The 114,437-nt window shown below is 66.3% G+C and carries 96 protein-coding genes and 1 pseudogene (1 of these 97 running past the window's edge); 47 read left to right on the top strand and 50 right to left on the bottom strand.

Annotated features, from left to right (window positions below):
- Positions 1–745: the 5' portion of a polyprenyl synthetase family protein gene (locus tag V3B64_RS09115; RefSeq protein ID WP_329810423.1), read on the bottom strand. 254 nt of this gene lie to the left of the window's left edge; only the first 745 of its 999 coding nucleotides appear in the window; the start codon lies at positions 743–745; the stop codon falls past the left edge of the window.
- A gap of 214 nt (positions 746–959) precedes the next feature.
- Between V3B64_RS09115 and V3B64_RS09110 the strand changes: the two genes are divergently transcribed.
- Positions 960–2,573: an alpha-glucosidase gene (locus tag V3B64_RS09110; protein ID WP_032129592.1), complete on the top strand. Its 1,614-nt coding sequence runs from the start codon at positions 960–962 to the stop codon at positions 2,571–2,573.
- Between the two features lie 248 nt (positions 2,574–2,821).
- Here V3B64_RS09110 and V3B64_RS09105 read toward each other — a convergent pair whose 3' ends face one another.
- Together V3B64_RS09105 and V3B64_RS09100 are read right to left on the bottom strand one after the other, a co-directional pair.
- Positions 2,822–5,590 carry a TonB-dependent receptor gene (locus V3B64_RS09105; protein WP_032129600.1) on the bottom strand — a complete coding sequence of 923 codons (2,769 nt, stop codon included), beginning with the start codon at positions 5,588–5,590 and terminating at the stop codon, positions 2,822–2,824.
- A 294-nt stretch (positions 5,591–5,884) separates the two neighbouring features.
- Positions 5,885–7,936 carry a glycoside hydrolase family 97 protein gene (locus tag V3B64_RS09100; protein WP_329913989.1) on the bottom strand — a complete coding sequence of 684 codons (2,052 nt, stop codon included), beginning with the start codon at positions 7,934–7,936 and terminating at the stop codon, positions 5,885–5,887.
- Positions 7,937–8,173: 237 nt separating this feature from the next.
- On the opposite strand from V3B64_RS09100, the gene V3B64_RS09095 reads away from it, so the two are divergent.
- From V3B64_RS09095 to V3B64_RS09070, 6 genes and pseudogenes are all read left to right on the top strand, one after another.
- Positions 8,174–10,366, top strand: coding sequence for a Six-hairpin glycosidase-like protein (locus V3B64_RS09095; protein ID WP_329913988.1), 2,193 nt, complete (start codon positions 8,174–8,176; stop codon positions 10,364–10,366).
- A complete protein-coding gene (locus tag V3B64_RS09090; protein ID WP_329913987.1) occupies positions 10,363–11,850 on the top strand; it encodes an MFS transporter in 1,488 nt (495 codons plus the stop codon). The genes V3B64_RS09095 and V3B64_RS09090 overlap by 4 nt, the downstream gene beginning before the upstream one ends.
- Positions 11,850–13,562 (top strand): annotated as a pseudogene (locus V3B64_RS09085) (alpha-amylase family glycosyl hydrolase); the annotation flags it as partial. The gene V3B64_RS09090 and the pseudogene V3B64_RS09085, both read left to right, overlap by 1 nt.
- Positions 13,563–13,741: 179 nt before the next feature.
- Positions 13,742–14,128 (top strand): SseB family protein, encoded by a 387-nt coding sequence (locus tag V3B64_RS09080; protein ID WP_329913986.1) that lies wholly within the window; start codon positions 13,742–13,744, stop codon positions 14,126–14,128.
- A 115-nt stretch (positions 14,129–14,243) separates the two neighbouring features.
- A complete protein-coding gene (locus V3B64_RS09075) occupies positions 14,244–14,708 on the top strand; it encodes a GNAT family N-acetyltransferase (RefSeq protein WP_121503966.1) in 465 nt (154 codons plus the stop codon).
- Positions 14,705–14,998, top strand: a complete 294-nt coding sequence (locus V3B64_RS09070) for a hypothetical protein (RefSeq protein WP_329913985.1) — start codon at positions 14,705–14,707, stop codon at positions 14,996–14,998. Before V3B64_RS09075 ends, V3B64_RS09070 begins: the two co-directional genes overlap by 4 nt.
- 133 nt (positions 14,999–15,131) lie before the next feature.
- On the opposite strand, the gene V3B64_RS09065 is transcribed toward V3B64_RS09070, so the two are convergent.
- The 3 genes from V3B64_RS09065 to V3B64_RS09055 form a co-directional block, all read right to left on the bottom strand.
- Positions 15,132–18,716 carry an ABC transporter permease subunit gene (locus tag V3B64_RS09065; RefSeq protein ID WP_329913984.1) on the bottom strand — a complete coding sequence of 1,195 codons (3,585 nt, stop codon included), beginning with the start codon at positions 18,714–18,716 and terminating at the stop codon, positions 15,132–15,134.
- Positions 18,717–18,728: 12 nt separating this feature from the next.
- Positions 18,729–19,631 (bottom strand): ABC transporter ATP-binding protein, encoded by a 903-nt coding sequence (locus tag V3B64_RS09060; RefSeq protein WP_134950937.1) that lies wholly within the window; start codon positions 19,629–19,631, stop codon positions 18,729–18,731.
- 132 nt (positions 19,632–19,763) lie between these two features.
- On the bottom strand, positions 19,764–20,795 hold the full coding sequence (locus tag V3B64_RS09055) for a LacI family DNA-binding transcriptional regulator (RefSeq protein WP_329913983.1): 1,032 nt from the start codon (positions 20,793–20,795) through the stop codon (positions 19,764–19,766).
- A 258-nt stretch (positions 20,796–21,053) separates the two neighbouring features.
- Here V3B64_RS09055 and V3B64_RS09050 point away from each other — a divergent pair, with 258 nt between their 5' ends.
- From V3B64_RS09050 to V3B64_RS09040, 3 genes are read left to right on the top strand one after another with little or no spacing between them, the layout of a single operon-like run.
- The gene (locus V3B64_RS09050; protein ID WP_235202901.1) at positions 21,054–23,192 is read left to right on the top strand and encodes a type I secretion system permease/ATPase; all 2,139 of its coding nucleotides are present in this window, start codon (positions 21,054–21,056) and stop codon (positions 23,190–23,192) included.
- 30 nt (positions 23,193–23,222) lie between these two features.
- On the top strand, positions 23,223–24,617 hold the full coding sequence (locus V3B64_RS09045) for an HlyD family type I secretion periplasmic adaptor subunit (RefSeq protein ID WP_329913982.1): 1,395 nt from the start codon (positions 23,223–23,225) through the stop codon (positions 24,615–24,617).
- Positions 24,618–24,622: 5 nt separating this feature from the next.
- Positions 24,623–25,189 (top strand): hypothetical protein, encoded by a 567-nt coding sequence (locus tag V3B64_RS09040; protein WP_125893701.1) that lies wholly within the window; start codon positions 24,623–24,625, stop codon positions 25,187–25,189.
- Between the two features lie 628 nt (positions 25,190–25,817).
- Here V3B64_RS09040 and V3B64_RS09035 read toward each other — a convergent pair.
- Positions 25,818–26,687: a hypothetical protein gene (locus V3B64_RS09035; protein WP_183080195.1), complete on the bottom strand. Its 870-nt coding sequence runs from the start codon at positions 26,685–26,687 to the stop codon at positions 25,818–25,820.
- A 768-nt stretch (positions 26,688–27,455) separates the two neighbouring features.
- On the opposite strand from V3B64_RS09035, the gene V3B64_RS09030 reads away from it, so the two are divergent.
- The 7 genes from V3B64_RS09030 to V3B64_RS09000 all read left to right on the top strand — a co-directional run bounded on the left by V3B64_RS09030 (position 27,456) and on the right by V3B64_RS09000 (position 43,172).
- Entirely contained in the window at positions 27,456–37,709 is a 10,254-nt protein-coding gene (locus V3B64_RS09030; protein WP_329913981.1) for a cadherin domain-containing protein, read from the top strand.
- Positions 37,706–38,260, top strand: coding sequence for a toxin-activating lysine-acyltransferase (locus tag V3B64_RS09025; RefSeq protein ID WP_132809494.1), 555 nt, complete (start codon positions 37,706–37,708; stop codon positions 38,258–38,260). Before V3B64_RS09030 ends, V3B64_RS09025 begins: the two co-directional genes overlap by 4 nt.
- A 192-nt stretch (positions 38,261–38,452) precedes the next feature.
- Positions 38,453–39,028: a single-stranded DNA-binding protein gene (locus V3B64_RS09020; RefSeq protein WP_010483495.1), complete on the top strand. Its 576-nt coding sequence runs from the start codon at positions 38,453–38,455 to the stop codon at positions 39,026–39,028.
- 201 nt (positions 39,029–39,229) lie between these two features.
- Positions 39,230–40,126, top strand: a complete 897-nt coding sequence (locus V3B64_RS09015; RefSeq protein WP_329913980.1) for a TIM barrel protein — start codon at positions 39,230–39,232, stop codon at positions 40,124–40,126.
- Between the two features lie 27 nt (positions 40,127–40,153).
- A complete protein-coding gene (locus tag V3B64_RS09010) occupies positions 40,154–41,839 on the top strand; it encodes a GMC family oxidoreductase (protein WP_329913979.1) in 1,686 nt (561 codons plus the stop codon).
- The gene (locus V3B64_RS09005; RefSeq protein ID WP_329913978.1) at positions 41,839–42,414 is read left to right on the top strand and encodes a gluconate 2-dehydrogenase subunit 3 family protein; all 576 of its coding nucleotides are present in this window, start codon (positions 41,839–41,841) and stop codon (positions 42,412–42,414) included. Before V3B64_RS09010 ends, V3B64_RS09005 begins: the two co-directional genes overlap by 1 nt.
- 14 nt (positions 42,415–42,428) lie before the next feature.
- Entirely contained in the window at positions 42,429–43,172 is a 744-nt protein-coding gene (locus V3B64_RS09000; RefSeq protein ID WP_329913977.1) for a DUF1080 domain-containing protein, read from the top strand.
- A gap of 30 nt (positions 43,173–43,202) precedes the next feature.
- Here the strand turns inward: V3B64_RS09000 and V3B64_RS08995 are convergent, their stop codons facing one another.
- The 5 genes from V3B64_RS08995 to V3B64_RS08975 are packed head-to-tail and all read right to left on the bottom strand — an operon-like array spanning position 43,203 to position 47,835.
- Positions 43,203–43,499: a cytochrome c gene (locus V3B64_RS08995; RefSeq protein WP_032127645.1), complete on the bottom strand. Its 297-nt coding sequence runs from the start codon at positions 43,497–43,499 to the stop codon at positions 43,203–43,205.
- An 18-nt stretch (positions 43,500–43,517) separates the two neighbouring features.
- Complete coding sequence (locus V3B64_RS08990) at positions 43,518–44,381, bottom strand: sugar phosphate isomerase/epimerase (RefSeq protein ID WP_329913976.1); 864 nt, start codon at positions 44,379–44,381, stop codon at positions 43,518–43,520.
- Between the two features lie 19 nt (positions 44,382–44,400).
- Entirely contained in the window at positions 44,401–45,525 is a 1,125-nt protein-coding gene (locus tag V3B64_RS08985) for a Gfo/Idh/MocA family oxidoreductase (protein ID WP_121503952.1), read from the bottom strand.
- 12 nt (positions 45,526–45,537) lie between these two features.
- A complete protein-coding gene (locus V3B64_RS08980) occupies positions 45,538–46,755 on the bottom strand; it encodes a nucleoside permease (protein ID WP_121503951.1) in 1,218 nt (405 codons plus the stop codon).
- A gap of 27 nt (positions 46,756–46,782) precedes the next feature.
- Positions 46,783–47,835 carry a sugar phosphate isomerase/epimerase family protein gene (locus V3B64_RS08975; RefSeq protein ID WP_121503950.1) on the bottom strand — a complete coding sequence of 351 codons (1,053 nt, stop codon included), beginning with the start codon at positions 47,833–47,835 and terminating at the stop codon, positions 46,783–46,785.
- Positions 47,836–47,930: 95 nt separating this feature from the next.
- On the opposite strand from V3B64_RS08975, the gene V3B64_RS08970 reads away from it, so the two are divergent.
- Both V3B64_RS08970 and V3B64_RS08965 read left to right on the top strand, forming a co-directional pair.
- Entirely contained in the window at positions 47,931–48,938 is a 1,008-nt protein-coding gene (locus V3B64_RS08970) for a LacI family DNA-binding transcriptional regulator (protein ID WP_121503949.1), read from the top strand.
- 104 nt (positions 48,939–49,042) lie between these two features.
- A complete protein-coding gene (locus V3B64_RS08965) occupies positions 49,043–50,095 on the top strand; it encodes a sensor domain-containing diguanylate cyclase (protein ID WP_132809508.1) in 1,053 nt (350 codons plus the stop codon).
- On the opposite strand, the gene V3B64_RS08960 is transcribed toward V3B64_RS08965, so the two are convergent.
- A complete protein-coding gene (locus V3B64_RS08960; RefSeq protein ID WP_329913975.1) occupies positions 50,083–50,979 on the bottom strand; it encodes a LysR family transcriptional regulator in 897 nt (298 codons plus the stop codon). The two genes, V3B64_RS08965 and V3B64_RS08960, sit on opposite strands and share 13 nt — an antisense overlap.
- Positions 50,980–51,087: 108 nt before the next feature.
- On the opposite strand from V3B64_RS08960, the gene V3B64_RS08955 reads away from it, so the two are divergent.
- The 5 genes from V3B64_RS08955 (at position 51,088) to V3B64_RS08935 (ending at position 56,026) form a co-directional block, all read left to right on the top strand.
- Positions 51,088–51,936: an isocitrate lyase/PEP mutase family protein gene (locus V3B64_RS08955; RefSeq protein ID WP_329913974.1), complete on the top strand. Its 849-nt coding sequence runs from the start codon at positions 51,088–51,090 to the stop codon at positions 51,934–51,936.
- Positions 51,937–52,071: 135 nt separating this feature from the next.
- Entirely contained in the window at positions 52,072–53,097 is a 1,026-nt protein-coding gene (locus V3B64_RS08950; RefSeq protein ID WP_012510371.1) for an AI-2E family transporter, read from the top strand.
- A 161-nt stretch (positions 53,098–53,258) separates the two neighbouring features.
- Positions 53,259–55,001, top strand: a complete 1,743-nt coding sequence (locus tag V3B64_RS08945) for a GGDEF domain-containing protein (protein ID WP_032127635.1) — start codon at positions 53,259–53,261, stop codon at positions 54,999–55,001.
- Positions 55,002–55,073: 72 nt separating this feature from the next.
- The gene (locus V3B64_RS08940; RefSeq protein WP_329913973.1) at positions 55,074–55,511 is read left to right on the top strand and encodes a hypothetical protein; all 438 of its coding nucleotides are present in this window, start codon (positions 55,074–55,076) and stop codon (positions 55,509–55,511) included.
- Between the two features lie 14 nt (positions 55,512–55,525).
- Complete coding sequence (locus tag V3B64_RS08935; protein WP_032127656.1) at positions 55,526–56,026, top strand: GNAT family N-acetyltransferase; 501 nt, start codon at positions 55,526–55,528, stop codon at positions 56,024–56,026.
- Positions 56,027–56,029: 3 nt separating this feature from the next.
- Here the strand turns inward: V3B64_RS08935 and V3B64_RS08930 are convergent, their stop codons facing one another.
- A complete protein-coding gene (locus V3B64_RS08930; RefSeq protein WP_049443813.1) occupies positions 56,030–57,004 on the bottom strand; it encodes a LysR family transcriptional regulator in 975 nt (324 codons plus the stop codon).
- A gap of 173 nt (positions 57,005–57,177) precedes the next feature.
- Between V3B64_RS08930 and V3B64_RS08925 the strand changes: the two genes are divergently transcribed.
- Entirely contained in the window at positions 57,178–58,101 is a 924-nt protein-coding gene (locus V3B64_RS08925) for an alpha/beta hydrolase (RefSeq protein ID WP_329913972.1), read from the top strand.
- 36 nt (positions 58,102–58,137) lie between these two features.
- Here V3B64_RS08925 and V3B64_RS08920 read toward each other — a convergent pair whose 3' ends face one another.
- Positions 58,138–59,532 (bottom strand): DUF2867 domain-containing protein, encoded by a 1,395-nt coding sequence (locus V3B64_RS08920; protein ID WP_329913971.1) that lies wholly within the window; start codon positions 59,530–59,532, stop codon positions 58,138–58,140.
- Positions 59,533–59,556: 24 nt separating this feature from the next.
- On the bottom strand, positions 59,557–59,868 hold the full coding sequence (locus V3B64_RS08915; protein WP_329913970.1) for a metalloregulator ArsR/SmtB family transcription factor: 312 nt from the start codon (positions 59,866–59,868) through the stop codon (positions 59,557–59,559).
- Positions 59,869–59,997: 129 nt separating this feature from the next.
- Between V3B64_RS08915 and V3B64_RS08910 the strand changes: the two genes are divergently transcribed.
- From V3B64_RS08910 to V3B64_RS08875, 8 genes are all read left to right on the top strand, one after another.
- Complete coding sequence (locus V3B64_RS08910; protein ID WP_049398870.1) at positions 59,998–60,579, top strand: hypothetical protein; 582 nt, start codon at positions 59,998–60,000, stop codon at positions 60,577–60,579.
- A gap of 182 nt (positions 60,580–60,761) precedes the next feature.
- Positions 60,762–61,229: a DUF2975 domain-containing protein gene (locus V3B64_RS08905; RefSeq protein WP_032127655.1), complete on the top strand. Its 468-nt coding sequence runs from the start codon at positions 60,762–60,764 to the stop codon at positions 61,227–61,229.
- Complete coding sequence (locus V3B64_RS08900) at positions 61,229–61,453, top strand: helix-turn-helix transcriptional regulator (protein ID WP_032127628.1); 225 nt, start codon at positions 61,229–61,231, stop codon at positions 61,451–61,453. Before V3B64_RS08905 ends, V3B64_RS08900 begins: the two co-directional genes overlap by 1 nt.
- Before the next feature lie 43 nt (positions 61,454–61,496).
- Positions 61,497–63,035 (top strand): TerC family protein, encoded by a 1,539-nt coding sequence (locus tag V3B64_RS08895; protein WP_164079583.1) that lies wholly within the window; start codon positions 61,497–61,499, stop codon positions 63,033–63,035.
- A gap of 134 nt (positions 63,036–63,169) precedes the next feature.
- Complete coding sequence (locus V3B64_RS08890; protein WP_329913969.1) at positions 63,170–64,306, top strand: metallophosphoesterase; 1,137 nt, start codon at positions 63,170–63,172, stop codon at positions 64,304–64,306.
- A gap of 27 nt (positions 64,307–64,333) precedes the next feature.
- On the top strand, positions 64,334–64,744 hold the full coding sequence (locus tag V3B64_RS08885) for a hypothetical protein (RefSeq protein WP_329913968.1): 411 nt from the start codon (positions 64,334–64,336) through the stop codon (positions 64,742–64,744).
- 97 nt (positions 64,745–64,841) lie between these two features.
- Positions 64,842–65,855: a hypothetical protein gene (locus V3B64_RS08880; RefSeq protein WP_329914012.1), complete on the top strand. Its 1,014-nt coding sequence runs from the start codon at positions 64,842–64,844 to the stop codon at positions 65,853–65,855.
- 78 nt (positions 65,856–65,933) lie between these two features.
- On the top strand, positions 65,934–67,193 hold the full coding sequence (locus tag V3B64_RS08875; RefSeq protein WP_329913967.1) for an MFS transporter: 1,260 nt from the start codon (positions 65,934–65,936) through the stop codon (positions 67,191–67,193).
- A 4-nt stretch (positions 67,194–67,197) separates the two neighbouring features.
- Here V3B64_RS08875 and V3B64_RS08870 read toward each other — a convergent pair whose 3' ends face one another.
- On the bottom strand, positions 67,198–68,145 hold the full coding sequence (locus V3B64_RS08870) for a nucleoside hydrolase (protein WP_032127622.1): 948 nt from the start codon (positions 68,143–68,145) through the stop codon (positions 67,198–67,200).
- Positions 68,146–68,296: 151 nt separating this feature from the next.
- On the opposite strand from V3B64_RS08870, the gene V3B64_RS08865 reads away from it, so the two are divergent.
- Positions 68,297–68,629 (top strand): hypothetical protein, encoded by a 333-nt coding sequence (locus V3B64_RS08865; protein ID WP_329913966.1) that lies wholly within the window; start codon positions 68,297–68,299, stop codon positions 68,627–68,629.
- Between the two features lie 148 nt (positions 68,630–68,777).
- Here the strand turns inward: V3B64_RS08865 and V3B64_RS08860 are convergent, their stop codons facing one another.
- The 13 genes from V3B64_RS08860 to V3B64_RS08800 all read right to left on the bottom strand — a co-directional run bounded on the left by V3B64_RS08860 (position 68,778) and on the right by V3B64_RS08800 (position 83,182).
- The gene (locus tag V3B64_RS08860) at positions 68,778–69,497 is read right to left on the bottom strand and encodes a GntR family transcriptional regulator (protein ID WP_012510388.1); all 720 of its coding nucleotides are present in this window, start codon (positions 69,495–69,497) and stop codon (positions 68,778–68,780) included.
- Positions 69,498–69,602: 105 nt separating this feature from the next.
- Positions 69,603–70,970 carry an SLC13 family permease gene (locus tag V3B64_RS08855; RefSeq protein WP_032127621.1) on the bottom strand — a complete coding sequence of 456 codons (1,368 nt, stop codon included), beginning with the start codon at positions 70,968–70,970 and terminating at the stop codon, positions 69,603–69,605.
- A 104-nt stretch (positions 70,971–71,074) separates the two neighbouring features.
- Positions 71,075–71,995 (bottom strand): malonate decarboxylase subunit epsilon, encoded by a 921-nt coding sequence (gene mdcH, locus V3B64_RS08850; RefSeq protein WP_201118385.1) that lies wholly within the window; start codon positions 71,993–71,995, stop codon positions 71,075–71,077.
- Complete coding sequence (gene mdcB / locus V3B64_RS08845; RefSeq protein ID WP_329913965.1) at positions 71,992–72,849, bottom strand: triphosphoribosyl-dephospho-CoA synthase MdcB; 858 nt, start codon at positions 72,847–72,849, stop codon at positions 71,992–71,994. Before mdcB ends, mdcH begins: the two co-directional genes overlap by 4 nt.
- Positions 72,846–73,487, bottom strand: coding sequence for a malonate decarboxylase holo-[acyl-carrier-protein] synthase (gene mdcG / locus V3B64_RS08840; RefSeq protein ID WP_329913964.1), 642 nt, complete (start codon positions 73,485–73,487; stop codon positions 72,846–72,848). The genes mdcB and mdcG overlap by 4 nt, the downstream gene beginning before the upstream one ends.
- Positions 73,480–74,184, bottom strand: coding sequence for a biotin-independent malonate decarboxylase subunit gamma (gene mdcE, locus V3B64_RS08835; protein WP_180837939.1), 705 nt, complete (start codon positions 74,182–74,184; stop codon positions 73,480–73,482). Before mdcE ends, mdcG begins: the two co-directional genes overlap by 8 nt.
- Positions 74,185–74,186: 2 nt before the next feature.
- A complete protein-coding gene (locus V3B64_RS08830) occupies positions 74,187–75,095 on the bottom strand; it encodes a biotin-independent malonate decarboxylase subunit beta (RefSeq protein WP_049422772.1) in 909 nt (302 codons plus the stop codon).
- A complete protein-coding gene (gene mdcC, locus V3B64_RS08825) occupies positions 75,092–75,412 on the bottom strand; it encodes a malonate decarboxylase acyl carrier protein (protein ID WP_049398883.1) in 321 nt (106 codons plus the stop codon). The genes V3B64_RS08830 and mdcC overlap by 4 nt, the downstream gene beginning before the upstream one ends.
- 10 nt (positions 75,413–75,422) lie before the next feature.
- Positions 75,423–77,066 carry a malonate decarboxylase subunit alpha gene (gene mdcA / locus V3B64_RS08820; RefSeq protein WP_032127615.1) on the bottom strand — a complete coding sequence of 548 codons (1,644 nt, stop codon included), beginning with the start codon at positions 77,064–77,066 and terminating at the stop codon, positions 75,423–75,425.
- A gap of 190 nt (positions 77,067–77,256) precedes the next feature.
- A complete protein-coding gene (locus tag V3B64_RS08815; protein WP_329913963.1) occupies positions 77,257–79,449 on the bottom strand; it encodes a TonB-dependent siderophore receptor in 2,193 nt (730 codons plus the stop codon).
- A gap of 268 nt (positions 79,450–79,717) precedes the next feature.
- Entirely contained in the window at positions 79,718–81,418 is a 1,701-nt protein-coding gene (gene mqo / locus V3B64_RS08810; protein WP_121503932.1) for a malate dehydrogenase (quinone), read from the bottom strand.
- Between the two features lie 228 nt (positions 81,419–81,646).
- Entirely contained in the window at positions 81,647–82,093 is a 447-nt protein-coding gene (locus V3B64_RS08805) for a GNAT family N-acetyltransferase (protein WP_121503931.1), read from the bottom strand.
- Positions 82,094–82,276: 183 nt separating this feature from the next.
- Positions 82,277–83,182, bottom strand: coding sequence for a LysR family transcriptional regulator ArgP (locus V3B64_RS08800; protein WP_010483397.1), 906 nt, complete (start codon positions 83,180–83,182; stop codon positions 82,277–82,279).
- A 138-nt stretch (positions 83,183–83,320) separates the two neighbouring features.
- Between V3B64_RS08800 and V3B64_RS08795 the strand changes: the two genes are divergently transcribed.
- Positions 83,321–83,956: a LysE family transporter gene (locus V3B64_RS08795; protein ID WP_005408523.1), complete on the top strand. Its 636-nt coding sequence runs from the start codon at positions 83,321–83,323 to the stop codon at positions 83,954–83,956.
- A gap of 167 nt (positions 83,957–84,123) precedes the next feature.
- Positions 84,124–86,106: a S9 family peptidase gene (locus V3B64_RS08790; protein WP_197655882.1), complete on the top strand. Its 1,983-nt coding sequence runs from the start codon at positions 84,124–84,126 to the stop codon at positions 86,104–86,106.
- Between the two features lie 58 nt (positions 86,107–86,164).
- Here the strand turns inward: V3B64_RS08790 and V3B64_RS08785 are convergent, their stop codons facing one another.
- The 3 genes from V3B64_RS08785 to V3B64_RS08775 form a co-directional block, all read right to left on the bottom strand.
- On the bottom strand, positions 86,165–87,919 hold the full coding sequence (locus V3B64_RS08785; protein WP_329913962.1) for an oligopeptide:H+ symporter: 1,755 nt from the start codon (positions 87,917–87,919) through the stop codon (positions 86,165–86,167).
- A gap of 79 nt (positions 87,920–87,998) precedes the next feature.
- Entirely contained in the window at positions 87,999–89,144 is a 1,146-nt protein-coding gene (locus tag V3B64_RS08780) for a heparan-alpha-glucosaminide N-acetyltransferase domain-containing protein (protein WP_329913961.1), read from the bottom strand.
- Positions 89,145–89,200: 56 nt separating this feature from the next.
- Positions 89,201–89,716, bottom strand: coding sequence for a hypothetical protein (locus tag V3B64_RS08775; protein ID WP_329913960.1), 516 nt, complete (start codon positions 89,714–89,716; stop codon positions 89,201–89,203).
- Between the two features lie 308 nt (positions 89,717–90,024).
- On the opposite strand from V3B64_RS08775, the gene V3B64_RS08770 reads away from it, so the two are divergent.
- From V3B64_RS08770 to V3B64_RS08760, 3 genes are all read left to right on the top strand, one after another.
- Positions 90,025–91,989 carry an oligopeptide transporter, OPT family gene (locus V3B64_RS08770; RefSeq protein ID WP_032127608.1) on the top strand — a complete coding sequence of 655 codons (1,965 nt, stop codon included), beginning with the start codon at positions 90,025–90,027 and terminating at the stop codon, positions 91,987–91,989.
- 288 nt (positions 91,990–92,277) lie between these two features.
- The gene (locus V3B64_RS08765; protein ID WP_121503927.1) at positions 92,278–94,356 is read left to right on the top strand and encodes a S9 family peptidase; all 2,079 of its coding nucleotides are present in this window, start codon (positions 92,278–92,280) and stop codon (positions 94,354–94,356) included.
- Between the two features lie 141 nt (positions 94,357–94,497).
- Positions 94,498–95,778, top strand: coding sequence for a DUF819 family protein (locus tag V3B64_RS08760; protein WP_329913959.1), 1,281 nt, complete (start codon positions 94,498–94,500; stop codon positions 95,776–95,778).
- Between the two features lie 51 nt (positions 95,779–95,829).
- On the opposite strand, the gene V3B64_RS08755 is transcribed toward V3B64_RS08760, so the two are convergent.
- The 5 genes from V3B64_RS08755 to V3B64_RS08735 are packed head-to-tail and all read right to left on the bottom strand — an operon-like array spanning position 95,830 to position 98,854.
- On the bottom strand, positions 95,830–96,309 hold the full coding sequence (locus V3B64_RS08755) for a hypothetical protein (protein ID WP_049422782.1): 480 nt from the start codon (positions 96,307–96,309) through the stop codon (positions 95,830–95,832).
- 46 nt (positions 96,310–96,355) lie between these two features.
- Positions 96,356–96,616 (bottom strand): cell division topological specificity factor MinE, encoded by a 261-nt coding sequence (gene minE, locus V3B64_RS08750; protein WP_004148073.1) that lies wholly within the window; start codon positions 96,614–96,616, stop codon positions 96,356–96,358.
- Positions 96,617–96,618: 2 nt separating this feature from the next.
- On the bottom strand, positions 96,619–97,428 hold the full coding sequence (minD, locus tag V3B64_RS08745; protein WP_010483375.1) for a septum site-determining protein MinD: 810 nt from the start codon (positions 97,426–97,428) through the stop codon (positions 96,619–96,621).
- 35 nt (positions 97,429–97,463) lie between these two features.
- Positions 97,464–98,312, bottom strand: a complete 849-nt coding sequence (gene minC / locus V3B64_RS08740; RefSeq protein WP_050509775.1) for a septum site-determining protein MinC — start codon at positions 98,310–98,312, stop codon at positions 97,464–97,466.
- A complete protein-coding gene (locus V3B64_RS08735) occupies positions 98,258–98,854 on the bottom strand; it encodes a GNAT family N-acetyltransferase (RefSeq protein ID WP_032127604.1) in 597 nt (198 codons plus the stop codon). The genes minC and V3B64_RS08735 overlap by 55 nt, the downstream gene beginning before the upstream one ends.
- A 153-nt stretch (positions 98,855–99,007) precedes the next feature.
- Here V3B64_RS08735 and V3B64_RS08730 point away from each other — a divergent pair, with 153 nt between their 5' ends.
- From V3B64_RS08730 to V3B64_RS08715, 4 genes are all read left to right on the top strand, one after another.
- Positions 99,008–100,210, top strand: coding sequence for a sensor histidine kinase (locus tag V3B64_RS08730; protein ID WP_032127603.1), 1,203 nt, complete (start codon positions 99,008–99,010; stop codon positions 100,208–100,210).
- Positions 100,210–100,851 (top strand): response regulator transcription factor, encoded by a 642-nt coding sequence (locus V3B64_RS08725; protein WP_006424175.1) that lies wholly within the window; start codon positions 100,210–100,212, stop codon positions 100,849–100,851. Before V3B64_RS08730 ends, V3B64_RS08725 begins: the two co-directional genes overlap by 1 nt.
- Before the next feature lie 234 nt (positions 100,852–101,085).
- Positions 101,086–102,159 (top strand): SRPBCC family protein, encoded by a 1,074-nt coding sequence (locus V3B64_RS08720; protein ID WP_032127602.1) that lies wholly within the window; start codon positions 101,086–101,088, stop codon positions 102,157–102,159.
- Positions 102,160–102,262: 103 nt separating this feature from the next.
- Entirely contained in the window at positions 102,263–102,634 is a 372-nt protein-coding gene (locus V3B64_RS08715; protein ID WP_049443743.1) for a DUF423 domain-containing protein, read from the top strand.
- Between the two features lie 57 nt (positions 102,635–102,691).
- Here V3B64_RS08715 and V3B64_RS08710 read toward each other — a convergent pair whose 3' ends face one another.
- Genes V3B64_RS08710 through V3B64_RS08685 form a run of 6 tightly spaced genes read right to left on the bottom strand, consistent with a single transcriptional unit; the run spans position 102,692 to position 105,714 of the window.
- The gene (locus V3B64_RS08710) at positions 102,692–102,985 is read right to left on the bottom strand and encodes a hypothetical protein (RefSeq protein ID WP_032127601.1); all 294 of its coding nucleotides are present in this window, start codon (positions 102,983–102,985) and stop codon (positions 102,692–102,694) included.
- 30 nt (positions 102,986–103,015) lie between these two features.
- Positions 103,016–103,825 (bottom strand): M15 family metallopeptidase, encoded by an 810-nt coding sequence (locus V3B64_RS08705; RefSeq protein ID WP_032127600.1) that lies wholly within the window; start codon positions 103,823–103,825, stop codon positions 103,016–103,018.
- A gap of 9 nt (positions 103,826–103,834) precedes the next feature.
- Positions 103,835–104,428, bottom strand: coding sequence for a PH domain-containing protein (locus V3B64_RS08700; protein ID WP_329913958.1), 594 nt, complete (start codon positions 104,426–104,428; stop codon positions 103,835–103,837).
- A 3-nt stretch (positions 104,429–104,431) separates the two neighbouring features.
- Positions 104,432–104,611, bottom strand: a complete 180-nt coding sequence (locus V3B64_RS08695; protein WP_329913957.1) for a DUF4177 domain-containing protein — start codon at positions 104,609–104,611, stop codon at positions 104,432–104,434.
- A complete protein-coding gene (locus tag V3B64_RS08690; RefSeq protein WP_004148134.1) occupies positions 104,608–104,787 on the bottom strand; it encodes a hypothetical protein in 180 nt (59 codons plus the stop codon). Before V3B64_RS08690 ends, V3B64_RS08695 begins: the two co-directional genes overlap by 4 nt.
- Before the next feature lie 45 nt (positions 104,788–104,832).
- Complete coding sequence (locus V3B64_RS08685) at positions 104,833–105,714, bottom strand: SPFH domain-containing protein (RefSeq protein ID WP_107433609.1); 882 nt, start codon at positions 105,712–105,714, stop codon at positions 104,833–104,835.
- 137 nt (positions 105,715–105,851) lie between these two features.
- On the opposite strand from V3B64_RS08685, the gene purT reads away from it, so the two are divergent.
- The gene (gene purT / locus V3B64_RS08680) at positions 105,852–107,039 is read left to right on the top strand and encodes a formate-dependent phosphoribosylglycinamide formyltransferase (protein ID WP_285302741.1); all 1,188 of its coding nucleotides are present in this window, start codon (positions 105,852–105,854) and stop codon (positions 107,037–107,039) included.
- A gap of 71 nt (positions 107,040–107,110) precedes the next feature.
- Here purT and V3B64_RS08675 read toward each other — a convergent pair whose 3' ends face one another.
- On the bottom strand, positions 107,111–108,310 hold the full coding sequence (locus tag V3B64_RS08675) for an endonuclease/exonuclease/phosphatase family protein (protein WP_329913956.1): 1,200 nt from the start codon (positions 108,308–108,310) through the stop codon (positions 107,111–107,113).
- Between the two features lie 38 nt (positions 108,311–108,348).
- Positions 108,349–109,104, bottom strand: a complete 756-nt coding sequence (locus V3B64_RS08670) for an arginyltransferase (protein ID WP_012510405.1) — start codon at positions 109,102–109,104, stop codon at positions 108,349–108,351.
- Positions 109,105–109,260: 156 nt separating this feature from the next.
- Between V3B64_RS08670 and V3B64_RS08665 the strand changes: the two genes are divergently transcribed.
- Complete coding sequence (locus V3B64_RS08665; RefSeq protein WP_329913955.1) at positions 109,261–109,824, top strand: EF-hand domain-containing protein; 564 nt, start codon at positions 109,261–109,263, stop codon at positions 109,822–109,824.
- Between the two features lie 51 nt (positions 109,825–109,875).
- On the opposite strand, the gene V3B64_RS08660 is transcribed toward V3B64_RS08665, so the two are convergent.
- The 4 genes from V3B64_RS08660 to V3B64_RS08645 form a co-directional block, all read right to left on the bottom strand.
- Positions 109,876–111,093: a sigma-70 family RNA polymerase sigma factor gene (locus V3B64_RS08660; protein WP_049398908.1), complete on the bottom strand. Its 1,218-nt coding sequence runs from the start codon at positions 111,091–111,093 to the stop codon at positions 109,876–109,878.
- 209 nt (positions 111,094–111,302) lie between these two features.
- Positions 111,303–111,812 carry a pathogenicity-like protein gene (locus V3B64_RS08655; RefSeq protein WP_285302739.1) on the bottom strand — a complete coding sequence of 170 codons (510 nt, stop codon included), beginning with the start codon at positions 111,810–111,812 and terminating at the stop codon, positions 111,303–111,305.
- Positions 111,813–111,816: 4 nt separating this feature from the next.
- On the bottom strand, positions 111,817–112,725 hold the full coding sequence (gene tesB / locus V3B64_RS08650) for an acyl-CoA thioesterase II (protein WP_008265305.1): 909 nt from the start codon (positions 112,723–112,725) through the stop codon (positions 111,817–111,819).
- Positions 112,726–112,947: 222 nt separating this feature from the next.
- Complete coding sequence (locus V3B64_RS08645) at positions 112,948–113,724, bottom strand: enoyl-CoA hydratase/isomerase family protein (protein ID WP_032127589.1); 777 nt, start codon at positions 113,722–113,724, stop codon at positions 112,948–112,950.
- A 34-nt stretch (positions 113,725–113,758) separates the two neighbouring features.
- Here V3B64_RS08645 and V3B64_RS08640 point away from each other — a divergent pair, with 34 nt between their 5' ends.
- Together V3B64_RS08640 and V3B64_RS08635 are read left to right on the top strand one after the other, a co-directional pair.
- On the top strand, positions 113,759–114,205 hold the full coding sequence (locus V3B64_RS08640) for a copper chaperone PCu(A)C (RefSeq protein WP_149909378.1): 447 nt from the start codon (positions 113,759–113,761) through the stop codon (positions 114,203–114,205).
- Between the two features lie 44 nt (positions 114,206–114,249).
- On the top strand, positions 114,250–114,437 hold a 188-nt coding region (locus V3B64_RS08635; protein WP_329913954.1), incomplete at its 3' end, for a hypothetical protein.

Here is a 114,437-nt window from a genome sequence, read left to right as displayed (position 1 = left end):
GCAGCGTCGCCTTGCCCTCGGCGAGGTCGTCACCCAGGTTCTTGCCCAGCTCCTCGGCATTGGCCGAGTAGTCCAGCACGTCGTCGGCAATCTGGAACGCGTAGCCCAGGTGCATGCCGTAGTCGAACAGGGCCTGCTGGGTGGCTTCGTCCACGCCGCTGGCCAGCGCGCCCAGACGGGTGCCGGCGGCGAACAGCACCGCGGTCTTGCGCTCGATCACGCGCAGGTAGGCGGCTTCGTCGGTATCCGGGTTGTGCACGTGCAGCAGCTGCAGCACCTCACCCTCGGCGATGCGGTTGGTGGCATCGGCCAGGATCTGCATCACCGACATGCGCTCCAGCTCGACCATCAGCTGGAAGCTGCGCGAGTACAGGAAGTCGCCGACCAGCACGCTGGGCGCGTTGCCCCACAGGGCGTTGGCGGTGCTGCGGCCACGGCGCAGGCTGGATTCGTCCACCACGTCGTCGTGCAGCAGGGTGGAGGTGTGGATGAACTCGATGATCGCCGCCAACTGGTGGTGGTCCGGGCCGGCCTGGCCGACCGCATGGCCGGCCAGCATCACCAGCATCGGGCGCAGGCGCTTGCCGCCGGCGGAAATGATGTGGTCGGCGATCTGGTTGATCAGCACGACGTCCGAGGACAGGCGGCGCCGGATCAGGGCGTCGACGGCGGCCATGTCGGCCGCGGCAAGCGACTGGATCTGGGGCAGGCCCAGGGCGGGACGGGTGTCTTCGGTGATGGTCATGCGATCAGGCTTTCAGGCTCATCGCTGATTATAGGCGTTGCCTGTGAATTCGGGCGCAAACCGGGCAGGCCGGCGTCCGCGGCCCGGCCACGGATGCCGCCTGCGTGAATACGTATGCAGGTTGCGCCATGCCCGTGAGGCCACCGCTAAGCTTGCGGCATCAGGATTTCGGCCCGCTCCCGGCGGGTCCCGCACGCCCGGAGGGGGGCTGTCGATGTCGCACTATCCATGGTGGCGCGGAGCCGTCATCTACCAGATCTACCCGCGCAGTTTCCTTGACGCCAACGGCGACGGGGTAGGCGACCTGCCGGGCATCATCCAGCGCCTGGACCACATCGCAACGCTGGGCGTGGACGCGATCTGGATCTCGCCGTTCTTCAAATCGCCGATGGCCGACTTCGGCTACGACATCGCCGACTACCGCGACGTCGACCCGCTGTTCGGCAGCCTGGACGACTTCGACCGCCTACTGGCCAAGGCGCACGGTCTGGGCCTGAAGGTGATGATCGACCAGGTGCTGAGCCATACCTCGATCGAGCACGCCTGGTTCCGCGAGAGCCGCCAGGACCGGACCAACCCCAAGGCCGACTGGTACGTGTGGGCGGACCCGCGCGAGGACGGCACGCCGCCCAATAACTGGCTGTCGCTGTTCGGCGGCGGCGCCTGGCAGTGGGAGCCGCGCCGAGAGCAGTACTACCTGCACAACTTCCTGGTCGACCAGCCGGACCTGAACTTCCATCACCCGGACGTGCAGCAGGCCACCCTGGACAACGTGCGCTTCTGGCTGGACCGCGGCGTGGATGGCTTCCGCCTGGATGCGATCAACTTCTGCTTCCATGACGCGCAGCTGCGCGACAACCCGGCCAAGCCGGCGGAGAAGCGCTTCGGTCGCGGCTTCAGCCCGGACAACCCGTACGCCTACCAGTACCACTATTACAACAACACCCAGCCGGAGAACCTGCCGTTCCTGGAGAGGCTGCGCGCGCTGCTGGACGAGTATCCGGGGGCGGTCAGCCTGGGCGAGATCTCCTCGGAGGACTCGCTGGCCACCACCGCCGAGTACACCCGCGATGGTCGCCTGCACATGGGCTACAGCTTCGAGCTGCTGGTGGACGACTACAGCGCGGCCTACATCCGCGATACGGTCTCGCGCCTGGAAGCCGTGATGACCGAAGGCTGGCCGTGCTGGGCGGTTTCGAATCACGATGTGGAGCGGGCGGTCAGCCGCTGGGGCGGCCACCCGGCTGACCCGCGCCTGGCGAGGATGCTGGTGGCGATGCTGTGCTCGCTGCGCGGCTCGGTCTGCCTGTACCAGGGCGAGGAACTGGGCCTGGCCGAGGCCGAGGTGCCGTTCGAGGCCCTGCAGGACCCCTATGGCATCACCTTCTGGCCCAACTTCAAGGGCCGCGATGGCTGCCGGACCCCACTGCCGTGGACCGACGCGCCGCTGGCCGGTTTCACCGCCGGTCAGCCGTGGCTGCCGATCCCGCCCGAGCACCGCGCCGCGGCCGTGGCGGTGCAGGAGCGCGACCCGGACTCGGTCCTGGCTGCGTTCCGCGGGTTTCTGGCCTGGCGGCATAGCCAGCCGGCACTCCTGCATGGCAGCATCCGATTCATCGAAAGCGCCGAGCCAGTGCTGCTGTTCGAGCGTATGCTTGCAGATGAAACCCTCCTGCTGGCCTTCAACCTGTCGGCCGAAGCGGTGAGCCATCCGCTGCCGCCGGGCAACTGGCAGCAGGTGGCGGTGCCGGGCCCGGATGCGGGCACGGTGCAGGGCAATGAACTCCAGCTGCCGCCGCGCGCGGTGTATTGCGCCCGACGCAGCTGACCGTTTTCTCCGGTGGCGGTACTTGCGGGGACGGGGCCGAAGCGCCCCGTCCCTTTTTTGTGGGTGGGCTTCCGGTGAAGGGCATCCACGCATGGCGTGGATCTACTGGGGATGGCCCTTATCCACGCCATGCGTGGATGGGCCTCGCCGACCAACGGCCGGCATGCGCGCAAAAGAAAACCCGCTGCCTGCGCAGCGGGTTTCCGATGAGTCGCTGCCGGCCAGCGGCCGGCACTACCCGGTCGTGGTCAGAACTTGTAGTTCACGCCCAGCATGTAGGTGCGGCCCCACTCGATGTATTCCAGCGGGCGGTCCTTGCTGCCGGCGTAGGTGCGGTACGGCTCGTTGGTCAGGTTGCTGCCCTGTAGCAGCAGGGTCAGCCCGCGCAGGCTGCTGCTGTCGCTGAAGGTGTAGCTGACCTGTGCATCGGTCACGTTCTCGCCCACCACGTAACGCAGGGTGCGATTGCCGTTGAAGTTGCCGATCTCACCGATGAAGTCCGAACGGCGGCGCTGGCTCACACGTGCTTCAAAGCCGCTGCGCTCGTAGTAGGCGGTGAAGTTGTACACGCGCTTGGACAGTCCCGGCAGGCTGATCGGGTCGGTGCCCACACTGGAGGCACTCTCCGGATCCAGGATGGTGATGTCGCTCTTGTTGAAGGTCGCGCTGGCCTGCACGCCGAAGCCGCGCAGGCTGTCGGTCAGCATCTCCAGCGGGAACGACCCGGTCAGCTCCAGCCCCTTCAACGTGCCGCCCTTGCCGTTCTGCGGCGTGGAGAAGGTGCCGGTGGTCAGCACCGGTGCGGTCATGCCCGGCGGTGGCACGTAGTTGCCGAGCAGGCCGCTGAAGTCGTAGTTGTCCACCGACTGCGTGTAGACGTAGCTCTTCAGGTCCTTGTAGAAGATCGCCGCAGCCACGTAGGCCTTCTCGCCGAAGTACTTCTCATAGGACAGATCCAGCGCGGTGGCGCGCCACGGATCCAGCAGCGGATTGCCACCGCTGCCACCGGGGCGGCCATTGTTGGTATCCACGCCGAATTCCAGGCCGGCACGCATCTGGTCCACGCGCGGGCGCGCGACCTGCTTGGCGGCGGCGAAGCGCAGCGTCTGCTGGTGCGGGAACATGAACACCAGGTTCAAGCTTGGCAGCCAATCCTTGTAGGTCTTGCCGGCAGAGAAGGGCTGGATGTTGCTGCCCGCCGGCTGCGAGCTGTCCCAGTAGCGCGAATCCGAGCTCTGGTCGGTGTGCTGCATCTGCACGCCGATGTTGCCGCGCACGCCGACCACGCCGATGTCGGTATTGATGTTCAGGCGTGCCCACGCCGTGGTGATCTTCTCCTCGACCGTCCAGGATTTCGGAATCAGGTAGTCCAGGTTGTCGACCGGGTTGAAGGTCATGTAACGACCGACGGCTGCCGGCACATTCCACGACGGGATGTAGCCAATGCCGGCGAAACCGAGGTTGACCGGGCGGTACTGCAGGTCCGGTGCGATGGTGGATTCGCCTTGGGCGCCGAGCAGGATGTTGCCTTCGGCCTGAGCCTTCTGCTTGCGACGGTCGGCATAGTTCACGCCCACGTCCACATCCGAGAACCAGCTGGACATGGCCTCGGGAACCGGCAGCGTCGCCGCCAGCTTGGCACCCTTCAAGCGGTCTTCGACCTCTGGCACCTTGCCGTAGCCGGAACCATAGATCGTGTTGGTCAGGAACAGGCTGTCCGGATTGGAATAGTCGCGCCCCGGCGTGATCTGCGAGAAGCTGTTGTTGTTCACCACCAGCCCGATCGTGTCGAACTGCGGACGCGGCACCAGCTGCAGGTTGTTTTCCAGATTGATCTCGCGGCGGGTCGCCTTGGAGTAGTTCAGGTCGGCGACCAGCTTCACGCCACCGACGTTGAACTCGTTGTTCCAGCCGAACGCATCGATCTTGTCCTTGCGCTTGTTGTACATGCCGCGCACCAGCGGGTATGCATTGTTGATCGTGCCGCCGGTGAAGCTTCCATCGGCATTGCGACCGACATTGCTGAACACCGGCAGGATCGCGTTGGGATTGTTGCTGTCCTCGCCGTTGCCGCTGAGGCTCAGCTCGAACTGGTTGGCGGTGTCGATCTGCTCGGCTTCGGTGTGGAACGCATCGAAGGTGCTGGTCCAGCTGTTGCTGGGGCGGAACTGGATCGTTGCCATCACACCGTCGCGCTTGTTGTTGCCGGTACGGCGCAGCGCCTTGATGCCATCGGTGAAGTAGGTGCCAGGTGCGATTCCGCGACGCTCGCCCTTGTCGGTGTGTTCGGTGGTCCAGGGCTCGTACAGGCCGACCTGGTTCTCCTGGATCGGCATGTCGCTGTGCGCATAACCAATGGCGATGCCCAGGGTGTTGTCGAAGAACTGGTCGATGTAGCTGGCGCTGAAACGGTTGCCATACGGGTCGATGTTGGCAGCGCGGCCCAGGGAGCTCTTCTGGTAGCGGCCGCTGACCGCGATCACGCGCTCGCCGAAGCTGAGCGGGCGTGCGGTCTGCATGTCGATGGTGCCCGACAGGCCCTGCCCGACCAGCGCCGCGTCCGGGGTCTTGTACACGGTCACGCCGTTGACCAGCTCGGACGGGTACTGGTCGAATTCGACGCCGCGGTTGTCGCCGGTGCTGACCACTTCACGGCCATTGAGCAGGGTGGTGGCGAAGTCGGGCGACAGGCCACGCACACTGATCACCTGCGCACGGCCGGCCACGCGCTGGGCAGCCAGGCCGGGCAGGCGCGAGATGGATTCGGCGATGCTGACGTCAGGCAGTTTGCCGATGTCTTCGGCGGAGATCGCTTCGACCACCGAAGTGGCGTCCTGCTTGATCGCGATTGCGTTCTCGATGCCGCGGCGGATGCCGGTGACCTGCACCGTATCCAGGTTGGTGGCGGCGGTGGCGGCCGGCGTGGTGGTGCTCTGCGTGGACTGTGCCGACGCCAGCGTCGGCGCCAGGACAACGGCCAGCGCGATGCTCAGCGCGCTGCGCTTGTGGTTCAACATTTTCCCCTCCCAGGCAATGTTGCAGATCGATTCGTGAACGTCCCGGAGTGACCGTGGACGTGCGACGCGGTGGCCGCTGTCGTCGCCGCTATGGTAGGCAGCGCGTTCTTCGCGGGAATCACCCTGCATACGTATTCAATGGCGTTTGCAGGGATGTAATCGCTTTCAGGTTCTGTTTGCGGTAGTGGCGGGGGGGGGGCGGGGCGGGGGGCGGTCGGCGGCGGGGGGCCCCCCCGCCCCCCCCCCGCCCCCGCCCGCCGCCCCCCCCCCCCCCCCCCCCCACTACCGGGGCATTCAAAGCGGCGTGAAACGAATGGCCTGCCCACCCCCCGGTGCCAGCACCAGCGTCAGCACGTCGGCGCTGGTCACATCTCGGGTTTCGCGCGCGAATGCGAAGGGATTGCTGCGGAAATCCGCGCCCTCGCCATCGCGGTAGATCTCGGCGCGATAGCGCACGCCCGGCTCCAGGAAGCCCAGCGACACCGGCAGCACGCGGCCGTGCTCGTCGGTGATGCTGCCGAGGAACCAGTCGCGGCTGTTGCGGTCGCGTCGCACGATCGTCACGTAGTCGCCCACTTCGCCATCGAGCACGCGGCTCTGCTCCCAGTCCACCGCCACGTCTTCGATGAAACGGAATGCCTCGCGATGCTGCAGGTAGTGCTCGGGCAGGTCGGCGGCCATCTGGATCGGGCTGTACAGCACCACGTACAGCGCCAGCTGGCGTGCCAGCGTGCTGGGAATGGCCTGGCCGTGGCGGCCCTTCAGGCTGAGGATGCCGGGGGTGTAATCCATCGGCCCGGCCAGCATGCGGGTGAACACCAGGTTGACCTCATGTTCCGGTGGGTTGGGCGGCTGGCCCCAGGCGTTGTACTCCATGCCACGTGCGCCTTCGCGCGAGATCCAGTTGGGATAGGTGCGGCGCAGGCCGGTGTCCTTGATCGGCTCATGCGGGTTCACCGACAGATGGCGGCGTGCCGATTCCTGGACCACCTTCAGGTGGTGGCGCGCCATGAACTGCCCGTCATGCCACTCACGCCACAGCGAGCCGCCCGAGGGATTGCGGCGGTCGACCTGGCCGTCGTCACAGACGTAGCCGGTCTTGAACTGGTCCACGCCCAGCCGCGCGTACAGGTCCAGCGCAGCGTCCAGCTGCTCCTCGTAGTGCTCGATGGCGCAGCCGGTTTCATGGTGGCCGATCAGGTGCACGCCCTTGTTCAGGCCATACGCCGACAGCGCTTCAATGTCGAAATCGGGCGTGGCACGGGTGAAATCGAAGTCGTAGCCATTGCCCACCCACATGCCGTCCCAGCCCGGATTCCAGCCTTCCACCAGTACGCCACGGAAGCCGTGCGCGGCGGCGAAGTCGATCACCTTCTTCGTCTTCGCGGTGGTGGCCGCATGCTTCGGCCCGGTCGCCCAGCTCTCGTTGTCCAGGTGCATCGACCACCACACCCCCAGGTACTTGGCCGGCTTCACCCAGCTCACATCACCCAGCGCATTGGGCTCGTTGAGGTTGAGGATCAGGTCCGATTCGACCAGGCCACCGGCACGGTCGGCAATCTGCAGCGTGCGCCACGGCGTGGCGAAGGGCAGGGCGCGGCGCACCTTCCAGCCTTCGGCCGAGGGTGACAGCTGCGCGCGCAGGCGTTGGCCCTCGGTGCGGCGCAGCCACATGCCGGCGTAGTCGACCAGCGCAGCCTCGTGAATCGCCACGTGCAGGCCATCGCGGCTGCGCAGGGTCATCGGCGTATGCACCAGCGGAACCTCGCGCAGCGGCGTGCGCTGGTACAGATACTCGTAGTGGATCGGTTCGCCGGCAGGGATCCACCACGCGGTGGAATCCTGCGCGATGGCGAACTCGGTCAGCTCGTCATCGATGATGGCTTCGCGCAGGTTCGGCTGCTCGGGGAATACGTAGCGGAAGCCGAGGCCATCGTCGTACACGCGGAACACCACATCCAGCCGGCGCTTGCTGCCGGTGGTCTCGGCCAGCTGCACGGTCAGTTCGTTGAAGTGGTTGCGGGTGAGCCGGCGTTCGCCCCAGGGCTGTTCCCAGTTGTCATCGACGCTGCGTTGCTGTTGGCCGAGCAGGGCGAAATCCCGGTCCAGGCGCCCATCGCGCAAGGCAAAGCCCAGCTTCGAATCTTCCACCACGGTCTCGCCGAAACGCTCGACGCGATAGCGCGCGGTGCCACCGTCCAGCACCAGGCTGACCTTGAGCACCTTTCCCGGTGATTCGACGCTGGCCACCTGCGGCGCGGCCTGCGCCAGCGTGGCCAAGCCCAGCAGAGCCAGACCGAGCAGGTGCGCGAACACCGCGCGTACAGCAGTGGGTGACATCGGCATTTCCCCTCCCAAGGCGCCGTTGGCAGACCCGGACCATAAGCCAGCACGGCAGGCCCGCTACCGCGCAACGCCATGAATACGTATGCAGCTGGACGCAGCCGACAGCGCCGCGTCTACCATGGGGCCAAGGCACCTTGAGGGAGGGGCCGCGCCCGCCCGCCGGCAACGACGGTGCGGACCTACAACGCGTGCAGAGAGGGAGGGAGGCCGACGGGCGCAAGCCGGTCCGCCGCTTCGATGCTGAAGATCATTTGCCTGACCGCTGCCCTGGGGGCAGCGCTGGGATCGACCGCGCAGGCGGCCGACCTGCAATTCGACGGCCGCCATGCGCGCGCCGAAGCCGCTGCCAACGGCAGCTATGTGCTGCATGCGCCGAAGAGTGAGGTGCGTATCGCGCCCATGCCGATGCGCAGCCAGACCGGCAGCGTGATGTTCGATGCACTGTTCGCGCTGGCCCAGCAGGAGATGGACCAGGACCGCGTGGATGCGATCCGCGATCCCGCGTTCGACGAAGGCCGGCCGGTGCCATGCGAGTGCTTCCAGACCGGCGCGCGCTGGCCCTACGTGTGGACCCGCGATGTCAGCTTCGCCGCCGACCTGGCGCTGGCGCGGCTGGACCCGCAGCGCACCCGGCAGTCGCTGCAGTTCAAGCTCTCGGCAGCGCGCGATGGCCATACGCCCGGCCTGTTCGTCGCGCAGGACACCGGTTCCGGCGGCAGCTGGCCGATCAGCAGCGACCGGGTGGTGTGGTTCCTGGCGGCACGCCACCTGCTGGACGATCGCGCGTTTGCCGACCAGGTCTGGCAGGCGCTGCAGGGCACGCTGGCGCAGGACCGCGCGATGGTGTTCGACGCGCAGGTGGGCCTGTACCGTGGTGAGACCTCGTTCCTGGACTGGCGCGAGCAGACCTATCCGGACTGGACCCGCGAGGACGTGCGCTTCATCGGTGATTCCTACGCACTGTCCACCAACGTGCTGCACTACCAGGCACTGCGCCTGGCCGAACGCCTGGCCGGCCAGCACGGCGACGCCCGCGCGGCCGAGTACAAGGCGTGGGCCGATGCGCTGGCACAGCAGATCGATGCACGCTTCTGGCGCGAGGATATCGGCCAGTACATGAGCTACATCGGCGAAGCCGCGCACCCGGTGCCGTACGCCAAGGTCGATCTGCTTGGCTTGTCGCTGGGCATCCTCGCCGAGGTGCTGCCGCCCGAGCGCGCGCGCCGTGCACTGGCTGCCTACCCGATGGGGCCGGCCGGCAGCCCGGTGGTCTGGCCGCAGGAATCGCAGCAGCCGATCTACCACAACCGTGCGATCTGGCCGTTTGTCAGTGCCTACTCGCTGCGTGCGGCGCGGCAGCTGGATGATGCACCGCGCATCGCCGCCGAGATCCGTTCGCTGATGCAGGGCGCGGCGCTGGCCGGTTCCAACATGGAAAACTACGAACTGGTCAGCCAGGCCGTGCATGTCGAGGAAGGTGCGCTGAGCGGCCCGGTGGTCAACTCCGAACGCCAGTTGTGGTCGGTGGCCGGGTATCTGTCGATGGTGGTCGAAGGCGTGTTCGGCGTGCAGGACGATGGCCGCGTGCAGCCCAAGCTGCCGGCCGTGCTGGTGCCGGAGCTGTTCGGCACGCACCCCCGCATCACGCTGGAAGCCAACGGCAGGCGCTATGTGCTGGAGCGTCCGCAGAACGTGGGCGATGGCCTGCTGGTGGCCGGCAGCACCATCACACGTGGCACGACTACCACGGTGCAGCTGGTCGCTGCCCCGGCAGCAACCGGTTTCGCTGCCACGACTGCGGATGCCAACGCGCGTGCGCCCGCAACACCGGCGGCACCGCAGGCCCTGCGCATGGGCACGGGCTGGAACGTTCCGGTGCAAGCCGAGCAGGTTCTGTGGAAGGACGGCAGGGCCCTCGTCGCCAGCAATGGCCCGGTGCACATCAGCGACGATGGCCTGCAGCACTGCCTCAGCCTGACCCGGCGCGAGGGTGCATTGGAATCACTGCACAGCCCGACGCTCTGCGTCGGTCCGCAGCAGGTGCTGAAGGGCGAGGAACGCTGGCAGTTCACCGCGGCCCAGGCCGGGCAGGTGCGCCTGCGCCTGCAGTACCGCAACCCGAACGGGCCGATCAACACCGGCGTCACCGCTGCGGTCAAGCAGCTGGTTCTGCAGTGCCCGGGCCAGCCGTTGCAGCGGCATACGGTCACCCTGCCGCACAGCGTGGCGGTGCAGGATTCGACCTCGGCAACGTTCGCAGTGCCCAAGGGGCGGTGCACGGTCACGCTTGAAGATGGCTTCAACATGAGCGCGCTGCAGCACTTCGCGCACTACACCGGCGGCAAGGGCGGGCGTGATGGTGTGCTCAACCAGGCCCAGGTGCAGGCACTGACGGTGGCGCCGGTGACGATGGAAGAGGGTGCACGATGAGTCGTCCCGCCAAACCGCAGCTGTCGTTCTGGCAGATCTGGAACATGTGTTTCGGCTTCCTCGGCATCCAGTTCGGATTCGCCCTGCAGAACGCCAACGCCAGCCGCATCTTCGAGACACTGGGCGCGGACATGGACGCGGTGCCCGGGCTGTGGATCGCGGCGCCACTGACTGGCCTGCTGGTGCAGCCGGTGATCGGTTACCTGTCCGATCGCACCTGGACGCGCTGGGGCCGTCGCCGCCCGTTCTTCATGATCGGTGCGGTACTGACTACGCTGGCGCTGCTGGTGATGCCAAATTCGCCGACGCTGTGGATCGCCGCCGGTACCTTGTGGGTGCTGGACGCCTCGATCAACGTGTCGATGGAACCGTTCCGCGCCTTCGTCGGCGATCAGCTGGCGCCGCGCCAGCGTCCGGCCGGCTATGCCATGCAGAGCTTCTTCATCGGTGTGGGCGCCATCGTCGCCAGCTTCCTGCCGTTCATCCTGGCCCACTTCGGTGTTGCCAATACCGCAGCTGCCGGCGAAGTGCCCGATACCGTGCGCTATGCGTTCTACTTCGGCGCGGTGGTGCTGCTGGCGGCGATCACCTGGACGGTGGTCAGCACCCGCGAGTACTCACCGACGGAGCTGGCTGGCTTCGATGATGCCGAGCCGCCGGCGCACCACGCAGGGGCTGCGATCAGTGGGCCCGCGCCGTGGACGCAGGTGGCGCTGTGGCTGGGGCTCGGCGTGGTGCTGGCGCTGCTGATCGCCTGGCGGCAGGGCGACAAGATGCTGTACGTGCCGGCGGGCTTGTGTGCGGGTTACGGCGTGCTGCTTGCGCTCGCCCGTGCGTTGCCGGCCACGCATATGCTGGCCGCCATCGTCGGCGACCTGCGCGCGATGCCGGTGACCATGCGTCGTTTGGCGTGGGTGCAGTTCTTCTCGTGGTTCGCGCTGTTTGCGATGTGGATTTACACCACCGCCGCGGTGGCGGGTATCCACTTCGGCTCGACCGATCCGCAGTCAGCGGCCTACAACGAGGGCGCCAACTGGGTGGGCGTGCTGTTTGGTGCCTACAACGGCTTCGCTGCGCTGGCCGCGGTACTGATTCCGCCGATGGTGCGTGCGATCGGCCTGCGCTGGAGCCACCTGCTCAACCTGTGGCTGGGTGGCGCCGGCCTGGTCTCGCTGATGTTCATCCGCGACCCACACTGGCTGCTGCTGTCGATGGTCGGCGTCGGCTTCGCCTGGGCGTCCATCCTTTCGCTGCCCTATGCGCTGCTGTCCGACAGCGTGCCGGCATCGAAGATGGGCGTGTACATGGGCATCTTCAATTTCTTCATCGTGATCCCGCAGCTGGTCGCGGCCAGTGCGCTCGGCTTTGCCCTGCGCGCCTGGCTGGGCGGTCAGCCGATGCATGTGCTGGTGCTGGGCGGCTGCAGCCTGTTCGTCGCCGGCCTGTGCGTGCTGCGGGTTCCGTCCCGTCCGGAGGTGGTGTGATGCGTGGTGCGCTGTCTGCTGCTGTTTCCCTGGTACTGCTGGCCGGCCATGCGACGGCCGCGCCACGCCCGGACTATGTGGGCACCACCGAGCCGTTCGCCAGCGATGCGGTGTACTTCGTGGTCACCGACCGCTTCGTCAACGGCGACCCGTCCAACGACCATCGCGACCAGGGCGGCACGCACCGCACCTTCGATATCCCGGTGCCGTGCCCGGACAAGGTGGACGGCAATATCGGCTACCTCGGTGGCGACTTCCGCGGCGTGCTCGACAATGCGCAATACATCCGCAACCTCGGCTTCGGCGCGGTATGGATCACGCCGATCGTTGACAACCCGGACGAGGCGTTCACCGGCAGCAAGCCGATCAGCTGCACCAGTACGCTGACCGATCGCGGCAAGACCGGCTACCACGGCTACTGGGGCATCAACTTCTACAAGCTCGATGAGCACCTGCCCAGCAAGGACCTGGACTTCGCCGGGTTGACCAAGGGCCTGCATGGCGCAGGCCTGAAGGTGGTGCTGGACATCGTCGGTAACCACGGCTCGCCGGCCTGGACCATGCCGACACGGCAGCCGCAGTTCGGCCAGATCTTCGACAAGGACGGAACGCTGATCGCCGACCACCAGAACCTGCCACCGCAGAAGCTGGATCCGAAGCACAACCCGCTGCACGCGTTCTACAACAACATCGGTCCGGTCGACGGCAAGAACGGATCGATCTTCGACGGCAACCTTGCCGAGCTGTCCGACTTCAACCAGGACAATCCGGCGGTGATGGATTATCTGGTGGGTGCTTACCTGCAGTGGACCGCGCAAGGTGTGGATGCGCTGCGCATCGATACCATCGGCTGGCTGCCGCACCCGTGGTGGCATGCCTTCGTCAAGCGCATCCGTGCTGAACATCCGGGCATGTTCATGTTCGGCGAAGCGTTCGATTACAACGCGGCGAGCATCGCCGAACACACCTGGCCGGCCAACGCCAATGTCAGCGTGCTCGACTTCCCGCTGCGCGGCGCACTGGAGCAGACCTTCGGCACCGCTGGAAAGGGCTTTGAAACCCTGGGCGAGCCGCTGCACCTGACCGGCGGCCCGTACGCCAATCCGTACGAGCTGATGAGCTTCTACGACAACCACGACATGCCGCGCCTGCAGGCCAGTGACAGCGGCTTCATCGATGCGCACAACTGGCTGTTCACCGCACGCGGCATTCCGGTGGTCTATTACGGCTCGGAAACCGGCTTCATGCGCGGCCGCGCCGAGCATGCCGGCAATCGTGCCTACTTTGGCCAGCCGCGCGTGGACGCCGCACCGGAGAGTCCGATCTTCGCGCCGCTGCAGCGTATCGCGCGATTGCGCGAAGCCACGCCGGCGCTGCAGCGTGGCCTGCAGGTGAACGAGCGCCTGCAGGGTGATGAGGCGGTGTTCTTCCGCGTGCTGCAGCATGGCGACGTGGCGCAGACCGCGCTGGTGCTGCTGAACAAGGGCGACCGGACCAGGACCCTCACTGTGTCGCGTTACGTGCAGGCGGGCCGCTGGCGCGATGCACTGGACGGCGGTTCGTTGCAGGTGGATGCCTCCCTGAAGACCGACGTGCCCGCGCACGGCGTGAAGATCTACGTGCTGGACGCCGCCGTGCAGCAGCCGGCATTGCAGGCTGAGCTGGACAAGGCGATGGCCGACCAGAAGGCGCGGGATCAGCGGCTGGGGCGGTCGGGGGGGGGGCGGGGGGGGCCCGCGGGGGGGGCGGGGGGGGCGGGGGGGGGGGCGCCCGGGCCGCGCCCCCCCCCCCAACCCCCCCCCCCCCCCCCGCGGGCCCCCCCCGGCCCCCCCACTACCTGGTTTGCCTGCATCCGGCACAATAGGCACCCCTCACGCCCCGCCGTACCGCCATGACCGACCTCGCCCCGCAGACCCCGATCGAAACCCTGCTGAAGGCGGCGATGGACGGGGCGGTGCCGATCCGCGCCTTCATGGAGGCCTTCGTCGCCTCCGAAGTGGTGCTGCTGACCGGCAGCCTGGTCACTCCCGACGGCAGCGGCTTCGACCCGCTGCTGTTCGACAAGCAGGGCACCCTGCACGTGGCCGTGTTCACCGACCCGTCGCGGGTGGGCATCTACAGCCAGCAGGCCGATCACCAGATCCGCTGGCTGATGCTGGACGTGCTGCGCCGCGTGCCGGGTGGCTATGGCGTGGTGATCAATCCGAGCACTTCGCTGGGCTTTGAGATTTCGCCGAGCGGCGTGGGCGAGATCCTGAAGGACTTCGCCCAGGGCTGAACCGCCACCGCGCTATATTTGTAAAGTCGAGCCATGCTCGACTGCCTTTCGCACAGTGCCAGATCAGTCGAGCATGGCTCGACTCTACAGAACGCTTCCCCATCGAGGCATTGCCATGGAATTCAGGGTATTACCCGCCGATGCACCGGAACGGCAGCAGTTGGCCCGGTGGTACCACGCCGAATGGGGCCGCGACGCCGGCCTGTCGCTGGAACAGGAACTGCAGCGGCTGAACACACCTCAGGACGCCGAGGGTTTCCCGCACCTGATCGCCGCCTTCGATGGCGACCAGGTGGTCGGTGCCGTGCAGCTCAAGCGCCGGGAAATGCAGGCCTTCCCGCAGTACGAGCATTGGCTGGGCAGCGTGTTCGTGGCCGATAGTCATCGCGGGCGTGGGCTGGCTGGCGCGCTGGTCGAACAGGCCGCGGCGCAGGCGGTGCGGATGGGCGTTTCCGAACTGTACCTGCAGACCGAATCGTTGGATGGCGGCCTGTACGCGCGGCTGGGCTGGAAGCCGCTGCAGGAAGCCGACAACCGCAGCTATCGCGTGCTGGTGATGGTGCGCAGGCTGGCCGCATGAGCGCCGCAACGGCCCGGCACTCCCGCTCCGCGCTGATCTTCCTGATCGCGGCCATCGTCGTCGCGCTGGTGTCAATGCCCGCGCTGCGCGCGATAGGCATGGTGCTGTGGCCGGTGTTCGCCATTGCCTGGCTGATCAACCTGGGCGCGGCCTGGCATCTGGCGCAGTGGGCACGTCAGCAGGGCCGTGCAGCGTGGGTATACGGATTGCCGGCAGCGCTCGGTACCGTCGCCTCGATCGTGGTCTATGTGCTGCTGGCGTTGCTGGGGCCGAAAGCCCCGGTGCACTGAATCTTCGCGGCTGTCGTGGACAATGTGCCGAGCATGGCTCGGCACTACAGTAAGGCCAAGCCAAACAGCAAGGCCGAGCCAGGCCCACACGTGTTGCATGGAGCGCCGGCGCATCAGCCGGCGCCCCGTTGCCTCACATCGTCACCTTGCGCCGGTTGTCATCGCTCACCCGGTCGATCAGCTTGTTGTACGGGTCGAAGCCCGCTTCATCCGGCTTTTCATCCACGGTTACCGTGATCTTCGGCGCGGCGCTGGTGATGTGGTGGCGCTGCAGGTACAGCACCTTCTGGTCGCGCTCCTTGCCCGACGGCCCGTTGGCGAACACGCCGATCTCGACCCAGTCATCCATCGTGCCGTCGCTCTCCTTGCCCTCGCCGTCGGCGTACTGCTTGGCGGCGTGCAGGTCCAGGGTCACCTCGTAGCGGCCGTCATCACGCTTGCGGGCGCTGGCGGCCATCACCCGGTTGTCGTAGAAGCTGATTTTCTCGAACAGGTCGGTGACCAGCTGCTGGCGGTCGGCCGGGGTCTCCGCCCGGATGTAGTCCAGCAGTTCGCGCGAGGTGGTGTACGGCGGTTGCTGATAGCCCTTGTCCTGCAGGAAGCGCTTCAACGCGCGGTTCAGCGCCTGCTCGCCGATTTCCTCGCGCAGCCGGTAGAACACCAGCGAACCCTTCTGGTAGTGGATGTACTGCTGGTTTTCCACGCGCTCCAGCGGCTGCTCCTCGATGGCCTCGCCACCGCGTCCGGACAGGTAGCCATCCAGCTCGCGCTTGAGGAACTGGCGCATGTGCTGGCGGCCGTACTCCTGCTCCATCACCATCAGCGCAGAGTACTGCGACAACGATTCGGAGAGCACCGTCGCGCCCTGTACGTTGGCACCGATCACCTGGTGCGCCCACCACTGGTGCGCGATCTCGTGCGCGGTCACGTAGAACACGTAGTCCACCTTGTCCGGATCGCGCAGGTCGGCGATGAAGCCGATGGCCTCGGAGTAGGGGATGGTATTGGCGAACGACTGCGCGAAGCGCGCATAGCCCGGGAACTCGATGATGCGTACCTGGCGGTGCTGGTAGGGCGTGAAGTTCGCTTCGTAGTAGGCCAGCGACTTCTGCACCGCTTCGATCATCCGGTCCACGTTGTAGCCGTGCGCCGGGTCGAAGTAGACCTCGATCGGGATGTCCTTGTACTTCGCCTTGCGCACCTCCCAGCGTGCCGACAGATAGGCGTAGAAGTTCAGCATCGGCCGATCCATGGCGTAGCTGAAGCAACGCCGGCCATTCACCGCGGTCTCCTTCTGCAGGTAGCCCGGGGCCAGCGCCACCTGGTCCGGTGCCGTGCAGACCGTGGTGCGGAAGTCGAGCCAGTCGGCATTGTTGGAGATGTAGGTGTTGGCACGTGCGGCTTCGTCTTCCAGCTTGGGCATGCGCCGCGGCTCACCCAGGCCGCGTTTGCGGCGTTCGTTGCGGTCGCTGATCTCGGCACCCTCGTTGTAGCCGAAGGAAGGCAGTACGCGGCTGTTGAAGAAGGTGCCGTTGTCGACGATGTTGCTTGGTGCCTGGCCGGCGGTGATGCCGTTGGGTTTCTGCACCACCCGGAAGTGGACGTTGCGGCTTTCACCCGGTTGCAGTGGCGTGGCCAGACGGTAGATGCGGTAGCCAAGGTCGGCGTCGTGCATCGACAAGGTCTGCCCACCCAGGTCAACTGCGACCAGCTGCTTGTCGTCGCCCATCGAGACATGCACGTCCTGGATCGGCACGGCATGCGTGTTGCGCACCGTCCAGTTCGCATCGATCACCATCGACTGCGATTCGGGGAACAGGTCCACGCGGTTGTCCACCGCCACGATGCGAGGCTGCGGCAGAGTGCGGTACTTCGACAGTTCACGCTCGTAGCGCGCCTGCAGGTCCAGCTGTTGGTCGGGCGAGATGAACTCGTTGCGGATGTTGGTGCTCCAGTACAGCCAGCCGCCCACGCCGATGAAGGCCAAGGCCGCTACTCCAGCGAAGACGCCGGTCGGGCCGCGCAGGCGGCGGCCGGCCAGGGCCAGTCGCTGGCGCAGCCCTTGGCTGACGCCACGCACCCAGAATGCTGATGCCAGGCACATCAACGACAGCAGGAACAGGGCCCAGTAGCCCTGGAACGCCAGTTGCCCGGTCAGGAAGTGGCCGTAGCCGTTCATGTCCGAATAGGGCGCGTTGGGCCAGCTGCCGAAGTTGTACAGGTTCTGCGTGTAGTCGAGCAGGCCGAGCACGCCCTGGCCGATCATCACCACGATCAGCAGCGCATAACCGACGAACTTGTTGTTGGTGAGCACCTGCAGCACCAGCGCCAGGCCCCCCATCAGGATGTAGACCACCGAATCCAGCGCCAGGCTGCGCAGGTACAGCAGCGGCTCAAGATGCGTGTAGCCCTTGGCCAGCTGCACGCCCATCGCCGCCATCGCACCGGCGGTCTGGAAGCAGACGATCACCGCCAGCAGCGCGGTGAACTTGGCCAGCAGCGGTACCCAATTCGGCACCGGCATGGCGTCGGTTACTTCGTTGATGCGCGCGCTGCGTTCCTTCCAGACCAGCTCGCCGGCGAAGAACAGCACGATGATCACCAGCAGCCAGCTGAAGGCGCCCTGCAGACCCATGATCATCTGCGAGGTGACCGGCCAGATCGAGGTGCCGTACAGCGTCTGCCGGAACAGCGCGCTGGGCAGGAAGTTGGCCAGGCCGAGCACCAGCAGCACGATGAACGGCACGCTGCGCAGGACGCCACGTGTATCGAAGCGGACCTGGCGCAGGAACTGCTGCCACGCCGTGGTGGTAGTGAATGCCGGTACCACGCGTGGCAGCGTTGCGCGGGTGGGGCGGACGGCGCCGGCATCGGCAACCGGTTGCGCCTGCCTGCGGCCCCAGCGCCGACGGCCACTGCCGCTGCGTTCGGTGCGGAACAGCGCGAAGGTGGCGGCGAACAGCGCGGCAGCCACGCCCAACCACAGGGCGCGATTGGCCAGCAGGTAACCGGCCAGCTCGGGAATCCCGTTGTTGCGTTCGGCGGTGGACCAGTAGCGGATCGTGCGGCCGAGTGCGCGCATGCCCAGCGGTTCGCTCAGCACCGCGATCCACGTGTTGTCGATGTCGCGCAGCAGGGCCGCGCTGGCGCCATACAGCACCAGGTAGGCCACCAGGCCGATGTAGACCCACAGGATCGAGCGCGTCAGCGCCGCCAGCAGCGACAGCAGCGCGGTGGTGAACAGCAGGTTCGGTATGACGATGACCGCGAACGTCCACGCATAGCCCTGCCAGCTGATCGGGCCCATGCGCTCGGGATCGACCCACGGCATGAACGGCGCCAGCCACAGGCCAAATGCGATCAGCACGTAGACCAGCAAGCCTGCCGCCAGGGCGGCGGCGATGCGTCCGGCCAGGTAATCGCGGCGCTTCACCGGACTGGCGAAGATCAGTTCGGCGGTGCCGAGTTCGAAGTCACGCAACAGCGCATTGCTGACGAACAGTGCGGTGACCAGCATGCCAAGCAGGGTGAAGATGCCCAGCATCTGCGCGATCACGGTGGGCGCGTTGCTGTGCACGTTGCCAGTGCCGCCACCGATCTGCACGGCGTCGCTGGAGGCGGCGGCGAAGGCGAGCAGGGCGAACAGCCCGGCCAGCAGCCACAGCAGCGGGGAACGCAGCTGCTCGCGCAGCTCGAAGCGGAAGAAGTTGAGGATCATGGCGTGCTCCGCTCAGGCTGCCGCGCGGGCACGGGCCTGCAGGCGCAGGCGCTGGAAGTACACGTCCTCGAGGTCGGGAGCTACGGCCGCAAAGCCGTCACCGGGGTCGTTGGCGCTGTGCACGTGGATCACCGGGCGGCCACCGACCAGGCGGGTCGACAGCACCACATAGCGCGCTTCGTGGTCGGCCAGTTCAGAAGGATCGACCTGCTTGCGCCAGACCTGGTGCTGCAGGGCGTCGATGGCTTCGGCAGGACGGCCGGTCAGCAGCACCTGGCCCTTGTTCATGATCGCCATCGTCGGGCACAGATCGGTTACGTCCTCGACGATGTGGGTGGACAGGATCACCGCCACGTTCTCGCCGATGGCCGCCAGCAGGTTGAGGAAGCGGTTGCGTTCTTCCGGGTCGAGGCCGGCGGTGGGTTCATCGACGATCACCAGCCGCGGGTCACCCAGCAGCGCCTGGGCGATGCCGAAGCGCTGGCGCATGCCGCCGGAGTACGTGCCGAGCTTGCGCTTGCGGGCGTCCCACAGGTTCACCTGCTGCAGCAGTCCATCGACCACCTCGCGGCGCTGCGCGCGCTGGGTCAGGCCCTTGAGCACCGCGAAATGTTCCAGCAGGTCCAGCGCGCTGACTTTCGGGTACACGCCGAAATCCTGCGGCAGGTAGCCCAGCCGGCGGCGCACCGCGTCCTTGTCGCGCAGCACGTCGATCGGTGTCTCGCCGGGGATGGTGAGCACGGCCGTGCCGCTGTCGGCCTCCTGCAGGGTGGACAGCGTGCGCATCAGCGACGATTTGCCGGCGCCGTTCGGGCCGAGCAGGCCGAACATGCCGCGCGGGATGTCCAGGTTGACGTTGTTGAGGGCATGCACGCCGTTGGCGTACGTCTTGGACAGCGAATCGATCTTCAGCATGCGACGTACACCTTTCAATGGGCGATGTCTGCGCGTTATCCGCGCATCAGCCTCCGTGCGCATCCGCCGTTGGTCATGGGGGGAGAATTCCGCCGTCGCACGTTGGGGCGTGGGGCGGTGGCCTGGCAGCGCTTACCCGCGCAGCGAAGATTCCCGCACCACCAGCTTCACCGGGATGCTCTGGCTCTCCACCGGTTGCCGGCCGATCAGTGCCAGCAGGCGCTCCACCAGCAGCTGTCCGGCCTGCTTGGTGTCCTGCTGCACGGTGGTCAGCGCCGGGGATACCGAGGCCGCCAGCGGGATGTCGTCGAAGCCGGTCACCGCCACGTCCTGTGGCACCCGCAGGCCGGTCTCGCGCAGGGCGCGCATCGCGCCGATGGCGATCAGATCGCTGGCGGCGCAGATCGCATCGATCGGTTCACCGCGTGCCAGCAGCACCTGGCAGGCCTCCTGGCCGGAGGCCTCGGTGGTGATCGCATCGTGCTGCAGCGCCGGTTCGGCGGCCAGGCCGTGGTCCTGCAGGGCCGCGACATGGCCGCGGTAGCGTTCCTGGAATTCGGGGTAATGGCTGGAGGCATGGCCGAGGAAGGCGATGCGGCGGCAGCCCTGCTGCAGCAGGTGGGTGGTGATGTCGTGCCCACCCTGGAAGTTGTCGCTGCCGATCGAGACGCCTGGTTGGCCGGGCAGGGCGGCGCCCCAGCGCACGAAGTGCGTGCCCTGTTCGACCAGCCGCTGCAGGCGGTCGCGCGATTCGTGGTAGTCGCCGTAGCCGAGCAGGATGATGCCGTCGGCCTTGTTGCTGTCCTCGTAATCGGCCTGCCAGTCGGTGGACAGCTGCTGGAACGAGACCAGCAGGTCCTGCCCATGCAGGGCGCAGGCACGGGTGATCGAGCCCAGCATCGAGTGGAAGAACGGGTTGATCAGCGAGTCGTCGTTGGTCGGGTCCTCGAAGAACAGCAGGGCCAGCGTGCCGGCGTTGCGCAGGCGCAGGCTGGAGGCGTTCTTGTCGACCTTGTAGTTCAGTTCGCGGGCGATGCGCAGGATGCGCTCGCGGGTCTCGGCATTGACCATCGGGCTGCCTCGCAGGGCCCGCGACACGGTCGGCTGGGAGACCCCGGCCAGGTGGGCGATGTCCAGGGAGGTGGCTTTGCCTTTGATCGTCATGGGAACGGATAGGGAACGTGCAGCGATCATGATGCCATGAGGCTGGCCCTCCGCTCGCAGGTGCGCTCCTGTCTGGATGAACGGGATTGATGTTGAAAAATGTGACCAATTTGTCACTTTGACCTGATTTGCACAAAAGCGCATTCAGCAGATGGACAGCTGCCATGGCATGGCCCTAGAGTCCGCGCACCAGGGGACAACAAGGCAGTTGACGTGGGCAGTAACGGATCAGGGATCGATCTGCAGGAGTCACTGTGCGTGGACGATGGAGGCGCGCTGGCGTGCTTCGTCGCCCTGTTGGGGTTTCTGGATCGGCCTGCCGACCCCGACCAGCTCCGGCACCAGCTGGGCCACCCCGAAGGCCGTATCGATACACAGGATCTGTTGCGCCTGGCCAAGCGGATGGACGTCAAAGCACGCGTGGTACAGGCGCGGGTAACCGCGCTGCGCGACCATCCGCTGCCCGCCATCGCCTGCCTGGCCGACGGGCGCTATACGCTCGTGCTCAAGGCTGACGCCGAGAACGTGTTGTGCTTCGACGCGGCGGCCGACGGACGCCCGGTCACGCTGTCCCTTGGCGAGTTCTCGCAGGAGTTCGATGGCCGCCTGTTGCTGATGACCACGCGTGAAAGCGTGGCCGGCGCCGTGAGGCGCTTCGATGTCGGTTGGTTCATTCCTGCCCTGGTGAAGTATCGCCGCCTGCTGCGTGACGTGTTGGTAGCCTCGTTCTTCCTGCAGTTGATGGCACTGATCACGCCGCTGTTCTTCCAGGTGGTGATCGACAAGGTACTGGTGCACAAAGGCATCACCACGCTGGAAGTGCTTGCCCTCGGCCTGCTGGTGGTTTCGGTGTTCGAAGTGCTGATGGGCGGACTGCGCACCTACCTGTTTTCGCACACCACCAGCCGCGTTGATGCCGAACTTGGCTCGAAGCTCTTCTCCCACCTCACGCATCTGCCATTGGCCTATTTCCAGGCGCGCCGGGTGGGCGATTCGGTGGCGCGCGTGCGCGAACTGGAAACCATCCGCGAGTTCCTCACCTCTTCGGCGCAGACGGTCGTGCTGGACCTGTTCTTCGCCATCGTGTTCCTGGCCGTGATGTGGCTGTACAGCCCTGCATTGCTGCTGATCGTACTGATCACGCTGCCGCTGTACGCGGTGGTGGTCATGGTGGTCGGGCCGATGCTGCGGCGCCGCCTGGATGAAAAGTTCGTGCGCGGTGCCGAAAACCAGTCGTTCCTGGTCGAAGCAGTGACCGGTGTGGAGACCATCAAGGCGCTGGCGGTCGAGCCGCAGGCGCAGAACCGCTGGGACAAGCAGCTGGCGGGTTACATCCAGGCCAGCTTCCGCGCCAGCATGCTGGCCAACTGGGGCTCGCAGGCGGTGCAGCTGATCCACAAGCTGGCCACCGTGGCACTCCTGTTCTTCGGCGCGCGGCTGGTGATTGACGGCAAGCTGACCGTGGGCGAACTGGTGGCGTTCAACATGCTTGCCGGGCAGGTTGCCGGGCCGGTGCTGCGCCTGGCGCAGTTGGCGCAGGACTTCCAGCAGGCGCGCATTGCCGTGGAGCGGCTGGGCGACATCCTCAACTCCCCTACCGAACCGGCCAGCTCACCCTCGCGTGCCAGCCTGCCGGCAGTGGATGGCCGCATCGCGCTGGAGCACGTGTCGTTCCGCTATCGGCCTGAGGGGCAGGAAGTGTTGTCGTCGGTCAGTCTGGAGATTGCTCCGGGTGAGATCCTCGGCGTGGTCGGGCCCTCGGGATCCGGCAAGTCGACCCTGACCAAGCTGATCCAGCGCCTGCACACCCCGGAGCGCGGCCGTGTGCTGGTGGATGGTGTCGATCTGTCCATGGTGGATCCGGCGTGGCTGCGGCGACAGGTGGGTGTGGTGCTGCAGGAAAACCTGCTGTTCAACCGCAGCGTGCGCGAGAACATCGCCATGGCCGACCCGGCGATGCCGATGAGCCGGGTGGTGGAGGTGGCCAAGCTGGCGGGGGCGCACGACTTCATCCTGGAGTTGCCCGAGGCCTACGACACGCGCATCGACGAGCGCGGCGGCAACCTCTCCGGCGGGCAGCGTCAGCGCCTGGCGATCGCTCGCGCGCTGGCCATCGACCCGAAGATCCTCATCTTCGACGAAGCGACCTCGGCGCTGGATGCGGAGAGCGAGGAAGTCATCCAGGACAACCTCAAGCGGATGTCCGCTGGCCGCACCGTGATCATCATCGCGCATCGTCTTTCGGCGGTACGCCAGGCCAACCGCATCGTGACCCTCGAACGTGGCCGCATCACCGAGACCGGCACGCACGAGGATCTGCTCCGCGCGGGAGGCCGTTACTCACTGCTCTACACCAAACAGATGGGCCTGCCCGCCGTGGCGGCCCCGCTGAACTGACCACCACGGGCCCAGCCAAGGACAGCACGCATGTTGAAGGGACTGAGGCATCACCTGGGCATCCTGCGCGAGAGCCTGCGCTCGGAGCGTGCGCAGCCGGACCAACGCGACTCGGCGGCGCCGGACTTCCTGCCGGCGGCGCTGGAGATCCTGGAAAAGCCCCCGAACCCGATCGGCCGCACCGTTCTCTGGCTGCTGATCGCCTTTCTCGCCATCGCATTGGTCTGGTCGTGCCTTGGCCGCCTGGACATGGTCGCGGTGGCCGAAGGCAAGGTGATTCCGCGCGGCAACGTGAAGGTGATCCAGGCTGCGGACCAGGGTGTGGTCCGTGCGATCCACGTGGTTGAAGGGCAGTCGGTGAAGGCCGGCACGCCGCTGCTCGAACTGGACCCGACGGTCAGCCATGCCGAAGTCGAGCAGGCGCGCCAGGCGTTGCTGACCGCGCAGATCGATGTGGCACGGGCGCAGGCCGTGGTTGACCACGTTGCCGGTCGGGCCGGTCGCTTCATCGCACCGGAGGGAGCACCTGACAGCATCATTGCCATCCAGCAGGCACTGGTGGCCGCCAAGCAGCGCGAGTTCGATTCCACTGTGGGTGGCTTGCAGCAGGAGCGCAGCCAGCGCGATGGCGAGCACGGCATGATCCTGGCCGAGATCGCCAAGCTGGAAGAGCAGCTGCCGCTGGCTACCGACCAGTTGAACAAGCTGGAGGAGCTGAGCCGCGACAACTATGTGCCGCGACTGCAGGTGGCCGAAGTAAAGGAGCGTGTTGTCGGCATGCGCCAGGACCTGGCGATCCGTCGCGAAGAGCAGCGTAAAGCGACCGCTGCGCAGCTGGCGGCCAGCCAGCAGATGAGCAAGAGCCGCAGCGAGTTCGCACGTGAAGCACTGGACGCCCTGACTGAGGCGGAAGCGGCACGCGCGTTGCGAGGCGAAGAATTGAAGAAGGCCCATGACAAGGCTGGGCACACGGTATTGCGCGCACCCGTGAATGGCGTCGTGCAGCAACTACAGGTGCACACCATCGGCGGCGTGGTGAAGCCGGCTGACGCGCTCATGGTGCTGGTGCCGCATGACGGCGAGCTGGTGGTCGATGCGATGCTGCCCAATCGCGATGCCGGCTTCGTCCGCGACGGGCAGCCGGTGGAGGTGAAGCTGGAGGCCTATCCGTTCACCCGCTACGGTGTGGTGGATGGCGTGGTCGAGACTGTGGGCCGTGATGCGGTGCAGACCGAGAAGGAAGGGTTGCGCTATCCGGCGCGCGTGCGCCTGCTGCGGCCCTGGATCGAAGTGGATGGCCGGCGCCGCGCGCTGGCGCCGGGCCTGGCCGCAACGGCGGAAATCAAGACCGGTGACCGCCGCATCATTGAATACCTGTTGTCGCCGCTGTCCAGGCGCGTGCAGGAAGCGGGGAGGGAGCGATGAGGAGAATGCCGTTCTGGCAAATCCTGGGCGCTTCAGTCCTTTGCCTCACTGCGGCATCCCCGGCAAACGCGCGGGAGCGTCACGTCTGGGCAGCATCCGAGCTGGAGAAGATGCTTATCGCATTGGTCCTGGAGCAACCGCGCCACGGTAGTTGGCGTGGCGTCGAACGCTCGGATGTCGAGCGAAGATTCGGTGTACATCTGTCATCTCTGGATGTCAACTCGAGAACGATTCAGTCGAGGCTGCTGACACGTGAAGGGTGGTCCGCCGCAATCAAGGTGGAGTACAGGCGGGAAGGTCGCGCGGTGAAATTCGACGCATTGGCGTCCCGCCGATTCAACGATCTTGAACGGCCATGCACGTTCAAGGCTGACGCAATGACGTCTTCAATGCTGGCTGCGGGATTCCATGGAGGAAGGAACGCCGCGCCGCTCAGCCCGGATACCCGAACCTACTCTCGGGGTTCCGTCTCTGTCCATATCACGACGTTCGACGCGGCCATCAATGCCGCGCTGCCTGAACAGTGTGTAGATACCCTGACCATAGCCCCGCCGGAGCATGACAATGTCTGAACTTAGCATCAGGTTGAACACCTTGCTGGACCAGTTCGCATCGCGAAATGCGGATACGCGTACCGCAGCGCAGAGGCTACGTCAGGCAATTTCCTCGTCACCAAGCTTGGTCAAGCGCTTCGAATCGGCTATTGCCGAGGGCAAGTTGAAAACGATTGAGTTGCTGCCTAGATCGGCGACCGAAAGAGCTCATATGTCGGACGAGGGAGTGCTCGCGATAGGCCGGGATGCCGTCGTGGGCAACGCGACCACTGAGTTCATGGACCAGCTCCGCGATACCTTGGGGCACGAGATCGCGCATGCGCACTATAAAGGCTACGACTTTGCCTTGAATGTGCTGAGTGAAGAAGTAGAGAAGCTGGCGTTTGAGAGAACAGAGACTCGCAATTACACCGCGGTCCTCCAGAATTTCCTTGCTGCCGCACGAAGGAATGAGGCTGTCGCAGCTATCGGAGGCTGGAACGCCAACATTTCCAAGATGATCGCAGACAGTGGAGGCCGTCCTCTAGACCGAGCCGCAGTTCTGGAGAGGATGGCCCAAGTTAATCCGCGATGCGTCATCGAGGTCAATGGCGTCTATCAGATGGCTGCCGGAATCGTGCTGAATGCCGATCTCACTGCAAATGTTTCAGATCAATCCGTTGAAGCATTCGCAAAGTGCTACTTTGATGGCAGCAAGGGAAGCCTGGGGCCTCAAGGAAAGTCTTCCTACACCGATTACTACTTGTCCTACGGCGTCAGCCTGATTGTGCGCATGGAGCGCTACAACAACCAGTACGGGGATCCCGACAGGGCACTGGTACAGATCAATCTTGCCGCTCTGGGAACGACAGAGGCAGCGCTGGAGGTCGCAGGTCTGACATTCCAGGGCAAAGGAGATATCTTCTTCTATACCGACCTTGGTGGTGGCCCGAACAACGGCTTCCAGCGCAGCGGAACCACGACGGGGCCGCGATTTGATCCGGACCAATGGAATGCCTTCTTCGATCGTACGCGCCTGCAGCAGATTGCCCAGGCGGGTGCGCTTGGTGGGGTGATTGGTGGCGCAATCTCTTCTGCCCTGAAGTTGAATGACCCGGCATGGCAGGTCATTTCCTCGGCAACGCTGTCGACCATCGGAGAGAACTTCGCCGAGGCGATCTCGGCCAGGGGCCTCGGGGTTCGGCTGTCCAGTGGGGACTTCAGCAGCATTCTTGCCGATCTTCCTGAGGAGTTTCAGGCCAATCTCAGGAGCGCAGGGGCTGGAGCTGTCTCTTCCTACCTGACCGCAGAGCTGTTCAGGACACTGGGTATCGAAGGGACGCTCGGTGAAATTGCACAGACCGCTGCTGGTGCAGCACTGAGTCAAGTTATCCAGAATGCGAACCTGATCGCCGATGGTGCCAAGATCAGCGTGTTCGAAGGTCTGGGTGAAACGCAGATATTCAACGCAGTCGGTGGCTACGTTGGCGCACGGCTGGGCGCTAGTTTGGTCAAGTTCGATACGGTCGGAGGGCAAATCGGTGCACAGGTTGGTTCGGCGATCGGCGCCTATGTCGGTGCGTCCGTTGCGACCACCTGGGCTGCAGCAGGTAGCAAGGTCGGAGGTGCCGCGTATGGCGCAATCGGAGCGGCAATCGGTGCGCTGGTGGGCTACATCCTGGGCGGGCTCGTTGGCTCGTTCTTCTCAAGTGGCAAGCCGCGTTCGTGGGCGTCGGTCAGCTGGGAAGAGGCATCGGACGGCTTCGTGGTCACCGGCATTCGTTCCCGATCGGGTGGCTCCAAGGCTGGGGCGAGGGTTCTTGCCAATGCCGTAGCGGACAACCTCAACGCGGTGCTGAAGATGTCGGGAAGCCGTGTGGCTTCGGGGGCCAGCATCGATGGCGGTACCTACGGTACCTACGGAAAGGACTATCGATACTGGTCTGCAACGCCCGTCGGGTTTGCGACGGCTGAGGAGCTTATCGGTCACGGCTCTGCGCTGGCTCTGGCGGGGATGGCGGACAAGATGGTTGGCGGAAACATCTATATCAAGCGGGCCATCGTCCAACATCTGGGCATGTTGCCTTCGCCTCGCGGTTTCAATGTGACGTCAATGATTGGCGACTTGGCCATGGCTGCTGATTATGGTCAGTATGTAATGGATCCTTTCCAGGTCAATTCGCTCATCGCCGGTGCGCCAGACAGCGGGTTGGCAGCTCAATGGGCGATCACGCTTGCGCGTGCGATCGAATTGGGCCTCAACAAGCGCGCATCGACCGATTGGACAGGGGGATTTGCAGCGTGGATGGACCAGCTTCCTGACGGTGAGCTGGACGGGCGTGGCTTGAACGCCGCGAACGTCAGTGCGCGATACAATGCCATTGATGGCAGAAAGTTCGTCCTGACTGGCGGAAGCGACGAAGAGCTCTTCTCGATCAGCGACACCATCGTCACCGCGGATAAGGATCGCATTCTCGGTGGCATCGGCAACGACAGCATCATCGTCAATGGTGCCACGCTGTCCAGCACCATCGGCCTGCTGATCAATGGCAAGGCCGCCCCGGCCACCCATCGCATTGGCATCGCTGCGGTCATTGATGCCGGTGCTGGCGACGATCTGGTCCGCGGCGGAGACCTCGGCAACGATCTGCTCGGCGGCAGCGGCAACGACACCCTGGTGGGGGGCCTGCTCGATGACTGGCTGCTTGGCGGTGACGGCAACGACGTGCTGTTCGCCGGCAATGTCACCAATGTGAACTTCGCCATCGGTGATGCCAGCGCACAGGCGCTGGCGATCGCCGCGCGTGGTGGCAACGGCAACTACCTCGACGGCGGTGCCGGCGACGATCGCCTGTATGGCGGCACCGGTTCGGACTGGCTGGAAGGCGGCGCCGGCAACGATCTGCTGGTGGGTGGCGAGGGCGGCGACATCATCGCCGGTGGCGCCGGCGATGATCGGGGTGCCAATGGCGAAGCACGCCTGTTCGGTGGGGGCGGCGCGGACCAGTACCTGTTCCGGCTCGGTGACGGCCGCGACGTGATCTACGACGAAGAGGGCGCAGGCGCCATCCGTGGCAGCGGCGACAGCTTGAATGATCGCCTCGCCAAGATCGCCAATGGACAGCTGGCGCGCAACTGGGCCGGTGGCGGCGAGTACGAGGTCAACGGTTCGGTGAAGGGCGGTGAGGACGCGATCGTGTTCGGCACCGGCCTGTCGCTGCAGAACATCCAGATGCGCCGCTCCTCGGCCAGCGGTGCCGGCAACGACCTGATCATCGCCCTGGTCAGCTATGACGCCGCCGGCAACGCGACCCTCACCGGCGATGAGCTGACCATCAAGGACTGGTTCGAATCCTCGCATCGCGTGGAGTGGCTGCGGTTTGCCGATGGCGAGGACATCCGCATCGGCGACATGACCTCGTACATCATCGGCACCGGTGGCTCGGATGTGATCCTGGGCACCTACGGTGCGGACTTCCTCTATGGCGGCGCCGGCAATGACGAGATCCGGGGCCTGGCCGGCAATGACTTCGGCAATGGTGGCTCGGGCGACGATTTCGTTGCTGGCGATGGCGACCAGGACTGGGTGATGGGCGGCTCCGGCAACGACCAGGTGCTGGGCGGCGCGGGCAATGACACGGTGTTTGGCGATGATGGCAATGATCGTGTGTATGGCGGTACGGGTTCGGACCTGGTGGTCGGCGGCCGTGGCAACGACGAAGTGGTGGGCGGTGAAGGCGATGACGTCTTCCGCTACCAGCGCGGCGATGGCGACGACATCGTCATGGACGACTATGTCGACAACTGGGATCTGGTCTGGGAAAGGGGCGCCTATGTCAACGGCTATGTGCGCAATGCCGATGGCACTGTCAGCAAGGATGGCGTGGTCTACTTCGATGGCTCCACCTGGATCAGCCACAACGACTGGAATGATGAGGCGCAGGTGCTGCGCCGGCACAAGGGCGCGCTCAATGGCCTGATTGCGCGCAACGCGGGTGTTGATTCGCTGGAGTTTGGCGTTGGCATCGACATCCAGGATGTGATGTTGCAGCGCGATGGCAATGACCTGCGCCTGGTGATCGGCCGCGATGGTGAGAAGGAGCGCCTCTCGGCGTCCAGTGACCGCATCACGATCAAGGACTGGTACGCGCTGGGTGGATCGATCGAGAACATGGTGTTTGCCGCGACCGGCCGCCATGCGCTCACCGACATGACCCTGCTGGGGGGTGGCGATGGCAATGACACCATTGCCGGTACGGCCGGCAAGGACTGGTTGACCGGCAACGGTGGCGATGACGTCATCGACGGCGGCGCGGGCAATGACCTGCTGATGGGCAACGAAGGCGACGATACGCTGCGTGGCGGTGCGGGTGACGACATCCTGTACGGCGGCCAGGGCGATGATCTGCTGCACGGCGGTGCCGGCGCGGACACCCTGTTCGGCGGCGGTGGCGTGGACATCGCCTCTTACGCGGGAAGTGCGGCGGTGCGCGTTTACCTGGAAGGCACGTTCGCCAATACCGGCGACGCCAAGGGAGATGTCTACAGCAGCATCGAGGGTATTGAAGGCAGTGCCGGTGCCGATCGCCTCGGCGGCAGCATCGGCGCGGACGTGCTGCGCGGTGGTGGTGGCGCGGATGCGCTGTACGGCGGTGAGGGCGACGATGCCTATGAGTACAACGTCGGCGACGGTAGTGATGTCATCTATGAAGGCGCCTTCTATCTGGATGAGGTGATGTCCAGCTCAGGGACGTTTGGATCAGCCTACACGGCGTCCTGGGAGTATCTGGGCCTTGGCGAGACAACGGCGGGCAACAAGCATCAGTATCGGTTGACGGTCAAGGAGATCGCATCCGGCACCGTTGTCTACCAGAGCGTGGACAAGGTGGACTTCCTGTTTGACGCCCCAGTGGCGAACGCGCCAGCCTCCACCACGTGGCCATCGGCGCAGGGGCAGTTCCGTTCGTCGACCTGGCGAAACGGGCCAAATGGGCAACAGATCGTGCGCGAAGTGTTCCAGGCCACCGACGGGGGCCAGGATACGCTGGTACTGGGAGCAGGGCTCAGCCTCTCAAATCTTCGGTTGGCGCTGAGCGGGACGACACTCCAGGTGGATGTCTTCGCCGCACAGAACGGTACGATCAAGCTCGCCAATCATACGAATGCCCAGCGTCGCGTCGAGTTCATGCAGTTGAAGGACGGACTGGTGCTGGATCTGCGCCAGTTCCGCCAGCTTTCCCAAGGCGGTAGCGCGAGTGACGATGTATTGTTCGGGTCCGATGGCGCGGACACGCTTACGGGTCTTGCAGGTCACGACGTGCTGGCGGGTGGAGATGGCAATGACACGCTGCGGGGCGGCGACGGCGACGACACGCTGGAGGGCGGCGCCGGTGCCGACATCCTCGACGGCGGCAGCGATCGCATCAGCCTCGGCCAGGCCGCGGTGGCGGGTGAAGCCTATGGCGATACCGTCCGATACGTGACCTCCACTGCGTCGCTGGTGCTGGACCTGGCTGCGGGTACTCTGTCGGGCGGGCACGCCGATGGCGATACCCTGGTTGCAGTCAACGGCGTCAGCACGCTGGAGAACGTAGTTGGCAGCGACGGCTTCGCCGATACGATCAGTGGTGATTCACGCGCGAATCTCTTGATCGGGCTGGGTGGCAACGACTGGCTGGATGGGCGGGGGGGCGACGACGTGCTCATCGGTGGTGATGGCAATGACACCCTGATGGGCGGCGACGGCAACGACGCGTTGTCCGGTGATGCCGGCGATGACCGGCTTGAAGGTGGCGGGGGCAACGATGTGCTGGCCGGCGGCGCCGGTGCCGACGAGCTTTACGGCGGGCTGGGCGACGACCAGATCAGCGGCGATGTGGGCAACGACAAGGCTTGGGGCGGCGAAGGCAATGACACCCTGGGGGGCCAGGACGGAGACGATCAGCTCTATGGCGAGGCCGGCAACGATACCCTGGTGGGCGGCGCAGGCGACGACCTGCTGGATGGCGGCACCGGCAACGACACCCTGGCCGGTGAGGCCGGCAACGACCTGCTGCGGGGCGGGGATGGCAATGACACCTACCTGTTCGATCGGGAGGGTGGCAACGACCGCATCGAAGACGCACTGGGCGTCAATCGCATCGTGCTGCAGAACGTGGCCAACCACGAGGTCTGGCTGCAGAAGGTGGGCAACGATCTGCTGGTCAGCGTGATTGGAGGCAGCACTCGGATCACCATCGCGGGCTACTACACCGGCGCCAGCCGGATCACCGAGATCGCGACCGGTGCAGGCTCGCTGTTCCTCGCCCACACCGAGCCGCTGCTTGCGGCAATGGCGGCAGAGTCGGCGTCCGTGCCGGCTGGGATGTCCTCCAGCTTGCAGGGCATGCTCGGCAGCTACTGGCAGAACTCGAGCAAGCCGGCACCGCTGGTCGAAACGCAGTACCTGGCCACCGACGAGGACGTGCCGCTCAGTGGCAGCGTCAATGCCGTCGACCATGACGGGAACATCACCGGGTACACGGTGATCACCGCCCCCGGCATGGGGACCGTCACGCTTAATGCGGCCACCGGCGCCTGGGTCTACACGCCGGCGGCGGACCGCCACGGCAATGACCATTTCGTGGTCCGGGTCACCGATGCCGACGGCAATACCGCCGACCAGATCGTCGATCTGGAGGTGCGCTCGGTCAACGACGCGCCCAGCGACATCCTCGCACCCGGTCCGCTGGCCGTGGACGAGAACGCCGCCAACAACCTGTCGCTGGGCCGCTTCGGCCATGTCGATCGCGACGGCGCGGAAGATACGGCCAGCTTCACCCTGATCAATGATGGCGGCGGCCGCTTCAAGCTCACCGCCGATGGCACGCTCAGCGTTCGTGATGGCACCAAGCTGGACTATGAGACCGCCACCGCGCACACCATCCGGGTGCGCGTGACCGACGGCGCCGGCGCGTGGTTCGAGAAGGACTTCAAGATCGACGTCCGCAACGTCAACGAGGCGCCGTTCACGCCGACCCGGCCACCGAACACTGCGGCCGTACTGGCCGGCGAGAAGACCGGGGCCGGTACGGTGGTGGGCACCTTCGTGATCGGGGACCCCGACAAGACCACGCCGACCCTGCAGCTGGTGACCAACCCGGGTGGCCTGCTGGAAGTGGTGGGCAACCAGGTGCGTGTGCGTGCGGGCGTTGCGATCGACTTCGAGACGCTGGCCGCCGCGCAGGGCGCGACCCTGGTCGATCTGGATGGCGATGGCATCAAGGAGGTGCTGCTGACCGCCAGCGTGAGGGCGTACGACGGCAGCCTGGCATCGGCCTCGACGCTCAGCTTCACCTATGCCATTGAAGATGAGAACGAAGCGCCGACGGCGGTGGTGTTCGCGGCCACCACCACCAGCTTCAGCGAAACCGATCGCGTTCCCACCGGAACCGCGCTGCCGGCGATCCTGCTCGGCACGCTGTCGGCCACCGATCCAGACACCACCGCCGGCAGTGATTTCGCCACGATGGTGTTCAGCGTGTCCGACAGCCGCTTCGAGATCATCAACGGCAACCAGCTGCGCCTTAAGGCCGGTGCGATCGTTGACTATGAAGCGGGAGGCAACGTCACCGTGACGGTCACCGCGACCGATCGCGGCGGCGCCGGATTGAGCGTCAGCAAGCAGTTGGTCTTCACCGTGGTCAACCGGGATGACTACCTGTACGGCACTGCCGCTGGCGAAACGCTGGTCGGCCAGGCCAACCGGGACGTGATCCAGGGGCTCGGCGGCAACGACATCATCAACGGCGGCGGTGGCAACGACGACCTGTACGGCGGCGATGGCGATGACAATCTGCGCGGTGAGGCTGGCGACGACAAACTGTGGGGCGAGCTGGGTCGCGACACGCTGTACGGTGGCGCAGGCGTCGACGAACTGCGTGGTGGTGATGGCGATGACAACCTGTATGGCGAAGACGGTGATGACCGCCTGTACGGCGACGCCGGCAATGACATCCTCGATGGCGGTGCCGGCAATGACCTGCTGGAAGGGGGCATCGGAAATGACACGCTGCGCGGCGGCGTCGGCAACGACATCCTGCGCGGTGGCGATGGCGACGATATCCTCGATGGCGGCGTCGGTGCCGACACCCTGTCCGGAGGCGCCGGTGTCGATACGCTGACCTACGCCTCGGCGACTGCGGGCATCGTGCTGAACCTGGCTACCGGAACACATGGCGGGGCGGCCGCCGGCGATGTGCTGGAAGATGCGTTCGAGCGCGTGATCGGCAGCGGGTTCGACGACGTCATCACTGGTGGCGCGGGGGATGATTACATCGAGGGTGGCGCGGGCAACGACAAGCTCTACGGCGGCGCTGGCAATGACACGCTGTATGGCGGTGATGGTGACGACCTGCTCGATGCGCAGGCAGGCAATGACACCCTGTATGGCGGCGCCGGTAACGACATCCTGATTGGTGGCGATGATAGCGACGTCTACTTGATCGACCGCAACTCCGGTGCCGACGAAATCCGCAACTACGACTCCAGTGGCGACGATATCGACGTCATCGGCTATCGCGACATCAGTCGCAATGATCTGTGGTTCAGTCGAACCGGCGATGACCTGGTGATCTCGGTGATCGGCACCAGCGTGGTGACCACGATCAAGGGCTGGTACACGACCACCAATGCCAATGATCGCGCCAACTACAAGATTGATTTCTTCCTGGCCGGCGAGCACGCCAGCAGCACGATCAATGCGGAGGCACTGGTCGCACTGATGGCCGGTCGCACCAGGCCGGCCACGGTCGCGGCCTATCAGGCACTGCATGCCGACGGCACGTTCGAGAACCAGTGGCGGCACTACTGGGATGGCAACGGCTTGCCGTCGATCAGCATCGTGCCGGATCAGTCGATCAACGAGGATGGCCAGGTCGCCCTGCAGTTCACCGTCGGTGATGACCTGACCCCGGCATCCGGGGTCACAGTACGTGCCGTGGCGGTGGATGCCACTGACCTCACGACGGTGGTGGCCTGGATGAATACTCCGACGATCACTGCGGGGGCCAACGGCGAGCGTACGGTGACGCTGGTGCCGAAGGGCAACGCCAGCGGACGCGTTGCGATCAAGCTGATCGCAACCGATGCCGGTGGGCTGGTGACCGAGCGCGTGTTCTTCATGAATGTGGCGCCGGTAGTGGACGCGCCGGTGATTACCCGTGCCGTGCAGGTCGGCAAGACACTTGATAGTGGCACGCTGACGCTGGATGTGCAGGCGGCGCTGTCCGATGCCGATGGTTCGGAGACCCTGGAGATCCGCATCTCGAACCTGCCGACCGGGCTGACCCTGAACAAGGGCACGAACCTGGGCAACGGCGTGTGGTCGCTGACGCCGGCGCAGCTGGCCGGTCTGGCGCTGGTCGGTCCGGCCACGTGGTCGGCCGACCTGACCGGCACTGCGGCGCTGACGGTGACTGCCATCGCCAAGGAGACCGCGACGGGCAAGACCAGCAGCAAGACGCAGACGCTGTCGGTCACCATCAATGCGCGTCCGACCGACATCACTGTCGACCGCGCGTTGAGTACGGTCGAGTCAACCGCGGATGCACCGGTGGCCAATGGCACGGTGCTCGGCAATTTCGCCCGCGTCGATGCGGACAACGATGGCTTCACCTTCAGCCTGACCAACAACGCGGGCGGCCGCTTTGCGATTTCCGCAGCCGGTGTGCTGACCGTGGCCAATGCCAGCCTGCTCGACTACGAGGCCAACACCTCGCACCAGATCGTGGTGCGGGTGACCGACTCGGGCGGGTTGACCCGCGACAAGACCTTCACCGTCGCGGTGACCAACGTCGATGAAGCCCCGGCAACACCGACCGTCTCCAGCCAGCCGGTGGCGATTGCTGCGGAGAACGCGGCCTTGGGCGGCGTGGTGATCGCCAGCCTTTCCTCCAGCGGAGGCAATGGCAGCTACAGCTATGTGCTGGAAGGGGACTCTCGCGGCTGGTTTACCCTGGTCGGCAACCAGCTGAAGTTCCGCGATGGCCTGGTGCTGGATTTCGAGGCGCTGAAAGCCGCAGGCCTGACCCTGAGTGATGCCGATGGTGATGGTCGCCAGGAGGTGGTGTACTCGGTATCGGTGAAGGCCGTGTCGGGTGGGCTGACCTCGGCGGGGGCGCGCACCATCACCGTGCGCCTGGAAGACGTCAACGACGCGCCGCATGGCATCACCGTCGATCGCACGCTGAGCATCGCGGAGAATACCGCCAACGGTTCCGAGGTCGGCAAGTTCAGCGGCCAGGACCAGGACGTTACCGACGGCCTGACCTTCACACTGGTGAACAATGCGGGAGGACGCTTTGCCATCACCGCTGCCGGGGTGTTGAGCGTGGCCAATGGCGGGCTGCTGGACTACGAGGCCGCCACCTCGCATTCGATCACGGTGCGGGTCACCGACACTCATGGTGCCAGTCGCGATCAGGTGTTCCAGGTCGGCGTGTCCAACGTCAACGAAGCACCGCGCACGCCTGACGTCGTCCAGCATGTGGCGCTCACCTCGGAGAATACCGGCGTGGCCGGGCAGGTGGTGGCTACGTTGTCCTCATCTGATCCGGATGGCACCGCGCCCTCTTATCAGATCATCAACGATCCCTTCGCCTGGTTCGTCATTTCCGGAAACCAGCTCAAGTACAACGTCAGCAGTTTCGATTTCGAAGCGGTTGCACCGTACCTGCAGCTGATCGACGGCGACGGCGACGGCCAGCTGGAGGCTTACTACAACGTCACGGTCCGTGCCACGGATGGTGCGCTGGTGTCGGGCAATCGCGAGATCACGGTACGCATCGAAGACGTCAACGAGGCACCGACGACCTGGGGCCAGAGTCTGACGCTGGCCGAATCGGCGCCGGGCGCGGGCCAGACCGTGTTCCAGTTCACCAACTGGTCCGACCCCGACAGCCAGTGGTACAACCGCGACCACCGGTTTGCCATCACAGGTGGTGCCAGCAACCTGTTCGGCATCAACGCCACCACGGGTCAGATCGCGCTGCACGGGCAGCTGGACTATGAAACCGCGCAGAGCCACCAGATACAGGTGACGGTCACCGATCGTGGTGGCTTGTCCAGCAGCACCTGGGTGACGATCAATGTGCAGAACGTCAATGAGCGGCCGACGGTCGTCCAGACGCTGGATAGCAACTACGTGTACGTGCTCTGGGGAAGTGACCAGGAGGACATCTTCAGCCGTCTGGTGATCACCAGTGCGGTGGAGCTGGTGAGTACTACCGGCCAGTACTGGGACACCTACACCAACGAGACATCGTTCTTTGACTATGGGACCACGTCGAGGGCCATTTCCGGTGATGGCTTCCTGAACGGCTATTACTACAACGGCACGCTTGCCACGCGGATCGTGAATCGTGGAAACCGGCGCCAGGTGAATGACGGAAACTGGGGCGATCCGCGCGGAAGCGGCGCGGGCTACTACCAGGAGACCTACTACGACACCTACTATGAAATCGTCATCCAGAGCGTGGACAGCGCTGGTCTCTGGAGTGATCCGCTGAAGTTTGTCGTCAACGAGTTCGGTGCACGCCTCGGTCCGGTCGTGCTTGACCTGGATGGCGACGGCGTGGAGACCGTGGGCTGGGCGCAGAGCGCCACGCGCTTTGACATGGACGGTGATGGCGTGCGTGATCTGACCGGTTGGGTCGGGCCGCACGACGGTCTACTGGTGCTCGACCGCAACCGCAACGGCACGATTGATTCCGGCGCCGAAATCTCGTTCACGATGGATCTGGAGGGGGCCCATTCCGACCTCGAAGGTCTGGCTGCCTATGACAGCAATGGTGATCGGCGTCTGGATGCCAATGACGCCCGCTTCGGAGAGTTCCAGGTCTGGCGTGACGCCAACCGCGATGGCATCAGCCAGGCGGGTGAGCTGTTGACGTTGCAGCAGGCCGGCGTGGCGTCGATCAACCTCGATGCGCGCCGTACCGGGCAGATGCCGGGTACATCGGTGGACAACACTACCTATGCCAACGGTCAGTACACCCGTATCGATGGCACCCAGGCGGCCCTGTCGGACATGTTCTTCGCTTTCGGCCAGCGCGATGAGGAGGGCAACGGTGACGGCCTGAACCTGAATGCTGGCGCCGGCAAGGGCGGACGCGACCTGGGCAGCGGTGATGCCGCCTCCGGCCGGGTCAACCGTCGAGGCGGCGATCCACGCTTCGCGCCTGCAGCTGACCTGCCGCAGGCCCCGGTGGCGCAAGCAGTGACGGAACCGGGGGATCGTTTCGGTGGCGTTGAGCCCACAGCCGCCGAGCGGATGCAGCAATCGACTCGTTCGGAACATCGTGCTCCCATCGACGAAAGCATTCCCTCCGGCCAGGCATCACAGCGCTCAGCCTTGCATGACAATCTGGCGCTGGCACAGAAGAAGCGGTTCCAGATGATCGAAGCGATGTCCACGTTCGACGCCCAGCCCTATGCCCAGGGCATCAGCACAGCCGCGCGCGATCCGGCCACCATGGAACTGTTGACCGCCATTCCCGACTACAGGATTTCCCGTTCATGATCACGTCCACGACCGCCACCGCCACCACCACCACCGACGGGGCGCCGCGTACCGTTGCCGAGGCCCTCGGCCAGATCGTCTGGCTGCTTTCACAGTCGCCGCTGCACCGTGAGATGCAGTTGAAGGACCTCGAATGGTCATTCATGCCGCCGCTGCTGAAGGAGCAGTTCCGGGTGTTCCGTTTCGGCACCCTGCCGCCGTTGCCGGGCATGCAGGAGGCCGGTGCGGCCTTCGCCGGGGTGACCCAGCAGGCGCTGGAACAGTTGCCGCTTGGAGTTGCAATCTGGGCCAATTTGTCAGAGGAGGCCGAGCGCAAGCTGGAAGCCGGCGAGCGGCTGGAACTGGACGACTGGAACAGCGGCGATCGCCTGTGGCTGATCGAGTTCATCACCCCCTTCGCCCAGCCCGGCAACGGCCTGGCCGAGGCCATGCTGGGCGATCTGCTGACCGGGCCGTTCGCGGGGCGCAGTCTGTCCATGCACCGGACCGATCCGGCCACCGGCCGGCGTGACAAGGTGACCCTGGGCGGCGTGCCGTCGCAGGCGGCCTGATCCGGGAGAGGTGAACGTCCGCCCCGGTCGCCACGCTGGCGGTCGGGGGAGTAGAGGCAAGCCCGGTGGGCCGGGGCTCGATGATAGAATGCCGGGTTTCTGGCAGTGCCCACCCATGGGCGGCCGGGTATCGGCAACTCCGGCTGTGTGCTATGACAGGCACCAGCCCCCGGACAATGGAATCACTTACCTATGGCGCGCGGCATCAACAAAGTCATCCTGGTCGGCAACCTCGGCAACGACCCGGACGTGAAGTACACCCAGAGCGGCATGGCGATCACCCGCATCAGCCTGGCCACCACCAGCGTCCGCAAGGACAAGGATGGCAACCAGCAGGAACGTACCGAATGGCACCGCGTGGTGTTCTTCGGCAAGCTCGGCGAGATCGCCGGCGAGTACCTGCGCAAGGGCAGCTCGGTCTACGTCGAAGGCAGCCTGCGCTACGACAAGTACACCGGCCAGGACGGCGTGGAGAAGTACTCCACCGACATCGTTGCCGATGAAATGCAGATGCTGGGCGGCCGTGGTGAAGGCGGCGGTGGCGGCGGCGGTGGCAACTACGGCGGCGATCGTCCGCAGCGCCAGCAGGCGCCGCGCCAGGAGTACGGCGGCGGTGGCGGTGGTCAGCGTGGTGGCCAGGGTGGCGGCTATGGCAACCAGGGCGGCAATCAGGGCGGCGGTTACGGCAACCAGGGTGGCAACCAGCGCCCGCAGCCGCAGCAGGCGCCGCCGATGGACGACTTCGCTGACGACGATATTCCGTTCTGATCGAACGCTCGTTCGCAGCAGAAAAGAAAGCCCCGCTCATGCGGGGCTTTTCTTTATCCGGAATCCCTTCGGAGTTGTGCCCCGCAGCATCGGTTTTCGTGCACCGCGACTTGCAAACAGACAATTTCCTCCCCTATGGTGCAATCGATTGCATTGCTGTGAATCGTTGCGTTTGATACCGGTTGGGAGGCCGGCAGGTGGATGTCCATCCATTCGATCAGACCGGCCTCGGCGACGGGCCTCACGCGGCGCGATGCGTTGCGCATGGCCGTTGCTGGAGGCGTAGCTCTGGGGACTGCGGGAGCGTTGCCTGCATTCGCCGCCACCGCAGCGCTCAAGGGCAACCTGAAGCACTCCGTGGCCCGCTGGACCTTCCCGCAGCTGTCGGTCGCCCAGCTCTGCACGACGGTAAAGGACATCGGTTTTGCCGCCATCGATCTGGTCGGCCCGGAAGACTGGCCGACGCTGAAGGCCAATGGCGTGTACAGCTCGATGTGCAACGGCGCGGAGCTGGGCCTGACCAAGGGCTTTGCCGGCCGCCAGTTCCATGACCAGCTGGTGGAGCGCTACACGCGGCACATCGATCTGGTCGCCGATGCCGGCTATCGCAACCTGATCTGCTTCTCCGGTAATCGCAACGGCATGGACCCCGCCGAAGGCATGGCCAATGCCGAAGCCGGCCTCAAGCGCATCCTCGGGCACGCCGAGAGGCGCGGGGTGGTGCTGGTGATGGAACTGCTGAATTCCAAGGTCGATCATCGTGACTACCTGTGCGACCACTCCGCATGGGGTGTGGAGCTGTGCCAGCGGCTCGGCTCGGACAACTTCGGCCTGCTCTACGACATCTACCACATGCAGATCATGGAGGGCGACATCATCGCCACCATCGGCAAGCATCACGCCTGCTTCAAGCATTACCACACCGCAGGCGTGCCCGGCCGGAACGAGATTGGAGACCAGCAGGAGCTCCACTATCCGGCCATCTGCCGCGCGATCCGCGACACCGGTTTCAAGGGGTATCTGGCGCAGGAGTTCACGCCTGCAGCGCCCGATCCCGTTGGCTCATTGCGCGAGGCGATCCGCCTCTGCGACGTCTGAAACGATATCCACCCAGGTGAGAAACCCATGGCAGATAATCACTACGACGCCATTGTTGTTGGCTCGGGAATCAGTGGCGGTTGGGCAGCGAAGGAGCTGACCGAGAAGGGCCTGAAGGTCCTGATGCTGGAACGCGGACGCAACATCGAGCACGTCAAGGACTACGTCAACGCGATGAAGGAGGCGTGGGACTTCCCGCACCGAAACCGGCCAACGCAGGCGATGAAGGCCGACTTCCCGGTGCTGATGCGCGACTATGGCCTGGCCGAGAACCTGGAAGGGATGTGGGCCAACGAACAGGACTCGCCCTACGTCGAGACCAAGCGCTTCGACTGGTTCCGCGGCTATCACGTCGGCGGCCGCTCATTGTTGTGGGGCCGGCAGAGCTATCGCTTCTCCGACCTGGACTTCGAGGCGAATCTCAAGGACGGCATCGCAGCCGATTGGCCCATCCGCTACGCCGATATCGCGCCGTGGTACGACTACGTGGAGAAATTCGCAGGTATCGCTGGTACGCGCGAAGGGCTGGACGTGTTGCCGGATGGTGAGTTCCTGCCGCCGATCCCGTTGAATATCGTCGAGAAGGACGTAGCTGCGCGGATCAAGAAGGCCTTTGGCGGAACGCGCCATATGATCCACTCGCGCACCGCCAACATCACCAAGCCGATGCCCGAGCAGGGGCGCGTCAACTGCCAGTACCGCAACAAGTGCATCCTGGGTTGCCCCTTCGGCGCTTATTTTTCCACCCAGGCAGCGACACTGCCGGCGGCAATGAAGACCGGCAACCTGACCTTGCGGCCGTTCTCGATCGTCAAGGAAGTGCTCTACGACAAGGACCGCAAGCGTGCGCGCGGGGTGGAGATCATCGACGCGGAGACTGGGCAGGCCTACCAGTACACGGCCAAGGTCATCTTCCTCAACGCGTCGTCGTTCAACTCGACGTGGCTGCTGATGAACTCGGCTACCGACGTCTGGGACGGCGGGCTGGGCTCATCGTCGGGCGAGCTCGGGCACAACGTGATGGACCATCATTTCGGTGCGGGTGCCTCCGGCCGCGTCGAGGGGTACGAAGACAAGTACTACTTCGGGCGTCGCCCCTGCGGCTTCTACATTCCGCGTTTCCGCAACGTCGCGGCCGACAAGCGCGGTTACCTGCGCGGGTTCGGCTACCAGGGCGGCGCCAGCCGCACGGGGTGGTCGCGCGAGATCGCCGAGCTCAACATCGGTGCCGATCTGAAGGAGGCGCTGACCGTGCCCGGTGACTGGCGCATCGGCATGACCGGGTTCGGTGAAATGCTGCCGCACCACGACAACACGATCCGCCTGGACCGCGACCGCAAGGACAAGTGGGGGCTGCCAGTGCTGGCGATGGACGTTGCCATGCGTGCCAACGAACTGGCGATGCGAAAGGACATGGCCGCCGATGCCGCCGAGATGCTGGAGGCGGCCGGCGTCAAGGACGTGAAGATGCACGACAACGATTACGCCCCGGGCAAGGGCATCCACGAAATGGGGACCGCGCGCATGGGACGTGATCGGAAGAGCTCGGTGCTGAACCAGCACAACCAGGTCTGGGATGCACCCAACGTCTATGTGACCGACGGTGCCTGCATGACCTCCAGCGCCTGCGTGAATCCTTCGCTGACCTACATGGCGCTGACTGCGCGCGCGGCCGACCACGCGGTACGCGAACTGAAAGCGGGGAACCTGTGATGGATCGCCGCGAGCTGTTGAAGATGATCGTCGCCGCCACCGGTGCGGCCATGGTTGGGTTGCCTGCCCTTGTGCAGGGTCAGGCACCGGCGGGCGCCACCAAGATTCATTTCTCCGATACCGACGTCGCTACGCTGGACGAGATCGCCGAGACCATCCTGCCTCGGACCCGGACACCAGGGGCGAAGGATGCCGGCGCCGGTCTGTTCATGGCGACCTTCGTCACTGACTGCTACACCGCCCGGCAGCAGGTGACGTTCCGCGCAGGGCTGATCGATATCGACAAACGTGCCGGTGGCCGCTTCGTGTCGCTCACACCGGAAGCCCGCACCGAATTGCTGCGCACGCTCGATGCAGAAGCCAAGGCACGTCATGCCGATGTGACCGAAACCGGTACGCCTGAAGAGGGCGAGGCGATGCCGCATTACTTCACGATGCTCAAGCAGCTGGCCATCTTCGGCTTCTTCACCTCCAAGGTCGGCGCCACCGGGGTGCTGCAGTACGTCGCCGTGCCGGGGCGCTACGACGGCGATCTTGCCTATGTTCCCGGCACGCCCGCCTGGGGGACCAGCTGATGGAGTGCAACAGGATGATCAAGCCGCTGCTGATCGCGGCCACCGTGCTGGCCGCCGCACCCGTGTTCGCGCAGAACGGTGCCGACGCCGCGCGCGATCCGAAGAAGACCGAGGTGTGGACGCCGGTGCCTGCGACCGTTGCCACGCCGCCAGGCAGGGCCCCGTCCGACGCAATCGTGCTGTTCGATGGCAAGGATGTCTCCGCGTGGGAGTCGGAGCAGGGCGGAGGCGTGCCCTGGAAGGTTGCCGATGGCGCCATGACCGTCGTGCCCGGCAGCAAGGGCATTCGCACCAGGCAACGCTTCTGTGACGTCCAGCTGCATGTCGAGTGGCGCACGCCCACCGACACGAAGGGCTTCGACGGACAGAACCGCGGCAACAGCGGCATCTTCCTGCAGGAGCTGTATGAACTGCAGGTGCTCGACAGCTACAACAACCCGACCTATGCCAATGGCCAGGCGGGCTCGATCTACAAGCAGGCCATGCCGTTGGTGAACGCCTCGCGCGCACCGGGACAGTGGCAGGCCTACGACATCCTTTGGAAAGCACCGCGCTTCTCGGCGGGCGGCGGGCTTGTCTCGCCCGCGCGCATCACGGTGCTGCACAACGGCGTGCTGGTGCAGGACGACACTGTGCTGGCGGGCAAGACCGAGTACATCGGCGCGCCTTCCTACGCGCCGCATGCGTGTGCGCCGCTCTATCTGCAGGAACATGACGCCAGGGTCAGCTACCGCAACATCTGGGTGCGCGAGCTGTAGGGGCACGCGGCCAGCGTGGTCGCCGGCCGCTTACTTCGCCAGGTAGCTGGCGATGTCGTTGATCTCCTGCTGTGACAGCTGGGAGAAGGGGGGCATCAGCCCACCGCCCTTGCTGATCTTTTCCTTGATCTGCGCAGGAGCCATGCGCTTGCCGATATCGGTGAGCGCCGGGAATGCGCCCGGCATGCCCGCACGATCCGCACCATGGCAGGCCACGCAGTTCGCGGTGTAGAGCTTTGCACCCGCAGCCGGATCGTCCTTGCACCAGGCGGCCGTCGCAACGCTCATGCCACCCAGGGCCACCGCCATTGCCAGGATCATTTTCATGTGGGGCTCCTTGATGCGTCAGCGCCGCGCATGGGCAGGCGCATTCGTGGTCAGGTGTTCACGCAGATAGTCCGCACCGGTCTGGATGATCCTGGCCGGATCGCGTGGCTGGTCGTGCTCGATGATGTACCAATGCACGCCGGCGGCTGCCGCAGCAGGCAGGATCGCGTTCCAGTCCAGCACGCCCTGGCCAACCGCGGCGAATCCGCCTTCGTCCTGGGCCTGGCCCTTCGGTGCATTGTCCTTGGCGTGTACCGCGAACACGTGGCCGCGGAACTTTGCCAGCATCACTGCCGGGTCCAGGCCTGCACGCGCGACCCAGGCCAGGTCCAGCTCGGTCTGCAGGTCGGGACCGGCGGCGGCGAACAGCAGCTCCAGTCCGGTCCTGCCGTCGAAGTCGACCAGTTCGAAGTCGTGGTTGTGGTAGGCCAGGCGCATGCCCTTGCCGCGCACCTGCTTTGCGATGCGGCCCAGTTCCTGGCCCAGGGCGGTCCAGCCGGCGGCATCGCTCGGACGATCCTTCTTGTCCAGGTACGGCACCACCAGCGTCGTGTTGCCGATCGACCGGTTGAAGGTCACCACCCCATCCAGGTTGCTGCGCAGCTCGGCCAGTGGCACATGCGATGAAATTGCCTTGATCGAATACCGGTCCAGCAGCTGCTTGAGCTCGGCGGCGCTGGTGTTCTGCGTGCCGACCGTTTCCACCTCATGGACGCCAGCGTCGTGGACGATCTTCAGCTGCTGCTCGAGCGAGCCGGCATCGCGCAGGGTGTACATCTGTACCGCGATCGGCTTCTGCGTGCTGACAGCTTCGACTGCAAAAGCGGGCAGGGCAGCGAGCAGCAGAATGAGGCTTGCAGTTCCATGGACAAGGGCTTTCATCAACAGATCCTCCCGGGTTTCAACCGATGGTGGTCCAGGCACGCGACCTGGCTGATGCAATGACACGATCGACGATCCGCGCCGAGCGCAGGCCGTCCTCGAAGGTGGGCAGGCCCTGCGGCCGCTCGCCCTCGATGGCGCGATAGGTGTCGGCGACAAACGCTTCGAAGCACTGGGCGTAGCCCTGCGCGTGTCCGGCCGGCAGCACGGAAAGGCGGCGTTGATCGGCACTGCCGGCGCCTGGTCCGCGCACGAAGATCTCCTCGCGTTGGTCGGGCAGGCCGATCCACAGCCGCTCGGCGTCTTCCTGGTTGAAAGCCACGCTGGCCTTGGCACCGTCGATCTCGAACCAGAGGCGGTTGTGGCGTCCGGCCGAGACCTGGCTGACCGTCAGAGATGCCAGCGTACCGGCACCGGTCCTGAACATCGCCGCAGCCACGTCCTCGCTCGTTACCGCCTGCATTGCGCTGGCCGCGGTTGGCGTGCTGAAGCTCTGCCCGCTGACGGCGCCGCGCTCGGCGATGACCGTAGAGAACGCCGCGCTGACCTCGGCGAAGCGTTCGCCGCTGACCCATTCCACCAGGTCGCACCAGTGCGAGCCGATGTCGGCGAATACGCGCGAAGCGCCACCCAGCGCCGGGTCCACGCGCCAGTTGTTGCTGGCCGGGTCCAGCAGCCAGTCCTGCAGGTAGCTGCCGTGGATCAGGTGCAGCGGCCCCAGATCACCCTGTGCTATGCGTGCGCGCGCCTCGCGCACCACCGGGTGGTAGCGGTAGACGAAGGGGACCGTGGCAACCAAGCCGGTCGAGGCGGCCAACGCCGCCAGCGCCTGCGCATCGTCCAGCGTGGTCGCCAGCGGTTTCTCGCAGATCACGTGCTTGCCGGCTTCCAGCGCGGCCTGCGCCATCGCGCCGTGCAGATGGTTGGGCGTGCAGACGTGCACGACCTGCACCTGCGGATCGGCGATCACCTCCTCGATGTCCCGATAGGCGCGCGGGACATTCCACAGCTGCGCCATCTCACGCGCGCGCTGCGCTGACGAAGCGGCAACGCCGCGTACCTCGGCACCGGCGAGCAAGGCCGCGCGGCGGTGCACGGCGCCGATCATGCCGGCGCCGACGATGGCGATTCCAAGCGTTGGCATCGGCTCGAATCCTCAGCGTGTGGAAGATGCGGCGGCCACGGCGGGCCGGTCGCGGAACAGCAGCAGGAAGGCGATCAGAACCACCAGCGCGACGCCAGCCGGGAACAGCCAGATCTGCTGCCAGTCGGGGCCGGCCTCGGTGGTGAAGTGCTCCACCACCGCGCCGGACAGGAAGGTGCCGATCAGCATGCCCACGCCGTACGTGGCCAGGGTGATGAAGCCCTGCGCGCTGCTGCGCACGGCGGGGCCGGCATGGGCATCGGTGTAGATCTGGCCGGTGACGAAGAAGAAGTCGTAGCAGATGCCGTGCAGCACGATGCCGATCACCAGCAGCGAGAAGCCGCTGCCCGCATCGCCGAAGGCGAACAGGACGTAGCGCACCACCCACGCCGCCATGCCGACCGCCAGCATGGTCTTCACCCCCAGCCGCACGAACAGGAACGGCATGGCCAGCATCAGCAGCACCTCGGAAACCTGGCCCAGCGACTGCAGGCCCGCTGCGCCGCGCACGCCCAGGTCGTTGAGATACGGATTGGTGAAGTTGTAGTAGAACGACAGCGGGATGCAGATGGCGATGGAAGCCAGGAAGAACACCAGGTAGGCACGCGACTTCAGCAGCCGCAATGAATCCAGCCCCAGGATCTGTCCCAGCCCGGCATCGCGCTGCTGTGCCAGTGGCGGCGTGTGCGGCAGGGTGAACGCATACAGGCCCAGTACCAGCGATGCCAGCGCCGCCATGCGGAACGTCAGTTCAAGCCGATGGGCCTGCTCCCAGCCCAGCCAGCCGATCAGCACGCCTGCGACGATCCAGCCGATGCTGCCGGCCACGCGTACCAGCGGGAACTGTTTCTCGGGCGACTGCATGTGCCGCATCGCCACGCTGTTGGCCAGTGCCAGCGTGGGCATGAACAGCAGCATGTAGCCCATCACGCAGGCCGAGAACATACTGAAGCTGGTGGCGGTGGACGCCAGCCACATCAGTACCGCGCCGGCCAGGTGCAGCACCGCGAGGATGCGCTGCGCGGCGAAGTAGCGATCAGCGATCAGGCCGACCAGGAAGGGCGCGACGATCGCGCCGATCGACTGGCTGAGGAAGGCCGTTGCGACCTGGCTGGCGCTGGCCTGCAGCGGGCCCTGTACCAGGTACGTCCCGAGGGTCACGAACCACGCTCCCCAGATGAAGAACTGCAGAAACATCATCGCGCCCAAGCGCGACATGGCGTGCGACATGGCTTGCCCTCCCGGGGCGGTAATGGCTCAGATTCCCAGCATGCGGTGCAGTGATGCGGCGTCCGTGCCACTGTCGGCAAAGTCATCGAAGGCGCGCTCGGTCACCCGGATGATGTGGTCGCGGATGAAGGCGGCACCTTCGCGTGCGCCGTCCTCCGGGTGCTTCAGGCAGCACTCCCATTCCAGTACCGCCCATCCGGGGAAGTCGTACTGGGCGAACTTGGAGAAGATCGCCTTGAAGTCGATCTGGCCATCACCGGGCGAACGGAACCGGCCCGGACGATCGATCCAGTCCTGGTAGCCGCCATACACGCCGCTGCTCGCGCTGGCGCGATACTCCGCGTCCTTGACGTGGAAGATGCCGATGCGCGCGTGGTAGCGGTCAATGAAGCCCAGGTAGTCCATCTGCTGCAGCAGCAGGTGGCTGGGGTCGTACAGGATCTTCGCGCGGGGGTGATGGTCCACCACATCGAGGAAGCGTTCAAAGGTCGCGCCGTCGTGCAGGTCCTCACCCGGGTGGATCTCGAAGCACAGGTCCACGCCGCAGGCGTCGAACGCATCCAGGATCGGGCGCCAGCGGCGGCCGAGTTCGGCGAAGGCTTCTTCCACCAGTCCCGGTGGACGCTGCGGCCAGGGATAGAAATAGGGCCAGGCCAATGCGCCGGAGAACGTGGCATGCGCGGTCAGCCCCAGGCGCTGGCTGGCTTTGGCGGCCAGCAGAAGCTGCTCGACTGCCCAAGCCTGGCGGGCAGCCGGATCGCCGCGCTTGTCCGCCGGCGCGAATCCGTCGAACAGGCTGTCGTAGGCCGGATGCACCGCGACCAGCTGCCCCTGCAGATGGGTGGACAGCTCGGTGATCTGCACGCCATGACCGGCCAGCATGCCGGCGACGTCGTCGCAGTACGCCTGGCTGAGCGCGGCCTCGGCCAGATCGAACAGGTGGGGCGCGCTGGTGGGGACTTGTACGCCAGAATAGCCCAGACCCGCGGCCCATCCGGCCAGCGTGTCCAGCCGATCAAAAGGAGCTGTGTCGCCGATGAACTGCGCCAGGAACAGCGCTGGACCCTTGAGCGTCTTCAACGTGATTCGCCCTCGATGCAATCGATTGCATTATCCTAGCAGGGGCTCACGCAGGACCTGTTGTGCACTGCACAGCAGACAGGAGAACTAACGCCATGGCCACCATCTACGACATCGCGAAGCACGTCGGCGTCTCCGCAGGCACGGTGTCGCGGGCGCTTTCCCGGCCGGACAAAGTGCTGCCGGCTACCCGCGCGCGCATCGAGCAGGCCGCCGCCGCACTGGGCTATGTGCCCAACACGGTGGCCCGCACGCTCAAGACCCAGCGCAGCGGCAAGATCCTGGTCACCGTCCCGGACATCGCCAATCCATTCTTCGCGCAGATCCTGCAGGGGGCGGAGGACGCCGCACAGGCGGTCGGCTATGCCGTTCTGCTCGGCGATACCCAGCATCAACCCGACCGCGAGGAGCGCTATGCGCAGATGCTCCGGCGCAACGAGGCCGACGGCATGATCGTGCTGGGGCACCGCCTGCCGCCCACGGCGCGCGCGATCGTCCAGCAGCGCGGTGCCGCCGCGCCGGTGATCAACGGCTGCGAGTTCGATCCCGCGCTGGGCATTCCCAGCGTCCATATCGATAACGCCGCGGCCGCGCGCGTGGTGATGGAACATCTGTATGGGCTGGGACACGAGCGGATCGCCGTGGTCGGCGGACCGCCGGACAATCCGCTGCACCAGCAACGGCTGGAAGGGGTGCGGGCTGCTGGCAAGGCGCGTGGACGCCTGCGCCAGCTGAACATCGTGCCGGGTGACTTTTCGGTGGAATCCGGCCATGCGGCTGCCATGGCGCTGCTGGACGGCATGTCTGCGCCAACGGCGATCTTCTGTTTCAGCGATCAGATGGCGCTGGGCACCCTGGCGGCCTGCCGCGATCTGGGCATCCGCGTGCCGGAGGACCTGTCCATCGTCGGCTTCGATGATCTGGCATCTTCCCGCTACCTCACGCCGCCGTTGACCACCATCCGGCAACCGATGCGGGAGATCGGTGAGCGCGCGGTCAACCTGCTGCTTGCCATCATCGAGCACATGGATGTGCCGCTGCAGCAGACGCTGGATTTCAGCCTGATGCTGCGGGGTTCAACGGCGCCACCCAGGCGTGGGTGAGGCAGGGTAACCGCCGTGAATCCTTGATCCCGAATTGACGCAGAGCTGTCAGACTCACCAGAGGCCGCCCGGCAAGGGCGTGCGATCGCGCAAGGGGGTCGGCAATGCCGTTCTTGACGGACTCGACGGAAGTCGCGGTCGAAGGCATCGGCGCGGCACGTCGCATCGGCTGGATGCGCTTCGTGGGCAATGGGCTGGGCGCGATTCCCATCGCCTCGATCATTCTTGAACGTCAGGACGGTGTGTTGGCCTGGGCGTTGCTGCTGCTCAATGCGTTGGCATGGCCGGCGCTCGCGCTGGTGCTGACCCAGCGCTCACGGCAGCCTGCGGTGGTCCAGTTCCGTTGCATGGTGGTTGATTCCTTCTTTGGCGGTGGCTGGATCGCCTTCATGGGGCTCAGCGTGGTACCCAGTGCGTTGTTCGCCGCGCTGCTGGTCGCCGACAAGATCGCCGCCGGTGGGGTGAAGCTGGCGGTACGGGCCACACTGGCACTGGTGGTGGGATTCGCGCTCACCTGGTGGGGGCTCGGGTTTCCTTACCAGCCGGTGTCATCGCAGCGCACGATCGTGCTCAGCGTGCCGTTCCTGTTCGTCTACGGCATCGGCCTCAGCATCCTCAGCTGGCAGCTGGCGCGGCGGGTGAAATCGCAGAACCGCCAGTTGAAGCGGCTGAGCCGCATGGACCCGCTGGTGGAGCTGGCCAACCGCGGCTTCCTGATCGTCCGTGCGCAGCAGGCACTGGACAAGGCGCAGGGGCAGGGTGGTTTTGCCTGCCTGCTGATGCTTGATGTGGATGACTTCAAGCGCATCAATGACTCGCACGGTCATCGCGCCGGGGACGAAGTGCTGCGCCATATCGCGTCCACCTTGCGCGCCTTCGCCCGGCCTGGCGATACCCCTGCGCGGCTGGGAGGCGACGAGTTCGTCGTGCTGCTGCAGGACTGTGCGCCCGTCGATGCGATGCATGTGGCAGAGCGGGTTCGGCTGCAACTTCTGGAGGCAGCACGGCAGGCAACCCCGGGCATCGAGTTCAGCGTCAGCATCGGAATCGCGGCGACGCCGCGCGGTGGCAGCGTCGAGGACTGGCTGGCACTGGCCGACCGCGCGCTGTACCACGCCAAGCGCCAGGGCAAGAACAACGCCAGCTATGGCGAATGAGGTGTTGACACGTCTCTGGCGCAGGCCAGCAGCTGGGCGGCCGTTGCCGGAGGCTTGCAGCGCACCGCCAACTGCAGCGTAGTGGTCGGCATGCCCAGTTCCAGCGCAACAAAAGCCAGGCCGCTGCGGTGCATGCTCTGCATCGAGGCCGGCACGATGGCGATACCCAGGCCGGCAGCGGCAAGGTTGATCGCTGAAGCCACCTGCGGCGCTTCCTGCTGGATGGTAGGCGCGAAGCCCTGGCTGCGGCAGGCAGCGACGACGTCTGCACTCAGGCCCTGACCCGATTTCCGCGAGAACAGGATGAAGCGCTCGTCGCGCAGCTCGGCCAGCGCGATGCTTGTCCGGCTCGCCAACGGGTGATCGGCCGGCAATACTGCCACCAGTGGCTCGGCACTGAGTTGCTGTGTCATCCGTTCACCGGTATTGGAAAACGGCGGGCGCACGATTACTGCATCGAGCTCGCCATCATCGAGGCGCCGGACCAGGGATTCACTGCCATCTTCTACCAGCCGCACCTGCACTGCCGGATGCGCCCGCTGGAAGCTGCGCATCAGCGCGGTGACCGCCTCGTTGTAGGTCGCCGATTCGGTCAGCCCCAATGTCAACGTGCCGACCTCGCCGCGTGCGGCGCGCAGCGCCTCCTCCTTGGCCTGGTCGACGCGCGCGAGGATGTCCTCCGCGGCTTTCCAGAATACCTGGCCAGCATCGCTGAGCACGATGCCGCGTCCCTGCCGGTGGAACAGCGGTGTGCCGATCTCTTCCTCCAGGGCGCGGATCTGCTGCCCGAGCGGCGGCTGGGCGATATGCAGGGCCTCGGCGGCCTTGGTGAAGCTCTGCAGCTGGGCAGTCATGACGAAGTAGCGCAGGTGCCGCAGTTCCATTGGAACCTCAAACGTTCTGGTGCTGTACGAACACGGTATTGGACGGTCGCCGCTGGCGGCAACATCATCGGTATCCCACGGCAGATGTCCAACGACAAGGGAGACCACATGAAAAAGACACGTCAGTTGCGCGATCTGCTCCGCCAGGGCAGCGTGATTGCGCCAGGTGCATTCGATGGATTGTCGGCACGCCTGGTGGAGCTGGCCGGCTTCGATGCGGTCTATGCCAGCGGCGGCGCCATCGCACGTTCGGCCGGCGTGCCGGACATCGGCCTGCTCGGCCTCAGCGAAGTGCTTGCGCAGGTTGAACGGATCGTCGATGCCTGCGATCTGCCGGTGATCGCCGACGCTGACACCGGCTTCGGCGGCACCGCGAATGTTGAACGCACGGTGCGCGCGTTCGAAAGGGCAGGGGTTGCCGCCCTGCATATCGAGGACCAGGCCTTCCCCAAGCGCTGCGGACACCTGGATGACAAGACGCTGGTCGACGCGGGCGAGATGTGCACGAAGATCCGTGTTGCCTGCCAGTCGCGGATCGACCCGGAGTTGATGATCATCGCGCGTACCGATGCCATCGCCTGCGAAGGCCTGGATGCGGCGATCGAACGGGCGCAGGCCTATGTGGACGCGGGCGCGGACATGATCTTCGTCGAGGCACCGGAAACGCTGGAGCAGATCGAGGTGATTTCGCAGCAGGTTCCCGGGCCGAAGCTGATCAACATGTTCCACAGCGGCAAGACGCCGCTGGTGCCCGTGGCGCGGCTGGCCGAACTCGATTACCGGCTGGTGATCATTCCCTCGGACCTGCAACGGGCTGCGATCCGGGCCATGCAGCGCACCCTGCAGGAGATTGCAGTGACCGGTGACAGCGGGCGTGTTGCCGGCGAGCTGGCCAGCTTCGGCGAGCGTGAGACGATCGTGCGCACGGCGCGGTATCTGGCACTGGACCGGGTGTGATCCGGGCGTGATTGCGGACGTGCCGATGGACGGAGAAGGGGCGGCGGAATCCGCGTGTGTTGCCTGTTCATCCTGCACCCGGAATCATCGCCGCCAATCCTCTACCATGGGCCACCCTGCCCGGACGTGCCGCCCATGCAAGACGCCCTCGTTGCCCAGCCCAAGCCCCCCGTCCCGAGGATCGCGGCCTGGCTGATGATGCTGCTGGGCATGTGGCTGGCGTTGAAGCTGGGCCTGGTGGTGACCCTGCTGTCGGGCCTGCTGGTGTTCCAGCTGACCCACCTGCTGGCCTCCACCGTGGAGGGCAAGCTGCCGCCAGGCCGGGCGCGGGCGATCGCGGTGATCGTGCTGTCAGCGGTGATCATCAGTGCGCTTGTACTGGCCGGGATCGGCGTGGCGTCATTTTTCCGCAACGAGACCGGTGGACCGGACGCATTGCTGGCGCGGCTGATGGAGATCCTCAATTCGTCGCGGCACCAGGTGCCGGCGCTGCTGCAGCCGTACATCCCCGAGGACATGCCGGCGCTGCGCACGGCACTGAACGACTGGGCCGCCGAGCATCAGCGCCAGCTGGGCGTGGCCGGTACCTCGGTGGTGCAGGTGGGCGTACGCGTACTGATCGGTATGGTGCTGGGCGCGATGATCGCGCTGTATGACGAACTGCCGCTGCCGAAGATGGGCCCGCTGGCGCAGGAGCTGATCGGCCGCACCAGCCGCCTGGCCACTGCGTTCCGCCAGGTGGTGTTCGCGCAGGTGAAGATCTCGCTGCTCAACACCGTGTTCACCGCCATCTTCCTGCTGGGCGTGCTGCCGTTGTTCGGCGTGCACCTGCCACTGTCCAAGACCCTGGTACTGATCACCTTCATCGCCGGCCTGCTGCCGGTGGTGGGCAACATCATTTCCAACACCATCATCACCATCGTCGCGCTGTCGGTCTCGTTCTACGTGGCCGTGGCGGCGCTGCTGTACCTGATCGTGATCCACAAGCTGGAGTACTTCCTCAATGCGCGCATCGTTGGCGGCGAAATCCAGGCCCGCGCCTGGGAGCTGCTGTTGGCGATGCTGGTGATGGAAGCGGCGTTCGGCCTGCCCGGCCTGGTGGCGGCGCCGGTGTTCTACGCCTACGTGAAGCGCGAACTGGTCGACCAGCGCTGGATCTAGTACGGCAGGGTGTGACGCATTCGCCCCAGCCCGGCGCGGGGTGAGACCTTGCGGCGCGTTCGCGGTGGCTGCGGTATACCCATGGTCACGGTTCGCGCGGCACTGGCTTGGCGCTGCCGGGACCGGCGGCTACAGTGATCCGCACTTCAGGGGAAATTTGCATGGCCGGCAAGGCATCGCCCATCGGACTGCGGACCTGGGTCTGGATCCTGGCGGGGTCGTTCGTGGTCTGTACGCTGCCGTTGATGGCCATCGCGCTGGTCCAGGGCACGCTGCGCTACAGCGCTGCCGAGGACAACCTGGTCAGCCTGCGCCAGCTGCGCCAGACCTTCGACCTGGCCAACCTGGTCTCGGCCGAACGCGGCCCGGCCAACAGCCTGCTCGGTGCCGACCCGGCCGATGCCAGCGAGCATGCGCGGCTTACGCTTCAGCTGGCGGTGGTGCGCAGGCGTGTGGACACCGCGCTGCAGCAGCTGGATGCCGTGTTCACGGCTGATCCGGGCGTGGTGGATGAGCATGGGATGCTGGCAGACGCGCAACGTCGCCTGCAGTCGGCACGCGCGGGCGTGGACCGGGTGGCAGCGCAGCCGCGCGACGCACGACGCGTCGAAGACGTGGAGCGCGCGATCAGCGGCATGTTTGCCGTGGTCGACCGCCTGCATCTGCTGACCTCGGCACAGATCAACGTACTGGTCCGGGCCGACCGCGAAGCGGCGATTCCAGCCATGCAGGGCCAGGTGCTGATCGACCTGCGCGAGCACGGCGGGCGTCTGGCCTCCAACGTGATGGCGCCGGTGGCGGTACCCGGTGCCTGGCGCAACGAACAGGTGCGCGCGGCGCTGCAGACCGAGGGCCGCCTGCTGGAACTGTGGCGGCTGGCCGGCAGCCACGAATCGGTGTTCCGCAGTGATCCGACGCTGTCCTGGCATTGGGATATGGCGCGCCGGCAGTTCTTCGGCGAGTCACTGCCGATGATCGAACAGCTGATCGACGACGGACGGCGTGGCCTGCCGCCGCCGTGGACCGCTGCCGAGTTCACCACGCGCTACGTGCCGACCCTGCAGTCGCTTGAGGCGCTGCGTGACGGTTACCTGAGTGTGTCCATCGCCAGGTTCGAGCACACCCGCAACCGGGAGGCCACGCGGCTGGCGGTACTTCTGGCCACCGCGCTGGGAACCCTGGTGGTACTGGGTGTGGCGCTGCGTATCGCGCATCTGCAGATCCTGCGGCCTCTGCTGCAGGCACAACGGCAGGTGATCCAGATTGCCTCCGAAGCGCCGGGGCCCGAGCAGCATGTCACCCATCCGCTGGCCGAGATGCAGCGCCTGTTCGATGCGATTGAAGTGCTGCGCGAGAAGTCGCGCGAACGCTCGGCGCTGACCAGCGAGCTGCGCCAGCTGGCCGGCACCGATGAATTGACCGGACTGCTGAACCGTCGCGCGCTGGAGGAACTGGTGCAGCAGCGCCACGACGAGGGGCGGATGAGCGCAGTGGTGATCCTGCTGGACGTTGATCGCTTCAAATCGATCAATGATGGTCATGGCCACGATGCGGGTGATGAAGTGCTGGTACAGGTGGCGCAACTGCTGCAGCGCCATCTTCGCCGCAGCGACAGCATTTCCCGCTATGGTGGCGAGGAGTTCCTGGTGCTGCTGGCCGACGGTGACCTGGCCGCTGGCCGACAGCTGGCCGAATCGCTGCGGCTTGCGCTGCAGCAGCTGGACATCGTGGTGGCCGGCGGTACCGTGCTGCGGGTGACCGCCAGCTTCGGCGTGGCCCGCGGTGCTACCGACGCCTTGGGCTGGCGGACCCTGCTGCGTGCCGCCGATGCGGCCATGTACCAGGCCAAGGCGCAGGGCCGCGACCGCGTGCGGGTCGCCGGTGGTGGGCGCATTCCACGCTGAAACATCATGTTCATCGCTGGCGCACGCATGGCTGCCTAGACTGGACCTTCGACCATTTGGCAGGAGCGCATCATGACCGTTCGCCCCGTCGTTGCTGCAGCGCTGCTGGCCGGGATGCTGGCCGGCTGTACCTCCACTTCGTCGCAGACCGCTGCGGATGCGCCACGCCACCCCTCGGTTGCCGCCGACCTGAGCCCGGTGCCGGCTTTCACCGGCGGCGGTGCGGGTTGGAGCATTGAGATCGCCTCCACCGGCCAGGGCAACCACGATGCCAGCCTCAGCGCTGACGGCCGTACCCACAAGGGCACGCTGCGCTATCCGGGGCAGCCGGCCGATGCACCGAGCTCGCTGATCGTGCTCAACGGCGAGCTTGGCCAGCAGCCCGCCATCGTCGAGATCAAGCGTGAGTCGTGTCGCACTGCCGAAGGTGTGGACACCCTGGCCAGCGTGCAGGTGACGATAGAAGGGCAGCCGCAGCGCCGCGGTTGTGGCCACCTGGCCGTGTACTGATCCTGTGCGCCGTCGTGCTTGAGATTCCAACCCTGCACACCGTGCGCCTGCGGCTGCGTCCACAGCAGCTGGATGACTTCGGCGTCTATGCCGCGTTCCTGGCCTCGCCGCGTGCGCGGGGCATGGGCGGGCCGTTCGGTGAGGTGGCGGCGTGGGGGCAGTTCTGCCATGACCTCGCCAGCTGGCATCTGTTCGGCCATGGCGCGTTGATGATCGAGCGTGCCGATACGGGAGCCTGCATCGGCCAGGTCGGGATCAATCATGGCCCGCTGTTCCCGGAAAAGGAACTGGGCTGGCTGCTGTATGACGGCCATGAAGGGAAGGGCTTCGCTACCGAAGCGGCCGGCGCGCTGCGCGACTGGGCCTTCGTGGTGGCGCAGCTGCCGACCCTGGTCAGCTACATGGCATCGGACAACCTGGCGTCGCAGGCCGTTGCACAGCGGCTGGGCGGCGTGCTGGACGATCACGCCGTGCGCAGTGATGCCGATGATCTGGTGTATCGCTACCCGCGCTGACGCCTAGCTGCCCGTGGCCGGGGCCTGTACCGTGCGGCCGAGCGCCTTGGCGACGCCTTCGCGCTTCTCGATCAGGAATTCCATCAGGGCGCGCACGCGCGGTGGCATCTGCTCGCGCGAAGGCACGTACAGGTAGAAGCCGGGGAACGGTGCCGACCACGCCGGCATCAGGCGGACCAGGCGCCCATCGGCCAGCATCGGCTGCAGTGACAGATCGATATGCTGCATCACGCCCAATCCCTGCAGCGCGGCGCGGATCATGCCCTCATCGTCGTTGGTGACATAGCGTCCGCGCGGTTCCACTTCAAAGTCATGACCGGGCTGGCCCGGCGTGCTGAATTCCCAGGCATAGACCCCGCCGCTGCCGGTCTGCCGGTAGCCCAGGCACTCGTGGGCGGCCAGTTCGGCGGGCGTGGTGGGCGTGCCATGGCGGGCCAGGTAGGCCGGCGAGGCGACCACCACCATTTCCAGCATCGGCGTGACCGGCACGGCGATCATGCCTTCGGCCAACCGCTCGCCAAGGCGGATGCCGGCGTCACAGCCGTCGGCAACGATGCTGGACAGGCCGTCGTCCATCACCAGCTCGATGCGCAGCTCGGGGTAGCGCGCGAAGAACTCCGGTAGATGCGGTTCGATCAGCGTCTTGGCAGTCAGGCGCGCGGTGTTGATGCGCAGCAGGCCGGACGGAGCGTCATGGCTGGCGCGCAGGTCGCGTACTGCGGTTTCGATGGTGCTCAGCGATGGCCGCAGTGCGTCGAACAGGCGCTGGCCTTCCTCGGTGAGCGACATGTCACGGGTGGTCCGGTGCAACAGGCGTACCCCCAGCTGTTTCTCCAGGGTCTTCAGGCTCTGCGACAACGCCGGGCGCGAGACCCCCATTTCAACGGCCGCTTTGGTGAAGCTGCGGTGGTGGGCGATGTGGGCAAACCAGGCCAGCTGGGGCAGCAGGGCCGGGTTGATCGGGCTGGGGGCGCTCATGGGGCTCGGTCGGCAGGACGGCGGGAGAAGATGGCGGCACAGGCTGTCGCTCTTTGGTAATTGCAGCTTACTACTATGGTTGTGATTGGCCGCTTTTTCGGCCCCAATCCCGGGTCTATCGTGCTTGCAACGGCGACACCCGTCGCCTCCCGCCGCTACCGAGGAGCCGCAGCATGGAAACCATCAACATCCAGAATCCGGACATGGCCTGGCCCATCGCCGCCGACCTGCATTTCCCGCCGGACTTCGACCGTAACCAGATCTATCCCGCGATCATCAGCATGCATCCGATCGGCAGCTGCAAGGAGCAGACCGCCGGCAACATCTACGGTGAGGCCCTGGCTCGCGAGGGCTACGTGGTGATCGCCTATGACGCCAGCTTCCAGGGCGCCAGCGGTGGCGAGCCGCGTCGGGTCGAAGACCCGACCCAGCGCGTGGAGGATGTACGCCGCGTGGTCGACCATCTGGTCACCCTGCCGTACGTGGATGCCGAACGCATCGGCGTACTGGGCATCTGTGGCGGTGGTGGCTACGCGATCAACGCCACCATGACCGAGCGCCGCATCAAGGCGGTCACCAGCATCACCGGTGTCAACTTCGGCCGGCTCAGTCGTGAGGGCTTTGGCGGTTTCGATCCGATCGGCACGCTGGAGGCCATCGCTGCCCAGCGCACCGCCGAGATGCGCGGCGGCGAGGCCCGTGTGGACCTGTTCCTGCCGCCTTCGGTGGAACAGGGGCGCGCCGCCGGCATCACGGATATCGATGTGCTGGAGGCCACGGACTATTACCGCACGCGCGAGCCGCAGCCCAACGGCGTGGTCAGTGCGCTGTTCTCGCATCGCGGTGCAGCGGTGGGCTGGGATGCCTTCCACCTGGCCGAAGTCCTGCTGACCCAACCGTTGCTGGTGGTGATCGGTGACAAGCCGGGTGGCTTTGGTGCCTACCGCGATGGCCTGGAGATCCATGGCCGTGCGGCGTCGAAGCACAAGCAGTTGAAGGTGGTCGAAGGCTGGTCGCATTACGACCTGTATGACAAGCCGGAGCCGGTGCGCGAGGCCCTGTCAGCGGTCGTTCCCTTCTTCAAGCAGCACCTGTGAGCTGATGTGGCAGGTGGTGCCGGCCACGGGCCGGCATCATCTGTACGCGGAGTACTCCGCCCAGTCATCGAGATCGGCCAGTTCCGGCGCCAGCGCATGTTCGACCGCGCGGCGCAGCAGTGCCGGCGCGACGTAGTGCCGGTGCGCGGCATCGATCAGCGCCATGTACAGGCGGCCGAACGCATTGCGGGTCTGCACGCGCGAGCCGAGGCTGATCTCGACGTGGCCATCGGCACAGCGCTGCACCCGCACGCTGCTGCGGAAGCGCAGGTGGCGATCATCGGCACCGAGCAGCACTTCGGCGCAGGTGTCCCCGTCATCGATGTGCGCGTCCAGCACCGGGTAGCGACCGGCGAACAACCGGCTGCGGTCGGTCGACAGCAGTGACGATACCGGGCAGCCGAGCGGCGACGTACGCAGCCGCAACGGCGCCACGAGGCGGTTACGCAGTGCCATCAGGTGGCCCACGCCGGTGGGCGGATTGCGCAGGAAGCCTTCCAGTACATCGGCCAGCAGTACCGACGCGGTGTGATGCGCGACCTGCGCGCTGTCCAGGCACAGCGTGGTCTGGTCCTGGTAGTGGCTGTGCGGCAGCGCAGTGGCCAGCAGCCCGTCGCTGTGTGGTGCCTGCGACTGGACCGGGTAGGCCGGTGTGGCGCGTTCGACGAACCCGCGCAGCGGCCGCAGTGGAATCCGGCGCAGCGGACCGAGCAGGGCACGGGTACGCGCGCACAGCTGAGCACTCAGGCTGGGGGGGGCGGCCTGCAGCGACAGCTGCAGCAGTGGCGCTGCCGAGAGTGCAGTGGCCGATGGCCAGTGGGCATCGGGCAGTACCTCGGTCAGGCTGGGGATATCGGCCGCATTGCGTTGAACCTGTGCACGGGCCTGCTCATCCATCGCCCCGGCCAGCTCATTGCTGTGGCAGGACAACGCGAACAGCGCCGGATGTGTGCGATGGTTCGATGCGAACTGGTGCCACGTGCCGCCGCCGAAGCGCACGGTGAACAGGCAGTCCGGTGGAATGCGGATGCGCCGCAGCGTGCGTGCGAAGGCAGCGGGATCGCGCGCCAGCTGCGCGTCGGAGGCGGTGGCGAAGCGCAGCTCGGCGCCCGCGCTTCCGGCGATGGCGGTGAACGTGCGCGGGCCTGCATGGCGATGAAACGGGTGACCAACGGCACCGACGGTGAAGCTGTACAGCGAGGAGGCGTCGCCCTGCTGCAGATGCATGCCGCCCAGTCGCGCCGAAGGCTCGTCCAGCGCATCGATGAAGGCCGGGTGGTGGCGCTGGCGCTGGCTGGCGTCGGTCACCAGCGCATCACCGGCACCGATGCCGAGCTGCGCGATCAAGGTGACTTCGGTCGGGCTTCCGCCCTCTTGCCCCGGAAGCTGCACCCCTGGAAACGAACGGCGGTCGCTGGTCGAACCAGGCATGGTCATGCTCCTTGGCGGGGCGGTTCAGCGGGCTGGGGACTTGCGGCGCGTGCGTGCTTCTCGCTTCAGCGGGCCGCCGACCGGACACACTTCGGCTGCCCAGGAAAACAGCGTGTTGGCCAAGCGGTCGGGCACCTGCCGGAAGTAGACGAACTGGCCGCGCTTCTCGCGTTCGATCAGGCCGGCTTCCTCGAGGATGCGCAGGTGGCTGGACAGCGCCGGCTTGCTGAAGTCGAAGCGTTCGGCCAGCTCGCCCGCGCTCAGCTCACCGGCGCTGAGATAGGCCAGGATCTGGCGGCGGGCGGTGGAGGCGAGGGCTTCGAAGATACGGTCCATGGCGAGCTAATTAACTAATTCGTTAACTGATACTCCTCCCGCCAGCGCCGGCTGTCAAGCCATGACCCGTTGCGCGTGGCGCCCGGGCTTTGCCATCCTCCCTGCTGTTTTCCGTAGCGTGGAATCCCGATGCGTCCTGTGTTCTGGCTGGCTTTGGCCCTGCTGCCCACCCTGGCGGTGGCGCAACCTGCGCGTACTGCAAAGGCCAAGGCCCCTGCGCAGGATCCCTTCAGCGAGCTGTTCGATACTGCCTGCATGCAGCACATCGGTGCCCCGGCGCGGTTGCAGTCGCTGATGGAATCCAATGGGCTGTCGCCGTTGCAGCCCGCCGAAGCCGCGACGCTGTTGCAGGGGCAATCGGGCGTGGCCTGGATGGTGCCTCTGGCCAGTGGCCGCTATGCGGTGAGCTGGGCTGACGATGGCACGTGTACGGTCTACGCCGAAAAGGCCGACGCGGCGGTCGTGCAGAAGGGATTCGCCCGGTTGGTGCAGGCCGCACCGAAGCCGTTGCAGGTGCGGTCGCTGCCAGGGCGTGGGCCACTGTCGGCCGATCAGGTGGCCATCCAGTACGGCTGGGCCACGCCGGGGCAGGGCAAGCTGCAGGTGCGATTCCGCCTGGTCACACGGCAGGCGGCCGAAGCCGGCGTGCAGGCGATGGCCTCGGCGGCCCCGGGCGAAGCGATGCTGGCGCAGGGCGCGCCTGGGCCCTGAAGGGCCCACGCTCGCGATTCAGCCTTTCACGCGGCAAGTGGTATATCGTTTATCGATAAATTCACCCGGGGCGGCGAGGCCACCCCAATGCCGGAGGCCGCTTGACCGCTCGTCCCGCCCGCGCCAGACCCGCGCGAGGCTTGTTCACCCTGGCCCAGGCCGCCGTACAGGCGGTGCGGGCGATGTGCTGGCTGGGCATCCTGGCCGCACTGCTGGCCGTGCCGCTGGTCGCCCACGACCGCAGCTGGCTGCTCGACAGCATCCACGACGCTGATGCCGCTGCCGTGCATGGCAGCGACCTGTTCCTGCATTTCTGCCTGGGCCTGGGCGCGATCGTCGCGCTGCTGGTGCTGTGCCTGATGTTCCTGCGCCACCTGCTGCGGCTGTTGAAGTCGGCGGCGCGCGAGCGGCCGTTCACCCACGCCAATGCACAGCGCCTGCAGCGCATGGCCTGGCTGATGCTGTCGATGGAGGTGCTGTCGATCCTGATCGGCGCCTACGCCGCCTGGATGGGCCCGGACTTCACCTGGATGGAGGTGGGCGGCGGCATGTCGATCACCGGTCTGGTCGCGGTGCTGATGCTGTTCGTGCTGGCACGCGTATTTGCCGTGGGTGCGGCAATGCGCGATGACCTCGACGGTGTCATCTGATGGCGATTGTCATCACCCTGGACCGCATGCTGCAGGAACGGGGCATGACCCTGTCCGAGCTGGCCGGGCGCATCGACATCACCCTGGCCAACCTGTCGATCCTGAAAACCGGCAAGGCGCGCGCCATCCGCTTTTCCACACTTGATGCGATCTGCCGTGAGCTGCAGTGCACGCCCGGTGACCTGCTCGGGCATGACCCGGCGCAGGCGCAGGAGGCTGACTGAGTGTTTCCCCTTTTCCCTTACCTACTGACGAAACGGACCTGAAATGGAATGGTTGGCTGACCCCTCGATATGGATGGGCCTTGCAACCCTGGTCGTGCTGGAGATCGTTCTCGGCATCGACAACCTGGTGTTCATCGCGATCCTGGCCGACAAACTGCCGCCGCACCAGCGCGACCGCGCGCGGGTGATCGGCCTGGCGCTGGCCCTGCTGATGCGGCTGGTGCTGCTGGCGGCGCTGGCCTGGATCATGAAGTTGACCGAGCCGCTGCTCACGCTGTTCGACCACAGCTTCTCCGGGCGTGACCTGATCCTGCTGGGCGGTGGTCTGTTCCTGCTGTTCAAGGGCACGATGGAACTGCACGAGCGGCTGGAGGGCCGCGAGCATCACGAGGATGGCAAGAAGGTCTACGCCAGCTTCGCGATGGTGGTGGCACAGATCGTGGTGCTCGACGCGGTGTTCTCGCTGGACTCGGTGATCACCGCGGTCGGCATGGTCGACAACCTGGGCGTGATGTATGCCGCGGTGACCATCGCGATGGTGCTGATGCTGGTGGCCAGCAAGCCGCTGACCCGCTTCGTCAACAAGCATCCTACGGTGGTCGTGCTGTGCCTGGGCTTCCTGTTGATGATCGGTTTCAGCCTGGTGGCCGAAGGCCTGGGCTACAAGATCCCGAAGGGTTATCTGTACGCGGCGATCGCCTTCTCGATCCTGGTTGAAGCCTTCAACCAGTGGGTGCGCTTCAATCGCGAGCGCAACGAGCGTCGCCAACCGTTCCGCCAGCGTACCGCCGACGCCGTGCTGCGCATGCTGGGCGCGCGCCCGGCCAATGGCCACGACGACGAAAACGCTGACGAACACGTCGATGCCGAAGAGCGGTTGCAGCCGGCCGAGCACGAGATGATCCGCAGCGTGCTGGGCCTGGCTGATCGCCCGGTGTCGAGCGTGATGACCGTGCGTGCCGACGTGCAGTGGATCGACCTGGCACGTGGGCAGGAGGATGTGGTGGCACGCCTGGTGGCATCGCCGCACACCCGCCTGCTGGTGGGTGATGGCGACCTGGACAGCCTGCGCGGCGTGGTGCAGAGCCGCGACCTTCTGGCCGACCTGCTGCAGGGCAGGCCGCTGCAACTGGAGGGCAACCTGCGCGAGCCGCAGTACGTGCTGTCCAGCGCCAGCGCACTGCAGGCGCTGGAACTGATCCGCCAGCACCCGGTGCCGTTGGCGGTGGCGGTGGACGAGTACGGCAGTGTGGAAGGCCTGGTGACCGCCAACGATCTGCTGGCGGCCATTGCCGGTGACCTGGTCGACACCCAGGACGAGCGCTATGGCGTGGAGGCGAAGGGCGAGAACCAGTGGGAGGCCGACGGTGCGCTGACCCTGGACGACCTGCAGCGCCTGGCCGGCGTGTCGCTGCCGCGCAGTGCCGACTACATGACCATCTCCGGACTGGTACTGGAGCAGTTGGGTCGCCTGCCGGACATCGGTGACACGGTGGAGATTGCGGATGTACGCATCACCGTACTGGCAATGGAGAAGCGTCGCATCGCCCGCCTGCGGGTGGAACGCATCGGGCTTTCGTAGAGTCGAGCCATGCTCGACTGGCCCTCTGTAGAGTCGAGCCATGCTCGACTGCTTCCTGAGCAGCCGGGTACGGGCCCGGCTCTACACAACACTGCCGGCAACCGTCACCATGGCGGGCCCGCTTTCTTTCCAGGATGGTTGCAGTGCTGAGTACGATCGGTTTGTTGATGGGCCTGTATGTGGCCTGGCGCCTGTTCTGGCCACTGCGCATGCCCATCTGGATGAAGGTCGTGCTGTCGCTGCTGCTGGTGAGCGTTGCCGTGCAGCTGCGCATCGTCGCCATGTTCTGGGGCACGATGGCCTCGCCGGAAATCCCGAAGCTGGCCATCGCCTTGTTGGCCACGGGTTCGACTGCCGTACTGCTGCTGGCGCTGTTCCTGCTGGTGCTGGACGCGGGCCTGTTGGTGTCGCGCATCCTGCGCAGGCCACGTGCTGTATCGGCGTTGCGCGCGCCGAAGCTGCGCCCGGCGGCGGGTGTGCTGGCGCTGCTGGTCAGCGCCTATGGCGTCAGCCAGGGAATGGCGGTGCCCAAGCCCAGGCAGATCGAGGTGAGCATCGCCGGGTTGCCGGCCGGGTTCGACGGCTATCGCGTGCTGCAGCTGACCGACATCCATGCCAGCCGCCTGCTGACTGGCGACTGGGTGCGCAGGGTGGTGGACGAGAGCAACGCACTGACGCCGGACCTGATCGTGATCACTGGCGATCTGATCGACGGCAGTGTCGAGGCCCGTCGCGACGACGCGCGTCCGTTGGCCGACCTGCAGGCGCCGGATGGCGTCATTGCCATCACCGGCAATCACGAGTACTACGCGCAGTACCAAGAGTGGATGCAGGCGTTCCGCGCACTGCACATGCAGGTGCTGGAGAACAGCTACCTGCAGGTGCGGCGCGGCGATGCGGCGCTGACCATTGCCGGCGTCACCGATCCGGTGGCCGCACGCTACGGTCTGCCGCTGCCGGACCTGGAGGCCGCGCTGGCTGGCGCCGATCCGGGCGCGCCGGTGATCCTGCTCGACCATCGCCCGCGCAACGCACGCGAGGCTGCCGCGCGTGGGGTGAAGCTGCAGCTGTCCGGGCATACACATGGCGGCCAGATCATTGGCATGGACCAGCTGGTGAAGCGCGCCAATGGCGGTTATGTGTCCGGGCGTTACGAGGTGGATGGCATGACACTGTACGTGAGCAATGGTGCTGGCCTGTGGGCCGGTTTCCCGGCACGCATCGGCGTTCCTTCGGAGATCACCCTGATCACCCTGCGCCGCGCCCCGTGACCCCTGACAAACCACAGGGAAGGAACCATGTCCCATCCCCGCGCACCCATGGAACGACTGATCCGCGCCAATGCGGACGAGATCAATCGGCTGCGCCAAGCCATCCGCGAAGCCGCTGGCGCGCGCTGGCGTGGCCCGGAAGAAATGCAGCGGCACACAGCAGCCTGCGCGGAATACAACCAGCGCTATGAACAGCTTGCTTTCCCGGGTGGCTACGCCAACGCGCTGAAGAAACTGGCTGAGCAGGATCCGAACACGGTGGATGTCGTGCTGACCTTCCTTGAGGTGCGCCCGTACTTCTTCCGTTCCGGATACATGTGGAAGACGCTGCTGAAGCGCGTGCAGCGGGTGCCGATGGGCGCGAAACAGCAGGCCCGGATGCAGAAGATCCTCGATGCCTACGCCGCTTACAGGGCGGCAAGCCAGCACACCGGGTAGCTCCACGCCATGCGTGGAGGTCGCGCAGCACCCAGCGTCCCAGCCGGCCCCGGATCGGCGATCATCTGCACTGGGTTCTGAAACCAGGAAACACGCAATGCAGGGAGCGCATCATTCAATCCGGCGTCCGCGCCACGTCGCGCTGCTGGTTGGTCTGCTCGCGCTGGCGGCATGCCAGCGCACAACGGATGCGCCGACCGGAGCACCCGCAGCGGGCACACCGCTTGCCGCCCCGGCCATGGCAGAAGACCTCTCTCCGCTGCTCGATGCGCTGCCGAGCTGCGCGCTGGACGGCTGGTACATCGACGTTCAGACCGATCGTCCGGCCCATCCCTGGCTGGCCGCGAATGCGCCGAAGCCCTGCAAGGTGGACGAAGAGAATGAGATCGCCACGTTCTGCACGGGTGGGCAATGGAAAGGATTGCCGGTGGAAGAGGTGATCCTGCCGACGATGACCTTCGTCTCGTTCCGTGGGGCCAGGATTGCCTTGCCGTTGGAGAAGGCGCGTTCAATCGCCCGCCAGCACCTGGGGCAGGACTTCCCGGGTGGCGCGGCTTACGAAGCGGGCCGTGAGCCGAAGCTGTTGGCCGACCCGGAGGATGCGCAGCGTTCGTGGCTGCTGTGCAGCACGCCCGAACCGGGGGACGATGCGGGGAGCAAGGGCAGCGTCAGCTATTCCGGCATGAACCTGCCCTACGACCACGACGGTTGCAGCTACAGCTACAGCCCGGTCGACTTCTGCGATGCGCGGCACCGGGCCGCCATTGAAGAAGCTCTCCAGCATCAGAAGCCCAATTTCAACCAGCACTATCTGCTGGTACAGGTCGATGATCGTCCCGAGTACTTCCAGCGCACGCTGGTGCTGGTCGACACCCGCACCGGACGCGCCACGCCATTGCCGATCGATGCCTTCACCGGCCCGGCGGGGAAGGGCGGAGACGCCACCGGCTACGGGACCCTGGAAACGGGTGTGGACCAGCAACAGTTCTGCCTTGATGGTGCGTTGCTGGTCTACCGCGTGTTCGAGGAAGGACGCTTCTGCTTCGGCTTTGACGGTGAGCGATTCACCGGCCATGAAACCCAGTACATGCAGGCGACGGACAGCCGATGACCGGTATTTCACCCCGGCCATGACATCCTGCCCCGAACCTGCGCAACCGGGATCGAGGCTGTTGAAGGCGAACACGCAATGACTGCCGAGCGGCAGCGCTCGATGTGGGTGGCCGGCCTGTCCACGGTGGTGGAGTGGTACGACTTCACCTTGTACCTGTACTTCGCCACGGTGCTGTCGCGGGTGTTCTTCGGTGGTGGCAAGGAGGCGATGCTGGTGACCCTGGCCGGGTTCGCGGTGTCCTATCTGATGCGTCCACTGGGTGCGCTGTGCTTCGGCCACCTGGGTGACCGGCTGGGCCGGCGCTGGATGCTGCTGGCGTCGATGGCCTTGATGGCGGTAGCGATGCTGGCTACTGCGCTGCTGCCGACTGCGGCCACCGCAGGTGCCACGGCGGGAGTGCTGCTGCTGGTGCTGCGCTGCGTGATGGCGTTCTCGGTAGGCGGCGAATACACCGGCGTGGTGGCGTACCTGCTGGAAAGCGCGCCGGTGCGGCGACGCGGGCTGGTGACCTCGCTCGCTTCGGCGGCCAGTGAAGTGGGGGCGCTGCTGGCAGTGGCGATCTCCGCGCTTACGGTTGCGCTGCTGCCCACCGCGCAGCTGGACAGCTGGGGCTGGCGCATTCCGTTCTTCTTCGGTGCCGCGCTGGCACTGGTGATCCTGGTCGCGCGCTCGGGCATGCACGAATCGCCGGAGTTCGAACGCCAGCGTCGCGAGGGCAGTATTCCGGCTACGCCGCTTCGCCACGTATTGCGTAACCACCCGCTGGCGGTAGCGCGCACGTTTGCGATTTCGGCGCTGGGATCGATCACTTATTACGTCGGCATCACCTATGTGCCGGCATTCCTGCATGCGCAGGGTCATGACGAAGGTGATGCACTGTGGCTGTCGACGATTGCGGCAGTGGCGGTCATTGCGATCACGCCGTTGTGTGGCGCCTTGTCCGACCGCGTCGGGCGACGGCCGATGCTGTTGGGCCTGACTCTGCTGGCGGCGCTGCTGCCGCTGTCCCTGTTCGCGTGGATGGCACAGGCGACGGCGCTGGGCATCGCGCTGGCGGCGGTGCTGCTGGCCTGTGTAGCCGGTGGAGTGAGCGCGGTGGCGGCCCCGGCTACGGCCGAGCAGTTCCCGGGCGAGGGCCGGGTCAGCGGGTTGGCACTGGGGGTGACCATGGCCACCGCCTTCTTCGGCGGGGCAACGCCATGGCTGGCGCAATGGTGGGTGGAGCGCAGCGGCTGGGCAGCGGCGCCGGGCGCGATGATCGCGCTGGTGGCGGTGCTGGTGCTGCCGGTGCTGTGGACCCTGCCCGAGACGGTCCCGGGCAGGGCCAGGCGCTAGCGGGTCAGACCTTCAGGGTCTGCTCGATGTCGGCCAGTACCGCGGCCGCATCCACGCCGATGGCAATCGACTGCACCACGTGGCCATCCCACACGCTGGGACCGAACGCCAGGCCTTCCGGCTTGGGAATGGTCATGCCGCGGGCGACACCGTCGGTGGCCACGCGCACGCTGGCGCGCTCGAACTGGAACAGCTCCGGGCGGGTCAGCGCGATGCACGCGCAGCAGTCGTGCACGACCATGCCCTTGTGGCCGGCCTGCAGGTAGAAGTCCACGTAGTCCTGCGACAGCGCACGCACCAGCTCGGCGTCGGCACCGCCGATGGCAGCCAGCGTGTCCAGGCCGTCACGGTCCATTTCCACGCGGGTGGTCACGTCCAGACCGATCGCAGTAACCGGCCAGCTGGCGGTGAACACCACGTCGGCGGCTTCGGCGTCGCCCCAGATATTGGCCTCGGCGGCCGGAGTGATGTTGCCGTTGACGTGGAAAGCGCCACCCATGATCACCACGCCGCGCACCAGGCCGGCGATGTCCGGGGCCTGCTGCAGGGCCAGGGCCAGGTTGGTCATGCGACCGACCGCGACCAGGGTCACTTCGCCCGGATGTGCGCGGACCAGGTCGATGATCAGCTGGTGGGCCGGGCGCGCATCGGCGGCCACGTCCAGGCTGGCCGGCACCGGGTGGTTGCCCAGGCCGTTGTGGCCATGGATGTGCACCGGCCAGGCTTCCGGGGTGGCTTCCGGCTGCAGCGGGCCGCCGGCACCGCGCGCGACCGGAGCGGCAAAGCCCCAGGCCTGCTTCAGGTACAGCGCATTGTGCGTGGTCGACTCCACCGAGGCATTGCCGAAGGTGGTGGTGACGCCGATCAGGTCGATCTGGGCGTGCTTGTGCAGGTACAGCAGGGCCAGGGCGTCGTCGACGCCCGGGTCGGTATCGAAAATGACTTTCAGCATGTTGTTGTTCTTCTTCTTCCGTGTGGTGCGGGGGGCGCCGGCGGCCCGGAGGCAGACCGGCGCGCCCTACATTGTCCCATCTTCATGACAGGCAGGGCCATTGCCGGGGTGGCAGGCCATAATGCCCCCAGTCCAGGCATGGAGTCGCCGAATGCTGATCGTTACCCTTCTGCTGGTCCTGCTGGTGCTGGGCCTGAACGTGTTGGCTACCGTGGTGATCGTCAGGCGCGATGGCCTGTCGGCCGGGGGGCGGGCGGTGCAGCTGCTGCTGGTCTGGCTGCTGCCGCTGGTCGGCGCGATCCTGTGCATGGCGGTGGCCACGGCCGATGGCTCACCCGCGCGGAGCGATGGCAGTGGCGGTGGGCCCGCCGATTTCTCCGGCGGCTATTCCGGGGACAGCCACAGTCATCACAGCTACAGCAGCTCCGACTGTGGAAGCGACGGCGGCAGCAGTGACGGTGGTGGTGGCAGCTGCAGCGATTGAGGTCTCTGTAGAGTCGAGCCATGCTCGACTGCACTTCGCTCCAACGCCTCGGTGCCTGATCGAAAGGCAGTCGAGCATGGCTCGACTCTACAGAACAGCGGTTGGCTGCGGCCGGTAGTGCCGGCCGCTGGCCGGCAACCTCAACAGCTCAGCCGCCGCCTTCGGTCGGCAACGGCGCCGGTACGTTCAGCAGCCCGCCTGCCGCCACATAGGCGGCCAGTGCCTGGCCCTGGCTCAGCAGATGGCGTTCCATGGTGCGTTCGGCAGCCTGCGCGTCGCGGCGGCGGAAGCATTCCATCAGCTCGCGGTGTTCGGCCAACGACTGCGCGGTGCGACCCGGGGTCAGCAGCTGACGGCCACGATGCATCTTCAGGATGCGGTGCAGGTCGTGGGTGATGCGGATCAGCCACGGGTTGCCCGCGTAATGCTGCACGGTTTCGTGGATCAGGTAGTTGTTGCGGTAGTACTCGGCGATGTTGCCCTCGGCCGCCGCTGCTTCCATCGCTGCATGCAGGTCTTCCAGCTGCTGCACGCCGGCGTCGTCGATGTGCTTCACCGCCTCATGCGCGCAACGGCCTTCCAGCATCGCCATCACCGGGAACAGCTGGTTGAGGTCTTCCAGCGTCAACCGGGTGACCCGGCTGCCACGACCGGCATCGATCTGCACCAGGCCTTCGGCGGCCAGCAGCTTCAGCGCCTCGCGCAGGGGCGTGCGGCTGATGCCCAGTTCTTCGCACAGCGCGGGCTCGTCGATCCATTCTCCCGGCGGCAGCCGGTAATCGTAGATGCGCTCGCGCACGTGTTCGGCCACCTCTTCGTACAGGGGTGCGCGCTTCTTCGGTGACCGCGGGGCAGGGGCAATGGCCATGGTGGAAGTGTACCGCCAGGTAGTGCCGGCCGCTGGCCGGCAACCCATGATCGCTGGATGGCTTCATGAGAGTGCCGGCCAGCGGTCGGCACTACCGCTGGGCGGTTACATCCAGCCCGGCACCACGAACACCAGCCAGGCCAGCAGCGGTCCGAGCGCAACCACCAGGCCGCTGTAGACCAGGAAGCGGCGGAACAGGGTCTCGCGCTCCTCCTTCGCGGCCGAGGCCACCACCAGTGCGCCATTGGTCGAGAACGGGCTGACATCGACGATGGTGGATGACACCGCCAGCGCGCAGATCACGCCGGCGGCGCTGAGGTGGCCCTGCATCAGGAACGGCACCGCCAATGGGATCGTCGCGCCGAGTACCGCTGCCGACGAAGCGAATGCGGAGACGATGCCGCCGACGTAGCAGACCAGCAGCGCACCGAGCAGCGGGATGCCGATGTCGGACACACCGTTGCCGATGAAGTCCACCGCGCCGGCATGTTCCAGCACGCCGATGTAGGTCACCACGCCGCAGATCAGCAGCACGGTGGACCAGCTGATGCCATCGACCGCACCCTTCTGGCTCTGCGGGGACAACAGCGCCAGCGCCACCGCCACGGTGATCGAGACCAGGCCGACGTTGAGGTTGTAGATCAGCGCGGCCACGCCCAGGCCGAGCAGGCCGATCAGGGTGAACAACCGCTCGCGGGTCAGGTTCACCGCATCCAGTGCCACCGGATCATTGCTGAGCGTGCCGCCGCCTGCCGCGACCAGCGCGCCATGACCTTCGATCGCGAACTGGCGCGACGACGCCTGCGGGCCACCGGCCATCGCCAGCTCGGCATTGCCGAGTGTTCCTGCTGCGGTGATCGAGCCACGGCGCAGCAGGGCGATGCCACCAAAGGCGAAGAAACAGATCGTCGCCATCATGAAGTTGAAGCCCAGACTGGTCAGGAACACCGCCATCTCGGTCACTTCCAGCCCGGCTTTCTGCACCACGCCATTGGTGATGCTGCCGTACACGCTGATCGGCGAGAAGCCGCCCGCCTGCGCACCATGGATGACCAGCAGGCCCATCATCAGTGGATTGATGTTGTACTGCTTGGCAAAGCGCAGCGCGACCGGGCCGATGATCGCGACCGCCGCCGGGCCCAGTGCACCGAACGCAGTGAGGACCGCGGTGATCACGAACATCACCCACGGAATGGCCACGATATGGCCGCGCACCGCTTTCACTGCCCAGTGCACCAGCAGGTCGATGGTGCCGTTCTTCTGCGCGATGGCGAACAGATAGGTAATGCCGACCAGGGTCAGGAACAGATCGCCGGGAAAGCCGGCCAGGACCTCCTTGCCGCCCATGTCGACCCACAGCCCGCCGATGATGAAGGCCAGCGCGAAGGCGACGGCACCCATGTTGATCGGCATCGCGGTGGCGACGATGAACATGATCACCAGACCGATGATCGTTGCGATTTGTGGACTCATGCGCCCTCCCAGACACGTGACTCACGTACAGCGCGGATGGAGACCCGCCATCCCGGGGTAAGGCGACGTACTGCGTGTTGCGTGATACGTACTGCTCGAACCCGTTACTGCAGCCGCTCCAGCGCGCTGCGGACCCACGCCGCGGCGCCTTCAAGGCTCTGGAACTCTTCCACCGCGCGTACCTCGCAGCACGGATAGGCCGGCGCGACCATGCGCGCCAATGCGTTGCCCGGGCCCAGCTGCAGGAACACCCGCGCGCCACGCTCGAAGGCCTGGCGCATCACCTGCGCCCATTCGATGGTCTGCGCGAGCTGCGCCGACAGCGTGTGGACTGCCGTTGCGCGATCCCGCACCGGTCGCGCATCGATGCCGGCCAGCAGCGGCAGGCGTGGGGCCTGCAGTGGCGAGGCGTCGAGTGCGGCAGCGAACGGTGCGACCGCCGCTGCCAGCAACGGTGTGTGTGCAGGCACGTGCACCGGCAGTGGACGGATGTCCGCACCCTGCGGCCGCGCGGCATCGGCCAGCCGCTGCAATGAGGCGTGCGTGCCGCCCACGATGAAATGGTCCTGCCCGTTGGCGATGGCCACGTGCGCTCCGTGCAGATCGCACAGCGGCTGCAGTACATGGCGTTCTAGGCCAAGCACTGCCTGCAGGCCTGCATCGGCGGGGCTGGCACTGTCCATCAACAGCGCGCGCTGCGCAGCCAGGGCAAGGCAGGTGGCCGCATCGACGCCGCCGGCGATGGCATGTGCGGCCAGCTCGCCGATGCTGTAACCCGCGATCACCGTCGGCGTTGGCAATACCTCGCGCAGGCCCTGCCAATGCGCCAGGCTTGCTGCGCACAGCAGTGGTTGCGCCCGCACATTGTCGAAGCGGTCGTCGGCCGCCGCAGCGGCGAATACATCGCGGCCGAGCAGTTCGCTCGTGGCATCGAGCACCGGCCGCGCGGCAGCCAGATCGCGCACGCGATCGAACATCGCCGCGTGCTGCGCGCCTTGGCCAGGGCAGAGCAGGGCCAGGCTCATGCCTGCTCCTGCTGCAGCAGGAACACGCTGCAGGCCAACAGGTCTGCGCTGCCGCCCGGGCTCAGCCGGCGCATGACGAAGCCGTCACCGATGCGACGCAGATGTACCTGCCAGTCCGGCGCGAAGGTGCCACCGGCGTCCAGGAAGGTGCGTGCCTGCCGCTGGGCCCAGCGCAGGCCGTCGGCGCCGCCACGGTGCAGCAGGTTGAGGTCATCCACGCACGCGATCAGCTGCATCAGGGTCTGGCACATCGCGGCCTCGCGCGGCAGGCCGCTGGCCACTGCGTGGCGCAGGGCAGGCAGTGCCACTTCGCGCAGCAGCGGGTAGCCGGCGGCCGCTTGTTCGCGCACACCTTGCACGCCGTGCCGTGCACGCGCGCGCTGGCCAGGGCTGTTCGCATCCAGAGGCGCGTCGGCGAGCTCGGGCGCCCAACGGCGCACTTCCTGGCAGACCTGCTCGGCTGCGGCGACACGGCCCGCGCGGCCCCAGCAGGCAGCGGACGCGGCCACCAGCAGGCCAAGGCTGAAGATCGCACCGCGATGGGTGTTGATGCCCGCAGTGGCGTGCAGCATCGATATCTCGGCGGCGATGCCATGCCGGCGCAGCGTCTGGAACGGCGCCGCGCCGGCACCGGCGTCGGCCACGGCGATGAAATAGTGGCGCAACGCGAACAGGCTGCGCAGGAAGGTGCCGGCATCCATGTCGTGGTGGCTGCCGCGATCGAACGGTGTAACCAGTCCCGGTTTGGGGGCAAGGGCCAGTTCGGCGTGCAGGCTGGCGATGGCAAGGCGCCCCAGGCGCGCGCTGTCCACCGCCGGGGTGGACCGGGCGACGCGCTTCACGACGGCGTTCATGCGACAACTCCAGTGGCGTTGAACAAGGCCTCGCGCAGTTCCAGAGCGGCACCATCAATGCGTTTGACCAGTACTTCGCGGCTGCGACCGGCGTATTCGCGCCAGTTCACCGCGCCACCATCCACCAGGCACAGTTCGCCATCCACGCGATGCCCATAGGCGCTTTCCCAGTGCTGCAGGCGTTCGGCCAGCAGGTCGGCCTGGCGCGCGTCATCCACCTGCCACAGCAGGTCGATGTCCGAGCGCGGGTGCACATAGGGCAGTCCGGTGAGGTGCTGCCATGCGAAGGCGCCGAATACGCGGGCTGGTGCAAGCCGCAGCATTGCCTGCAACGCCGCCTGCCAATCCGCCGGAACGCCGCCGGCGAGAACGTGATCCAAGGCAGGGGGAGGCTGCAGCTGCTGGACGTCCTGCAGGGCCACGCGCAGCGCCAGCCGTTGCTTGCCTTCGCTTGGCGGTAGCGGTACCCCCAGGCGCAGCCGAGGGTCGGGGTCGTCCGCCGCACAGCGCGCCACCATGGCCGGCAGGCCCTGCGCGAACCACGCTGCCAGGCGTGGTTCCTGTGCAGTCACGTCAGCCCGCCAGTCGGCATCGGCCGACAGCCAGGCCAGCGTGTGGCGGGCGGGCCGCTCAGGCATCGCCGTGGGCCACCGCAGATGAAACCCCTGCCGCCAGGGCACGACCGCCGCGCTGTGCGCCGCGTGCGGCACGCAGGTCGCCTTCGGCGGGCGTGCGCAGCGCCTGCAGCAGGTGCTGGGCAAGATCCCCCTCCCACAGCGATTCCACCGCACCCATCGCCACGTAGTTCTCCACGCCCGGCGCGAACACCGGCGAGCTCTGGCTGAGTGCCTGCAGTTTCTCCAGCGGTTGCTTGGTCACCCGCGCCATCGCGCGCAGGTCCATCACCCGCACCTGTGCATCGGGCAGGGCGTGGATGTGGTCGGCCATCAGGCCGAATGAGAGGAAGCCGCCACTGACGGATTCACCATAGACCAGCGTGACAAGCCGCGCGCCACGCCGACGCGCGAGATCCAGCGTCTGTGCCAGATGCGCGAAACAGCCGTTGATGCCAAGCAGTTCGTCGCGCCGCGCCAGGCGCTGGCCAGCGGTGTCCACCAGCATCACGATCGGTCGCTGTGGAAGCGCGGCGGTGCTGGCAAGCACGGTTTCGGCCAGTGCCAATGCGTGGTCCACGCCGACTTCGAGTTTGTCAGCGGTACCGATCACGGTCACCTCGCCATCCTCGGTGGTGGCGCTACCGGTCAGCACCGAATCGTTCACCGCAATGGCATGCCCATGCGGGAACAGGGCATCGAGCAGGGTCTGCAGCGGCATGCTCATGGCAGGCTCCGGTCGGCGGTGGCGATGAGGAACGCATCGGTGTCGAGCAGCGGCAGTCGCTCGGGGGCAGTGATACCCAGCCGCGCCCAGATCTCCAGGCCATCGCGGCAATCGCCCCAGGCCTGCACGCGCGCCTTCAGTGCCGCATGGCGTTCCTGCAGCGCGGCCAGTGCAGTATCTGGATCGGTGCTGCTGGTATCGGGCTGCAGCGCATTGCTGGCAGCCTGCGCGAACGCCTCGATGGCATCGGGCACCAGCACCTGTGCCTGGTCGATCAGGTAGCGGTGCTTGCCTCCCGTTACGCGCCAGACCAGCGCACGATCGCGGGAATCGAACTCTTCCACACCACGCACGGTCTCGATTACTTCCGGCCCGGACAGTGACAGCCGGCCTTCCTCGGACATGACCACCGTGCTGCAGCAGCGGGCGACGATGCCCATGCCACCGAATGCGCCGTTGCCGCTGCCGATCAGCGCCACCACCGGCACGCCTGCAGCGCGCGCATCCAGCGTGGCGCGCATGATCTCGGAAATGGCGATGAGCCCTGCATTGGCTTCGTGCAGGCGCACGCCACCGGTATCGAGCAGCAGCAGCACACCGTCAGGTCGGGTTTCCGCTGCACGGTGCAGCAGCCCGGTCAACTTGGCGCCGTGCACCTCGCCCACGCCACCGCCCATGAATTCACCCTGCTGTGCGGCCAGCAGCACGCGTCGGCCGCGCAGTGTGGCTTCGCCGACAACGATGCCGTCGTCGAACGCCGCGGGCTGGTCGAGCTGTGCCAGGTGCGGGCTCATCATCCGCCGCGCCGGGCCGAGGAATTCACGGAACGAGCCGGCGTCGGCCAGGCCGGCGATGCGCTCGCGTGCATCGGCTTCGTAGTAACTGTGGCGCTGCGTCCGGCTCATCGTGGATCTCCAGCAAGCAGGGTTTCCACTGCCTGGTCCAGGCGCAGGCTGACCACCGCCGGGGTCGCACCGGCATCGTTGATCGAGACGCGTACATCGCGCAGTGGATGGCGCTGTGCGAAATCACCGATCACCGCCTCCCAGACGCGGCCAAAGCCCTGCGCGGCGGTGATGATGCGCACCGTCATCGCGCCGTCCAGTGCGGCCGGTTCCAGCAGGATTTCCAGGTTGCCCGAGGCCAGTACGCCGACCAGCACTGCATCGCGCGGAAACTGCACCGCCGTGTGTCCTTCGAATCGATAGTCGAGGGTTTCCATGCTCAGCCCCTTACCAGTTGCGGAAGCGCTTGGGCGGGTCGTACAGGCCGCCGGACCAGCGCACCAGGTCCTTCACCGAACGCGCCGCAAGCAGGTCACGGCTGGCATCGCGCACGGAGATGCCGAGGTCATCGGGACGGCGGATCACGCCGCGGTCGCGCAGGTTCTCCACCATCGCGCGGTCGCGCCCCATGCCCACGGCGGTATAGCCGGACACGCCGCGGATCGCCTGTTCGCGCTCTTCAGGGGTGCGGCACAGCAGCAGGTTGGCGATGCCTTCTTCGGTCAGTACATGGCTGACGTCGTCGCCATAGATCATCACCGGTGGCAGCGGCATGTCCGCGCGCTCGGCCAGCTCCCAGGCGTCCAGCCGATCGACGAAGGCCGGTGCCATGTGTTCGCGGAAGGTTTCCACCATCTGCACCACCAACTTGCGGCCACGCGGCATCTCACCGGGGCGTGCGGCCTGCTGGCCGGCCTTGACCCAGGCCTCGCTGGCATGGCGGCGACCACGTGCATCGGAGCCCATGTTCGGTGCGCCACCGAAGCCTGCGATGCGGTCGCGCGTGGCGGTGGAGCTGTTGCCCTGCAGGTCGATCTGCAGGGTGGAACCGATGAACATGTCGCAGGCATACAGGCCGGCGGTCTGAGAGAACGCGCGGTTGGAGCGCATCGAGCCATCGGCACCGGTGAAGAACACATCGCTGCGTGCGGCGATGTACTTCTCCATGCCCAGTTCGGAACCGAACGAATGCACCGATTTGACGAAGCCCGATTCGATCGCCGGAATCAGTGCGGGGTGTGGATTGAGCGCCCAGTGCTGGCAGATCTTTCCCTTCAGCCCGAGCGATTCGGCGTAGGTCGGCAGCAGCAGCTCGATGGCCGCGGTGTCGAAGCCGATGCCATGGTTGAGGCGGTTCACGCCGTACTCGGCGTAGATGCCCTTGATCGCCATCATCGCCATCAGCACCTGGATCTCGGAGATCTGCGCCGGGTCGCGGGTGAACAGCGGCTCGATGTGGTTCGGCTTCGGCGCCTGCACCACGAAGTTGACCCAGTCAGCAGGGATGTCGACGCGGGGGAGGGTGTCGACGATCTCGTTGACCTGGGCGATGACGATGCCGCCACCGAACGCGGTGGCCTCGACGATGACCGGGGTGTCTTCGGTGTTGGGGCCGGTATAGAGGTTGCCGTGGCGATCGGCGGCCTGCGCGGCGACCAGCGCTACGCGGGGCGTGAGGTCGATGAAGTAGCGGCCGAACAGTTCCAGGTAGGTGTGGATGGCACCGATCTGGATGCGCCCTTCGGCCACCAGGTTGGCCAGCCGCACCGATTGCGGGCCGGAGAACGAGAAGTCCAGTTTCGAGGCGATGCCGCGTTCGAACACATCCAGGTGCGAGGGCAGCGACAGCACCGACTGCACCATGTGCAGGTCATGCACCCGCGCGGGATCGAGGTCAGCCAGGCACTGGGCGAGGAAGTCGGCCTGCTTCTGGTTGTTGCCTTCCAGGCAGACCTTGTCGCCCGGCTCCAGCAGTGCGTGCAGCAGCTCGCCCACGTCGGTGGCGGCGACCTCACGTCCCCGGGCCCACGGCGCGGCACGTTCCAGGCGGGCCTGGCGGCTGCGTTCCAACGTATCCCAGCTCGGGTTCATCGACCGGCTTCCGATTGGTGTCGACGTAATTACGGCATAATTACAGTCGGGCATGCAACCCGCACTGCAGCAAAAAGCAGGGCCCGCGCGAAGGCGGGCCCATTCAGGTAGGTCACGACCGTGGGTCGTGGCGGAGGGCGTGCCGACCAACGGTCGGCACCCACCAGGCACCCACCGGTTCGCGGGCCCCTCAGAACTTCCAGCGCAGGCTGGCCGACACGAAGCGCGGTTCGCCGTAGTTGTTGTAGTCCAGATTCGCCCAGTAGGTCTTGTCCAGTGCGTTGCGCACGCTCAGCGTTGCCGTCCAGTTGTCGCTGATGCGGTAGTTGGCGTTGAACTGCACCAGCATGTAGGCCGGCTGGTTCACCGTCACCGTGCCGCCCAGCGGGTAGGCGATGTTGTAGCCCTGCACCTTGCTCTGCCACTGCACGCCACCGCCAACGCTCAGGCGTTCCAGCGCACCGCGCAGCTGCAGCTGGGTGTTGAGCTGCAACAGATCCTTCGGCGGGTTGGCGTACAGCAGATCGGTGGCGGCGCGGGTGACCTTGACGTGGGTGTAGCCGGCATTGACCGTCCAGCCCGGCAGGATCTCGCCATTGACGTCCATCTCCCAACCGCGCGCCTTGGTGCCGTTGACGCCGACGTAGGCGGAGGTGCCATCGCTCAGCGAACCCTCCGGCACGCCCATGTCACGCACCGCGTAGTTGTCCTGCTTGGCTTCGAACACGGCGGCATTGGCGGTCAGGCGGCCATCGAACCACTGCGTCTTGATGCCCGCTTCCAGGTTCGAGCCCTGTACTGGCGCCAGCAGGTTCTCGTTGCGGTCCTTGAAGTTCTGCGGGTTGAAGATCTCGGTGTAGCTGGCGTACGCCGAGACGTTCGGCGTGATGTCGTAGACCAGGCCCACGTACGGGGTGACTTCATCACTCACCTTGTATGCACCGCTGGTGCCGGTGTAGGCGCCTGCGGCGTTGTAGGAGCGGCTGAGGGTTTCCCAGCGGCTCAGGCGTGCGCCGGCAATCAGCGACAGCGGATCGGCCAGGCGCAGGCGGGTGGCCAGATAGACGCCACTCTGTGTGGTCTTGGCCACGCGGCGCGCGCCGGTACGGCGGTAGGTGACCTCGGAGATGTCGCCGTTCCAGCTGTACACGTTGGGAATGTAGTAGCAGCGTTCGCCGCCGCAGCGTGCCCAATCGTTCGGGAAGTTCAGCGCCAGGGTGTTGGTGGTGCCTTCCAGGTCCGACCACTGTGCGCCGAGGGTCACATCGTGGTCGCGGCCGAACAGATCGAGGCTGCCGGTCAGGTAAGCATCGACGTTGCGCCGGGTGTCCTTCGAATCACCGGCGGCCGCGCGCAGGAAGATGCCCGAGCCGGTCACCGGGTCCGGGTTGCCGGTGCCGTACAGGCGCACATTCTGCACGTTGCCGCGGGTGTAGGCGGTGTTGATCTTCAGCAGCCAGTTGTCGCCGAAGCGCTGTTCCAGGTTGGCGAAGGCAGTGTTGCTCTCGCGCTTCCAGTAGCTCCACTTCGGCGACAGGTTGGTCGAGCGCGGCAGGTGCGCGAAATTGCCCTGGTTGTCGAAGAACGGCACGGTGCCCCAGGTCGAGCCGGTCGGATTGTTGTCCTGGCTCTGGTAACCGAGGGTGATCGTGGTGCTGTCGGTGACGTCGGCTTCCAGCACCGCCATGCCGGCCATCTTGTTCTCGTCGTAGCGGTCGTAGTACAGGCCACGATCGGTATAGGCGGCGACCACGCGGCTGCGGAAACGGCCGTCATCGGTCAGCGGCGCGGTCACGTCCGCCTCCATGCGCCGATAGTCCCAGCTACCGGCGCTGACCGCGAACGAGGCATCGAACTCCTTGCCCGGGCGCTTGCGCAGCAGGTTGACGGTGGCCGACGGCACGCCGGCGCCGCTGAGCAGGCCGTTGGCACCGCGGATCACTTCGATGCGGTCGTAGAAGGCGGTGTCGTATTCCTGGTTGGTCGAACCGCTGTAGGTCGGGATGCCGTCGACCTGGAAGTCAGTGATGGCGAAGCCGCGTGCGTAGTACAGCGGGCGCTGGGTGTCATAGAAGGAGACGCTGACGCCGGTGACGTTGCGCATCACGTCGTTGATGCTGAACAGCGATTCGTCCTGCAGGCGCTTCAGGCTGATCGCAGTGGCCGACTGCGGGGTTTCCTGCAGTGTGATCGGCAGGCGGGTGGTGCTGGATGGCGGAGCGGACTGCTCGGCACGGACGCTGACCCGGTCCAGGGTCTTGGCATCGGATGCATCGGCGGCGGCCTCGGCGAACGCCGGAGACGCGACCAGCGCGAGCGAAGAGAGCAGGGCAGCCGGCAGCAGCGCACGGCGGGGCAGGCGGTTACGGAACGTCAGGGACATGGTGGGTTCGAAGCTCGGAGACGGGAAGGGGGCGGCAACAGTCGTCCAGCACCCGGGGCGGCGGCTTCGGGCACATCAGGTCCATCTGGGAGGGGCGCGGTCACTGCGCAGGACGCAAATGTAAATAATTCTTAACAACATTACAATTCGCGTCATTGTGCATAGGATTCCCGGCGCCGGGCATCGCTTTCTGCAGCAGGGAGCGGCCCAAACGCGAACGGCCACCCGAAGGTGGCCATCCGTGTCTGCTGCAGGGAATCTGCCAGGCTTACAGCGCCTGCAGTTCCTCGTTGGCGTTGCGCTTTTCCTTGGCCGGCGCCGGAACGGCTGCCGGCACCACCGCAGGAGCGGGCGATGCCGCGTCCGCATCCACCGGCACCTCCAGGTACGGCAGGCGCAGGGTCTGGCTGGTCAGCGTGCGGATCTCGTTGACCAGCGCGGCGTTGTCGTTGAGCTTGCGCCCGTACGACGGCACGATCTCGCGCAGGCGGGTTTCCCAGCCGGCCTTCATCTGGTCCGGGAAGGCCTTGGCCATCAGGTCCAGCATGATCGGCGGCGAGGTCGATGCACCCGGCGAGGCACCGAGCAGGGCGGCGATGGTGTGGTCCTTGTCGGTCACGATCTCGGTACCGAACTGCAGCACCGGGCCCTTCAGCGGATCACGCTTGATGATCTGCACGCGCTGGCCGGCGGTGACCAGCTTCCAGTCGCCCGGCTTGGCATTGGGGAAGTACTTGACCAGTTCGGCCTGGCGATCGGCATCGTTCAGGCGTGCCTGGGCCATCAGGTACTGCACCAGGTCCAGGTTGTCCTTGCCCACTTCCAGCATCGGGCCAACGTTGTTGTGGGTGACCGAGGAGTACAGGTCCCACCACGAGCCGTGCTTGAGGAACTTGGTGCTGTACAGCGCGAACGGCCCGAACAGGACCACCGGCTTGCCGTCCAGCTTGCGCGCATCCAGGTGCGGCACCGACATCGGCGGCGAACCGGTTTCGGCCATGCCGTAGGCCTTCACACCGTGGCGCGAGGTCACGTCCTGGCCCTGGAAGGCGAGGAACTGGCCACCGACCGGGAAGCCGGCGTAGTCCTTCGATTCCGGAATGCCGGACATCTGCAGCAGCTTCAGCGCGGCGCCACCGGCACCGATGAACACGAAGCGGGCGTGGGTGGTGGACTCGGTTCCGGCCTTGAGGTCCTTCACGGTCACGTTCCAGCTCTTGTCAGCGTTCTGCCGCAGCGCGCTCACTTCGTGGTTCAGGTGCAGGCTGAAGTTCGGGCTGCGCTGCAGGCCGGTGGTCAGCTGGCGGGTGATCACTCCGAAGTTGACGTCGGTGCCCAGCGGCATCCAGGTCGCGGCGACCTTCTGCTTCGGGTCACGGCCTTCCATCAGCAGCGGTGCCCACTGCTTGATCTGTGCCGGATCCTCGGAGTACTGCATGCCGTAGAACAGCGGATTTTTCACCAGGGCCTGCTGGCGCTTGTGCAGGTAGGCGATGTTGTCATCGCCCCAGACGAAGCTCATGTGCGGGGTCGGGTTGATGAAGTCGCTGGGCTGGCTCAGCCGGCCTTCCTTCACCTGGTGCGACCAGAACTGGCGCGAGACCTCGAACGATTCGGCGATGCCAACCGCACGCTTGGTCTCGATGCTGCCGTCGGGCAGTTCCGGGGTGTAGTTCAGTTCGGCGAAGGCCGAGTGGCCCGTGCCGGCGTTGTTCCAGCCGTCGGAGCTTTCACCGGCGACGCCGTCGAGGCGTTCGTAGACCTGGATGTTCCAGTCCGGCTGCAGTTCCTGCAGGTAGGTGGCCAGGGTGATGCTCATGATGCCGGCGCCGACCAGCACAACGTCGACGGGCTTGTCGTTGCTGGCGGCGGGCACCGAGCGCTGGGTCAGCGGCCAGTACAGGAACAGCGCGGCGGCCAGCAACAGCAGCACGAGCAGGGCGAGCAGGGCCTTGCCAAATTTCTTCATGGGGGCGGGATCGTTGGCGGAGGGGAAGGGGTCAGGATGCGCGTGGGGCAGGGAAAGGGCGTGAAGAAACAACGCCTTGCGCCATCCATCCGCGATTCTAACCGGATCCGGTCCGTTTTTGATGCAACGCAGCATCCGACGTTTCGCGGCCCCGTCACGTGAGCGGCGGGCCCAAGCCTGGCGATCGTAGCCCCAGTAGCGCCAGGCCATGCCTGGCGACGCCTTCAATCAGACCAGCTCCAGAATCTCGTCACCGGCCTCATCGATCTCCCCGGTCGGGCGCCAGCCCAGGCGCCGGTAGAAGCCATGCGAGCGCGAACGCGGGTCGGCCGAGCACGCCAGGAACAGCCGGGTATGGCCCGCATCGCGGGTCAGGCTGACCACTTCCTGCAGCAGCTGCCGACCGACGCCACGGCCTTCGTAGTCCGGCAGCAGGGCCAGCACCAGCACTTCGCCGCTGTCGCGGTCGGCGAAGCAGTAACCGGCCATGCGCTCCCCTTCCCAGGCGACGCGGCCGATCGAATCGCCCTGGGCGATGCCGGCCGCCCAGCTTTCCGGCGTGATGCCCAGCTCCGCCAACTGCGCGGCACTGAAGGCGTTCTCGCGGGTGCGCCCGCGCAGGTCGATGCAGGCGGCGGCATCTTCGGGGCGCGCATCGCGGACGAATACAGGCATGCAGGGCATCCTTGCAGTGATCGGCCGACCAGTATCCGCATCACGCATGGACCCGGTGTGGAGACTTCGTGGAGATTGGATGGAGCAAAAAGGGGACGGAGGGGATTAAGTCGTCTTTGCCCAGAATGTCGTATGGGCCTTAAACGACTTAATCCCCTCCGTCCCCTTTTTTGCAGGGCTGCCTCAGCGCTTGCGCCGCACCAGCGCTGATGAGGCGTCCAGCACGGCGCGGGTCAGCAGGGCCATGGTCTGCACGTCACCCTTCCAGTGCTGCCAGTACAGCGGCACGTCTTCCCACGCGCGCTGGCGTACGTAGACCAGGCGGCCGGCGTCCAGGTGCCGCTTGACCAGCGGCAGCGGGTTCATGGTCCAGCCCATGCCGCCCAGGTTGGCCTGCACAAAGGCGCGGGTGGAGGGAATCCACCAGGTCGGTGCGGTGCTGGGCAGGTCGTCGCCGGCCATGCGCCGGGCAAAGCGCGATTGCATTTCGTCCTTGCGGTTGAACACCAGCACCGGCGCCTGCGCCAGCGCCTGCGCGGTCACGCCCTTGGCAAAATGGCGTTCGCGGAATTCGGGGGTACAGGTGGCGGCGTAGCGGATGCTGCCCAGCGCGTGGATCTGGCAGCCCTGCACCGGCTCGTCCAGTGTGGTCACCGCGCCCAGCACGGTGCCCTGGCGCAGCAGTTCGACGGTGTGGTCCTGGTCCTCCACGCGCAGGTCCAGGGTGGTGCCCGTGCTCTGTGCGAACTGCGAGGCGGCCTGCGGGAACCAGGTTTCCAGGCTGTCGTGGTTCACCGCCACCGGAATGCTGGCCTGCGGCAGGTCCTCGTCGGCCAGGCCCATCCGGTGCAGGGCATCGTGCTCGAGCAGGGCGGTCTGCTCGGCCAGCTGCACCAGCACCTGGCCCTCGGCGGTGGCGGTGGCCGGGGTGCCGCGCTTGACCAACAGGCGACCGACCCGATCCTCCAGTGCCTTGACCCGCTGCGAGATGGCCGAGGGCGTGACATTCAGCGACTGCGCGGCGCGGTCGAAGCTGCCTTCGCGGATCACTGCGGCGAGGGCGCGCAGCTGGGCATGGTCGATACGCATCGAATTAAGTTCCGCTAATGTTGGTTTAGGAAGTTTAGCTCGTCTTTTTCATGTTGCGGCGCGACAATGGCGCCCGTTCCGGTGCTGTCCGCCTTCGCGAGGCACCGTCCCCCCAAGCAAGCAAAGGCAGTGAATCCCATGTTCTCGGTCATCTCCGCCAGCACCGGCCTCGGTGCCTGGTTCTCTGGTGCAGCTACCGGCATCGGCCTGTTCGCCGTGGTCGGGGCCCAGAGCGCCTTCATTCTGCGCCAGGGCATCCTGCGCAAGCACATCGTGCCGGTGGTTGCCACCTGTGCGGCCATCGATGCGATCTTCATCTTTGCCAGCGTGGCTGGCCTGCGCACGCTCACTTCGGCGCTGCCGTGGCTGACCACCGCCGTGCTGTGGACGGGCGTGGCGTTCCTGGCCTGGTACGCCATGAAGTCGGCACGCCGTGCGATTGCCGGTGGCGGCGGCATGGGCGAGGCTGACAGCGACGACGGCAGCCGCCGCGCGGTGCTGATGGCCGCGGTCGGCTTCTCGCTGATCAACCCGCACTTCTGGCTGGACATGATGGTGATCGGCTCGATCGCCGAGAACTTCGGCAACGCCCGCATGGCCTTCGCCGCCGGTGTGGTGACTGCCAGCTGCCTGTGGCTGACCGCGCAGGGCCTGGGCGCACGCCTGCTGGCGCCGCTGTTCACCAAGCCCAGTACCTGGCGCGTGCTCGACGGCACCATCGCCGTGATCCTCAGCATCCTGGCCCTTACGTTGGCGGTGCGCGGGGTCCACTGACCCGGCGCACGCCCCCCGAACCCACGTCCTGACTCTCTCTCCAAGGTAGTGGTAACGACGGCACCGGCAACGGTGCCGTCGTTTTTTCTGCCGATGTGGCGCGGCAAACGGTCACGTGCCTAGAATCGTGCATCCGGACAGGGTGTCCGGTTTTCCATGGGGGAAGGATGCGCAGGATTGTGCTGGCTGTACTGTTGGGCGCGGTTGTGGGTGGGGCATCGGCCGCAACGCTGGACCTGGATCGCTATCTGCGGCAGGAGTCGTTTACCGACATCAAGATTTCACCAGGGGGCGAGTACATCGCCGCGACGGTTCCGCTGGAGGCGGGAACCGCATTGGCGATCTACCGCATTGCCGACATGAAGATGGTCGGCAGCTTCCGCCCGCCCCGCAACGATCACGCCCACACCTTCGACTGGGTCAGCAACGAGCGGCTGCTGGTGGGCATGGCACAGAAGTTGGGCGTGCTGGACCGGCCGACGCCGACCGGTGAACTGTTCGGTATCAATGCCAACGGCAAGGGCGGCGAGCTGCTGGTGGGGTACCGGGTTGCCGACCAGAGCCTGGGCACCAACATCAAGGTCAAGCCGGCAGGCCTGGTGGCCGCCTACCTCAGTGATGAGCTCAAGGACGATGACCGCAACGCGCTGGTGACGGTGATCCCGCTGGTCGGCAGTTCGCATGCGCAGGTCGAGCGCATGGACGTGATCACCGGTCGCCGCAACGCCGTGGCGCGCGCTCCCATTCCCGATGCGGACTTCACGACCGATGAGCAGGGCGAGGTGCGTTTCGCACGCGCTGTCGTTACCGATGGCACGCAGAAGCTCTACTACCGCACGGGCAGCAACAGCGACTGGGTCCTGCTCAATGATGAATCCCTGAGCAAGCGCATCGAGGCGCCGCTCGGCTTCTCGGCCGATGGTCGCCTGGCGTACCTGCAGGTCGAGCAGGCAGATGGACCTGATGCCATTGTCAGCTGGGACCCCCAGAGCAATGAACGACGCACCGTGCTGCGCGATGGGAGTGCCGACCCGGCGCGCATCATCCGGCGCCCCGGCAGCCGCGTGCCGGTCGGGGCCCTGTTCCTTGGCAGTGCGCCGCGAACGGCATTCTTCGATGACGCCTCGGACGACGCTCGCCTGTACCGCAGCCTCGAAGCCGGCCTGGGCGGAGCGGTCTACATCACCTCCAGCACGCGCGATGGCAAGACGGTGCTGGTGGAAACCTGGTCAGGCAGCAATCCGGGCGATTTCTATCTCTATGACACGGTTGGCAAGAGTGCACGGCACCTGATCAGCCGCAGCGACTGGATCGACCCCGCGCTGGCGGCGGAGGTGCGTCCGATCAGCCTGACGGCGCGTGATGGGCGTCCGCTGCATGGCTTCCTTACCGTCCCGCATGGCCGCGAGGCCCGTGCGCTGCCGATGGTGGTGGTGCCGCACGGAGGTCCGATCGGTGTTGCCGACCAGGGCGCCTATGACACCGAGACACAGATGCTGGCGGCGGCAGGTTACGCGGTACTGCAGGTGAATTTCCGCGGCTCTTCCGGCTATGGCCGGGCCCACATGCAGGCCGCGCGAAAGCAATGGGGGCTGTCGATGCAGGATGACGTCACCGATGCCACGCGCTGGGCGATCGAACAGGGCGTGGCCGACAAGAACCGCATCTGCATCTATGGGGCCAGTTACGGTGCCTATGCGGCGATGATGGGGGCGGTGCGCGAACCGGGCCTGTACCAGTGCGCGGCCGGCTACGTCGGCATCTACGACCTGCCGTTGATGTACGCCCGCGGAGACATCCAGAGCGACGAGTCAGGCCTGGCCTACCTGCGGAACTGGCTGGGATCGCCCAAGGATCTTGCAGAGCGTTCCCCGGTGAATCTGGCCGCGCAGGTGCGGGTGCCGGTATTCCTGGCCGCGGGTGGCCAGGATCAACGTGCGCCGATCGTGCACAGCGAACGCATGGAAGCTGCGTTGAAGAAGGCCGGCACGCCGGTGGAAACCCTGTACGTCAAGAATGAAGGGCATGGTTTCTATTCCCCTGCCAACCAACGTGCGTACTACAGCAGGTTGCTGGCCTTCCTCTCGCGCAGCCTGGGGGGCCAGGTGGCCGGGCAGGCCGCGCCTGCAGAGAAGAGCAGCGCGCCCTGAACAAGCCGGGGGCGGCGGATGATCGATCCGCCGCCCCCGGAGTTCGCCTGCATCGGGCTTACTTGACCCCGTGCATCATCTTCTTCAGCAGCGGCGCGGCGATGAAAGCGGCCAGCGCACAGCCCAGGCCGATCCACATCAGCAGCCAGAACAGGTGCGCATAGGCACCGGCCGCTGCCACCATGTCCAGCGATTCGCCTTCGGGCACTTCGATCGCGGCCAGCTTGCCGAACAGCGCCGCCAGCGTTTCCGAGAACGCGGTGGCCAGGAACCAGGTGCCCATCATCAGGCTCATCACCCGCGGCACGGCCAGCTGGGTCACCGCCGACAGGCCGACCGGCGACAGGCACATCTCACCGCTGGCCAGCAGGAGGTAGGCCAGCACCAGCCACCACACGCTGGCCATCTCGCCGGTGGCGCCGACCTGCTGTGCGGCCAATGCCAGCGGCACGAACGACAGCGCGCCGATCACCAGCCCCCAGGCCGATTTGACCGGCTTGCCCGGTTCCCAGCCGCGGCGGTCCATCCACGTCCACAGTGCGGCGAAGGCCGGCGCCAGCAGCACCAGGAACAGGCCGCCGAGGTAGGTCAGCGAGCCGGCGGTCTGCGGAATCACCAGGCAGTCGCGCACCAGCAGCACCAGCATCAGCACGACGATGGCGGCGAAGAACGTTCGCGGTGCAGATGAGCCCGGACGGCGCTCGGACAGCCGCGCGCTGACCACGAAGCCCAGCGGTGCCAGCAGCAGCGAGATGATCGACCACGGCAGCGGGGTACCGCCGGTGATCACCAGCGAGGGCACGATGTCCTTGGTCAGCAGGCGGTCGGTGAAGGTCACCCACGAGCCGTAGGACTGCTCGTACAGGGTGAAGAACACCAGTGCCATGAAGATCAACACCATCAGCGCGACCATCTGCTGGCGCTGCACCGGCGTGCACTTGCTGCCGGTGAACCAGGCGAACCAGACCAGCACGCCGCCCAGCACCACCAGCATCAGCATCAGTGCCAGGCTGATTTCACCGCCCAGCGCGAACGCGCCGTTGCCGGCCGCCCACATCAGCCAAGCCACCGGCAATACACCGAGCATCGCGCACAGATAGATGAGCCATTCGCGCGGCAGGCCCAGCACCTTCTGCTTCAGCGCGGCCGGCTGTGGCGGCTCGGCGTGGCCCTGCAGGTACTTCTGGCCCCACAGGAACATCGCCAGGCCGGCCAGCATGCCGATGCCGGCCGCACCGAAACCGTACTTCCAGCCATAGGCCTCGCCGAGGAAGCCGCACACCAGCGAAGAGAACAGCGCGCCGAGGTTGATGCCGGCGTAGAACAGCGAGAAGCCCGAATCGCGGCGCGGGTCGTCCTTGGCGTACAGCTTGCCGACGATGGTGGAGATGTTCGGCTTGAGGAAGCCGACGCCCATGATGATCAGCGCCAGCGACAGGTAGGTCACCGCCAGTGCCGAGGTGTCGCGCACCACTTCGCCGTTCACCCGATACGCGGCGTGGCCTTCGAAGGCCATGCCGAGGTGGCCGAGCACCAGCAGGATGCCGCCGAACAGCACCGCCCGGCGCATGCCCAGCCAGCGGTCGGCCAGCATGCCGCCGAACACCGGGATGCAGTACACCAGGCCGCCATAGGCACCGAGCAGGTCCAGGCCGGCCTTGTCGCCGAACAGGTGGTACTTGGTCAGGTACAGCAGCAGCAGCGCCTTCATGCCATAGAAGGAGAAGCGCTCCCACATTTCGGTGAAGAAGCAGACGTAGACGCCCTTGGGATGGCCCAGGAAATCGTCGGAAGCGATAGCGGTGGAATTCATCGCGGAATTATAGGCCTGTGGCCCGATCCGCTTTCAGTAGATCCACGCCATGCGTGGATTGCCGGACTGGCCTGGGCGATCACAGGTACCGCAACCACGCCAGATCGCGCCGTCGCGCCTTGAACCGCGCGAACGCCCGCGTCGGCGGGTACAGCACCACCGCCAGCGCACAGGCCACCAGCAGCAGGCCGGCCACCGAATCCAGTGCGTACAGATCACCGTGTGTCGGCCCCCAGATCGCCAGCGCGGCCAGGTACAGCCCCTTCAGCACATACAGGTGCAGCAGGTAGAAGAACATCGGCGCGGCGCCGACATCGGCCAGCGGGCGCAGCGCGCGCGCCAGTGGTGGCCATTCGTACAGGCGCAGCAGCAACAGTCCCACGCCCAGCGTCAACAGCAGGAACTGCAGCGACGGCGGGTACTTGGTGATGTTGAACACGCTCATCCAGGTGCGCAGCGTGCTGGTCTGGTACTGCCACGGTGCATCCCCGTACTGGTTGGCGAACCGCAGCAGGGCGAACAGGGCCAGCGCGCCGACGCCTGCGCACAGCAGCCAGCGCTGGCGTTGCGCGGGGTCGCGGTCGCGGGCGAACCACGGCCCCATCAGGTAGCCCAGCGCGATCACCCCGATCCACGGCAGCACCGGGTAGGAAGTGCGCAGGCGCAGCGCGCCGGTCTCGATCCAGTCGCGCTGGTGCAGCACTTTCCACAGCATCGCCAGCAGACCGTGGCCTTCCACTCGCACGCCGTCCAACAGGTTGTGCCCTGCCACCACCGCGACTGCCAGCACCAGCAGGGCCGGGCGCGGCAGCCACAGAAGGCCGGCCAGCGCGATCATGCTCAGCCCGATGGCCCAGATCACCTGCAGGTACAGCGTTTCCGGCGGCAGCTGGAAGGTCCAGGCGAAGTTCACCAGGGTCAGTTCCAGCACGACCAGGAACAGGCCGCGCTTGAGCAGGAACGCGGCGGTGGCGCGGCGCGGGTCAGCCTGGCGCTGGCCGTACAGCCAGGCCGACAGACCAGTGAGCAGCACGAATACCGGGGCGCACAGATGCGCCAGCAGACGGCAGGCGAACAGAGCGGGGGACACCGAGGCGGCATCCATCGGGTCGCTGACCTGGTGTTGCAGGAAGAAGGTCTCGCGCACGTGGTCGAGCAGCATCAGCAGCATCACGGTGCCGCGCAGCTGGTCGATGGAGATCAGGCGGGGGGAGGCTGCAGCCACGCAAAGCCCAAGGGTGGCGTGACAGGATATAACATAACGTTATTGCCTGCAGCTCCTCAGGGCTGGCAGACCTCTGCGGTCCATCCTTTGCGTTCGTCATAGCGGACAGGGATCACGCGGGTAGATCCGTCGGGTAAGGTCTTCAGACAGAACTTCGCGTAGTAGCCTCTGATCAGGCCACTGGTGGGAGCGTTGAGGTAGACCTCATACAGCGCTCCAGGAACCAGCGGCTGCGGAGCGGCGGGCGACGTAGCCGAGACAGGGAGCTCCCCGTACACAATGCATTGCCCCGGCCTGAGAAGTACTGCTGGGCTCGGGTGATAGCTGAACGACCAGGCCTCATCGTTGACGTTGCGATGCACTGTCAGCGCCCGCAGCGGACGAGGCGAGCGGAGCGATTCGAATGTCCTGGTCGGCAGGCCGAAGCACGGCTTCCCATCCCTGTCCTCGACAACGGCGGTGCCGAATCCGCTGAAGGCGCTGGCGTCACTGATCCCCACCAGCGCACACAGCGCTGCGGCTTTGGCAATGGCGGGCGCCCGCTTCATCCGGGTCAATGGGAGTGCTGTCATTGAGTCGCTTCCTTGCTGGTGACTGCGCACGGTGGGGGATACTGCGTGTCCACTCAAGCCAGTGCCGAGCTGGAAATCCGCTCAGACGCAGCGCAGGGCACGGGGGCTGGGAGTTGCTGGGCGAAAGGCCCAATCCTGTGCGGCTTGTTCGCTGTGCCGATCATGGTCAAACACGACGCATCTGAAGGGGCGAAGGGGTCAGGTGCGGGGCGGAGCTGGAAAAGGCCCGTCGGCCGGGACCAACCGCACTGGACTTGCCGCCCCCTGAACGCTAGCGTGGCAGGGATTTTTTGCCAGCAGGGGCTTCCATGAACCACGACGCTGCGCCCAAGCAGCTCACCTTCCGCGCAGTGGCCCTGGCCATCGTGCTGGCGGTGGTGCTGTCGGCCGCAAACGCCTACCTCGGTCTGTTCGCAGGCCTGACCATCGCCACCGCCATTCCCGCCGCGGTGATTTCCATGGGCGTGCTGCGCCTGCTGGGTGGCGGTTCCATCCTTGAAAACAACATCGTGCAGACCGGCGCCTCGGCCGGCTCGTCGATCGCCGCCGGTGTGATCTTCACCATCCCCGCGCTGGTGATCATGGGCTACTGGCCGGACTTCAAGTACTGGTGGGTGCTGGGCATCGCCGGCCTCGGTGGCCTGCTGGGCGTGCTGTTCTCGGTGCCGCTGCGGCGCTCGATGATCGTTGAAGACCCGCTCCCGTTCCCGGAAGGCAAGGCTGCGGCCGAAGTGCTCAAGGCCGGTGAGAACCCGGGCCCGGGCCTGAAGATCCTCGGCCTGTCGGCAGTCATCGGTGCCTTCGTCAAGCTGGCCGCGGAAAGCGGCATGCGCCTGATTCCCGATGCCTGGGCCACCTCGGCCTATGTCGGCAGTTCCAAGGTCACCGCCTTCATCGGTACCAACCTGTCGCCGGCACTGCTGGGCGTGGGCTACATCGTCGGCCTCAACGTCGGCATCGTGGTCGTGTCCGGCTCGATCCTGACCTGGCACATCGCCATCCCGATCTACCAGGCGTTCTTCATGAACACCGATCCGGCACTGGCCGCGTCGGTCGCCACGGCATCCTCCACCGAAGCGGCGTTCGCCATCTGGGGCGCGAAGATGCGCTACCTGGGTGTGGGCGCGATGCTGATTGGCGGCATCTGGACCCTGATCTCGCTGCGCAAGTCGCTGCTCAACGGCGTCAAGAGCGGTTTTGCCGCCGCCCGCAAGAGTGGTGGCCCGGTGCTGGCGCACACCGAGCGCGACCTGCCGATGAAGTGGATGCTGGTGGCCCTGGTGGTCTTCGTGCTGCCGCTGCTGGCGCTGTACCAGGCCATCGTCGGCCAGTGGCACGTGTCGATCCCGATGACCATCATCATGATCGTTGCCGGCTTCCTGTTCGTGTCGGTCTCGGCCTACCTGGCCGGCTTGATCGGTTCGTCCAACAACCCGGTGTCGGGCATCACCATCTCCACCATCCTGTTCGCCTCGGCGGTGCTGGTGGTGCTGCTGGGCGCCGATGGCCTCAAGCCGGTCGGTGCCGGCGGTGCGCCGCTGGGCGCGGTGGCGGCGATCATGATCGGCGCGGTGGTGTGCTGCGCCGCAGCGGTTGGCGGTGACAACCTGCAGGACCTCAAGGCCGGCTATATCGTAGGTGCCACCCCGTGGAAGCAGCAGCTGATGCTGGGCATCGGTGCCTTCTCGTGCGCGCTGATCATGGCTCCGGTGCTGAACCTGCTGGCAACCGCCTACGGCATCGGCGTGAAGTCCGAACTGCACCCGAACGCGCTGGCTGCGCCGCAGGCAAACCTGATGGCCTCGGTGGCCAAGGGCCTGTTCGGTGGCGAACTGCCGTGGACCTTCATCGGCATCGGTGCCGTGGTCGGTGCCGCCATCATTGCCTTCGACAGCTGGCTGAAGTCGCGCAACGCACGCTTCCGCGTGCCGGTGCTGGCCGCCGCCATCGGCATCTACCTGCCGCTGGAGCTGATGGTGCCGATCTTCCTCGGCGGCCTGATCGCCCACCTGGTCGAGCGCTTCCACAAGGTGCGCGCCGATGACGAAGAAGGCCGCGACCGCGTGCACAAGCCGGGTGTGCTGTTCGCTGCGGGCCTGATCACCGGTGAGGCACTGATGGGCATCGCCATCGCGATTCCGATCGTGGTCAGCAGCCGCGCCGACGTGCTGGCCGTGCCGTTCCACCTGCCGGGCGCGCAGTGGATCGGCCTGGCCGTGCTGTTCCTGGTGGGCTGGCTGATCTACCGCACCGGCAAGTACACCAAGGCGTAAGGGACGGGTAGTGCCGGCCGCTGGCCGGCATCACGCCCAGAACCGGAGAACACAGGGGGGCGGGCCCCGGGCCGGGCGGGGTGGGCCGCGCGGGGCCCGCCCCCCCGGCTTCCCCGTCTCCCCCCCGGGGGGCCCCCCCCCCCCCCCCCACTACCGCAAACCGCGCTACGGCGCGGTTTGCTTTTTCTGGCGGCGGGGCCAACCCCGCGGGCAGCCATGACCGATGGCCTTGGCAGCCCCGGCCGCACGGGCCTACCATCGGTTTTTTGCCGTCCTGCGGAGACCCCGATGAAACTGCGTCATGCCCTGCTGCCACTGAGCCTGCTGGCTGCCCTGCCCAGCGTTGCCGCTGCCCGTGGCCTGGAAGTCCGCGACATGGTGGCCATGGACCGCGTCTCCGCGCCGGTACTGACCACGGACGGTGGCACTGTGGTGTTCGCCAAGCGCAGCGTGGACGCCAACCTGAAGGCCTCCACCGCGCTGTTCGCGCGCAACCTGCGCACGCGTGACGCGGCCCCTCCGAAGCAGATCACCCCGGCCGGCTGGAGCGTCAATTCCGCGTCGCTGTCGGCCGATGGCCAGACCGTGTATTTCCTCAGTGCCAAGAACGGCAGCCAGCAGCTGTACGCGCAGCCGATCAACGGCGGCACCCCGCGCCAGCTGACCGACTTCCCGGTGGACGTTGACAGCTACCACGTGTCACCGCAAGACGACCGCGTGCTGTTCAGTGCCGGCGTGTTCCAGGCCTGTGCCTCGGATCTGGCCTGCACCGAGAAGAAGCTGAAGGAAAAGAAGGACGCCAAGGCCAGCGGCCAGGTGTGGGATTCGCTGTTCGTGCGCCACTGGGATACCTGGAACGACGGCCGCCGCAACACCCTGTTCGTGGCACCGCTGCCGGCAGGCAAGGCCGGGGCGGTCAAGGGCGCCTCGGCGCTGAGCGCGACCATCGACGGCGATGCACCGTCCAAGCCGTTCGGTGGCAATGACGATTTCGCGTGGTCGCCGGATGGCGCCAGCGTGGTGGCCAGCATCCGCGTGGCCGGCAAGCAGGAGCCGTGGTCGACCAACTTCGACCTGTACCGCTTCGACGCTGCGGGCAAGCAGGCGCCGGTCAATCTGACCGCCTCCAATCCGGCCTGGGATGCCGGCCCGGTGTTCAGTGCCGACGGCAAGACCCTGTTCTACCGTGCGATGAAGCGCCCGGGCTTCGAGGCCGACCGTTTCGGCCTGATGGCGATGGACCTGGCCAGCGGCAAGAGCCGTGAGATCGCGCCGCAATGGGATCGCTCGGCTGGCGGCATCACCCTGTCCGCCGACGGCGCCAGCATCTACACCACCGCCGATGACCTCGGCGAGCACCCGCTGTTCCAGATCGACGTGGCCAGCGGCAAGGCCACCAAGCTGATCGGCGACGGCAGCGTGACCTCGGTGGACGTGGCCGGCACCAGCGTGGCGATCACCCGCAACAGCCTGAAGAGCAACGACCAGGTGCTGGTCGGCCTGCTGCCGGCCGCCGGCGAAGCCATCGGCGAGCTGCGCGCGCTGACCCCGGCCGCTGGCGACGTGCTCAAGGACGTCAGCTTCGGTGACTACGAACAGTTCGAGTTCAAGGGCTGGAACAACGACACCGTGCACGGCTATGTGGTCAAGCCGCACAACTACCAGGAAGGCAAGTCGTACCCGGTCGCGTTCCTGATCCACGGCGGCCCGCAGGGCAGCTTCGGCAATGGCTGGAGCTACCGCTGGAACCCGCAGACCTACGCCGGCCAGGGCTACGCCGTGGTGATGATCGACTTCCACGGCTCCACCGGCTACGGCCAGGCGTTCACCGATGCGATCAGCCAGCACTGGGGCGACCGCCCGCTGGAAGACCTGCAGAAGGGATGGGATGCGGCGCTGAAGAAGTATTCCTTCCTCAACGGTGACAAGGCCTGTGCGCTGGGCGCCAGCTACGGCGGCTTCATGGTCAACTGGATCGCCGGCAACTGGAACGGCCCGTTCAAGTGCCTGGTCAACCATGACGGCGTGTTCGACCAGCGCATGATGGGCTACGCCACCGAAGAACTGTGGTTCACCGAGTGGGAGCAGGGCGGTACGCCGTACCAGAAGGCGGCGAACTACGAGAAGTTCAACCCGGTCAACCACGTGGCGGACTGGAAGAAGCCGATCCTGGTCATCCACGGCCAGCAGGACTTCCGTATTCCGGTCGAGCAGGGCCTGGCCGCGTTCACTGCTGCCCAGCGCCAGGGCATCGAATCGAAGTTCCTGTACTTCCCGGATGAAAACCACTGGGTGCTGAAGCCGAACAACAGCATCCTGTGGCATGACACCGTCAATGCCTGGCTGAAGCAGCACATCGGCAACTGATGACTGCAGCGCCGCCCTTCGGGGCGGCGCTTTTGTTTCGCCATCTGCTGTACCGGTGGGTGCCGACCGTTGGTCGGCACACCTTCCTGATCTGCCTCCAACAGCAGCCGGCCAGCGGCCGGCTCTACCCAGAGCGCCTGCATGCCCTCGACCGCCCTGATCCAGAACGACATCGTCGTCTTCGGTTTGATCGCCGCCACCCTGGGCGCCGTGTTCTGGACCGCCTCGCGCGAGCAGGGCCTGTGGAAACGCTTCTACACGTTCGTGCCGGCACTGTTGCTGTGCTACCTGATTCCCGGCATCTACAACACCGTCGGCCTGATCGACGGCCAGAACACCAAGCTCTACAACCCGATCGCACGCGACATCCTGCTGCCGGCAGCGCTGATCCTGCTGACCCTGGCGGTGGACATCAAGGGCATCCTGCGGCTCGGCCCGAAGCTGGTGCTGATGTACCTGGGTGCGTCCGCCAGCATCATGCTGGGTGCGGTGGTGGCTTTCCTGGTGATGCGCGCGCTGCATCCGGAAACGGTGGCCGGTGACACCTGGGCCGGCATGGCCGCACTGGCCGGCAGCTGGATCGGTGGCGGGGCCAACATGCTGGCGATGCGCGAAGTGTTCGACGTCAACGCCACCACGTTCGGCCAGTTCGCGGTGGTCGATGTCGGTGTCGGTTACGTGTGGATGGCCGCGCTGATCTTCCTGGCCGGGCGCGCAGCGAAGATCGACGCGCGCAGCGGTGCCGACACGTCGGCCATCGATGAGCTGAAGGAGCGCATCGCGCGCTTCCAGGCCGAGCATGAGCGCGTTCCCAGCCTCACCGACCTGATGCTGATCGTGGCAGTGGCCTTCGGCGGCGTGGGTCTGTCACACGCGATCGGTGCGCCGCTGGCAGCATGGTTCAAGGCCAATGTCAGCTGGGCCTCGCAGTTCAGCCTGGATGCGCCGTTCGTGTGGGTGGTGGTGCTGTCGACCACGCTGGGCCTGAGCCTGAGCTTCACCCGTGCACGCACGCTGGAAGGTGCGGGCGCCTCGCGGCTGGGTTCGCTGCTGCTGTACTTCCTGATTGCCTGCATCGGCATGCAGATGGATCTGCTGGCGCTGCTGGACCGCCCGTGGCTGTTCCTGCTCGGCCTGATCTGGATTGCCGTGCACATCGCGCTGCTGTGGTGCCTGGGCAAGCTGCTGAAGGTGCCGTTCTTCTATTTCGCGATCGGTTCGCAGTCGAACATCGGTGGCCCGGCTTCGGCGCCGGTGGTGGCTGCAGCGTTCCATCCGGCCCTGGCGCCGGTGGGCGTGTTGCTGGGCACGATGGGCTACGCCACCGGCACCTACCTGGCCTACATCGTCGGCATTACCCTGCGCGCGCTGGCAGGGCAGGGCGGTGGGGGTTGCGCCGGCCGGGGGCCGGCACCCAGGTAATGCTGCACGGGTTCATGAGGGTGCCGGCCAACGGCCGGCACTACCGATGCGTTACGCCACTGGCAATCCGCGTTCGATCAACCACGCCTTCGCGTCTTCGGCGTCCTGCTCGAACCACGCCTGTGTCGACCCCAGCCGATACGTATACCCCCAGGCATCCATGTCGGCCATCAACCGCGCACTGCCAACGCCAGGCAGCTGCCCGGCCAGCACGATCTGCAGGTAGCAGGTGGCATCTTCCTCGGCCACCGAGTCGGTGGCGTCGGTATGCACCTGCGCACGCCGCTCCGGCGGCAGCACGATCAGATGGCAGGCTTCGTGCAGCATCGAGTGCACGGGCGTGTCATCGCGCACGTACACGTTGCTGGCGATGATGCCGGCCTCGGGCTCGCCCCAGTAGCTGCCGGGAATCGGTTCACCGGCCGCGACGTGGTGCAGCTGCAGGCCATGCGCGGCGAGCAGGCACTGCGCATCAGCGAAGGCGATGTCGCCCACGCAGGTGATGTCCACGGCGGTTGTCGTATCGGTCATGCGGGTCAGGCAGCCCCGCCCGTGCAGGCACGGGCGGGGCAGAGCTTCAGGGTTTGTCCGGGCCTTCAGGCAGCGCCACGGAGATGTCCAGCACATCGTGCTGGCCATCCTTCACCAGGTCGACCTTCACTGCATCGACGTCGATGTTCACGTACTTCTTGATCACTTCCAGCAGCTCGCGCTGCAGCAGCGGCAGGTAATCGGGGCCGCCGCGGTTGCTGCGCTCCTGCGCGATGATGATCTGCAGGCGGTTCTTGGCGGTTTCGGCGGTGGTCTTCTTCGCTTTGAGGAAATCAAACAGGCCCATGCTTACCCTCCGAACAGCTTGCTGAAGAAGCCCTTCTTCTCGACGTTGGTGAAGCGCATCGGGCGTTCTTCGCCGAGGATGCGCGCGACGGCGTCGTCGTAGGCCTGGCCGGCTGCGGACTCGACATCCAGGATGACCGGCTCGCCCTTGTTGGAGGCGTTGAGCACGTCACCCGACTCGGGGATCACGCCGATCGCCTTCAGGCCGAGCACTTCCTCGACGTCGGCGATGCTGAGCATCTCGCCGCTTTCCACGCGCAGCGGGGTGTAGCGGGTCAGCAGCAGGAAGGCCGGCACGTCCTGGCCGGACTCGGCCTTGTGGGTCTTCGAGTCGAGCAGGCCGATGATGCGGTCCGAGTCGCGCACCGACGACACTTCCGGGTTCACCACCACCACCGCACGGTCGGCGAAGTACATCGCCAGGAAGGCGCCCTTCTCGATGCCGGCCGGGGAGTCGCAGATGATGTAGTCGAAGCCGTCGGCGGCCAGGTCCTTCAGGACCTTGCCCACGCCTTCCTGGGTCAGTGCGTCCTTGTCGCGGGTCTGCGAGGCGGCCAGCACGTACAGGTTCTCGAAGCGCTTGTCCTTGATCAGGGCCTGCTTGAGGGTCGCTTCGCCGTGCACGACGTTGACGAAGTCGTACACCACGCGGCGTTCGCAGCCCATGATCAGGTCGAGGTTGCGCAGGCCGACGTCGAAGTCGATCACCGCCACCTTCTTGCCGCGCCGTGCCAGGCCGCAGGCCAGGCTCGCGCTGGAAGTGGTCTTGCCGACGCCGCCCTTGCCGGAGGTGACTACGATGATTTCAGCCAAAGGACTTCTCCTGATGATTCTGTTTGGGTGCTGCGTCAGTCCAGCGCAGCGATCTTGATCTGGTCCTGTTCCAGCCACACCTGCACGGCCTTGCCGCGCAGGGAGTCCGGGACATCGTCCAGTACCTTGTAGTGGCCTGCAATGGCGACCAGTTCCGCATGGAAATCACGGCAGAAGATGCGTGCCGCGGTGTTGCCCTGTGCCCCTGCCAGCGCGCGGCCGCGCAGGGTGCCGTAGATGTGGATGCTGCCATCGGCGATGACCTCGGCGCCGGCGCCGACGGTGGCCATCACGGTCAGGTCGCAGTTTTCAGCGTACAGCTGCTGGCCCGAACGCACGTTGCCCAGCTGCATGCGGCCCGGCTGCGGTGCGGCGGCGTCGGCAACCTTGGCCACCGGTGTGGCCGGTGCCGGCTTCGGTTCGGCACGGGCTGCGCGACGCGGTTCCGGCGCGGGCGGCGGCGGCGGGGCCGGCTCGGCCTCGGCACGCTCGTACTGGGCGCGGAACTTGGCCAGCAGTGGCAGCCCGAGCTGCTGCGAGAGCAGGTCGACCGCGCTGGTGCCATAGGCCAGCGCCACCGGCAGCACGCCGGCACTGCGCAGGCCATCGACCAGCGCCTGCGCGGTGGCCACGTCCGGCACCTGACTCAGGCCGCCGAAGTCGAGGATCACCGCGGCGCGGCCGAACAGTTTCGGCGCACGGGTGACGCGTTCGCGCATTTCCTGCACGAGGCGTTCGACATCAAGGGTACGGATGCGCAGGTTGGCGATGCCCACCTGGCCGATCTTCAGTTCACCGGCCTGTTCGTAATCGAAATTCACCGCCACGCTCAGGTCCCCGTCGGCCGCTGTGCCTGCGCCGGCAGATGCCGGGCACGTGTCCATGCCACATCCGGCAGCTTGCCGCCGTAGGTCTCCTGGACCCACGGGTAGCTGCACAGTTCCTTGGCCAGCATGCTGGCGCGCACGTCGACCTGCGGCATGGTGTTCTGGCCCAGCTCGCGGAAGCCGAAGCTGCCGTGGAAGAGCAGGGCGGCATCGGCGCCATGGTCGAGGAAGACTTCGCAGGTCATCTGCGGGTAGCGCAGCTCGGCAAAGCTCTGCGCGTCGGCATAGAACGCACGGCCGACGCCACCGCCACGACGGCGGCTGGCGACCACGATGCGGTCGATATAGAAGAACGGGGTGTCCAGCTGCTGCTTGAACCAGGCGAAGTTGCTGCTGTCGTGCTGGCTGTCGCTGCCGAAGCCGATCAGGAAGCCGGCCAGGTTGCCGTCGCGCTCGGCGACGCGGAAATACTCAGCGGTTTCGTAGAACAGGCGCAGGCGGGCCGCATCCAGGGGAAGGATGGCCAGGCCAGCGTTGTTGTTCAAAGCCAGGACGGAATCGAGCTCGTGCTCGCGCACGTCGCGGATGACAATCGACATTGTGACTCCGTGGGGTAACGCGGTTGGTCCGTCAAATTGGACCCTGCGCACGATTATTGCATGCCCGGGGTGGGCTGCGGCATGAACAGGGGACCTCGGATGCATGACTTCCGTGGGAGTGCGCGACGCGGGCCGGGCCCGTAGAGTGCTGGCATGTTGGGAGTCCTCAGCCATACCCGCGTCCTCCGTCTGGCCGGCCTGTTTACCTGGGTCATGGTCGGCCTGCCACTGGCGTACTCGCAATTCGAGAACCTGCACAGCCGCAGCGATATGGGCAGCTGGGCGATCCTGTTGTTCGTCGCCTACCTGTCCTTCGGCGCCGCGTACTACTGGCTGACCCGCCTCCTGCGCAGTGACAGCGACAGTCACACCACCTGGCTGGACCGCGGCCTGCTGCTGCTGCTGACGGTTTCGGCGCTGGGCGTCAGTTTCCTCAGTGGTTCGGGCCTGGGCAGCATCCTGATGATGGTGGCTGCCGGCGTCATTCCGTGGATGCTGTCGGCGCGCCTGTGCGTGCTGTGGCTGCTGGTCAGCCAGCTGGCGGTGGCCCCGGTCTATTACATACTGCTGAACTTCCCGCTGTTCGAAGCCGTGATGCAATCGCTGCTGTATGGCGGCTTTTCCATGTTCATCTTCGTGACCAGCCTTGTCGCGAGACAGCAGACCCAGGCCCGCGACGAGCAGCGCAGGCTCAATTCGGAGCTGCGTGCCACTCGTGCCCTGCTGGCCGAAAGCGCCCGCGTCAACGAGCGAACCCGCATTTCGCGTGAGCTGCACGATCTTCTGGGGCATCAGCTGACCGCACTGACCCTGAACCTCGAAGTGGCCGGTCACCTGGCCGAGGGCCAGGCGCTGGACCATGTGAAGCGCTCGCATGCCTTGGCCAAGCTGCTGCTGGGCAACGTGCGTGAGGTGGTCAGCCAGCTGCGCGAGACCGGCGCCATCGATCTGGCGGCGGCGCTGCGCCCGCTCACCGAGAACGTGCCCTCGCTGGACATCCAGCTGGAGATCGAGGATCCGCTGAACGTGGAGGACCCGCAGCGGGCCCACGTGCTGCTGCGCTGTACCCAGGAGATCATCACCAACGCGGTGCGCCATGCCGGCGCCCGCCACCTGTGGATCAAGGTGTACCGTGAAGCCCCTGACCGGGTGGTGGTGGAGGCCCGCGACGACGGCGTCGGCGCGGATATGGTCAATGTGGGCAATGGCTTGCGCGGCATGCGCGAGCGCCTGCAACAATGTGGTGGCCAGCTGCAGGTCGAAACCCTTCCCGGTGAAGGCTTCCGGCTGCGGGCGACGGTGCCGGCAACGGTGCTGGTGGCCGCCCTTACCAAGGTTCCTGAAGGAGTGCGTTGATGATTCGCGTCTGCCTGGTCGACGACCAAACCCTGGTGCGGCAGGGAATCCGCTCCCTGCTGGCGCTCGACGACGGTATCGAGGTGGTGGCCGAGGCCGGCGATGGCCGGCAGGCGGTCGAACTGATACCGCAGGTGCGCCCCGACGTGGTGCTGATGGACATGCGCATGCCGGTGATGTCCGGGCTGGAGGCGCTGCAGGTGCTGTCGCGCCAGGAGCAGCTGCCGCCGACCATCATCCTCACCACCTTCGACGACGACCAGCTGGTGCTGGCCGGGCTCAAGGCCGGAGCCAAGGGCTACCTGCTCAAGGACGTGACCCTGGCGCAGCTGGTCGGTGCCATCCGCACCGTGGCCGACGGCGGTTCGCTGGTGCAGCCGGCCGTGACCCAGCGCCTGCTGTCCGGCCTGGAGCACATGCGCAACGAGTTCGTCAGCCTGGACCGCCCGGACCCGTTGACCGACCGCGAGACCGAGATCCTGCGCCTGATGGCCAGTGGCTTCTCCAACAAGGAGATCGCCAACTCGCTGGGTGTGGCCGAAGGCACCATCAAGAACCACGTGTCCAACATCCTGTCCAAGCTGGGCGTGCGCGACCGTACGCGCGCCGTACTGAAGGCGTTCGAACTCCAGCTGGTCTGAGGAAAACCTTTTCAGGACAATGACTTGAGGTCCAGTCATGGCCCTCGGGTGGGGTTGCCCCCTACTTCACGGGTATCGGTATGCGGTACCCTTCGAATTCTTTGTCCATACAAATACGCAGCCGGCAGGGAAACCGGTGCGCCAATCCCGATAAACAATGCCCGCGAAGCCTGCTAGGATTGGCGCTTCGCTTCAATCAACCCGGCCGTGGGATCGGCCCCGGAGACTCTCTGAATGACCCGTATTATCGAGTTCCTGATCGCCTTGGGGATCGTGGCTGGCCTGTTCGTCATCATTGGCGTATGTCTGCCGGGCGAGCGTCACATCACCGAAAGCATCGAGACCAACCGCAAGATGACGATCGTGTACGACACGGTCAGCAGCCTGCGCCGCTTCAAGGACTGGAACCCGCTGGTACTGCGCGATCCCGCCGTTGAACTGAAGCTGTCCGGCCCGGCCTCCGGCGTCGGTGCCACCCTCGACTTCACCTCCAAGGACCTGGGCACCGGTTCCTGGAAGATCACCGAAGCCGAAGAGAACAAGCGTGTTGCGATCGCCATCGATGACGCCACCAAGGGTCACGACAAGATCACCACCTTCACGCTGGAGCCGACCGGCAAGGGTGGCCGCAACGTCAAGATCACCCAGGACTACTCGGTGAAGTACGGCTTCGACCTGTTCGGCCGTTATGCCGGCCTGTATGTCAGCCGCCAGATCGGCGACGACATCAAGATGGGTCTGTCGCGTATGGCCAACATGCTGGCCAGCGTCCCGAACGTGGACTACCGCACCCCGGAAGCCCCGCTGACCGATCTGGCCATCGTCAATGTGCCGGCTGAAGACCTGCTGGTCGTCAACGCCGGTAACGTGGACCGCGGTCAGGACACGATCACCAAGTCCATCAAGGACAACCAGGAGTGGATCAAGCGCGTGATGGAGGCCAATGGCCTTGAAGCCGCCGGTCCGTTCCGCATCATCACCACCGATTTCGGTCAGGAGAAGTACGCCTTCGACATCGCCCAGCCGGTGAAGAAGAAGGGTGCTGAAGGTGCCACCGCTGAAGAGCTGACCGTCAAGATCGACGGCGGCGCTCCGGTCAAGTACGTGCACGTGGCCCCGCACCGTTCGGCGCATGCCGCCTACACCGGCCACATGGCGGGTCTGGACGTGGCCCGCAACGGCCTGCGTGCCTGGGCTGTGACCAACGGTTCGGAAGTGGTCGATCGCCCGTACGAAACCTGGAAGGACGGTCTGGACAAGTCGTTCACCCCGGAAGCGACCTACGACATCTACTGGGCCGTCAAGTAAGCCTCGGCTGACCCATGTAGTGTTGGACACGAAAACGCGCCGCTCATTGCGGCGCGTTTTTTTTCATCTGGCGCCCGGCAAGGGCGCTGCGCAAGGAGCCCACATGTTCAATCTCGAACGTCGCGCACGTAAGCCATCACTGCTGGCCTGCCTGGGGGCGCTGCTGGCCGCCGCCTCTATCGGCCTGTCGGCCTATGCTTCGCACGGTGTAGCCGACCCGCTGGCGCAGCAGCATCTGAACATGGCGGCGCTCTATGCGTTCGCGCATGGCGCGGTACTGGTGGCGCTCGGGCCGCGCGCGCATGGCGCGATCGCGCACCTGGCGTTGTACGTGCTGCTGCTGGGCGTGCTGCTGTTTTCCGGCAGCCTGGTGGGCGGTGCGTTGTGGCAGTGGCCGACGCGGATGGCACCGATCGGTGGCACCAGCATGATGGCTGGATGGGTGCTGCTGGCGATCAATGCGTTGAGGCGGTGACGGTCGCAGGGCTGTCGCTTCGATCCATGCCGATGCGATCCTAAGGGTTCATGGGCGTTACTTTTCTTTTCGCGCGAAAAGAAAAGTAACCAAAAGAAACGCGCCGCCGGCCGCGAGCCGGTGCTGCGCACCGGTCCCCTGTGCTCCTCGGCCCGTCGAGGGACGGTGCGGGAACTCGCTGCGCTCAGACACCCGCACCTCTTCGCCCTCGTCGGACCTGCGGTGCTCGGCTCGCTTGAAGGCGGACCCAACAGCTGCGCGCTGATCCGTTACAGGGGCTTCGAGCTTTGCCTTTGCCTTCTTGTCCCATTTCGTGGCGGGCACACGCGGAATCCGCCCGGACAGCTCCATGAAGTTCGCAGTGCAGCCGCCACGAGGGGCTCAGCCGTTGGCCGGTCTCCAGCACCAGTGCCAAGGTTCGTAGACGATCCCATGCGGGTTGTCGCGCGGGTAGCTCAGCTGGAAGCCATGCCCACCGGCATTCGCCTGCAGCCACGCAAACGCGTCGGTGGCTTCGAACGATTCTTCGGCCGGGGCGTCGCCCGGTGTGCCGATGTCCAGCGCGTGGCCGCTGTGGTGTTCGCTGAAACCCGGGGCGGCATTGACCTTCAGGATCTCCGCCACGCTCAGGCCGCGCGCCAGCTTCCGTTCGAAGATGCCCAACTGGTAGGCATGGCTGCGGAAGCCGGAGATGGCGTCCAGCGCAATGCCATCCTGTGCCGCATGCAGTCGCATCCGTCGCCAGCCCTGCGCGGCGCCACGGCGCAGCCATAGCGGGCGGGCGAAGCGATCGCGGCCGGCAAAATGCAGCAGGCAGGGTTCGGGTTCCAGCGGCAGGCCGCTGTCGTCGGCGTAGCGCTGCGGGTCCAGGCCAAGCTGCTGCAGGCGCTGCTGCAACCCGGCCAGCGGCAGCCACTGATCTTCCAGTCCGGCGCCGAAGGGCCGTGCAGCCGCGGTGTCCAGCAGCGCCAGTGCATCCTCGACCCCGGGCTCGCGCGGCAGGCGCGGCACCATCGAATGCACGCCGTGCGGCAGTACCGCCGCCAGATAGCGGCCATCACGCTTGCGCCGCAGCACCCACTGCGCCTGCGACAGCAGGCGTGCATCCAGGTTGCTGCGTGCGCGCAACAGGTGGGCGGGCCACAGCTCGATGGCCTCGGTATTGATCAGCAGGGGCGGGCGTCGTTGCATCGTCTCAGCTTACTGCCGTGGTGCCGACGCGGCCACCTTGCGCAGCGCATCGAGCAGCGCCTGCGGCCGGTCCACGCTGAGCAGCAGCGTGCTGCCATCACTGACCGGCAGGGCGAGGACACGCGCACGGTCGGTGACCAGCGCGAAGCCCTTGCCGCCACCCTGCAGGCGGAAGTGGCCCGAGTAGAAGCCCGGCATTGAATAGCCATTGGTTTTGACACGGATGCCATAGCGGCGGTCACGCTGCAGGTCGACCACCTCGGCCTGGTCCAGCCGCAGCTGCGCCACCGGCACGCGCCGCCGGTACATCGTCGAGCGCACGTCCAGCACGTTGCCGGCCAGCTCCACGCGGCGGCGGAAGAAGGCGGCCCCCAGCCCGACAGCGAGTACAGCGATGACGATCAGGCTCCATGCCGCACTGCCGCCCATCCGGAACCAGGGCGGCGACAGCGTTACTTCGATCCAGGGTGCGTTCGCCGGTGCCTTGTACAGCTGCGCATACAGGCAGGCCACGAAGGCAGCCAGCAGCGGCAGCACGATCCACAGCACGCGCAGCGGCGAACTCTCGGCCATGTCAAAGGGTTTCGGGTCACTGCCGCCCATGGTTCAGGCCTCCTTCTTGAACACCAGCATCGCCGGGCGCATCGGCGCCGGGATGATGATGTTGACCAGCTCCCAGCCCAGCTGGCCCTGCCGGCTCAGCTCGGCCTGGACATCCTCGGCCTTGAGTGCGCCCATCATGGAGGTCTTGACCTCGATCGTCTGGTAGCTCCAGCGCTTGCTCATTCCTTGTCCTCCGGCGATGCCTTGGGTTTGGGCAGGCGTCCTGCCTTGCGCAGCGCGTCGCGCAGCACGTATTCGATCTGCGCGTTGAGGCTGCGCAGTTCGTCATCAGCCCAGCGCTGCGCCGCGGCCAGGACCTCGGCATTGATGCGCAGCGGATAGGCTTTCTTCTCACTCATGGGGGCTCCTGGCGGGGCGGTGGGGCGCCCCGTTGCGAGTGTGGCTCAATACAGCGAGCCTGCATTGACGATCGGCTGGGTGCCGCGGTCCGAGCACAGCACGGTCAGCAGGTTGCTGACCATGTGCGCCTTGCGTTCCTCGTCCAGCTGCACCACGCCGTTCTTCTGCAGTTCGGCCAGGGCCATCTCGACCATGCCGACCGCACCGGCAACGATGCGCGTGCGTGCGGCGATCACCGCGTTGGCCTGCTGCCGCTGCAGCATCGCCTGGGCGATTTCGGCAGCGTAGGCGAGGTGGCTGATGCGTGCGTCGATGACCTGCACGCCGGCGTCGGCCAGGCGCTCGGCCAGTTCGTTCTTCAGGTGCTGGGAAATCTCGCTGGCATGACTGCGCAGTGCCAGCTGGCCATCCTCATGCTGGTCGTAGGGGTAGCTGGTGGCCATCGCGCGCAGTGCCGATTCGGACTGGATGTGCACGAAGCTCTCGTAGTCGTCCACGTTGTAGACCGCCTCGGAGGCATCGACCACCTGCCAGACGATGACCGCGGCGATCTCGATCGGGCTGCCGTCCAGCTCGTTGACCTTCAGCTTGCCGCTCTCGAAGTTGCGCACGCGCTGGCTGACCCGGCGCTTGGCGTAGAAGGGGTTGTTCCAGCGCAGGCCGTTGTCCTTCACGGTGCCCACGTATTTGCCGAACAGGCTCAGCACCGCCGCCTGGTTGGGCTGGACGGTGTACAGGCCGGCCAGGGCGAAGATCGCCAGCGCCGCCACCAGGATGCCGGCCACCATCAGCAGCAGGTTGGGGGAACCGGTGCTGGCCTTGGCTGCTGCGCCCAGTACGAACAGGGCGCCGCCGGCGAGGGCGACAAGCAGGGCGCCGGCCAGCGTGCCGAGGCCGTTGAGCGAAGACAGCGACTTCTCTTTCATGGCGGTACGTCCTTGAGGATTCGGAATGAAGATATCAAAGTGATATCACTTGTCGACTACCGTTCGTCGGATGCCGTGGCCGGGACGGTCGGCCAGCTAGAATGCCCACCCGCCTTCACATCGCTGCTGGAACCGCCATGGCCAAGCTTGGAACTCCGTTGTCCCCCTCCGCCACCCGCGTGCTGCTGCTGGGTTCGGGCGAACTCGGCAAGGAGGTGGCCATCGAGCTGCAGCGGCTGGGCGTGGAAGTGATCGCCGCCGACCGCTATGCCGATGCCCCGGCCATGCAGGTCGCGCACCGCTCGCACGTGATCGACATGCTCGATGCGATGGCCCTGCGTGCCCTGATCGCCCAGGAGCAGCCGCACCTGGTGGTGCCGGAGATCGAGGCCATTCATACCGAGACCCTGGTCCAGCTGGAGCAGGAGCAGGGCCTGCGGGTGATCCCGACCGCGCGCGCCGCCCGCCTGACCATGGACCGCGAGGGCATCCGCCGCCTGGCCGCCGAGACCCTGGGCCTGCCGACCTCGCCCTACCGCTTCGTCGATACCGAAGCCGAGTACCGCGCCGCCGTGGCCGCCATCGGCCTGCCGTGCGTGGTCAAGCCGGTGATGTCGTCCTCGGGCAAGGGCCAGAGCACGCTGCGCAGCGAGGCGGACATCGCCCCGGCCTGGGACTACGCGCAGACCGGTGGCCGTGCCGGTGCCGGCCGCTGCATCGTCGAAGGTTTCATCGATTTCGACTACGAGATCACCCTGTTGACCGTGCGCCATGCCGGCGGCACCTCGTTCTGCGCGCCGATCGGCCATCTGCAGAAGGACGGCGACTACCGCGAGAGCTGGCAGCCGCAGCCGATGTCGAGCAGGGCGCTGGCGCGTGCCGAAGAGATTTCGCGCGCGATCACCGATGACCTCGGTGGCTGGGGCCTGTTCGGTGTCGAGCTGTTCGTGAAGGGCGACGAGGTGTGGTTCAGCGAAGTGTCGCCGCGCCCGCACGACACCGGCCTGGTGACGCTGGTCTCGCAGGAGCTGAGCGAGTTCGCGCTGCACGCGCGCGCCATCCTTGGCCTGCCGATCCCGGTGATCCGCCAGAGCGGGCCGTCTGCCTCGTGTGCGCTGCTGGCACACGGTGAGGGCGTGCCGTACTTCAACAACGTCGCCGCCGCACTGCAGGTGCCGGACACCGCCGTGCGCCTGTTCGGCAAGCCGAGCGTGCACGGCCATCGCCGCGTGGGCGTGACCCTGGCGCGCGCGGAAACCATCGACGAAGCGCGCGCCATCGCGCGTGATGCCGCCGACGCCATCGGCGTCGAACTGCGCCCGTAAAGCAAAAAGGGGACGGAGGGGATTAAGTCGTTTGTGGCACAAACGACTTAATCCCCTCCGTCCCCTTTTTGTTATTTCACATCCACCCACACCAGGTGGTGGTCGCTGCCGTCGGCGATCTTCGCTTCCGGGCTTTCATTGGCCGGCCAGAACACGCCGCTGCCGATGTACTCGAAACCGGTCGAGGGCAGCACGTAGTCCAGGCGCATGGTGCCGGACTTCGGGCCGAAATCGCCGGTGGCATGGAACGGTGCGCCCTTGCGCTCGATGCCCTTGGCCGCATAGGCCAGGCTGGTCTGCTCGCCACCAACGCTGCGCGGGGTGGGGTAGCGCAACACGCGGGCGTTCTCGATCAGTTCGACGATCGCCTCATGGCGGCCATCACCATCGATCGGGTCGTTGTTGAGGTCGCCAAGGATCACGAAGCGCGCGTCCTGCGCCAGGCCACCGCACTGGCCCTTGTCGTCGCACAGCCACGGCTTGTCACCCTTGGACAGGTATTCCTGCCACAGGCGCAGTTCGTCGTGGTTGCGCGCGGCGTTGCGCTTTTCCGGGCCATCGAACACTGGCGGGGTCGGGTGCGAGACCAGAGCGTGGACCACGCCGGCCGGGGTCTTCACCGGCACGTCCCAATGTGACTTCGACGACAGCCGCAGCTGCGACCACACATGGTCGTTGTAGAAGCTCTTGCCGGTGCGCGGGTCGACCGGACGGATCGCGCCCGGCATCGCGCTCCACTTCAGCAGCTGGAAGCTGCGCACCTTGGCTTCATCGATCGGGTAGCGCGACAGCACCAGCATGCCGTACTGGCCCGGGTGCAGGCCGTAGCCCCAGGCATCGTTGCCGCGGCTGCGGCCTTCGCCGCCGACCACGCCGTTGTTGTCCAGGTCCAGGCCGCTGGGCACGCCGGTGTTGACCGGGGCCAGGTAGCGGTAGGCGAAGTGCAGCGGCTTGCCGCCGCCGGGCTGGGCCACTTCCAGGTAGCGTTTCTGGAACAGGTCGGCGGCGCGGTGGGCGTCGTCGAAATCGAATTCGTTCAGCAGCACCAGGTCCGGGCGTGCCTGCTGCAGCACCGCGGCGATCTTGCGCGCGTGCTCGCTGTCGCCTTCCAGCTCCTTGATCAGGCCACCGGTCTCATCGGAGTACAGCGAGGTGTTGTAGGTGGCCAGGCGCAGCGCAGCGGACGGCTTTTCGGTCATCGCAGGGGACGTGGCGAAGGCGGGGGCGGTGGCGCCGCAGAGCAGGGCCAGGATCTGGGGTCGGAGGTTCATGCGCCGTATTGTGCACCCGGCCCGGTGTCAGTGGTTTGTCAGCGTCCGTCCAGTTCGTCGTCGAAATCGTGCCAGCGGCGGCCGTCGTAGGCTTCCAGCGGTCGATAGCGCCGTTTGTAGTCCATCTTCTGATGCCCGCGGATCCAGTAGCCCAGGTATACGTGCGGCAGGCCCTCGCGGCGGGCCCATTCGATCTGCTGCAGGATCGCGAAGGTGCCCAGCCCACGCGCGGCATGGTCCGGGTCGAAGAAGGTGTAGACCGCCGACAGGCCATGCTCGGTGACGTCGGTCACCGCCACCCCCAGCAGCTGGCTGGGCTGGCCATCGTGGCCGGGCAGGCGCATCTCCATGAAGCGGGTGTGTGACCAGCTGCCGATCAGGAACTGCTCGAACTCGTGTGGGCCGTGGTCATCCATGCCGCCATTGGCGTGGCGATGGGTGAGGTAGCGGTGATACAGCGCGAACAGGTCGTCGCGGGCGGTGGCCGCGGTGATGCGTACTTCCAGGTCTTCATTGCGGGCGGCACAGCGGCGCTGGCTGCGGTCCGGGGCGAAGCGGGCCACCGGAATACGCACCGCCACGCAGGCCTGGCAGTGTGCGCAGTGCGGGCGGTAGACCAGGTCGCCGCTGCGGCGGAAGCCCCAGCTCAATGCCAGCGGGTACAGGCCGCCAAGGCGGCGATCGTGCGGGTCCAGCACCAGGTCGCGCGCCACCCGGTCCGACCAGTACCCGCAGGGGTGCTCGCCGGTCTGGAAAAGCCGCAGTTCGTCGTCTCTGTCGCCGTGTATCGCCATGGGCACAGCATAGCCCCAGCCTGTCGCAGTGGCGGCGACTGTCCGCCGGATGAATGGAACCGGCAGCGGCGTCAACCGATGTCGCGCCCGGGCGTTGTTGTCTACCGAGGGTGAAGTGATCACCCCGACGCAATCCCCATCCCCAGGAGTGACCCCATGATCCGTACCCCCCTGCTGCTGGCCCTGCTGCTCGGCACTTCCGCTACCGGTATCGCGCTGGCCGCCGATGCCCCGACTGCGCCGGCGCAGCGCCCGGCCAAGCTGGACACCAACGGCGACGGCGTCATCGACCGCAGCGAAGCCGCTGCCAACCCGCGCCTGGCCGCGAAGTTCGACGAGCTGGACAAGAACAAGGACGGCAAGCTCTCGCGCGATGAGCTGCCGCGCTGGCAGCACGGTCGCCGTGGTGGCCACGGCGGTGAGCGCTGGGCCAAGCTGGACCTCAACAAGGACGGCCGCATCAGCCGCGAGGAAGCCAAGGCCGATCCGCGCCTGGCCGCGCGCTTCGACGAGCTCGACCTCAACAAGGACGGTTACCTGGACAAGGCCGACCGCGAGCTGCGCATGAAGCAGCGCCGTGACGCCTGGTTCGCTGCCGCCGACACCAACAAGGACGGCCAGCTGAGCAAGGCCGAATTCGACGCCGCCAAGGGCCCGATGCACGGCGGCCCGCGCCATGGCGGTCCGCGTGACAGCGCGGCGCCGAAGCCGCAGCGCTGAGGTTCAACGCAGTGAATGACGACAACGCCGGCGCACTGCCGGCGTTGTCCGTTACAGGCGGCCGCTGCGCATCAGTGAGTACACCACCAGCGCGATGACCATCAGGTTCATCGCGATGATGCCGGTGCGGCCGTACATCGATTCGAACTTCCAGTTGATGCCGGTTCGTCCGCGGCGGGCCGAATCGCGCGCGATCATCGGTGCCATCACCCGCTGCAGCGGCACCAGGCACTGGTAGTTGACCACGCCCAGGCCTACCGCCAGCACCGTCAGCTGCGCCCAGACCGGCGCCTGGAGCATGACTGCCAGCAGGATCGCCAGGCACCAGAACATGCCGGTGATGATGTTGAGATAGAGGAACCGGCGCACGTCGCGGCGCTCGGACGCCGTTTCGGTGTACGACATCAGGAAGCGTCCGCCCAGATAGCTGCCGATCGCTCCACCGACCACACCGCCGATCACCGCCCCCCAGCTTTCGGCCGGCAGCACGTGCAGCTGGCCCAGCGTGGCAGTCAGCGAGCCCATCGCGGTGCCGCCCGCAGCGCTGGCACCGCCGAGGCCAAGCTTGCTGCCGCCGATGCCGACACCGGTGCCGAGCAGCACCGCAGCACTGGCCGTGCCGGGCGCAGCCACCAGTACCATCGAAACCACCGCCGTAGCGAACGCGGCACTGGGTGCGCTGCTGCGCGCGAACTCGCCGAAGCGTTGCAGCAGGCCGTCGCGCACCAGAGCGCGGGCACGCGACAGGCGCTTGCGCACGGCGGCGTCACTGAGCCCAAGCAGGTCGGCCACCTGCTGCGAGCGCTGGCCTTCGCGGTAGTACAGCAACAGTACTTCGCGGCTGTCGGCCGGCAACGCGGAAATGATGTCCTCGGCGGCGATTTCCTCTTCCACCCGTTGCAGCCGGTCGGCCGCGCCCGGGGCCGGGTCGGCCGCCATGCCCATCGCCACCTCGGCGGCCTCGCCGGTCAGCGGCCGGCCGCGCTGCGCGCGCAGCCAGTCGCGGGCCAGGTTGCGGGTGATCTGCCGCAGCCAGGGCAGGAAGCTGGTCGAACTGCGCAGCTGATGCAGCTGCTGCCAGCCCTTCACGAAGGCTTCTTGGGCGATGTCCTCGCTGGCCTGGCGGTCGCGGGTGATGGCCAGGGCGATAGCGGTAACCGTGTTCTGGCAGGCCAGCACGATGCGGCCATAGGCGTGCTGGCAACCGCTGGCAGCGGCAGGCAGTTCGCGTTCCAGGGTCTGGTCGATCGATGCGGCGAACGTCGTCATGGCGGCGGCTCTCCTGCTGGGATTGTGTCCCAAGACGGAGCCGCGCGCCGAATGTGACCGGTCTTCTGCACGGTAGTGCCGGCCGCTGGCCGGCAACCTCATGACAAAAAAAAGGGGACGGAGGGGATTAAGTCGTTTGTGCCACAAACGACTTAATCCCCTCCGTCCCCTTTTTCGGCTGCCGGCCAGCGCCCGGCACTACCCGTGCGTCACTTCGAGGGCTGGATGCGAACCCGGACTTCTTCCTCTTCCGGTGCGGCCTGCGGGGCCGGTTGCGCCTGCTGCGGTTGGGTCTGCGGGGCAGGGGCCGGTGCGACCGGCGCCGGGGCGCCACGATGGCGCAGGCCGATCACCAGCGCCACGCCGGCGATCACCACCAGCAGGGCGATGCGGATGCGCCAGGCCCAGCCACGGCCGCCGCCGGTCGTCTCTGCGGTGTCGCGGAAGGCGAATTCGGCGGTCGGATGGTCGCGGCGGGTGGTGTCGAGCAGCCGCGCCTCGCGCAGGATTTCACGCGCGCGCGGCTGGTCGTCGGCGCGCACGATCCACACCGCTGGGTAGGCGTTGGCGTTGCCCAGGTCGGTATAGCTGAACTGGCCGCGGCGACGGGTCTTGTACGAGCGCCCATTGGTCACCTTGACGTCGATGCCATGCCCGCGCAGGAGCTCGGCGACGCCTTCAACGGTTTCCACACGCTGGCTGCTGAAGATCTGGCGCATCGGATCAGTCCTTGGCCGGCACGGCGGCGGCCGCGGCCTGGTCGGGAACCACGCGGATCAGGCCTTCCTGCGCGGTGCTGGCCACCAGCACGCCATTGCGGGTGAAGAACTGGCCGCGGGCCAGACCGCGCGAATCCTGCGCGCTGGGGCTGTCCAGCGAGTACAGCAGCCAGTCGTCGGCACGGAACGGCCGGTGGAACCAGATCGCGTGGTCGAGCGAGGCCATCTGCACGTGCGGGTGGTAGTAGCTGATGCCGTGCGGGAACGTGGCGGTGCCCAGCAGGTGGAAGTCGGAGGCATAGGCCAGCAGTGCCTGGTGCAGCTCCGGGGCATCGCCGACCGGCTCGCTCAGGCGCAGCCACACCTGGTGGTAGGGCGGGCGCTTGGGCGGGTTGAGTTCGTCACGCGGGTAGACGTGACGGAACTCGAACGGGCCGCCGCGTGACAGCCAGCGCTGCACCTTGATTGGCAGCCGCTCCAGCACTTCGGCCGGCAGCGGACGGTTCGGTTCGATGTCTTCCGGCTGCGGCACTTCGGGCATCTTGTGCTGGTGCTCGGCGCCGGTCTCGGCCTGCTGGAACGAGGCCGCGCAGAAGAAGATCACCTTGCCGTGCTGGATCGCAGTGACGCGGCGCACCGAGAAACTGCCGCCGTCGCGGGTACGGTCCACGTCGTAGACGATGGGGTGGTCGATGTTGCCGGCGCGCAGGAAGTAGGCGTGCAGCGAGTGCACGTGGCGCCCGTTGTCGACCGTGGCCTGCGCCGCAGCCAGCGCCTGGCCCAGCACCTGGCCGCCGAACACGTACTTGGTGCCGATGTCGCGGCTCTGCCCGCGGAACAGGTTGTCCTCCAGCCGCTCCAGGGTGAGCAGGTCGATCAGCTCGGAGACGACGGGTTCGGGCGTGTCGTTCAAGGGGGCGGCCACAGCAATGAAGAGGCCCCGATTATACCGTTGCAGGCCAGTCCATCATTGGTAGTGCCGGGGGGGGGGGGGGGCCCCCCCCCGCGGGACGCGGGGCCCCGCCCGGGTGGGGGCCCGCGCCCCCCGCCCCTGCTGGGGCGCCGCCCGCGGCCCCCACCCAGTCGCCCCCCCGGGCGCCCGGGGGGGGGCCCCCCCCCCCCCCGCCACTACCGGTTACTTGCCCAGCCGGGCGACCAGCGCCTGCAGGGCATTCTGCGCATCCGGGGCGAACCAGGCCTCGACGAAGCGGTCGAGCTGGATCAGGTCCGGGTGCAGGGCTTCGTGCAGGTCGGCACGGGCAATGGCGCGGGTCAGCAGCATCGGCTGGCGCGGCTGCTTGAGCAGGTTCTGCAGCCAGGCGATGGCGCGCGCCACCACCAGGTCGCCTTCGGCCAGTTCGTCGACCAGGCCGATCTGCAGCGCCTGTTCGGCCGGCACCAGCGAGCCGGTGGTCAGCAGGACGCCGGCGCGGTGTACGCCCACCGCGCGGCGCAGCAGGCGCTGGATGCCCTCCGGCGCGATCAGGCCCACCTGCACTTCGTTCAGGCCGATGGCATACGGCCGCGACGGATCGGCGCTGCGCGCCATCACCCGGTAGTCGCAGCACAGGGCCAGCACGCAGCCGCCCGCCGGTGCGTGGCCGGTGATCGCCGCGACCACCGGGATCCGGCTCTCGGCCAGCGTGCGCACGGCGCCAAAGAAGGCGTTCCAGGTGTCCAACAACTTGTGCTTGTCATCACCATGCGAGAGCAGGTGCGGCACGTCCATACCGCCGGTGAAGATGCGCTCGCTGCCCGACAGCACGATGCCGTGCGCGTCTTCGGCCATGGCCAGCTCGATGGCATGGATCAACTGCCGGCACAGTTCGGTGTCCAGTGCGTTGACCGGCGGCCGCGCCAGGCGCAGTTCGCGGATGGGGCCATGGTTGATCACCTCGATGAGCGTCGTCATGCTGCGGTCTCGTTGCGAAGAAGGAACCTGGGCGATGATAACCAAACCATTCGTTGGCGTACTGTTGGTTCTGTGTGCGGCCGCAGCATCGGCGTCGGCGGCGGAACCGGACTGCGTCACGGTGGAGCAGGGCTGGGCGCGGTTGCCACCGAATCCGGCGATGCCGATGACCGCCGGCTACGGCGTGATCCACAACGGCTGCAGCAAGGCGGTGGCGATCACTGGCGCGACCAGCAGCAGCTTCAATGATGTGTCGCTGCACGAAACCACGATCACGGATGGGGTCAGCCGGATGCGCGCGATCGAGCGTCTGCCGCTGGCGCCGGGCGCACGCGCCGAGCTCAAGCCCGGTGGCCTGCACCTGATGCTGATGCAGGGCAAGGGCGCGTTGAAGGAAGGGCAGGCGCTGCCGTTGCGGCTGCAGCTGGAAGGCGGTGGCGAAGCGAGCGCGACGTTGGTGGTGCGCAAGGCCGCGCCGTAAGCGCGCGGGGAAACGGCACGCTGCTGCTGACGCAAGGGGTTGGGATGGCCGTCGTAGCGTCGAGCTTGCTCGACGGCCCCGGCCTGCAGCAGTCGAGCAAGCTCGACTCTACGGATGAAGCGACGATTGGGATGGCTTCCGTAGCGTTGAGGACGCTGGGCGCGAACGGAACATCCGGTAGTGCCGGCCGCTGGCCGGCAGGACGCGAAATGCCGGCCAGCGGCCGGCACTA

The sequence above is a fragment of the Stenotrophomonas sp. SMYL86 genome (genome assembly GCF_036320025.1).
GTDB classification, from domain to species: Bacteria; Pseudomonadota; Gammaproteobacteria; order Xanthomonadales; family Xanthomonadaceae; genus Stenotrophomonas; species Stenotrophomonas maltophilia_A.
This window is presented reverse-complemented; position numbering and strand designations above follow the sequence as displayed.

Excerpts from the sequence above, each read along its gene's own strand:
- V3B64_RS09110 (WP_032129592.1), top strand. The coding sequence starts at position 960 with ATGTCGCACTATCCATGGTGGCGCGGAGCCGTCATCTACCAGATCTAC.
- V3B64_RS09105 (WP_032129600.1), bottom strand. The coding sequence starts at position 5,590 with ATGTTGAACCACAAGCGCAGCGCGCTGAGCATCGCGCTGGCCGTTGTC.
- V3B64_RS09100 (WP_329913989.1), bottom strand. The coding sequence starts at position 7,936 with ATGCCGATGTCACCCACTGCTGTACGCGCGGTGTTCGCGCACCTGCTC.
- V3B64_RS09095 (WP_329913988.1), top strand. The coding sequence starts at position 8,174 with ATGCTGAAGATCATTTGCCTGACCGCTGCCCTGGGGGCAGCGCTGGGA.
- V3B64_RS09090 (WP_329913987.1), top strand. The coding sequence starts at position 10,363 with ATGAGTCGTCCCGCCAAACCGCAGCTGTCGTTCTGGCAGATCTGGAAC.
- V3B64_RS09080 (WP_329913986.1), top strand. The coding sequence starts at position 13,742 with ATGACCGACCTCGCCCCGCAGACCCCGATCGAAACCCTGCTGAAGGCG.
- V3B64_RS09075 (WP_121503966.1), top strand. The coding sequence starts at position 14,244 with ATGGAATTCAGGGTATTACCCGCCGATGCACCGGAACGGCAGCAGTTG.
- V3B64_RS09070 (WP_329913985.1), top strand. The coding sequence starts at position 14,705 with ATGAGCGCCGCAACGGCCCGGCACTCCCGCTCCGCGCTGATCTTCCTG.
- V3B64_RS09065 (WP_329913984.1), bottom strand. The coding sequence starts at position 18,716 with ATGATCCTCAACTTCTTCCGCTTCGAGCTGCGCGAGCAGCTGCGTTCC.
- V3B64_RS09060 (WP_134950937.1), bottom strand. The coding sequence starts at position 19,631 with ATGCTGAAGATCGATTCGCTGTCCAAGACGTACGCCAACGGCGTGCAT.
- V3B64_RS09055 (WP_329913983.1), bottom strand. The coding sequence starts at position 20,795 with ATGACGATCAAAGGCAAAGCCACCTCCCTGGACATCGCCCACCTGGCC.
- V3B64_RS09045 (WP_329913982.1), top strand. The coding sequence starts at position 23,223 with ATGTTGAAGGGACTGAGGCATCACCTGGGCATCCTGCGCGAGAGCCTG.
- V3B64_RS09040 (WP_125893701.1), top strand. The coding sequence starts at position 24,623 with ATGCCGTTCTGGCAAATCCTGGGCGCTTCAGTCCTTTGCCTCACTGCG.
- V3B64_RS09030 (WP_329913981.1), top strand. The coding sequence starts at position 27,456 with ATGGACCAGCTTCCTGACGGTGAGCTGGACGGGCGTGGCTTGAACGCC.
- V3B64_RS09025 (WP_132809494.1), top strand. The coding sequence starts at position 37,706 with ATGATCACGTCCACGACCGCCACCGCCACCACCACCACCGACGGGGCG.
- V3B64_RS09020 (WP_010483495.1), top strand. The coding sequence starts at position 38,453 with ATGGCGCGCGGCATCAACAAAGTCATCCTGGTCGGCAACCTCGGCAAC.
- V3B64_RS09015 (WP_329913980.1), top strand. The coding sequence starts at position 39,230 with ATGTCCATCCATTCGATCAGACCGGCCTCGGCGACGGGCCTCACGCGG.
- V3B64_RS09010 (WP_329913979.1), top strand. The coding sequence starts at position 40,154 with ATGGCAGATAATCACTACGACGCCATTGTTGTTGGCTCGGGAATCAGT.
- V3B64_RS09005 (WP_329913978.1), top strand. The coding sequence starts at position 41,839 with ATGGATCGCCGCGAGCTGTTGAAGATGATCGTCGCCGCCACCGGTGCG.
- V3B64_RS09000 (WP_329913977.1), top strand. The coding sequence starts at position 42,429 with ATGATCAAGCCGCTGCTGATCGCGGCCACCGTGCTGGCCGCCGCACCC.
- V3B64_RS08995 (WP_032127645.1), bottom strand. The coding sequence starts at position 43,499 with ATGAAAATGATCCTGGCAATGGCGGTGGCCCTGGGTGGCATGAGCGTT.
- V3B64_RS08990 (WP_329913976.1), bottom strand. The coding sequence starts at position 44,381 with ATGAAAGCCCTTGTCCATGGAACTGCAAGCCTCATTCTGCTGCTCGCT.
- V3B64_RS08985 (WP_121503952.1), bottom strand. The coding sequence starts at position 45,525 with ATGCCAACGCTTGGAATCGCCATCGTCGGCGCCGGCATGATCGGCGCC.
- V3B64_RS08980 (WP_121503951.1), bottom strand. The coding sequence starts at position 46,755 with ATGTCGCACGCCATGTCGCGCTTGGGCGCGATGATGTTTCTGCAGTTC.
- V3B64_RS08970 (WP_121503949.1), top strand. The coding sequence starts at position 47,931 with ATGGCCACCATCTACGACATCGCGAAGCACGTCGGCGTCTCCGCAGGC.
- V3B64_RS08965 (WP_132809508.1), top strand. The coding sequence starts at position 49,043 with ATGCCGTTCTTGACGGACTCGACGGAAGTCGCGGTCGAAGGCATCGGC.
- V3B64_RS08960 (WP_329913975.1), bottom strand. The coding sequence starts at position 50,979 with ATGGAACTGCGGCACCTGCGCTACTTCGTCATGACTGCCCAGCTGCAG.
- V3B64_RS08955 (WP_329913974.1), top strand. The coding sequence starts at position 51,088 with ATGAAAAAGACACGTCAGTTGCGCGATCTGCTCCGCCAGGGCAGCGTG.
- V3B64_RS08950 (WP_012510371.1), top strand. The coding sequence starts at position 52,072 with ATGCAAGACGCCCTCGTTGCCCAGCCCAAGCCCCCCGTCCCGAGGATC.
- V3B64_RS08945 (WP_032127635.1), top strand. The coding sequence starts at position 53,259 with ATGGCCGGCAAGGCATCGCCCATCGGACTGCGGACCTGGGTCTGGATC.
- V3B64_RS08940 (WP_329913973.1), top strand. The coding sequence starts at position 55,074 with ATGACCGTTCGCCCCGTCGTTGCTGCAGCGCTGCTGGCCGGGATGCTG.
- V3B64_RS08930 (WP_049443813.1), bottom strand. The coding sequence starts at position 57,004 with ATGAGCGCCCCCAGCCCGATCAACCCGGCCCTGCTGCCCCAGCTGGCC.
- V3B64_RS08925 (WP_329913972.1), top strand. The coding sequence starts at position 57,178 with ATGGAAACCATCAACATCCAGAATCCGGACATGGCCTGGCCCATCGCC.
- V3B64_RS08920 (WP_329913971.1), bottom strand. The coding sequence starts at position 59,532 with ATGCCTGGTTCGACCAGCGACCGCCGTTCGTTTCCAGGGGTGCAGCTT.
- V3B64_RS08915 (WP_329913970.1), bottom strand. The coding sequence starts at position 59,868 with ATGGACCGTATCTTCGAAGCCCTCGCCTCCACCGCCCGCCGCCAGATC.
- V3B64_RS08910 (WP_049398870.1), top strand. The coding sequence starts at position 59,998 with ATGCGTCCTGTGTTCTGGCTGGCTTTGGCCCTGCTGCCCACCCTGGCG.
- V3B64_RS08905 (WP_032127655.1), top strand. The coding sequence starts at position 60,762 with ATGTGCTGGCTGGGCATCCTGGCCGCACTGCTGGCCGTGCCGCTGGTC.
- V3B64_RS08900 (WP_032127628.1), top strand. The coding sequence starts at position 61,229 with ATGGCGATTGTCATCACCCTGGACCGCATGCTGCAGGAACGGGGCATG.
- V3B64_RS08895 (WP_164079583.1), top strand. The coding sequence starts at position 61,497 with ATGGAATGGTTGGCTGACCCCTCGATATGGATGGGCCTTGCAACCCTG.
- V3B64_RS08890 (WP_329913969.1), top strand. The coding sequence starts at position 63,170 with ATGGTTGCAGTGCTGAGTACGATCGGTTTGTTGATGGGCCTGTATGTG.
- V3B64_RS08885 (WP_329913968.1), top strand. The coding sequence starts at position 64,334 with ATGTCCCATCCCCGCGCACCCATGGAACGACTGATCCGCGCCAATGCG.
- V3B64_RS08880 (WP_329914012.1), top strand. The coding sequence starts at position 64,842 with ATGCAGGGAGCGCATCATTCAATCCGGCGTCCGCGCCACGTCGCGCTG.
- V3B64_RS08875 (WP_329913967.1), top strand. The coding sequence starts at position 65,934 with ATGACTGCCGAGCGGCAGCGCTCGATGTGGGTGGCCGGCCTGTCCACG.
- V3B64_RS08870 (WP_032127622.1), bottom strand. The coding sequence starts at position 68,145 with ATGCTGAAAGTCATTTTCGATACCGACCCGGGCGTCGACGACGCCCTG.
- V3B64_RS08865 (WP_329913966.1), top strand. The coding sequence starts at position 68,297 with ATGCTGATCGTTACCCTTCTGCTGGTCCTGCTGGTGCTGGGCCTGAAC.
- V3B64_RS08860 (WP_012510388.1), bottom strand. The coding sequence starts at position 69,497 with ATGGCCATTGCCCCTGCCCCGCGGTCACCGAAGAAGCGCGCACCCCTG.
- V3B64_RS08855 (WP_032127621.1), bottom strand. The coding sequence starts at position 70,970 with ATGAGTCCACAAATCGCAACGATCATCGGTCTGGTGATCATGTTCATC.
- mdcH (WP_201118385.1), bottom strand. The coding sequence starts at position 71,995 with ATGAGCCTGGCCCTGCTCTGCCCTGGCCAAGGCGCGCAGCACGCGGCG.
- mdcB (WP_329913965.1), bottom strand. The coding sequence starts at position 72,849 with ATGAACGCCGTCGTGAAGCGCGTCGCCCGGTCCACCCCGGCGGTGGAC.
- mdcG (WP_329913964.1), bottom strand. The coding sequence starts at position 73,487 with ATGCCTGAGCGGCCCGCCCGCCACACGCTGGCCTGGCTGTCGGCCGAT.
- mdcE (WP_180837939.1), bottom strand. The coding sequence starts at position 74,184 with ATGCCGCTGCAGACCCTGCTCGATGCCCTGTTCCCGCATGGGCATGCC.
- V3B64_RS08830 (WP_049422772.1), bottom strand. The coding sequence starts at position 75,095 with ATGAGCCGGACGCAGCGCCACAGTTACTACGAAGCCGATGCACGCGAG.
- mdcC (WP_049398883.1), bottom strand. The coding sequence starts at position 75,412 with ATGGAAACCCTCGACTATCGATTCGAAGGACACACGGCGGTGCAGTTT.
- mdcA (WP_032127615.1), bottom strand. The coding sequence starts at position 77,066 with ATGAACCCGAGCTGGGATACGTTGGAACGCAGCCGCCAGGCCCGCCTG.
- V3B64_RS08815 (WP_329913963.1), bottom strand. The coding sequence starts at position 79,449 with ATGTCCCTGACGTTCCGTAACCGCCTGCCCCGCCGTGCGCTGCTGCCG.
- mqo (WP_121503932.1), bottom strand. The coding sequence starts at position 81,418 with ATGAAGAAATTTGGCAAGGCCCTGCTCGCCCTGCTCGTGCTGCTGTTG.
- V3B64_RS08805 (WP_121503931.1), bottom strand. The coding sequence starts at position 82,093 with ATGCCTGTATTCGTCCGCGATGCGCGCCCCGAAGATGCCGCCGCCTGC.
- V3B64_RS08800 (WP_010483397.1), bottom strand. The coding sequence starts at position 83,182 with ATGCGTATCGACCATGCCCAGCTGCGCGCCCTCGCCGCAGTGATCCGC.
- V3B64_RS08795 (WP_005408523.1), top strand. The coding sequence starts at position 83,321 with ATGTTCTCGGTCATCTCCGCCAGCACCGGCCTCGGTGCCTGGTTCTCT.
- V3B64_RS08790 (WP_197655882.1), top strand. The coding sequence starts at position 84,124 with ATGCGCAGGATTGTGCTGGCTGTACTGTTGGGCGCGGTTGTGGGTGGG.
- V3B64_RS08785 (WP_329913962.1), bottom strand. The coding sequence starts at position 87,919 with ATGAATTCCACCGCTATCGCTTCCGACGATTTCCTGGGCCATCCCAAG.
- V3B64_RS08775 (WP_329913960.1), bottom strand. The coding sequence starts at position 89,716 with ATGACAGCACTCCCATTGACCCGGATGAAGCGGGCGCCCGCCATTGCC.
- V3B64_RS08770 (WP_032127608.1), top strand. The coding sequence starts at position 90,025 with ATGAACCACGACGCTGCGCCCAAGCAGCTCACCTTCCGCGCAGTGGCC.
- V3B64_RS08765 (WP_121503927.1), top strand. The coding sequence starts at position 92,278 with ATGAAACTGCGTCATGCCCTGCTGCCACTGAGCCTGCTGGCTGCCCTG.
- V3B64_RS08760 (WP_329913959.1), top strand. The coding sequence starts at position 94,498 with ATGCCCTCGACCGCCCTGATCCAGAACGACATCGTCGTCTTCGGTTTG.
- V3B64_RS08755 (WP_049422782.1), bottom strand. The coding sequence starts at position 96,309 with ATGACCGATACGACAACCGCCGTGGACATCACCTGCGTGGGCGACATC.
- minE (WP_004148073.1), bottom strand. The coding sequence starts at position 96,616 with ATGGGCCTGTTTGATTTCCTCAAAGCGAAGAAGACCACCGCCGAAACC.
- minC (WP_050509775.1), bottom strand. The coding sequence starts at position 98,312 with ATGGACACGTGCCCGGCATCTGCCGGCGCAGGCACAGCGGCCGACGGG.
- V3B64_RS08735 (WP_032127604.1), bottom strand. The coding sequence starts at position 98,854 with ATGTCGATTGTCATCCGCGACGTGCGCGAGCACGAGCTCGATTCCGTC.
- V3B64_RS08730 (WP_032127603.1), top strand. The coding sequence starts at position 99,008 with ATGTTGGGAGTCCTCAGCCATACCCGCGTCCTCCGTCTGGCCGGCCTG.
- V3B64_RS08725 (WP_006424175.1), top strand. The coding sequence starts at position 100,210 with ATGATTCGCGTCTGCCTGGTCGACGACCAAACCCTGGTGCGGCAGGGA.
- V3B64_RS08720 (WP_032127602.1), top strand. The coding sequence starts at position 101,086 with ATGACCCGTATTATCGAGTTCCTGATCGCCTTGGGGATCGTGGCTGGC.
- V3B64_RS08715 (WP_049443743.1), top strand. The coding sequence starts at position 102,263 with ATGTTCAATCTCGAACGTCGCGCACGTAAGCCATCACTGCTGGCCTGC.
- V3B64_RS08710 (WP_032127601.1), bottom strand. The coding sequence starts at position 102,985 with ATGGAGCTGTCCGGGCGGATTCCGCGTGTGCCCGCCACGAAATGGGAC.
- V3B64_RS08705 (WP_032127600.1), bottom strand. The coding sequence starts at position 103,825 with ATGCAACGACGCCCGCCCCTGCTGATCAATACCGAGGCCATCGAGCTG.
- V3B64_RS08700 (WP_329913958.1), bottom strand. The coding sequence starts at position 104,428 with ATGGGCGGCAGTGACCCGAAACCCTTTGACATGGCCGAGAGTTCGCCG.
- V3B64_RS08695 (WP_329913957.1), bottom strand. The coding sequence starts at position 104,611 with ATGAGCAAGCGCTGGAGCTACCAGACGATCGAGGTCAAGACCTCCATG.
- V3B64_RS08690 (WP_004148134.1), bottom strand. The coding sequence starts at position 104,787 with ATGAGTGAGAAGAAAGCCTATCCGCTGCGCATCAATGCCGAGGTCCTG.
- V3B64_RS08685 (WP_107433609.1), bottom strand. The coding sequence starts at position 105,714 with ATGAAAGAGAAGTCGCTGTCTTCGCTCAACGGCCTCGGCACGCTGGCC.
- purT (WP_285302741.1), top strand. The coding sequence starts at position 105,852 with ATGGCCAAGCTTGGAACTCCGTTGTCCCCCTCCGCCACCCGCGTGCTG.
- V3B64_RS08675 (WP_329913956.1), bottom strand. The coding sequence starts at position 108,310 with ATGAACCTCCGACCCCAGATCCTGGCCCTGCTCTGCGGCGCCACCGCC.
- V3B64_RS08670 (WP_012510405.1), bottom strand. The coding sequence starts at position 109,104 with ATGGCGATACACGGCGACAGAGACGACGAACTGCGGCTTTTCCAGACC.
- V3B64_RS08665 (WP_329913955.1), top strand. The coding sequence starts at position 109,261 with ATGATCCGTACCCCCCTGCTGCTGGCCCTGCTGCTCGGCACTTCCGCT.
- V3B64_RS08660 (WP_049398908.1), bottom strand. The coding sequence starts at position 111,093 with ATGACGACGTTCGCCGCATCGATCGACCAGACCCTGGAACGCGAACTG.
- V3B64_RS08655 (WP_285302739.1), bottom strand. The coding sequence starts at position 111,812 with ATGCGCCAGATCTTCAGCAGCCAGCGTGTGGAAACCGTTGAAGGCGTC.
- V3B64_RS08645 (WP_032127589.1), bottom strand. The coding sequence starts at position 113,724 with ATGACGACGCTCATCGAGGTGATCAACCATGGCCCCATCCGCGAACTG.
- V3B64_RS08640 (WP_149909378.1), top strand. The coding sequence starts at position 113,759 with ATGATAACCAAACCATTCGTTGGCGTACTGTTGGTTCTGTGTGCGGCC.